Genomic DNA, 115,343 nt, shown 5'->3' with positions numbered 1-115,343 from the left:
TGAGACTAATGTGCCAAGCGTTTTAATCGTACCGGATGCCCCAACAAAATGCGCATTTTTGTATGGAATCAAATAACGTAGCGATTGTAATTCTGATTCAACATAGGTGAATGCTTGTTCATAATTCGCTCGTGTAAACTCCCCTTTTGCAAAGAACTTCCGAGTCATATTGACACAACCCACATCTTGGCTATAAGCGGCTTTGATCGCACTCTTATGCCCTAAAATAAATTCCGTACTACCACCACCAATATCGATCACAAAGAGATCTTGCTCTTGATCCTCTAAGTGAATATATTGTGAAACGCCCAAATAGATCAATCGCGCTTCTTCTCGTCCTGAAATAATATCAATCGGCATCCCTAGCGCTTGCTCTGCTTCACGGATAAAACTAGGATCTTTCAGCTTACGAAGTGTTAAGGTCCCTACTGCCCGGCGATTACTCGGTGCAATGGTGACTAAACGCTCACGAAATTTGCGAAGGCAATGAAGCGCCCGCTCGCGCACAACAGGATCTAAACCGCCACCATCAAGTAAGCCATAACCTAACTGCACCATCTCCTTAATCCGATCGACCACTAAAATCCGACCATTATCTTCCTGCATTACCGCCATGTGAAAACTATTTGATCCTAAATCAATCACTGCATAAATATCATCTTTCATACGTGGTCTCTCGCTATTTCATTGAGCTATTTTGTAAAATCAGAGATAAAATAGGCTCTTAATTAAGTGCATTACAGTTTCGCTATTATCGCATTATTCCAACATTATCCCTAGCAAGAAAGCGCATTGATTGATCTCTATCTACCGCTCTTCAGAGCGCTTTCAAAACACTTTCAAATAATATCAAAACAATTCTAAACCTCTAATTATTTACGATTTGAGAAATAATTACTGAGTTTGACAAAATCCTCAATCGCCAAATTCTCCGCTCGAATGGTCGGAGCGATACCTAAAGCTTCAATCTCTGCCTCAGTTAACAACCCTTTTAAATTATTACGCAGCATTTTACGTTTCATCGAAAAAGCGGCTTTCACAATCTCAAAGAAATCATCATCACTCTCAATTCCGTAAGGATTCCCCTCATAAGGAATTAAACGCACAAATTGACTCATCACTTTTGGCGCTGGGTCAAAGGATTGAGGAGGGATCTCAAGAAGAGGAACCACTTCACAATAACGTTGCACCATAATGGAAAGTCGACTAAAAGCACTATCGCCAGGCATTGCCGCCATACGCTCAATCACCTCTTTTTGAAGCATAAAATGCATATCGCTAATCAAGGCAACATTCGATAGAAGATGGAAGATAATCGGCGTTGAGATGTTATAAGGTAGATTTCCCACCACTCGAAGCTTCTCACCTTTAGGCGCTAATTTTGTCAAATCGACCTGCAGTACATCTTCATTAATCACCGTTAAACCATCAAGTGAACGGAGATATTCAATCAGATCTCGATCTAACTCTATCACCGTCATCTTTTTCGCTGCTTGCAAGAGCGGGCGCGTCATTGCCCCTAAGCCCGGCCCAATCTCAACAAGATGATCTCCCGGCATTGGCATAATACTCTGAATAATTTGGAAAATAATACTCTCATCGACCAAGAAGTTTTGCCCAAAGCGTTTACGGGCCCGATGCGGTTGTGGAGATTTATGCATAAATGACTCTCTTAATAACAGGTAAAGGACGTGGAATCGACAAATTTAGAACAGGCCATTAATAAAAAGCCTCGAGTTTAGATGATTATATCAAACTCGAGGCTTCTATTTTGTCTTAAGCTATATTAACGATGATTATAAAATCATTCTAGGTAATGACATTGCGCGATTAAAAGGCTATTTCTTAGTATCCACACGCTTTTCCACATAGACATCCGATAACATGCGGTTAAGCCATTCATCATATTTTGCTGCTGCTTTCTTTCTAAAGTAGAACTCTTTTGCAACGTTGCGCATCGCTTCATTATCTTGGAAACCGGTACGGCGTTCATCGACTCGAATCAAATGATAACCATAAGGTGTACGCACAGGTTTACTAATCTCACCAATAGGCAGTGCTACCATTACTTTCTCAAATTCTGGCATAAGTTGACCTTGCCCAACCCAACCTAAACTACCCTCATCAGCTGCAGAAACAGGATCTTGCGAATTTGCACGTGCTACATCTTCAAAACTAATCTCACCGGCTAAAATTCGATCCCGTAGGCGATTCGCTTCCTGAAGCGCACGCTCTTCTGATTTATCTTTATTCACCGCTATCAGAATATGACGCGCTTTATTCTGTGGTGCATTGGCTTTTGCAAGCTGATCTTTGATCTTTTTGAAATCCGCGGTTTTCATGAAAAGATCAATCTCATTTTCAGTAAAATTCAAACTTTGCACAATCTCATTTTGTAAGCGTGCAGCTAACATCTGCCCACGAATACTTTCTCGATATTGATTAAAATCCATTCCTTGATAGATGATATACTCTCGTAAAGTTTCTACATCAGTGCCATTACGCGCTGCAATATCCTGAATTGCATTATCAACCTCTCGATCTTGCACATAAATACCACTCTGTTTAGCAAAGATATCTTGGAATTTAGAAGTAATCATCACTCTCGCAACATAATCTTCTAATTCATCACCTGTTAATCTTTGACCAGGAGGCAAATAGTTCATCTCTTGCTTCGCTAAACCTAACTCTCGCTCCCATTCAGAGAGCGTGATGACGCCATTATTTACAACAAAGGCAATCCCATCCACTGTGCCAATGCGTGCTGTTGCCATAGGAGAAAACAACAACAGAGATACTAATAGAGTAATTGTACGTATATTCATAAATGATGACTTCTCACAAAATTCATTGAGTTATTTAGAGTATTTATTGCAAATAATATACTCTAAAAGATAGGGTTTACAGAAGAATTTTACCACCTTAATGCATTTAGCGCTAAGATATAATAAAATTGCATCAGCGAAATTTTATTATATCTAGGTTTTGGAAAATAATGTCAAACGAAATTACAACACAAACAACAGTAACTCCTACGCCCGAAGAGGCGCCAATCTCAGCACAAGAAGCTCGTCAGAAGCGCATAGTCGTATCCCAAGAACTCCTTAAAAAACTTGCTGAAGCTTACCCTACTATCTTTCCTCAACCGAAAGATGGTCGCCCGGTTGCGCTCGCGATTGGTATTCATAAACAACTTATTCCAATTGTTACAGAGTGGGGATTTAGTGCTGTAAACTTAAGATCAGCCCTTGCCTGGTATACTAAGCAACTTCGTTACCAACAAGCGGTGCTTCACGCGAGCCACCGTACTAATTTAGATGGTACTGAAGCTGAAATTATCGATGATACTCATCGTGCACTAGCGCAAGAGAATGTGAATAAGATCCAAGCTTATTTAGAGAAAAAGAATCCTGAAAGAGCCAAAAAACGTGCAGAAAAGCGAAAACCTGCCCCTAAAGGCCCTCGTAAACCAAGAGCCACGAAACCGGGTATACCAAAATCAGATACAGCGCAGAAGAGACAATCTGATATGCACCAAACTAGTGAGCCTCGTTCACTCGATGAAAAAATGCAATCACTACTCAATAAATTCAATCAGTAGGAGTATCGCATGAAACAGATTCCTATCCGCCTCCTCACCGAGGCGCTTTCGACCCTTTCTGCTGAATATCAAATCGAAATTGATCCTGCACTCGTACTTAAAAGCGTGGAACGGACTCGTGATTTAAGCCATGGGGATTTTGCCAGCAATATCGCAATGATGACGGCAAAGCAACTCAAGTCTAATCCTAGAGCTATTGCCGAAAAACTGATTGCAGCGATCGGTGAGCAACCTGAAATTGCCAAAATTGAGATTGCAGGTCCTGGATTTTTAAATTTCACCTTCAAGCCTGATATTTACCATACTGCACTCAATGAAGTCCTTGTAGAAGAAGAGCGTTACGGAACGAATAATCATGGCAATCATGAAAAAGTGCAGATCGAATTTGTCTCAGCAAATCCTACCGGTCCTCTTCATGTTGGTCATGGCCGTGGTGCTGCAGTAGGCGATTCAATTGCACGTCTTTTAGAAGCCAACGGCTATGATGTTACCCGTGAGTTCTACTACAACGATGCCGGTGCGCAGATTGATAATTTAGCTGCGTCTGTAAAAGCGCGTATCGATGGCATCACACCGGATGATGCGGCTTGGCCTGCTGACGGTTATCGTGGTGAGTATATTATTGAAATCGCTAAAAGCTACCTTGCGAAAGAGAGTGTTGTTGCTGATGATCGGGAAGTGACCGCTTCTGGTAACCCTGAAGATCTCACTGATATTCGTAATTTTGCAGTGGCTTATCTGCGCAGGGAACAAGACTTAGATCTTAAAGCGTTTGATATCAACTTTGATGTCTACTATCTTGAATCTTCGCTCTATAGAGATGGCGCAGTCGATAAAGTCGTCAATCGACTCATTGAAAAAGGTGTCACTTACGAACAAGATGGGGCGCTTTGGTTAAAAACCACAGATTACGGTGATGATAAAGACCGTGTGATGCGCAAAAAAGAGGGTGGCTATACCTACTTTGTGCCGGACGTGGCTTACCATGAGAAGAAATGGCAACGAGGCTTTCAATTTGTGATTAATGAGCAAGGTGCGGATCATCATGGCACGATCTCTCGTGTTCGCGCCGGTTTACAAGCACTTGATATCGGTATTCCGCAAGGATGGCCTGAATATATCCTGCATCAAATGGTGATGGTGCTCAAAGATGGGCAGGAGGTGAAAATCTCTAAACGTGCCGGCTCTTATGTTACCCTTCGTGATCTCATTGATGAAGTAGGTAAAGATGCAACCCGTTACTTCCTAGCGGCGCGTAACCCTGATTCTCAATTACAGTTTGATATCGATTTAGCGCTTTCACAATCCAGCGATAACCCTGTCTACTATATTCAGTATGCGCATGCACGTATCTGCTCTATTTTAGCTGAACGTGAAAAGCGTGATAGTGGTTTTGATCTTGCGCTTGCAAAAGCAAACCTTGGGCTCTTAACGATGACGCAAGAGTATAAGTTAATGCGGACCATTACTGCGTTCAAAGAGATCATCAAAACGGCCGGCAACCATCGTGCGCCGCATCTTATTGCTAACTACCTACAAGAATTAGCATCAGATGTACATAGCTACTACAATGCCAAAGATCATGATGGCAATGCAATCCGTATTCTTACGGATGATGAATCGCAAAAAGGCTTGCAAGAGGCGAAACTCTTCCTCTTAGTGGCAGCAAAACAAGTGCTTGCGAATGGATTATCGCTTCTTGGCTTATCTGCGCCGGTGAAGATGTAAGCGAAGCGCACTCTTGCGCAACTGTAAATGAAAGCATGGATGCTGATTTTACTGATGAATCGATAAGGATATTCAAAATATGGTGCAACTCGGACAAGTTAAATCTCGAGCAAAAATGCAGTGGCTTCGCGCTGTGTTTCGCTTCTTTTTTAGCCGACCTACCAAAGGGAAAATGATCTTTTTCCTTTTCTTAGGTATTGTCATTGTGGGAGCAGGATACCTAATTAGCAATCATTTGGAAAAAAAAGCGATCGAAAAAGAAGCTCGACGTGTTGCCCGACTAGAAAGGCTTGCTGCGCTTGAAGCTGAGCGCAATAAGCCTTTTGATCCTTCTGCGATCGAGATTCCTGAATCTGAATTCTCCTTTTATAAACATCTTGAAAATCGTTCCTTACAGGTTGCCGGAGAAGAGAGTAGCGGTGGTATGCAATATATTGAACCACCACCAAAGCCTAAATTTGAGCTTATTAGTCAATCATCCGGCTATGAAGCGGTCGATAATCAGATTAAAAATGAGTTAGCGCTCGAACTGCTCTCTCAATCTGAATTAGATAAACCAGTCCCTCCGCCTGCTAGCAATGAGATCAAGAAGAAGTTGCAAACAGGGAGTTTCTCTTCTACTTTTGAAGCGAATATTCATAAGTCGCAATTAGAAACAATGGGCTATAAGCCCACTATTCAAAAAGCAACGGTCAATGGTAAAACCACTTACCGAGTACAAATTGGGCCTTTTACGCCTAAAACATTAGCAGAAGTAAAACGCCATTTAGATGATCAACAGATCAAGTTTATCGAAGTTAAACCTTAATAAACTGCATTGTTGATTACCATTTTCCGGCACAATGCCCTATTATTTACAATATAAACTATCGAAATACGCAGAAATCATTCGATGATCATCACTCATAATTCATCGCTGAATTCCCTTTCAAAATAGCGTATAGTATCGATAACTCTCCGATTAAGTTATTACAAATTAAAGGTTTAAATATGTCACGAGGAATTAATAAGGTTATTCTTGTTGGACGTTTGGGGAATGATCCGGATGTTCGTTACACAGCGAGCGGTAGCGCCGTTACGACTATCTCTATTGCCACTAGTGAAAGTTGGAAAGATCGCAATACAGGACAACAACAAGAACGCACTGAATGGCATCGTGTGGTGTTTTTCGGAAGATTGGCAGAGATTGCCGGTCAATACCTTAAAAAGGGTTCACAAGTTTATGTAGAAGGCTCACTGCGCACAAGTAAATACACAGATAAACAAGGTGTTGAGCGTTATTCAACCGATATTAATGCGACCGAAATGCAGATGCTCGGTGGTAACAGTGGCGGTGGCGGCAACTACAATAATGATGCGATGGCACCTTCCGCGGGTTACCAAAACATGAACCAAGCGCCGGCGCAAGATCATTACAACCAAGCGCCTCCTCGCAATCAAGGGCAAGCACCACAACAAAATCAAGGTGGTTCAGCACCCTTTAATCCCCCTAAGCAACAAGCAACGGCGAATAACAGCATGTCTGATTTCGACAATCCATTAATGGACGATGATATTCCATTCTAATGATTGAACTATTATTGATTGGTCTATTATCGATGGAACCAGTTATAGAGTAATAGATGCCAAGTGTCTGATTTGATGCTTGGCTTTTTGCTATCAATCTTATGATTATCCATAACCCATATCGTAATCACGCAAATTATGACAAATACCTTAATCAACAATCATAAAAAATCTCTCAGAACGCACTATAAGAGGCTGCGCCAAGGCTTGTCAGAAGAGATGCAGAATCAATATTCTGCACTCATTTGCGCGAAAGTTCTTAAGATGTTGCCGGAAAAGCCGATAAATATTCATCTATTTCTACCTATGCAAGGTGCCGGAGAAGTCAATTTACAACTACTATTAGCTACCTTATGGGCGCGAGGGGATCGACTCTATATTCCTCGTATTCACGGTAAAAGCCTTGAACATATTCACTTCACAAAGGATACCGATTTAGTTTTGAATCGTTGGCAGATTCCAGAGCCTGCTCTCCATCACCCGCCAGCATCAATCGATGAAATATCCCATATTGACTGGGTATTAACGCCCTTATTAGTCTGTGATGAAGCGGGTTATCGTGTGGGCTATGGTGGTGGGTTTTATGATCAGTTTTTTCAAGAATTCCCACAGGTCGTTAAGATCGGTGTGGGATTCTTTACACCTATTGCTACAATCAGTGATCGCTATCAAGGAGATATCCCGCTTGATCACTATATCATGCCGGGAAAGAAGCTCACATTTGAACACAGATAATGATAAACTAAAGATCTTCATCGGCTCATTATTAGGGGATTTTAATGCTCTCACTCTATCCGTTGACTCGCGCATTTTATAACAATATCTTCTTCTACTGCCTTAAGATCTTTATCGTCATGAGCGGCGTTGTGATTATCCCAATGACAATAACCGGCTCACTCCAACTTCCCCCTATTTTAGGCGCTGTCGCGGCAGCATTAACCGACCTTGATGATCACATTAAAAATCGCATTAAAAATATCGGTTTAATCTTACTCCTCTTTTTTATTGCCTCTGTCCTAGTAGAAATTTTAATGCCGCACCCGGTCTTATTTTTTCTACTCTGTGCATTTGGAACAACACTACTCATGATGTTCAGAGCGCTCGGGGAGCGGTTTGCAACCTTAGCTTTTGGGACTTTAGTCATTTCCGTCTATGCGATGCTCACCTTTGATGTGGAGCGTGCTTGGTATCTGCAACCCTTAATGCTCTTAAGTGGGGCACTCTGGTTTCATCTCATCTCCCTCCCCTTTCACTTTATTTGGCCTGCACGCCCTGTCACCGATTCTTTAGCACATTGTTATCGGGAATTAGCGGCTTTTTTAGAGCTCAAAGCGCGTTTTTTTGACCCTGATGAAGTAGAGAGCATTGAATCATTAAAGTTAAAACTCTCCATTGCCGGTAAACAACTGACGATGCGGTTAAATCAGACAAGAGAGGTCATCATGCGCCGGCTTAGGTTACAGCGCGATGCAGATACAAAACTATTTCCCGAACTTCTAAATGCTTATCTAACCGCTCAATCTCTCTATGAACGAGCCTCTTCAGTACATGTGGATTATCTTTTACTGCATGAAAAATTCCGTTATAGCGACCTTCTTTTTAGATTTCAACGTCTTATGATGCAACAAGGCAGTGAAGCGCGTACGATTGCGATGACCCTCACTGAATATCAAAATTATCGTTACTCTAATTATCTTGCACGCCTAACCCTTCGACTTGAAGAGACCATTACCCAACTAGAAACCGCTAATAAAGGGGAAGATCAAGAGATCGATACACTGCGGCATCTACTTCACAACCTCGCGCAGATTAATCTTCTACTCTCTAAATTACAGAGTACCACGAATGTAGAGAAACAGAATGCCCTTAATTCTCACCAACTAGAAGACTTGCGTCATAATCTAGCGCTCCTTCTACCGGGAAAAACAGCGCAACTTTCTTGGAAAAATCGTTTCAAAGCGGTGATTGAACGATTAAAAATGCACTTAACGCCGGAGTCAGAGATCTATCGTCATGCCATTCGCATGGGATTTGTGATGGGTGTGGGTTACTTAATCATTCTACTAGGAACCGGCATTCATCAATATCTATTCCCGGATACACCGATGACAACACGGATTTTCTGGATTGTGCTGACGGCTATTTTTGTCTGTCAGCCTAATTATAGTGCTACTAAAACCCGTATTCTAAAACGCTTATCAGGTACTATTGCCGGCGTTGTGATTACCATTTTATTTCTAGAGCTCTCTCCCTCTATCCCACTCCAAGCTTTAGTCGTCATCGCCAGCGGTACGCTCTTTTTCGCCCTCAGTGCAGTGCGTTACTCTTTCGCTACCGCACTCATTACCATTATGATTTTGATCGGCTTTAACCTCAATGATTATGGTTTTATTGCACCTGAACGGCTCATCGATACCTTAATTGGCTGTGCTATTGCTTGGATTGCTTCCCACGTTATTCTCCCTGATTGGCGTTACTATAATGTACCGGCAAGCTACTCAAAAGCGGCAAATGCTAATTGTGAATATCTTGCTGAAATTCGAACACAATATCATCAAGGCCGTAGTGATAACCTCGCCTATATCACAAGTCGAATGCGAGCCAATGATGCTGATAGTGAACTGTCCCTACTCTTCTCGGCGCTGAGTGATACTAAACAACAGAATAGCGAAGCCAAAGAGATACTCTTCCATAACCTCTGCCTCAATAGCACCTTTCTCGGCTACCTCTCAGCATTAGGTGCACATCGCAATCAAATTCAATCGCCTAGAATACTTACAGCTTTAGATCAAGTAACCGATTTTATTATCCATAGCCTTCAAAGCAAACAATTCAGTAAAATGCGATATAGTGAGCTCAAAATACTGCTCTCTGAACAACTTCAGGCGTCACAATCCTCACGACAAGACCATTATTCAATGAATGAGGCGGCGATAGAACGGCTATTACTACAGCAACTCCACCTCTTACTTCGTTCATTGCCGAGTTATCTCCGCGCGCTTTTTAATGTTTAGTGCCTAATGTTTTTATCCGCAATAATGCACGATTGATAAAAGCATCCTTCCCCTGAATGTTTAGGGATCTGTTAGAATAATAAGGATAAATTCCATTAGTTACCCATTCCTAAAAGGAGCCTTTATTTATGCCTAATCGGATTCATTTTGATATTTATCCGCCGAGAGGATCGATGGATCTTATCTCTCATGCAGAAAGTGCGATTTTAAAAAAAACAGCAAAAGGTGATCTTTATCCCCTTTTTAGAAACTGCACCCTTGCTGTCCTTAATACCGGAAGCCAAACAGATGATGCGAATGTGATTTTTAACAAATACCAAGACTACGACATTGAGCTCATTCGTACCGAGCGGGGTATTAAATTACGACTCTTTAATCCCCCTGAAAATGTCTTTGTTGATGGTAAATTAACCGATGTGATTCGTCGTAATCTCTTCTCTGTTCTAAGAGATACCCTCTTTATTCGCTCTATTTCAGATCTCTACCATTCATACAAAAAGAATGATGGCGATTTTATTGAAATTCCCCACGAAACACGGAATTCCCTCACCACCGATTTTGTCTTTGCGATCCTGCGCAATGCCAATGCCCTTCGCACAGATTTAGATCCCAATATTATCGTCTGTTGGGGCGGCCATTCGATTAATGAGGTGGAATATGAATATGGCTATGCTGTTGGGCAATCGCTCGGCGTTCGCCATTTAAACATCTGTACCGGTTGTGGCCCTGGCGCAATGGAAGCACCGATGCGCGGCGCTGCGGTAGGGCATGCCAGACAATCGAATAAAGATAGTCGGTTTATTGGCATTACCGAAAACTCTATCATTGCAGCAGAGCCCCCTAATCCATTGGTCAATGAATTAATTGTCATGTCCGACATTGAGAAACGCTTAGAAGCCTTTATCCGTTTAGGTCACGGTATTATTATCTTCCCTGGCGGTGTAGGGACTGCGGAGGAGCTTCTCTATATTTTAGGATTATTGTTACTTCCTGAAAATAGAGAGATCTGCTTACCGCTCGTTTTAACCGGCCCCAAAGAGAGCGAAGCTTACTTCAGAACACTCGATACTTTTATTGGCAAAACCCTCGGCGAAGAAGCCCAAGGACTTTACGATATCATTATCGATGATCCAGAAGCGGTGGCGAAAAAGATGAAAAAAGGGATGATGGAGGTGAAAACCTGCCGACAACAGCGCGGGGATTCTTACTGCTTCAATTGGTTACTAAAAATCCCTGAAGATTTCCAACAACCCTTTATTCCTACCCATGACAATATGGCTGCCCTAGATTTAAGCCTTAATCAACCAAAAGATAAATTAGCTGCCAACTTACGCAAAGCCTTTTCAGGAATCGTGGCCGGTAATGTGAAAGAGTTTGGCGTTCGTGAAATTGCTGAAAAAGGGCCTTATGAACTTCACGGTGATCCTGAATTGATGCAGTTAATGGATGTTCTACTACAAGATTTCGTAACTCAGCAACGGATGAAATTACCGGGAAGCGAATATATCCCTTGTTATACCATTAAGCAATAATATCTAATACGCTAGATACCAAAGTAAAAGCGCAATATTGTGATGATATTGCGCTTTTTATCACTATAATAAATTTGTTTTAAGAAATGTGGTTTTTAAACAGCTATTGTAGAGTTTTAAAAGAAAATAAAACCGTACTAAACAACACTTGCAAGATGCCGGATAGAACTGTTTCCTCGCCTCGATCAGCTGATTCGCCGGCAAGTGGGCAATTTCACGGTCGAAATAGGGCAAGATCGCCTTACTGCGGGCGCACGATAGGACTGGAATTGCAAGCATTCCCTCCCGCCGAGAATCAGATTCTATTAAGCACAACTTAGACAATCAACTTCATCACTGGAAAGAATAAAAAATAGATCACAAAAATAGATCACAAAAAAAAGAGCGCCGAATAATCGACGCTCTTCTCCGTTTATATTGCTTTTTATGTATGGACTTTTAGGTATGAGCTTTTACACTCCGACCACCATCATTCTGATTGAATAATGATTACATCATACCAGGCATACCGCCCATTCCACCCATGCCGCCCATATCAGGCATACCGCCTTCTTTCGCAGGAAGGTCAGCAATCATGCACTCAGTTGTAATGATAAGTGAAGCCACTGATGCTGCATTTTGGATCGCTGAACGAGTGACTTTAGTTGGATCTAAGATACCCATTTCAACCATATCCCCATATTCGCCTGTTGCTGCATTGTAACCAAAGGCATCTTCTTTTCCTTCTTTTACGGCATTCAACACAACATCCGCAGGTTCACCAGCATTTGCGACGATTTGGCGTAATGGCTCTTCCATTGCACGAAGGGCAACACGAATACCTGCATCTTGCTCTTCGTTATCGCCTTTAAGATCAGCAATACGGGTTAATGCACGGACTAATGCAACACCACCGCCAGGGACGATACCTTCTTCAACGGCTGCACGAGTTGCATGAAGCGCATCTTCAACACGCATTTTCTTCTCTTTCATCTCAACTTCAGTCGCCGCACCCACTTGGATCACTGCAACACCGCCTGCTAATTTCGCAACGCGCTCTTGCAGTTTCTCTTTGTCATACTCTGAAGTTGCTTCATTCATTTGTTGCTGAATTTGAGCAACACGCGCTTCGATCGCACTTTTATCGCCGTTACCATCTACGATTGTTGTAGTCTCTTTATCCACAACAACACGCTTTGCGATACCAAGATCATTAACAGTTGCTTTTTCAAGGCTCATGCCGATCTCTTCAGAGATTACCGTACCGCCTGTTAAGATTGCGATATCTTCAAGCATTGCTTTACGACGATCACCAAAACCAGGCGCTTTTACCGCAGCGACTTTCACGATACCACGCATATTGTTGATCACGAGAGTTGCAAGTGCTTCACCTTCAACATCTTCAGCGATGATCAGAAGTGGGCGACCTGCTTTTGCCACTTCTTCTAACACAGTGATCATCTCACGAATGTTACCGATTTTCTTATCGCAAAGAAGAATGAATGGGTCTTCTAATTCAGCCGCCATTGATTCTTGGTTGTTGATGAAATATGGAGAGAGGTAACCGCGGTCAAATTGCATACCTTCTACTGTTTCTAAAGAGTTCTCTAAACCTGAACCTTCTTCCACAGTGATTACGCCTTCTTTCCCTACTTTTCTCATCGCTTCTGCAATGATCTCACCAATCTCTTTATCAGAGTTTGCAGAGATAGTCCCTACTTGTGCGATCGATTTATCATCTGCACATGGTTTAGAGATATTACGAAGCTCTTCAACTGCTGCCGCAACCGCTTTATCGATACCACGTTTGATATCCATTGGGTTCATACCCGCAGCGACTGATTTCATACCTTCACGCACGATTGCTTGTGCTAAAACAGTTGCCGTTGTTGTACCATCACCTGCTGTATCTGCAGTTTTTGAAGATACTTCACGCACCATTTGTGCACCCATATTTTCGAACTTATCTTCAAGCTCGATTTCACGCGCAACAGAAACACCATCTTTAGTCACAACCGGTGCGCCAAAGCTTTTATCTAATACAACGTTACGGCCTTTAGGACCTAAAGTAACTTTTACTGCGTTTGCTAAAATATTAACACCCGCAACCATTCTTTTACGCGCATCTTCGCCAAAACGAACTTCTTTAGCCATATCTATTATTCCTTTTATCTTGAATGAATTCTGAAAATCTTAAAATCGTTTTTTGATTGATCGTTTTTGATTAATCGTTTAACTATGCTCTGATTATGCTTCTATCACAGCCATCACTTCATCTTCACGCATCACGAGTAATTTCTCACCAGCGACTTCTACTTCAGAACCAGAGAACTTACCGAATAGAACTTTATCGCCTACTTTGACATCTAAAGCTTTCACTTCACCATTGGTTAACACTTTGCCAGTTCCAACAGCAATCACTTCACCGCGTGAAGGTTTCTCTGCAGCGGTGCCTGGAAGCACGATACCGCCCGCTGTTTTAAGCTCTTCTTCTTCACGTTTGATAATCACTCTGTCATGTAAAGGACGTAATTTCATAGTTTGTTCCTCATTTAAAAGATCGTTAATCTAATATTTGCATTTATTATGTTACCCTGTCAGCGATATGCAGGGGTCCAACCTCCACTGATTACTATCTATTTATCTTATTGAAAATAGAGAATAATCAAGAGATTTTACTTACAATATCCAACTGACTGGGATCTTCTGTTACGCTCTTATTAATGGGGATCACTCGGCTAAATTCAAGGTGAAAATCCAAAAAAACTGATTAAATTTTATACAAGTAGAACAATCCTACCTCAATGACGACACTTCTAACACGTTTTAAAGATGCTTGGCAACAACGCTCTATCCATCAACAAGTATGGGCTTTGACGCTGCCGATGATTCTCTCAAATATCTCTGTCCCTTTAGTCGGGACGGTTGATACGATGATCGTTGGGCATCTTCATAACGCCGAAATGATGGCGAGCGTTGGCATTGCTAGTAGCCTTTATCTCTTCCTTGTCGCAATCTTTAATTTTCTGCGGATGGGAACTACAGGTTTTACCGCTCAAGCGGTTGGTCAAGAAAATGGCAATCATATTCGGCAGATTCTCCTACAAGGGCTCTTGCTTGCGCTCCTTTTTGCCGGGATTCTGCTTTTATTCGCTTCACCGATTACAACCCTCGCATTTCATTTAATGCAGCTATCTCCAGCATTACTCGATAATGCCTCCCAATTTTTAAATATTCGGCTGTTCGGCTTACCGGCGGCACTTCTCAATTTTGCGCTCATTGGTTGGTTTTTAGGAATGCAAAATGCTCGAGTGCCACTTTATATCTTATTAGCCACCAATATCAGTAATATTCTCTTCTCCCTGCTCTTTGTCCTTCATTTTGAGATGGGGATTACCGGCGTAGCAAAAGCAGCCGTATTAGCAGAATGGCTCGGTGTTATCACAGCCTTCTGTTTTCTTCCGAAAATGCTCAAATCCATTATGGGTCAATGGCGTATTGCCCCCTTACAATATTGGCACAATTGGCGACCGCTTATTTTTGTCAATCGGGATATATTTATCCGAAGTGTCATTCTACAATTTGCCTTTTTCTTAGTCACAATTCAGGGATCTCGATTAGGGGGCGATATCGTAGCTGCGAATATGATTATCCTCAATGGATTATTGCTGATCTCTTACCTACTCGATGGTTTTGCCCACGCTATCGAAGCTTTAACCGGTAAAGCCGTGGGCGAGCAGAATAATACGTTACTACAAAATGTGATGTTAGTCGCCGGCAGTTGGGCTTTTCTAGTAGCGCTACTCTTTTTGCTCTTCTTTGGCATTTTCGGGCATTACTTTATCGATCTTATTTCCGATATTTCGGCGGTGCGAGAAACCGCTTATCCGCTGATGCCTTATCTCACACTCTTACCCTTAATTAGCGTTTGGAGTTATCTACTAGATGGCCTCTTTATCGGCGCAACGAAGGCTCGAGAAATGCGAAATGGTATGCTGCTTGCTTTTATTCTTGCGCTGCCGATAGGGTATCTGCTTGCCACATTTGGTAATGACGGCTTATGGATAACATTCCTGCTCTTTATGGCACTAAGAGGGGTCATTATGGGTTATTTAACCTATCATCTCTCAAGACAGAATCGTTGGTTTGAGGGGATACAATAACGCTTATTTAAATGCCGGCGCATCAGCTGATCGAGGCAAGGAATCTGTTCTATCCGGCATCTTGCAAGTGTTGTTTAGTACGCTTTTAGGTTCTTTTAAAATCCCGTACTAGCGGCTTACAAACTATTTTTCTTAAACCAAATTTACTATATTTAATAGCACTATAAATAACCCCTTATTATGAGAGATGGGTCGGATTCTTCTGCATTTCAGGATTGAGCTGATGGATCTCATCAATAATGGAACAGTGATCGGCACTGTGATCCTGTTGGCAACGGGCTTGGATTTTACCGAGTTCTGTGCGAAGTAGCGTTAATTCCGAAATCCGCTGTTCAATATGATCAAGATGCTTCTGAATAATCTCATTAATCGGTAGACAATCCCCCGCTGCTTCTGTCGCTTCAATAATTTGCCGAATCTCCTCTAAACTCATATCAAAGGCTCGACAATTCCGAATCAGACGTAAACGCTGGAGATGGGCCGGGCGATAGATACGGTAATTATTCTCAGCTCGCTCTGGTTCAGCTAATAATCCCTCTTTTTCATAATAACGAATCGTCTCTACCGGCACTCGACTTAAAGTCGCAAGCTCACCGATTTTATAACTTTGTTGTTGCATATTTGCCCCCTCTTTCGCGCCTAATAAAACATCTCAAGCAATGGATTAATGAATCCTTCATAGAATACTTGACCCTGTAGTTACTATAGAGTGTTTAATAGTATGAAAGCAAACCTTATTCATCGATATTCCGCCATTTTTAAGGAATAGATAGAGATTCCATCACTACAAAGGATTCCTATGACAGAGCACATAAAAGAGAACAAAAAACATTGTGGCTGCACCGATCAAACGACTGAACAAGCGATCACAACACATGAGCATGAGCATGAGCATGAGCATGAGCATGAGCATAGCGATCATCATTATGATGAAGTCACGATGCAAAGCTGTTGTTCAAATACATCTGAAGAGAATGTCACACCTAGCACTGATATACCTGCAGGATACCGACAAGATATTCTCTATATTCAAGAGATGGATTGCCCGATGGAATCGAAATTGATCGAACGGGTTCTAGCCGATCATCCCGATGTGGCAGAACTTCGCTTTAATTACCTCAAACGCGAACTCTATCTTATCCACAAAGGAGATCTCGAAGCGATGATCGCAAAGATCAAGACGCTCAATATGACGCCACAACTCATCGAAGCAGGCAAACGAGATCATCTTGATGCGCCACGCGCCTTCTATGAACGTTATGAAACACCGCGATTAATCCTTGCCGGCGTATCGGCGCTAATTTCTGAAATCATTGAGTTAGCTGGCGGTAGCGCTTGGATTAGTGCCATTTTTGCACTGCTCACCATCGCCCTTGTGGGATTAACCACTTATAAAAAAGGTTGGATTGCGCTCAAAAATCGTACCCTCAATATTAATGCCTTAATGAGCGTTGCGGTGACCGGTGCTTTTCTCTTAGGGGTTTTCCCTGAGGCGGCAATGGTAATTTTCCTCTTTACGCTATCGGAATTAATTGAAGCCAAATCCCTTACCAAAGCACAAAATGCTGTGGAAAAGTTACTCAAACTTGCACCCGATGAAGCGAATGTCATAACCGAATCAGGGCTGCAAATCATGCAAGTAGATACTATTCCACAAGGGAGCTTACTCCGCATTGCCCCCGGTGAGCGCCTGCCTCTTGATGGTACCATCACTCGCGGTCATTCAAGTTTAGATGAATCGGCAATTACCGGCGAAAGTATGCCTGTGGATAAGTCTGTGGGTTCTCCTGTGTATGCCGGCAGTATTAATCTGCAAGGAGAGATCGATTATCGCACAAGCTCCACATCAGAAAACTCGACCCTTGCAAAGATTATTCAAACCATTGAAGCAGCACAAGTGAAGAAAGCGCCGGTACAACGATTTATCGATCGATTTGCCGCCATTTATACGCCGATTGTCTTTTTAATCGCCATCGCCATTGCGCTATTCTCGCCACTCTTCGGCGCCTCTTGGTTTGAGTCGATCTATAAAGCCTTAGTGGTATTAATCATTGCCTGCCCTTGTGCGCTTGTGATCTCAACGCCGGTCGCCATTGTCAGTGCCTTAACTCAGCTAGCACGACATGGTATTTTAGTAAAAGGCGGGGAGTTTATCGAAAAAGGAGCACACTTAACCCATCTTGCCTTTGATAAAACTGGTACTCTTACTATGGGAAAACCAGTACTCGATGAGATCTTCTATGTAGAATTACCCAATAATTCATTACCGAGTACCTCCTCAAATGCCGAAGAGATCGAGGATAAAACACTCATTACACAATTAGCGGTGAGTCTTGCCGCGCGTTCTGATCACCCGATCTCAAAAGCGATTGTCACCGGCAGTCAAACGGTGCAGAAAAATGAAAATACAGCGACTATGAACCTATCCCAAGTCGTTGAAATAGCGAAATTTACGGCGGTTGCCGGTCATGGAACGAAAGGCCAATGGCAAGGTCATCAGATTCTACTCGGTAATCGAGCTATGATGGTTGCTAATAATATTCAACTCACACCGGCAGAAGAGAAGCTACAAGCCATTGAATCTCTCGGCGCAAGCTTATCGCTCTTTGCCATCGATGGTCACATCCGCGCGATCTTTGCGGTGACAGATCCTGTGAAAGAGAATGCCGAAAGCGTGATTCAAACACTCCAATCGATGGGGATTACCCCGATTCTCCTCTCCGGCGATCATCAAGGGGCGGTCAATCAAGTCGCTGAAAAAATTGGCATTAATGAGGCGCATGGTGCGCTATTGCCAGAAGATAAGCTTGCCTGCTTGACCGCAGCCCAACAATCGACGTCTACGATATCGCGATTCTCTAAGAGAACGCCGGTGGTAGGCATGATCGGTGATGGGATTAATGATGCACCGGCCTTAGCACAAGCGGATATCGGCTTTGCAATGGGTGTCATTGGCAGCGATATCTCCATTGAGACCGCGAATGTGGCCATTATGGATGATGATCTTGCAAAATTACCCTATTTCTTGACTGTTTCACGCAAAACATTGCAACTTATTCAGCAAAATATCTTGATCGCATTAGGCATAAAAGCGATCTTCTTCCTCGCGATACTCTTTGGCTATGAGAGCATGTGGGCGGCTGTTTTTGCCGATGTAGGCGCAAGTCTCATTGTCATTGGTAATAGTTTACGGATTTTGAAAATGAAATAGACTGACTATTGAATTTGAATGATCTCACAATATAAAAAATCCTAAACTGCCTAATGACAGTTTAGGATTTTAATTTTGAGCGATTTGTGACAACCTATCCTCGTACAATCTGTAGTAGAAATTAAGTGGAGATTACCAATCTAAGATGACAATCTAAAATCAGATTTTAAGATATCCACTACTCACTTGTTTCAGGGTCGCTCTCATTACCAATCTGTCATGATTATGGCTTTAACATAATATGATCAACATCGATATCCGTTGGGCGATGACGATGATGATCAACTTCACCATAGATTAAAACGGTATCTTGAGGGGTTACTTGAATACCCTTCCAATCATCATTATCAATCTCAACAATCACTTCACCCGAAGCATCCTTAAAGCGGTATTTCTCTTTACCCACTTGCTCTACAATCTTCCCTTCTAATACTACTTTGCTATCATCACGAAGTGTAATCGCATCTTTCACTGAAATCACTTGTCCAGTAGTATTCACCGCAGGTGCATTTTTATCGATAAAACCGCCTGCTGATGATGGACCTGAAAATTGGGCAAATGCCACTGATGAACCCAAAGCACAAGTTGTGACTAATGTTGCTGCTAAAATCAATTTACGCATATCTTATTTCTCCTTGAAATAGTGGATTGAATTACTATACTACTTAAAAAATATCGGCCCAACTAAGCGGCAACCGGCTTAGGCGCTTCTGGTTTTGATGCATCATGTTTTGGAAGTGCACCTTTTGGTCCTTCGTGTTTACGACGCTCACCTTTGGGGGCTTCGTGTTTACGATGTTCGCCTTTTGACCCTTCGTGTTTACGACGCTCACCTTTTGGACCATCGTGTTTACGATGTTCGCCTTTGGGCCCTTCATGTTTACGATGCTCACCTCTTGGGCCATTAGCTCTAGGACCTTCACCTCTTGGGCCATCAGCTCTAGGGCCTTCACCTCTTGGGCCATTAGCTCTAGGACCTTCACCTCTTGAGCCATCAGCTCTAGACCCTTCAGGTTTTCTTGGATCTGGCTTTCCTAGCTCTCCTTTCGGTGCTTCAGGTTGCCCTTTTTCCATCTGATGCTCTGGTGCTACAGGCTTAGGTGCATCCGCAGGCGCTACAAATTGTGCTGAAGCGACTGCAGTGATTGACATTAAAGCGGCTGATAAAATTAACTTACGCATTCTCTAATTCTCCTTGTTGTAATTAGAAAGATCTGTTTCTATGATCCTATTAGAACAGGCTAACCTTAACGCTATCTTAAGTGAGAAAATAAATATTAATTTTTCAAATCAAATAGTTAATCCACCTTTTCATTTTATGAATCGATTGAAAATCGGGCAAGTTTACCCTTTCATAACAAAAAGATAGCGATAAGATAAGATAAATTTATTTGCCCTTTTACTCTTGTAATAATAACGGCAGATAAAGCGTCACTTCAAAACCATCTACGTCTGGCCGAGAACGCAAACGCAAGCTTCCTTGATGAAGTTCAACAATCTTCTTCACAATCGATAAACCTAAACCGCTTCCTGTCTCTTCTGTTCCTAATACTCGATAAAAGCGCTGTGTTAAACGGGAGAGCGCCTCAGCATCGACTCCGGCACCATTATCTAAAATGGTAATCGCTAAATAAGCCTTCGATTCCCGCAGTTCTTGCGACAAGGTTATGGTAATATCCGCACCTCTAGGCGCATATTTGACCGCATTCCCTATTACATTTTTGATGGCGACTAACAGTAGATCCTCATTCCCCATCACCGCCGGCGCTACATTCTCCGGAATTTGATCTATTTGCGTGAGCCGAATCGCTTTATCGGTCAGGGATTGCGTGAAAAGAGATTCCACATCCGTCAATAGCGGTAATATTGTGACCGGCTTCATCGGCAATTGCTCGCCACTCATTAATGTTAAAGGATCTAGTCTCGCTAAAATCAAGAGATGTTCAATCAGATGAGTTGCTCGGCGAATATCCTGTTGCAGCGGTTGTAGTGCGCCGGCAAGTTCTGGTTTTTCTCGTTGTAACAATTGTAATTTCATCTGAATCGCGCTTAACGGCGTGCGTAATTCATGGGATGCATCTGCCGTAAATTGCCGCTCATGTTGCCGAGCAATTTCAAGATCGGTTAATAACATATTAAGCGACTCTTCAATGGCAATAATCTCTTTCGCATGAGTACGAACTTCAATCGGTTTAAGGTTTTTCGGCGATAATCGCGAGAGTTGAGTAGAAATAGCCGTCAAGGGTTTCAGCCCCCAAAAGACTAAAACCCCGTTGAGTAAAATAGAGGTGATTAATGCAATTAACCCTGAAAAAACAAGCTCTTCCGTTAAATCATCAAGGAATTCATGGCGCATCTCAATGGCATGTCCTACCTGAATCTCATAAGGGGAGTGATGTTTCGGCAGTACAAAAACCCGCCAAGGATCGCCGGCAACCGAAATATTCGCAAAGCCTTTATACCCTTTAAACCGGCGCACAAAAGGAAAATTGGGCGCACGGCTACTTTTCGCAATCACGCGCCCCTCACTAATCACCTGGAAATAGAAACGATCATCTTCTAAATCGACCTTTCCTCGCACAGGCCGTTCCCGCACCGGCGGTGGTCCGCGATCTACTAATTGCGATAAAACCTGCGCTGAGCGTACTAGCGCTTCATCCAATACATCTTTTGTCTGATTCCAACTCACATAAGTGGTAATCGCGAGACTCATTCCCCAAAGCAGTAATGTTGAGAGCAAAATACTGGTAATTAATGTTCCTCGTAGAGAGTAACTTCTCCGGCACGAAAAAAACTGGGGAAAGCGAGATTTCCTCCCTGATTTACCCTCATGATCTACTGTTTCAAAGCCTTTTTTGCGCGCCATATTGCCTCAACTCGTTCACTCATTTCACTGAAACTCAATATTGAGATTCATCTGAAACCTTCATATTGAATCTGCATATTCGTATGGATATTGCCTATTGCAACTATTCATTATCCCACTAAGGTATAACCTAAACCGCGGCGTGTTCGAATAAAGCCATTGCCAAGCTTCTTACGTAAATGATGAATATGCACCTCAACGGCATTACTCTCCACCTCATTCCCCCACGCATAGAGCTTATCTTCTAAGGCCTCTCTAGTAAATGTGCGGGTAGGATACTGCATTAAAGTATGAAGCACAGCATACTCTTTAGCGGTCAATGTCACTGATTCGCCCGCTTTCTGCACCACTTTAGTCGCCGGATCGAGCGTGATATCTTCATGCACAAATACCGTTTCCACCTGCTGACTAATCCGCCGAGAGATTGCCCGAATCCGCGCCGACAGTTCCTCTAGATCAAAAGGCTTCACAAGATAATCATCAGCCCCTAAATCGAGTCCTTCGATACGATCGGCAATACTATCGCGTGCAGTAATCATAATAATCGGCAATGCTTTCTTTTGACTGCGAAAATTCTTTAAAATCATATCCCCCGACAACCCGGGCAAACCCCGATCAAGTAAGAGACAATCATAAGTATCAATCAATACATTCTTCGCATCATTGCCATTAGTCAACCAATCCACCACATAGCCATCCATCTGCAACCATTTCTGAATGGTATCTCCTAACGAACGATCATCTTCCACCAATAAAATTTTCATCTAAAATCTCCCCTCAGCATACGCGATATTGTAGTGTCTGTTTCTTAAGTTCTGCTTAATATCTCCTATCTTAATTCCGAAGAATGCAAAATAAAAAAGTGCCTAGGTTTACAACTGGATTACCTAGGCACTTATTCTATGTTTTAAAATTAATAATAGCTATCTATCACCATTCAAAAGCAATACCGACACCAACACCAATCTTATTCTGTGTGTCATATGACATTTGCAGTCTAAAACGTGATCGATCGGTCAACTTACCTTGAACCCCTAGAGACACTGCACTTTCATTGTCATAATAGCCAAGCCCCATACCGAATGAATATTTCGAGTATTCAATATACGGGATCGAACTCATTGCCATCGCACCGGCGATACCGGCACTTGCCATCTTACGATTTTGATGAACGGTTTTCTCAATATTGTTCATACGAGTATTGTAGTGATTTAAGGTGTAGTTGATATTATTGATATCCTCTTTCACAACATGCAACTGGCTACCGTTGATGGCATCGGTCGAAGTCGCACTAATTTCACCTGGTGCAACACCTGTGACTTTACGAGCGACACTGCCATTGGCAAAACTAATGGTATTTGTCTTACCCGCATCTCCACTATTATTAATACCAATTTGCGTTACATTACCCTCTTTATCCTTTTCAACTCTAAAGAGTTGGCCTTGATCCACAGCTTCAATCGCTTCCGCAATATTATTGTAAGAATTACCGTTCACTTGGAATTTATTATTCGGGTAGGATAGAGATCCATCTTCATTAAGAGTCAGCCCTCCCCCAATAATATTGGCCATGACATCATTAGTGTTATAAAGCTGGCTACCGTTAATAGCGTCGGAAGAGTCTTTGCTGATTGTACCGTCTTTTACACCGGTAAGTTTACGGTCATCTCCAGCACCATTATCCTTAGCTATATTTAGATCACCACCTTTAGCAATACCATCATCAATTACTACTTGCCCAGTTTGATCACCTTTACCAACTTGAATAATACCTGCCTTACCATCAGTAATATTACTTACATCACCGGTAACATTTTTAATATCACCTTCAATATTGGTTACTCTATCATCTAGATTTTTGATATCACCTGTATTTTTATCTACGCGATTATCCAAATTACCTAAAGCATCCCCAACATTATCATAAGTAACCCCTTGACCATTCTCATCTTTTAACGTGTAGGTAGGCCCTTGCCAAATATGGTTACCATCTTGATCTACGATAAACTCACCGTTAGCATCTGTTTGATATCCAGCGCCACCACCTAAATGATTACCCATATTAATATTTGAATCTACTAATTGAGAACCATTAATTGCGTCGGATGAATCTTGATGAATTTTACCATCTGTAACACCTGTAATCTTAGTTGTGATTTGATCACCATCAGCATCTACACCATTACTAACATTAAATGTATCACGCCCACCAACAAGACCCTGGTTAAAGATAATCTCATTCTTGTTATTAGGGTTAAGAATCACAAGACCGCTAGAACCATTCACAACGCCATTGATATTTTTGTTGAGATAATCAAACCCATCATAGACATTGGTAATAGTTCCTTCTTGTTTACCAAAAGCTTCTGAAAAATCCGGTGACTTCAATGTTCCATCAGGGTTCAGAATCCCCCCTCCATTTGTACCCATTAATCCATCAGAAATAACTTTATTCGTATTATAAAGTTGTGAACCATTCACAGCATCTTGGGAGTCTTCTGCAAGAGAACCATCTGCAACATTTTTGATAATTTTATCACCAGCATCAATGCCATCTACTGTGACATTTGGACCGTTGACAATTGTTAAACCATTATTATCAATAATCGTATTGCCTGTTTTTAATGAACCCTCTGCACCAAGATCGATATCTTTGGCTAGTTTAACCTCAATATCACCATCGCTATTAACATTAACACCAATATTATTGTCCGTTAACTCTGTTGCTCCTCCTAGGATATTAACCGTCTCACCTAATTTGAAGTTATGTTCCGATCCATCATCTCCAGCAAAGCTTAAACCTTTATCAGCAATAGCTTGAACTGAATCTAACTGGCCTTTGTTGACAGCATCTTTACCATTCACACCATCGGCAACGTCAGTAATAACCTTACCGCCGGCATCAATGCCATCTCCTTTAACACTTGGACCTGCTTTGCCATCAGCGCCAACAGTCGTTAGACCATCTTTACCTAAAGTTGCAGATTCACCTGTTTCTGCATCTTTAACAGTTACACCACTATTATCAACAACTGTATTTCCTGTTTTCACAGAACCATCAGCACCAAGATCGATATCTTTCGCAAGGTCAATTTGAATTGAGCCATTTTCATCTGCAGTGGTCACAATATTCTTCGCACTAGTTGCATTTGTTGCACCGCCTAAAATATCAAGACGCTGATTTAACTTACGTTTAACCGCAACATCTGCGTTATCGCCACCAAAAACTAAACCATCATTCAAGTTCGCCATTTGCTGGTCATTGCCATCTTTATCTTTGTAGACAATACGGATTTCACCATCTTCACCCGGCGTGCCATCTAAGCCCTGTTTTCCATTATTGATAAAGGAGATATTCGTGCTTGATGATGAACCATCTTCACCTTTCGGACCGGTTAAACCAATTGAACCATCGGCACCATTGATCACAACTGATGAACCATCTTTTCCGGTAACACCAATTTTTCCATCAACACCTTCTTCGCCATCAGCGTCAGCTTTACCAACTTGGATATCTTCTAAGCCCGTTAACTTATTGGCCATCTTCACAACAAGATTGCCATCTTCAACATCAACACGAAGATTTTCATCACTCGCGTCAACGCCTTCCCCTAAGCCACCTTTGATTGTCAACGTGTCGCCTAGTTTCTTATTGATCTGAGCTCCTTCAGTATTACCTGCAAAGTTCAAGCCTTGATCGATATTACCTTCAATAGTGTCTTTGACAGTATCTAACTGATCCTTATTGACAGCATCTTTACCATTCACACCATCGGCAACGTTAGTGATTGTTTTACCCCCGGCATCAATACCGCCAGTTGTAATACTTGGACCCGCTTTACCATCGGCACCAATAGTCGTTAAACCATCTTTACCTAACGTTGCAGATTCTCCGGTTGTAGCATCTTTAACAGTTACACCATCATTGTTCATAACGGTATTACCTGTTTTCACAGAACCATCAGCACCAAGATCGATATCTTTCGCAAGGTCAATTTGGATTGAGCCATTTTCATCTGCAGTGGTCACAATATTCTTCGCACTAGTTGCATTTGTTGCACCGCCAAGAATATCAAGACGCTCATTTAACTTACGTTTAACCGCAACATCTGCGTTATCACCACCAAAAACTAAACCATCATTCAAGTTCGCCATTTGCTGGTCATTGCCATCTTTATCTTTGTAGACAATACGGATTTCACCATCTTCACCCGGCGTGCCATCTAAGCCCTGTTTTCCATTATTGATAAAGGAGATATTCGTGCTTGATGATGAACCATCTTCACCTTTCGGACCGGTTAAACCAATTGAACCATCGGCACCATTGATCACAACTGATGAACCATCTTTTCCGGTAACACCAATTTTTCCATCAACACCTTCTTCGCCATCAGCGTCAGCTTTACCAACTTGGATATCTTCTAAGCCCGTTAACTTATTGGCCATCTTCACAACAAGATTGCCATCTTCAACATCAACACGAAGATTTTCATCACTCGCGTCAACGCCTTCCCCTAAGCCACCTTTGATTGTCAACGTGTCGCCTAGTTTCTTATTGATCTGAGCTCCTTCAGTATTACCTGCAAAGTTCAAGCCTTGATCGATATTACCTTCAATAGTGTCTTTGACAGTATCTAACTGATCCTTATTGACAGCATCTTTACCATTCACACCATCGGCAACGTTAGTGATTGTTTTACCCCCGGCATCAATACCGCCAGTTGTAATACTTGGACCCGCTTTACCATCGGCGCCAACAGTCGTTAGACCATCTTTACCTAAAGTTGCAGATTCACCTGTTTCTGCATCTTTAACAGTTACACCACTATTATCAACAACTGTATCACCTGTTTTCACAGAACCTGCATTGCCATCTTTATCTGCTAAATTAAGATCTTTAGATAATTGAACCGCAATATCACCATCTTCATTAATGTTGACACCAATATTACCCGCAGTTAAGCCTTCCTTATCTGCACCGCCAACAATCTTGACCGTATCACCTAACTGGAAGTTATTTTTATCACCCTCTTGATCCCCTTCAAAGAAGAGTCCCTTGTTCACTTTATCCGTAACGTTGGTAATGTTTTTCGTATTTTCATCAACACGGCCATCAAGGTTTCCTAAAGCATCACCAACATTGTTGTAAGTGATATTGTTACCATCTTCATCAACCTCACCGAAGTCATAAGTTGGTCCGGTCCAGATACCATCTTCATTAACCTTCGCACCACCACCAAGAGCATCGCCTAAGTTGTTAATATTCGTAGTATTTTGAGCGACGTTCTTATTTGTGGCGAATAATTGCGATCCATTAATCGCATCTTTTGATTCGGCAGAAATTAAGCCTTCACTAACGCCGGTTAATTTACGAGTAACTGTTTCACCCTTATCATTGACGCCATTTGCGAAGTTGAATTCTGTGGCACTACCAGCATTGGCATTATCAATAACAAGCTTAGTACCATCATCAGAAAGCTGAACAAGCCCTGCTTTACCTGATGTAATGCGTTGATTCAAGCTATCTAAACCATCGTAAACATTTGTGATAGGTGTATCTGATCCAACGGCATCTGCAAAATCAAGATTATTTAATGTACCATCGGCATTTAATGTTCCATGATTTCCCATTAACGCATCAGATAGGTTTTTATTACCAGCATAAAGCTGTGAACCATTAATCGCATCTGTTGAATCTTTTCCAATTTCACCTGCTGTAACACCTGTGATTTTACGAGTCACAGTTTTACCATCATCGCCTACCGTACTAATGTTAAAGGTATCGCGTTCGCCAACGAGGTCTTTATTAAAGACGATTTCATTCGGCGCATTGCCTAGGATTACTAGACCTGCTGTGCCATTTTTAAGATTATTGATATCACCTTCGTTGACCGTTACACGATCCCCTAAATTAGTAATATTCGTTGTATTGTTAGTAACTTTATTATCAACAGCATCTAACTGACCTTTGTTTACAGCATCATTAGTGCCTTCACCATCTGCAACATTCGTGATTTTTTTGTTACCAGCATCAATACCGCCAGTTGTAATGCTTGGGCCATCTTTAATGGTTAAGCCTGTATCACCTAATGTGACATTATCGCCCACTTTTACGCCATCATTATTTACAACCGTATTGCCGGCTTTCATAGAACCGTCTGCACCAAGATCGATATCTTTCGCAAGTTTTACGTTGAGCTTGCCATTTTCATCAACAACTACGCCGATATTGTTCGCTGTTAATGCATCCTTATTGGCACCACCGACTATAGACACTGTATCGCCTAACTGATGTTTTTTACTACCATCATCACCAGCAAACGTTAAACCTTCGTTGATTTTATTGGTGACATTGGTAATGTTCGTTGTATTTTCCGTGACACGATTACCAAGATTCGTGACATCACCTTGAATATTCGTGATATTTTCTTCATTTTTCGCAACGCGGTCATTGGTCGCTTTAAGTTGTGAACCATTGATTGCATCTGTTGAATTAGCATCAATTTCACCAGGCGCAACGCCGGTTAATTTACGAGCTGAACCGTCTGCATTCTTGATATTAAATGTCGCTTTATCTGCGCCATCGATTGTATTATCAACAACTAATTGACCATCTTTGACCTGAATAAGACCGGCTTTACCTGTTTTAAGGTTAGTGATATTACCTGGCGGAATCCAATTCCTAGCGCAACACTTACTTAAGGAGTAAAATGTTGCCATGAACTATTCAAGATTATCACTTAATGAACGGATCAATATTGAAGTTGGTATACAACTTAATAAAAGTATTCGAACCATTGCTAAAGAGCTAAACCGATCGCCTTCGACAATTTCCAGAGAGTTAAAAAGAGTTGAGGATAAAGATCACTATGCTGCAACAAAGGCACAGTACGCCTATTTACAAGCTAGAAAGAGATGCGCCCCTGATGAAAAACTAACGCCAGGAACGGTCTTATTTGGTTTTGTGGAACAGTGTTTACGTGCTAAATTATCTCCTGAACAAATATCCGGGGTACTTAAAAAGATGGCTAATTCTAGTTACTATGTTTGCCAAGAAACAATCTACAATGCCTTGTATGCTTTACCCGTTGGCCAATTAAAAAAAGAATTACTCCAATGTTTAAGGCAAGGACGTACCACACGAAAACCCCGAAAAGGAACTGTGGATAGAAGAGGGCAAATTCCTGATTTAGTAAGTATTCACTTACGTCCTCCAGAAGTTGAAGATCGTTTAACACCTGGACATTGGGAAGGTGATTTGATCAAAGGAAAAGGCAACGCTTCAGCTGTCGGCACATTAGTTGAGCGCACTAGTGGTTATGTTATGTTAATCAAAATGGAAGATGCAACCGCAACCTCTGCCGTTATAGGGTTTAGCGCAGCACTCAATCGAGTACCTTTAACATTTGCACGAACAATGACCTATGATCGAGGGAAAGAAATGGCTTATCATGCTCAGATCACGCAAAATACGGGAGTTGCTATCTACTTTTGTGATCCCCATAGCCCCTGGCAAAGAGGGAGTAATGAGAATATCAATGGTTTGATACGACAATACTTGCCCAAAGGGACAGATCTTTCTATTCATAGTCAGGAAGAGCTTGATGAAATAGCGCTATCACTCAATAGTCGACCTCGAAAACGCTTTAATTTTAGATCGCCTATCGAAGTTATTACAGAACTATTTCACAAGGAATATGAAGCTACTCAGATGACGAAACATTAACTGTTGCGTTAGAAATTGGAACTCAAGCCTTCATTTATCGTTACACGATCACCAAGATTTGTAATATCACCTTGGATATTGGTCACATCATTTTTAATGGTATTAACATCACCGGTTATCGTTGAGATATTACCTTCATTTATTGTTACGCGATCACCCAGATCATTAATACTCGAGGTGTTATCCGCCACTTTTTGATCAACTTCTTTCAACTGACTCACATTCACTGCATCAGCGTCTTCCGTTCCGGCTGTCACATTGGTGATTTTTTGATTACCCGCATTGATTCCAGATGTCGTCACGCTTGGGCCATTCTTAATTGTGAGCCCTGTTTCTGTTAATTCTGTGTTGCCAAATTTCACAGAACCATTTGTGCCAAGCGCAAGATCTTTGGAAAGTTTAATATTGAGCTTACCACCCTCAGCCACGACACCGATATTGCCATCAGTTAAATTCGCAAGCGTTGCACCACCAACAATCGATACAGTTTGTCCTAGTTTGAAATTTTGAGGCGTTCCGCTATCCCCCGCGAAAGTTAAACCTCCGTTGACTGTCGTTGTGAGATTATTGATATTTGTCGTATTGTTAGTAACAGCTCCATCAATGTTCTCTAAAGCATCACCTACATTATTAACTGTGGTTTTATTGCCATCTGCATTTGTAATCGTATAGCTTGGCCCTTTGATTGTGCCATTAGGATTTAAGGTCGCCCCACCACCTAAGGAATCAACAATAGATTTATTCGTTCCGTAGAGCTGAGAACCGTTGATCGCATCTTTCGAGGTCTGAGAGATCTCCCCTTCAGTGACCCATTTGATTTTGCGAGTATTAGATGCATTAGAACCGACGGCAACGACATTTGCTTCTGATGCAATACTGCCTGCGCCGAGCGCCACAGAATTCGCACCAGTGGCACTACTTGCATTACCGAGCGCCACTGATGTTGTTCCAGTTGCCTTACTGCTCGAACCTAATGCCATAGAATCAGCAGCAGAGACAAGGCTCTGGTTCCCCATCGCGATCGCACCTGCCACATTATTCACTTTTGCTGCTGTCCCTAGGGCAATTGAATTCTTTGAACCTTGCCCAACGGAATCCGCACCTGTTCCCATTACGATCGTATCAAAACCATACGCATAGGCTGTATTCCCGATCCCAATACTTCTCTCACCGGCATAAGCACCATCGCCGATAGCAACCGAGCTCTGCCCTGTTTGTTCAATATTATTCCCTATGGTCACTGAATTGTTGCCAAGAATTTTAGAGAGACCATTACCAATACCGACGGCGTTAGTCGCGCTTATATCAACGTTGTTACCCAATATTAATGATCCAGAAGACAATTGAGAAACGCTAGAGTTATTCCCAATAATCATTGCATTAGTAGGACCTAAAGTACCTCCGGTTTGCCCTCCTGCTTTATTATTAGGATCATCTAAGTCACCAAAAGTATTACCACGACCAAATACTAGCGAGCCGGTTCCTCGGATAATATTATCGTGACCGATACCAATAATTGCCGTATCATTAGAACCTTGCTCGTCATATCCAGATGCAAGTCGATTATTATTCCCAAAGAGGATTGAGGCATCTGTACGACTCATTGCATCGGCCGATACAATGCCACTATTCCCCTGTCCCATTAAGAGACCATTTTCAAATGTTACAGGCCCAACAAGCTGCTTACCATAAACAAAGGTGTTGGCACCTGAGACTGATGCCCCGCCTAATGCGTAGCTATTATCTGCTAAAGCTTGCGAACCTGTGCCGAGCGCAACACTATTCGCCCCTGTTGCACTTGCGCCATCGCCCAATGCAATTGCGGATGTAGCAGCAACATCCGCCTTGGCAGACTTACCAAGAGCAATTGAACCAGCGGCAAATGCATTCGCACCAGCTCCCTGCGCGATAGCTGATTCAGCAGTTGCAGCCGCACCGCTACCTTGAGCAATAGAATTTGCGCCAAATCCGATTGCATTGGTTCCTAGAGCAATAGCCGATTCACCAGCCGCATTTGCACTATTACCTACCACAATGGATGATGCACCAGATGCATTTGTGCTTACGCCTAGCACAACAGAATATTCACCTGTCGCAGTTGCATTTTCACCAACAGCTATAGCAGATCGAGATGTACTACTTGTTTTTGCACCAGGACCTATTGCAAGAGAATACGTACCTACTGCGCTAGACAGAGCCCCTAGCGAAACCGAGTTTGCGCCCTGCGCTTTTGCGCTATAACCAAATGCAGTCCCATTGTTTATTGTAGCACTTGCTTCCTCCCCAATTGCAACAGTTCCACCGCCTGTACTTATAGCTTGATATCCTATAGCTACACCCGTTCCTGCGCTCGAACCAGATTGCGCACCTGAGCCTAACGCAATACTATTTTTACCGATTGCAGTGGCACCAGTACCCTGTGCGATAGAGGATTCAGCATTCGCCTTTGCATCTTTACCAAAAGCAATAGAGTATATACCACTAGCACTTGATCCAGTCCCTATCGCAATAGCATCAGCACCAGTTGCCGTACCACCACCTTCTGTATATCGCAGCAAACTATCGCGATTCAACATCACTGATGGTACCTCTAATACCGGCTCATCAGCAGGTGCGATAATGCCTAAAGCGGCAAGCGCTAATTCATTTTGACGTAATTCGAGGGCTTTATCTTCAGCTTTCTGCTCGCCTGAAGAATCCTGTCCTTGATGAGTGTCGTGACTATTTTCTGTATCTGTAACATCTGCTGTATCTGCAACATCCGCTAATAGCGCTGGATTTTCAGCTTGCAAGATATCGTGCACCAAAAGCTCTTCCGCGAAGAGTGGTGACATTGAAACCGCTAATGAGAGTAGTGTTGTCATCGCAAGGCCAGATGCACCCACGGCGATTTTTTTCCGCGACGCAAACTCCGAAGCCACCACATAAGTTTTCTTCGCATAACTCCAAACAACACTATAAATTCTGTTCATTTTTTAAAGTCCCTTGAATTTGAGAGAGATTTTCTTGATCAAATAGTAACAGGCTTTTTGTAAAAAAATATTATTCTTGTTATAAATTGATAAACTCTCGGGACAAATTAGATAATCTATACTTAATATTTCATAAATAGTCGTTAATATCTAAGAGAACAACTGTTAACGCTTTAAATTTAGTGAATTTTTCAGGTTTTTCTTGTAGTCTTCTTGTAGCTAAACGTGATTAAATTTCATTATCATATTAATAAACAGCTGTTATTGCTCTTGATAATCTTTTGATAATACAAGTTATCGCTATAGCTGATAATATAAAAAACAAAATTATAATTATTATTTATAATCTTACAAAAACAAATATTGAAATAACTGAAAATAGCAGCTATTTCAGCAAATTATGGCGACAGTTAACAAAAGTAAAAAAATAGAATAACAACGCCAATTTTTGACAATAATCAAGATCAATAATCCCATTCACGGCTATATTATGCGCGCTTTTTTAACGTGATTGGATGAGATATCGGCGTAATTGATCATAGCACCAGTTGTAACTATATGTATAGAAAAGAAAAAATATTAAAAATCCAAGTTCTATCATAAAAGCTTCCCAAAGAGATACCTGAAGAAAAAAAGCGATCATCGGGATGGTGAAGAGGATTAATGAGCCCTCAAATCCCATTGCTTGTAAAATACGAATTTTCACAGGGCGCTGCCCATCCACAAAGGGGAAATAGCGATCAAAGATTGCATTAAACACAATATTTAACAAAAGTGCCGTCAGTGAAATCAGAACCGATAAGATTCCCATCGACGCTACCGGTTTATTCAGAATATAGACACCGATCAAAATTGTCAGCAAAATGGCTAATCCTTCAAAAAGCAATGCATGAAAGATCCGCTCTTTGATACTTCTCTGATTTAATGTTGCCATTGGCATCTCCTACTTCACCGATTTAAATAATTCTGCTTAAACAAAAGCTCTAGGAAATTGCTTACCTAGAGCTCTCAATGATGTGCATCTTGTGGTTATTAGATCAAATATACTTAATCTCTATCCGAATTAAATAGCTTCTTTAGATATCTAAATTCCCCACTAATTGGGCATTCTGTTCGATAAATTCTCGGCGGGGTTCGACTTCATCCCCCATCAGCATCGTAAAGACTTCATCGGCTTTCACGGCATCCTCTACCTTCACTTGCAGTAATCGGCGTGATTCAGGATCCATCGTTGTCTCCCACAATTGCTCGGCATTCATCTCACCTAAACCTTTGTAGCGTGACACTTGCTGCCCTTTCTTCGCTTCATTAATGAGCCAATCAAGCCCCTCTTTAAAGCCCTCAATCGCCAATGTGCGTTCACCTCGTTGGACAAATGCCCCGGGTTGAATCAAGCTATGAAGCTCTTCAGAGAGTGCCGCAATCTCTTGATATTCATTAGAGTGAATAAAACGCTCATCAATGAGATAGTGATCTTCTAATTTGTAACGCTCGCCGGTAATAGTAATCGTACCTGCCGATGTTTGCGCGGCGACACTATAGTTGACTGAACCTTCTGAGGTATCACTCTGTAATAATGCCTCTAACTGCTGCGCCCACGTTTGCCCCGCTTCACTATTGAGCATCTCCACCGTTAATGCCGGTAGATCTAATAGATAGTAGAGCACCGCTTCAGGTAGACGGTGACTAATACGGCTGATGATATGCTCAACTTTCATCAACTGCTTCGCTAAACGCTCCATCACTACCGATGAGAGCGCCGGCGCATCTTCACCGGGATGCATCGACCCATTTTCAAGAGCGGTATTGAGGAAGTAGAGCGCTAACTCATTATCATCCTTAATATAGGTCTCTTGCTTGCCTCGTTTTACTTTATAGAGCGGTGGCTGTGCAATATAGATATGCCCACGTTCCACAAGTTCGCGCATCTGCCGATAGAAGAATGTGAGTAACAGCGTGCGAATATGCGCTCCATCCACGTCGGCATCGGTCATAATCACGATACGATGATACCGCAATTTATCAGGATTAAATTCATCACGACCAATACCACAGCCTAACGCCGTGATGAGAGTGCCAATCTCTGCCGAGGCAATCATCCGATCAAAGCGGGCACGCTCAACATTCAGGATCTTTCCTTTAAGCGGTAAAATCGCTTGGAATTTGCGGCTACGGCCCTGCTTAGCAGAACCGCCTGCCGAGTCCCCTTCCACGATAAAGAGTTCCGATTGTGCAGGGTCTTTCTCTTGGCAATCCGCTAATTTACCGGGAAGTCCTGCGATATCAAGCGCGCTCTTCCGGCGAGTATTCTCCCGAGCTTTGCGTGCGGCTTCTCGTGCCATCGCCGCATCAATAATCTTAGAGGTAATCGCTTTGGCATCATCAGGATGCTCTAATAAAAACTGCTCAAGGCGTTCCGCTAATACCCCATCAACCACAGGACGCACTTCACTCGATACGAGTTTCTCTTTGGTTTGTGAAGAGAATTTAGGCCCCGGGATTTTAACCGAGATAATCGCGGTTAAACCTTCCCGCGCATCATCGCCGGATGTGGCCACTTTCAGTTTTTTTAATAAACCTTCATCTTGCATATAGCGATTAAGCGTCCGCGTCATCGCCGCTCTAAAGCCGGCTAAATGGGTACCGCCATCGCTTTGTGGGATATTATTGGTATAACAATAGACACTCTCTTGATAACCATCGGTCCATTGGAAAGCGATCTCTACATTGATATTATCTTTTTGACAATCACAATAGAAGATATGGGGATGAATCTCATTGCGATTTTTATTAATTAATTCCACATAGGCACGAATCCCACCTTCATATTCAAAGACTTCGCCTTTATCAGTACGTTCATCTTTAAAGGTAATACGAATCCCTGAATTTAAGAAAGCAAGTTCCCGAAGGCGCTTATAGAGGATATCGTACTCAAAAGTAGTATCAGTAAAGACTTCTTTGCTTGGTTTAAAATATACCGTCGTTCCATGCTGATCGGTCTCTCCAATTTCACGAAGCGGGTAATCAGGCTCTCCCCCGGTGTACTCCTGCTCATGAATCTTACCATGCTTATAAATCGTGAGTTTGAGCTTTTCTGAAAGCGCATTTACCACCGAAACCCCAACACCATGTAGGCCTCCAGAAATGGCATTATCTTCAAACTTACCGCCGGCATGCAGAACCGTCATCACGACCTGCGCAGAAGAAACCCCCTCTTCAGGATGAATCTCTACCGGAATCCCGCGTCCATTATCGGTCACGGTAATTGAGTTATCCATGTGAATGGTCACACTGATATCATCACAATGACCTGCTAAAGCTTCATCTATGGCATTATCGACCACCTCAAAAACCATATGATGCAGACCGGTTCCATCATCCGTGTCTCCAATATACATTCCGGGGCGTTTCCGAACCGCGTCAAGCCCACGTAGGACTTTGATACTTGGAGATTGACTCTCAGTTGTCATTCACAATACCTCTTGTTTAATTCTGATTCATTTTGATTCTGATTAATTCTATTAATAGACACACATTGCACGAGCCGGGATTCAACCGGTTTTCTTCAATTTACCTTCAGACAATTTACCTTCAGAATATTCTAAAGAAGCATTTAAAATCGGAAAGTTTGAAGAAAATGTCGCGTAATAACCGACAATCTCTTCAAGTTGATCATCAATTGATCAGAAATTGATCAACAATGTGGTCATAAATTAGCTTGTCATTATACCATTTTTTGTGCAAGACCGTCATTAAGTTGGTAAGTCATCATCCCCTTTTGTACCGTTAAATCAGAGAGCTCCGGAAACTCAGATGCTTCAAGGCAAGTCACGAAGAGTTGTGACTTGTGCGCAAGGAGTTCCTCTAACAGAATTAACCGCCGTTTTTGATCTAACTCCGCTGTTAAATCATCCATTAAGAGAATCGTCGAAGATTGGCTAATCTCTTGATGCATCTTCACTTGAGCGAGCATCAATGCAATCGTTGCCAACTTCACCTGTCCACGGGAGAGATGATAATGCGCCATACGCCCATCACATTTAAGGGTAAAATCCCCTCGATGCGGACCTATACGGGTAAAGGTCATCTGCCGATCCCGATCTCGCAATTCAGCTAATTCTTGCTGTAACATCCCTTCAGTAAAGCCCGATTGATACTGAAACTGCCACTCAATCTCACTACTCACTAACCGCGATAATAACGCTGTAGCAAGCGGTGCGATCTCCTCGATAAATTGCCGGCGATATTGATTCAACGCTTCACCCGCCTCACTCATCTCCAATTCAATACTCTCTAAAACCGCATTGGGATAACCGCCCTTTAAACCGGCATTACGCTGGGAGAGAGCTCGATCATACCGCTGCCATACACGATGATACGCTTCATAATTTTGAAACAACCCCCAATCGATAAATTGCCGGCGAGATTTAGGCTCTTCCATTAGGTCAGTACCGGTATCAGGCCCTAAAAAGAGCATCGGTAATAATTTCGCAAGATGAGAACGCTTTTGAATCGTCTCACCATCTTGCCGCACCAATACGCCGCCTTTAGTACGCTCAATGCCAAGGTAAGAATCAATACCTTGCGGCGATATTAACCCTGCCATGACACGAAAATAATCCGTATCCTCACGAATCACCTGATTAATTCGGGATGTCCGAAAAGATCGGAGCTGAGAAAGAAAATAGATGGCTTCGAGCAGGGAGCTTTTGCCAGAGGCATTTTTACCGACAATCAGATTAAAATGCGAGTCAAACGAGAGCGTCTGACTCGCTAAATGGCGAAACTGTTCAACTTGTAATGTTTGAATAATCACAGGTTAACGATCTGTAGGAATGTGCACATTATTAATCATGATGAATCAAGCATCATGCCGGTGCTTAGAGGCGCATTGGCATAACGACATAGCGCACATTGTCATTATCAGAATTTTGAATTAAGCAACTTGAATTAGGTGCCGTAAAACTTAAACGTACCATATCATCATCTAACGCTTTAAGCGCATCGATGAGATAGCTCACATTAAACGCAGTGGCAAAGCCTTCCCCTTGGTAATTAACCTCTACCTCTTCTTCCGCTTGTTCTTGTTCAGGGTTATTCACCTGTAACTTGAGTAGATAATCGGAGATTGTAAAACGGATCCCCTTAAATTTATCTTGTGATAGGACTGAAGCGCGCACTAAACCATCGATTAAACCTTGACGATCTGCCACGATAATCTTATCCCCTAAAGGCGGAACAACACGGCGATAATCAGGGAACTTCCCATCAATGAGTTTAGTGGTGAAGACAATACTGCCAAGCTCTACCCGTAGATGATTGGTACTTAACTCTAAATGGAGCGGCGCTGATTCATTTTCAATGAGCTTTAAGAGCTCCTCTACTCCTTTACGTGGAATAATAAGCTGTTGCTGTAATTCTGAAGATTCAGGCAATTGATAGTAAGAGACAGATAAACGATGACCATCGGTGGCAACCGCATTAAGCTCGACACCACTCACATCAAGTAGTAAACCATTTAAGAAGTAACGGACATCGGAAACCGCCATCGAAAAGGCTACTTGTTCGATGAGCTTACGCAGCGCATTTTTAGGAAGCGTTAATGTCTTATCAAATTCTAAATGATCAGAAACAGGATATTCATCGATCGGCAAACAGCTCAGAGTAAAACGCGAACGGCCGGCGGTGATAGTCGCCCGAGAATCACTCCCTACTTCGATCTGAACCTCGATTCCACTCGGCAAAGCCTTAAGAATATCAAAGAGCTTACGCGCCGGGAATGTCGTTGCCCCTTGTTCTAGAGGAATATGAGGGAATGCACAAGTTAATTCGATCTCAAGATCGGTGGTTGTCAAGGTGATCTCATCTTCACTGACCACACATTTCACATTTGCTAAAATCGGGAGTGTTTGTGTTCTATCAATCACACCGATGATCGCCTGTAGTGGCTTCATCAACTGTTCTCTTTGAATAACTAACTTCATATGTCCTCTTCTAGAATCTTATGTTAGTACAGTGAATTAAGATCGCATCTGCCGATCAATCATGTTCAATTGAGGCGTCTATCGATCAGATCAAATAAATAGTCTGATAGTTTAATACTAATAGTTCGATACTATTGTCAATCTATCTTATTGCTTAAACGATAAATTATAACACGATATTTTCCCACATGCTATCGCTATTGCATTTGTGAAAAGCGCGTAAAAATGGGATATTTGAGCGGTTTTAAACCTTATTTCAAAGGCCATTTGCCACACAAAGACTAGCTCTACAAGACTTACCCACAAAGTTATCCACAGCCTCACTATTCCCCACGAAGCATGTTCTTTAACCATCTATAATTTATCTTTAAAATCATAAATCTACAATAATCTCTCCATCATTCATCTTCAATCATAAACCTAGTGAAGATTGTGGTTATCTGGGAAAATAGTTTATAAAAAAGATTCCCTCATGCAACCATTAATGATGAAGCCCTGAACGATGGAGCCTTAATCGATAGCTCACTTAATCATGGATAACCTCATGATGAATATTAAGAATTGGCCCATGCTTCCCGAAGATATCGATCTTTCAGCGAAGCATACTGTTTAGCAGAATGGTAAAGTTGCTCAATCTCCTGATCGGATAAGAAACGCACTCGCCTTGCCGGTGCACCGACCCAAAGCTCCCCTGTTTTGACCACTTTCCCCGGTGCAAGTAGTGCTCCCGCGCCCAAGATACTATGCTTCTCCACGTGAGAGCCATCTAATAAAATCGCCCGCATACCAATTAAAACGCCCTCTTCAATCGTACAACCATGCAGCATCGCGCCATGTCCAATCGTCACATCACTGCCCACCATTGTAGGATAACCATGAGGCGGATTTGCTCCGGGATTGGTGACATGAATTAGCGTCCCATCTTGAATATTAGTGCGATCCCCGATCACAATCTGATTCACATCCCCGCGCATCATAACACCAGGCCAAATAGAGACATCATCGCCGAGAATAATATCGCCGATCAGCACCGCGCTTGGATCAATCCAAGGACGCGCACCGATTTGGGGCATCTTCCCTTCAAAGGGACGAATCGGACTTATGTTCTGAGTGGTTATTAACGAATTTGGTTTCATGCATTATTCCTTTATTATGGAAAGTCTATGTTGTGATAATGGTATTTTTCATAAAATACCTTACCATTCATTCTTGAATCTAAGTGAAATAAACACCAATAAAATAGAGATTGAATAGGTATTAAAATAGGAATCGAAATAAGGAATCAGCACGGTTTTAAAGCGCTATTGTTCATACCTATTCATCAGCATATTCCATTAATATACTTCCTATTTCCATCAATTACTGTTAATAATTATCACTGAATTAAAAAAATAATCACATTCATGCCAATCAAATTGGCTGCAGAATATTGCCCTAATTAACAGAGGATAAAAATCGTGATGACTGAGGATCCATTAAGTCGCCACCGCGCAACTATCGATCAGATAGATACTCAAATTTTACAACTGCTCAATGAACGCGCTATTGCAGCGAAAGCGATTGGCGAGATCAAAATTGCCGCAGGCGATACAGAGATGTATCGCCCAGAACGAGAAGCACAGGTTCTTACCCATAAGATGGCGCATAATCCTGGCCCTATTGCCGACCAAGATATCGCAAGACTCTTTCGGGAGATTATGTCAATCTGCCTCTCTTTGGAAAAGCCATTGAATATTGCCTATTTAGGGCCTGAGGGTACTTTCACCGAGGAAGCAACGATTAAACATTTTGGTGGCGCGGCGAGCCGCTTACCCATTCGCACCATTGATGAGATCTTTCATGCGGTTGAATCGGGCAAAGTCGACTTCGGTGTTGTGCCCATTGAAAATTCCACTGAAGGCGCGGTCAATCAAACCCTCGATTGCTTCCCGACCTCAAACGTCTATATCTGTGGAGAAACAGAACTTAAGATCCATCAAAACCTCATGAGTAATGAGACAGATCTTAAAACGATTAAAATCGTCTATGCCCATCCCCAATCTTTAGCACAGTGCCGCTCTTGGCTTGATGAATATCTCCCACATGCTGAACGCATTGCCACTAACTCAAATGCCGGTGCTGTGCAACGTGCGTCTGTTGAAGCGGGAACTGCGGCATTAGGAGGTAAACAAGCGGCCGAAGTGTATCAAATGCCTATTTTAGAAAAGAATATTGAGGATAATCTTACTAATAGCACACGCTTTCTGATCATCGGCAATAAACGGATTCCACCAAGTGGTAAGGATAAAACCACCATCGTGGCTTCTGCTCACGATCGCCCGGGATTGCTCTTACATCTTATTGCGCCACTCTCAAAATATAATATCACAATGACCCGCATTGAATCGCGCCCGTCTAAAAATAGCAATTGGAGCTATATCTTCTTTATTGATGTTTTAGGGCATTATGAAGAACATGGCTTACAACTTGCGCTTAAGGAGATTGAAGAAGTCGCCTCATTTTTTAAAGTTTTAGGCTCTTACCCTGTAGCGCTCTATTAAACCAATCATCTTCATAAAAAGATCGCCTTACAAAACGGTATCATTAAGCAGATCTCAGGACTCAATAACCACCCGTAATCATTCATAATTAGGTGGTTATTGGGCTTCTTTCTTGGGTTTCCCCTCAATAAAGGCGTATAATTATCAGATAATAATTTATTTTATTAAATCTTCATTTATTTATGAATATATGATGTGTGAATGACATCCTAAAGATCATTTATTAACGAGATCTTTATTAATACTATCTAATACAATCTCTATTCATACATTTTATAATGAATATCGTTCTACACTGATAAAAGGAGCCACTTATGGAACCGATCAATACACAAAATCAACCAACCGTCAGCCCGGTAATGACCACGAAAGATTGGGCGATTACTTGGATTATCTTTCTTATTCCTGTTGTGGGCTTTATTGCCTCCATCGTTTGGGCTATTGATGGTAAAAATCCCAATAGGACCAACTTCTTCCGCGCTTATTGGATTGTAACGCTTGCTGTTGCAGTCATCTTTGCTATTTTCTTCGGAATTTTCTTCGCAATTGGCTACAGCAATGGTGCATTTCATTAACATTTAGAGAGATCATTCCTCAAATAAAATGACCTCGACACAATATCAACGATAGAATCTCCGAATACTTCTTGTAAGAGGCGACGGTTTGTTCTATCGTTTTTTATTACCTATATATACTGTGTTCATACCCTATACTGCATACAGATTTGTTCAACATCGCAAATATTTTAATAAGGTGATTCTATGTATTTACACCCTAACCCACCAGCGGATATTGTTTTTATCAAAAATCTCGCTCTCGATATCATTATCGGCATCTATCCCCACGAGCGTGTCGCCACGCAGCCTATTACCCTGAACCTTGAAATGCAGTGGGATAATCGTCCTTCTGCCGAAAAAGATGATATTAATCTAACACTCGATTATGAAAAAGTGAGTAATTACATTAAAGAGTTCGCAGCGCATTCCGCTTTTCAATTAGTCGAAACCTTTACCGAAACATTAGCGAAGAAGCTGATTATTGAATTTAATATTCCGGCACTCTCCATTGAACTCAATAAACTCACTGCTATTTCCGGTACTGATGCGGTAGGTGTCAAGATCTATCGAGAAAAAGCGCACTATATTAACGATTAGATCATGATTAGATTCATAGTAAGAAAGTTATTTTATGAATCGCCACAAAAAAGAGGTTCTCTCAAATTAGAACCTCTTTTCGTTATAAAGTACATTTATCACTATCGTACACTATCGCATTGATTATAAGATCAAAACATTATGCGTGATAACGACTCAAATCTAAGCCTTCGCTACTAATCTCCGGCGTATCCCCGGCAATGAGATCACTCACATAACGACCTGAACCTGCAGCCATTGTCCAGCCGAGTGTACCATGGCCGATATTGAGGAAGAGATTCTCATATTTCGTGCGTCCTAAAATCGGCGTACCATCCGGCGTTGCAGGACGTAATCCTGTCCAGAAGAGTGCTTCCGGCAAGTTTCCGCCTTCAGGATAGAGATCATTGGTGACAAACTCCAGGGTTTCCCGGCGACGAGGGTTCAGACTTAAATCGTACCCCATTAACTCCGCCATACCGCCCACACGAATGCGCTGATCAAATCGCGTAATGGCAATTTTGTAAGTTTCATCCAAAATAGTAGATTGCGGTGCCATTTCAGGATTGATAATCGGAATGGTTAAAGAGTAGCCTTTCAGCGGATAAACAGGAATCTCTATGCCAATGGGTGCTAATTTCCCAGCCCCATAACTGCCTAGACAGACGGCATAAGCATCTGCAGTGAGCTTCTCGCCATCCACCCAAACGCCTGTGACCTTCTTACCATCAGTGTCAATCTTTTCAACTACAACACCAAATTTAAAGGTGACTCCAAGTGCTTTCGCTTTCTCAGCAAGACGGCTAGTATAGAGATAGCAATCGCCCGTTTCATCATTGGGTAAGCGTAAACCACCAGCCAATTTATGGACGCTTTTTGCTAACGCCGGCTCTACTGCCACAATACCATCACGATCGAGTACTTCATAAGGCACATTAAACGCTTCTAGTACCGCGATATCTTTTTGAATCGCCTGCATCTGTGCTTCTGTACGCAGTAATTGCGTTGTGCCGAGTGTCCGCTCTTCATAATGTAGATCAATCTCTTTACGCAGATCCCTCAAGCAATCCCGGCTATATTCTGAAACGCGCACCATTCGGGCTTTATTAGTGGCATAACTCTTTTCATTACAGTTACGCAAAAGCTGCCACATCCAATGATACTGCTTAAGGCTGCCCGTCGGCCGAATGGCCAAAGGCGCATGCTCTCGTTGCATCAACCATTTAATCGCTTTCATTGGAATACCTGGCGCGGCCCAAGGAGAGGCATATCCCGGTGAGATCTGCCCGGCATTACCATAACTGGTTTCTAATCCTGCCCCATCTTGGCGATCAACTACAGTGACTTTAAATCCCTTTTTGGCTAAAAAGTAGGCTAATGAAGTGCCTACCGCGCCGCTCCCTAATACTAATACATCCATCTTCTCTCCTTTCAATCTACTTTAGACACTTATTTTAAAATCTCATTTTACAATCGTACGCTAAAATCCTGCTCTAGGATCGCATTTTAGATTGCCTCTACATTAACTTTCATTCCCCTAAGATAATACACCTTATTCATTACGTTGCATTGTCTCACAGCCAAAAAAACAGGAGAGAAATCTTTCACATTACTTCAAAATATCTCTCATAAATCATTGTTCAACTTTTATCTTTCACAATTTGTGTTTATAATGATCACTTTTAGAGATGTTATAAAATAACCGCTCTCGATAAGGTGTTATCTCTTCAGGTTGATCACCGATCAATAATGAGATTTTTACCCTTGCAATTATAGTAATCGTTGCAAGATTTCATTTGATTTTACTTTTATATAGACACTCACAATAAAGGCCCCGTAATGAGCTTTGAATTACTTCTAACTGCTTTCCAGCATATTCTTTGGGATTATCTCTTAGTCTATCTTCTTTGTGGCATTGGGATTTTTTATACCTTACTGCTCAAAGGGATCCAAATTCGTAAATTTAAAACTGCCTTTCGAGCGCTCACCTCCAAATTTTCCCTTAAAGGTAAAAGTGCCGATAAGAGTGGAATGAGCTCTTTCCAAGCGGTGTCGACAGCCATCGCCGGTCAAGTGGGAACCGGTAACCTTGCAGGGCCCGCTACTGCGATTATGGCCGGCGGGCCAGGGGCAATTTTCTGGATGTGGGTTTCCTCCTTTTTCGGAATGGCGACTATCTATGCAGAAGCAATCTTAGCGCAAAAATATAAAACTAAAGATCGAACCGGTCAAGCAGTTGGGGGGCCGGCGTACTATATTGAGAAGGGTTTAGGGATCAAGTGGCTGGCAGTACTCTTTGCCATCTTGATCATATTAGCCTTAGGTTTGATCGGGAATATGGTGCAATCGAATTCTATCGCTTCAGCCTTTGAGAAATCGCTCTCTATTCCTACTTGGGTGACAGGGCTTTTCGTAGCAGTTCTAGTGGCCTTCTTAGTGATCGGCGGTATCAAAAATATTGCTTCATTTACTGAAAAAATCGTCCCTTCAATGGCTTTTTTCTATCTGATCGGCGCGATTATCGTTTTAGCGATGAATTATCAATTTATTCTACCGGCTTTCAAAGCGATCTTTATCGCTGCTTTTAATCCTGAAGCAGTTCTAGGGGGCGGCGCCGGAATTGCCATTCAACAAGCGATGCGTCTTGGAATTGCCCGCGGACTCTTCTCAAATGAAGCAGGTATGGGTTCGACACCCCACGCACATGCTGTAGCAAAAGTAAAAATGCCGGAAGAGCAAGGTTATATTGCAATGATGGGCGTTTTTGTGGTCGGTGTTATCGTGACACTCACAGGGCTTGTCATTATCACCTCAGGACTTCGGGGTTGGGAAGCTTCAGGCAGTGCGAATCCTTCCTTCCTCTCCTTCTTTGAGGGTCAAGGTACCGGAATTACCATCACGCAATATGCTTATGAGATGATCTTCGGCTCTGTGGGCGGCATCTTTATCGCCTTCTCACTCCTCTTCTTCGCTTTCTCCACGATTATCGGCTGGTATTACTATGCGGAAACCAATGTGCGTTATCTCTTTAAGCATAAATCTGCAGTACCGCTCTTTCAGATTTTAGTGGTTATCGGTGTCTTCGGCGCATCCTTTATTCATGTGGATATTGTCTGGCAATTAGCGGATCTCTTTAACGGATTAATGGTATTACCCAATATCACAGCTCTACTCCTCCTCGCCCCCATCGTCTTTATGGAAACAATGAAATGCGATTGGAGAGTCGTCCCAATTTTAGGGCGCTTGCCGATCTTTAGAACAAAACCGGTAAAATCAGAAGAGGTTTAAAGTTGCGATAATTAACCCTCCGTTAATCTAAACATCATTATTTAGATATAGAGTAGTTTAGATAGATAGAACAACCGAAGCATCACTCATTAAATTGGGTGATGCTTTTTTGTATAGAAATAACAGCCTCTCGGAAAGACCCTCCACTTATTCCTCAAAGAATTGTTTTAAATCACGCCTTTTTACAAAAAATCGGTACAATAAAATGATTCTAGCGTGTGAAGTGTAAGGGGCACTCTCAAAATAGCGCCCTCAATAACACTTCCACTCGATCTACTTATGAATGATGTCTCAAGAGGGAACTATGAAACGATTATCCATTGGTCTTGTCGCCCATGATGCTAAGAAGAAATTACTCGTAGATTGGATTGGGGATTATCTTCCCTACTTTCGGCAACACGATCTTTATGCCACGGGAACCACAGGGAAACATATCCTAGATGCTTATCCTGATCTCTCTCTCACTCGTCTCAAAAGCGGACCTCTCGGTGGCGATCAGCAACTAGGTTCTATGATCTGTACTGAAAAATTAGATCTACTCATCTTCTTTACCGATGCTCTTACGCCGATGCCGCATGATGTGGATGTTAAGGCTCTCATTCGCCTCTCTACACTCTACAATATTCCAAATGCTTGTAATACCGCAACAGCGAGTCTTTTAATGCAGGCCATTATTCTCAATCATGACAATAATAATCAAGGCTTTCTCAGCCAGAAAGCGCCTTAATAAAATCCCTATAGTCCGTTTACCCTATGACGAAGGTTCACTAAAAATGATTGCCAATATCAATAAAAACGGTCATTTAGATGCAACCCTTTGCAATCAATAGTAAACTTATCCTTTTTTGAATTAACAATGAAGGATCGTCATGAATCAAATGCGAGAACTGACGCTCCGGGGGATGATCCTCGGGGCGCTGATTACAGTGGTATTTACCGCATCGAATGTCTATTTAGGGCTCAAGGTAGGGCTCACTTTCTCCTCGGCTATTCCGGCAGCGGTGATCTCAATGGCCGTATTACGGCTCTTTGCCGGTTCCACCATTTTAGAAAATAATATGGTGCAAACTCAAGCATCGGCCGCAGGAACACTCTCTTCGATTATCTTCGTGATTCCCGGACTGTTGATGATCGGCTATTGGCAAGATTTCCATTTCTTGATGACCTTCTTTATCTGTGCCGCCGGCGGTATGCTCGGAGTGCTCTTCTCTATTCCGCTTCGCCACGTGATGGTGGTTAAAAGTGATCTACCTTATCCTGAAGGCGTTGCCGCCGCTGAGATTCTCAAAGCAGGTTGCAATGAACAAGTAGATGAAAAGGGTAATACCTCTTCAAAAGAGGGCTTGAAAGATATCCTCTTCGGCGGTGCAATTGCCGCAGTCGTCACCCTTTTTACCAGCGGTTTTCGCTTACTTTCAGGGGGCGCGGCTTATTGGGTCACCGCAGGTAAGGCGATCTTCCAAATTCCGCTCGGCTTCTCTTTAGCTTTGATGAGTGCCGGCTACTTAGTGGGCATTGTCTCTTGTGTGGCGATTATTATCGGTGCATTGATGGCTTGGGGCATTGCGGTGCCTATTTTAAGTACCATTCAAGAATTCCCGGCAGAGATGAGCTATAGCGCGATCGCTTCCTCTATTTGGGCGGAAGATGTACGCTTTATCGGCGCAGGGACTTTAGCGATTGCCGCTGTTTGGACGCTATTAACCCTGATGAAACCTGTAATCGAGGGCATTAAAATGTCACTCGGTGCACTTAAAGGGGATACCGGCAATAGCACAAATCGGACAGAGCAAGATCTCTCACCTAAAACCATTCTACTGATTATGGGCGCAATGCTTCTGATCTTAGTGGCTACTTTCTACACCTTTATCAGTGATGCTGATCTATCAGCAGGATTCGCTTGGACGCTAGTCACTGTATCTGTCATCTTTGCCTTTGTGATGGGCTTTTTAGTCGCCGCTGCAAGTGGTTATATGGCGGGCTTAGTCGGCTCTTCTGCAAGTCCTATTTCCGGCATCGGAATTGTTGCGATTACTATTGCGGCACTGCTACTTCTCTTTGTGGGTGAAGCAGGTGGTTTAATGGAAACTGCTGCCGGCACACAATTTGCTACAGCTTTAGCACTCTTCACAACAAGTGCGGTAATCGCCATTGCTTGTATCTCTAACGATAACCTACAAGATCTCAAAACCGGTTATTTGGTACACGCAACCCCTTGGCGACAACAGGTTGCGCTTCTGATCGGCTGTATTGTCGGAGCGATCGTCATTGCGCCAATCTTGGATATCCTCTATCAAGCCTATGGTTTTACCGGTGCGCTCCCTCGTCCGGGAATGGATGAATCGCAAGTGTTAGCCGCACCACAAGCCACATTAATGGCCACCATTTCTGCCGGGATCTTCTCTCATCAATTAGAGTGGACGATGATTATTATCGGACTTGTATTAGGGGCAGTCATTATTGTTCTTGATATGTTCTTAGCCAACCGGGGTTCTAAATTCCGTCTACCTGCTCTTGCCGTTGGAATGGGAATCTATCTGCCACCAAGTATTACCACTGCCATTTTTGTCGGCGGCTTACTCTCTTGGATTATCAAGCGCCGTGCGGCACAACGCCTTGCCGGTCGACCTGAAGCAGTTCGCAAATCGGAATATGAGAGAGCGGATCGTAAGAGTGCACTCATCGCCTCTGGTCTAATCGTAGGGGAGAGTTTAGTAGGTGTGATTATGGCAACGGTAATCGTGGTGAGTATGAATATCGATGCGATTCCTGATGATCGAAAAAATGCACCGCTCTCACTCCTAAGCAGTATGACCGATATCTTCGGTAGCAGTACGCCAATGGTACAGCAATTACTCGGACTCTTTGTCTTCCTATTTGTTGCCGTACTATTTGTCAGACGCGCACTCTCTGCCCTGAAATAGAGCGATAATATCATAAGATTGGTTCAAAATAAGCATTATAAGCATTAGTGAAATGCCAACACATCAACTGTAAGATGGCGATAAAACCGATAATAAAAACCCCGATATCAACCTCTACATTCAGAGATGATATCGGGGTTTTCTGTAGGTGGAGAACCTATTAATACTGCATTATTCCATTATTTAAATGATGAATCTAAATGGGTTCATTTCAGATATCGCCTACTTTGAAACCGTTTGGATCATGATCCGCTCTTCATCATACATCCGGCATTTTCCGACTGTTTTAGTACTTTTTTTACGAGTATGCATGCGCAGTAATGAGTGCCGCCGCTTAATTCGGACATCCCGAGGTTTCTTAGGAATCATCTCTTCGAAGATTAAGGGAGCCAATTCTGTAAGCGCTTTATCATATACTTTACGTTTAAAATGAATCACATCGCGCAGTGGTAACCAATAATCAACCCACTTATAGAGATCAAATTCCGGTTGGTCAACCGCATTGAGATTAAAATCTTCTTCATTCCCTACAAATTCTAACATAAACCATACTTGTTTCTGTCCGATACAAGTTCGATCGCTAGAGGGATTGCGGCGAATCAGATTTTGCGGTAAACGATAACGCAACCATCGATCTGTTTTGCCTAAAATTTTAATATGCTCAGGGCGTAATCCAACTTCTTCATAAAGCTCTCTATACATCGCTTCTTCTGGTGTTTCATCGGGATCAATCCCACCTTGTGGAAATTGCCAAGCATCCGCTTGACCGATTCGATGCCCCCAAAAGAGCTGTTGATCTTGATTACACAATATGATTCCAACGTTCGCTCGAAAGCCATCATTGTCTATCATTGTGTGCCTCTATAAAAAATAAAATTAAAAGTTACCCTCTATTGTTCCACAAGGCGACTGCAATGCCAAATCTAATTTCGATTAGAAAACGGACTTTTTTTCGCCAAAAGCCACATATAATGAGGTGTAAACTCCTGAGGACAATTGTCTTCATCAATATTTTTTAAGGGGCTAAATAAGCGAATTCACAGCAGGTAAAGGCTTGCAGCCTATGCTGGCAATCCTATTCATCGATCTTCTCTCCCCAATAAAAAAACCGTAAGAAATATTCTTACGGTTTTAGTTATACCTAATTTTTATCAGTGAATATTCACTATTTCCCCGCATTTTTAGGGACTAAGAAAATAATGGAGAGGTAAGAGAGAACACAGAATCCAACATTCACTAATAGCCCTGCCATTCCCGCAATATCCAGTTCTTCCATAGTCGGTGTGCTACTTAAAATGGCGGCATAAACTGTTGCAGAGATCGCCACTCCAAATGCGCCACCGAGTGAACTGGCCATTTTATAGATCCCTGAAGCTACGCCCACTTTATCTTCAGGTGAGTTAGAGACCGCAGTATCTGTTGAAGGTGTTGCATAGAAACCTAATCCTAAACCAAAGAAGATAAACCCTAATGCGACAACAATAATATAAGCAAGGTGTGGTAAGAAGGTTAACGCCATTAATGCAATTCCGATACCGGTGGTGAATGTGCCGAGTAACATCGGTTTTTTAGCACCCATCTTTTGTAAAATAATCTGACCTACAGGAATCATCCCTAATACAGCAATCAGATAACCAATGGAGAGAAGCCCTGTTAAAAATGGGGTAAAGCCACGCGCTTGTTGCACATAGAGATTCACAACAAAGAGGGAACCTGCAACCGCATTTAACATAAAGTTAGAGAATGTCGCACCACTATATGGCATATTTTTGAAGAGTGAAAAGTCGATAAAAGCACGATCTTTCAATCTCAACTCCACCACGATGAAGACGATCAAAGCAATGATAAAAACACTTAAACTAATTAAAATTGCAGGACTCATCCAACCTAACTCACCACCTTTAGTAATAAAGATATTAAGAGATAACAAGCCGATCACAAAGAAGAACAATCCCACATAATCAAATTTGGAAGACTTTCCAGTCATTTTACTTTCTGGGGTTCCTTTGATGAGCAACATTCCCACTAACGCACAGATAATAGAGAATATAAAGATCCATTGCCAACCTAAACTTGTGGCAATAGCCCCACCTGCTAAAGAGCAGACTCCAGATCCACCCCAAGAACCCACTGACCACCAACTAAGCGCCGTATGCCGATGGGAACCTTCTTTATAATACTCTTTAATGAGTGCTAAGGTTGCCGGCATAATACAAGCAGCTGATAACCCTTGAATCGCGCGTGCTACAGAATAGATCAGCGCATTAGGTGCTACAATCAGAAGAAGTGAACCAATAATACTTAAAATAAATCCGATATAAGTGAATTTTACCCGACCAAATTTATCTGCCAATCCTCCGGCAACAACAATAAAACAACCAGAGATTAAGGATGTGATGCTAATACCGAGCGATAATTCTGCCGAAGAGATACCAATGGTCTCTTGTACTGCAGGGCCTGCAACTAATAGCGTCTGTGCAAATAACCAGAACGTCAAAACGCCTAAAACAATGCCAACTGTGAGCTTAGCATTTCCCACAAATGGCTGTGCTTGTGTGGTTTGTGTATTTTGTATACTGTGTGCCATACAATGTCCTTTTTAAAAGTGAATTACTGAGTTATCTCTCTTCAGAGTCGGGAAAAATGATTGAGAGGATATTTGATTATCAAAACCTTGATGACCAGAATGTGACTCTCAATCATCTGCGTTCATCTGTAAGATTTCTCCCTTATTTTGTGAGGTATTTCTGTGTTAAAGCTGCCCAATAAGAAGCGGCTGGCACAATGCACTCATCATTGAAATCATAGCCAGGATTATGCACATTACAGAATCCAGGTTCATCGCCATTACCAATAATGAGATAACTGCCTTTCGGGTTGTGCTCTAACATAAAGGCAAAATCTTCACTTCCCATAAACTGCACGCTCTCATGCACTTTATCTTCCCCTACGAGATGTTTTGCTACATCTCTTGCAAAATGCGTCATTTCAGGATCATTCACTAATACAGGGCTACCGTTGATATGTTTAATATCTACTGTTGCACCAAAACTCTCCGCTTGTTTCGTTGCGATATCAGTAATCCGCTGTAACATCAACTCCCGAGCCTCTTTATCTAAAGAACGAACAGAGAGCTTCATAATAGCAAAATCATTCACAACATTTGGCGCATCGCCTGATTGAATAGCGCCAACAGTAACTACCGTCTGGGCAAATGGCGAAACATTACGAGAAACAATCGTTTGCAATGCAGTTCCAATATAACAAGCGATAATAGTGGCATCGATACCGCGCTCAGGCATTGCACCGTGCGCACCTTTACCCATAATCTCAATATGGATTGTATCTGAAGAAGCCATCATAGCACCTTCTCTGAAATAAAATTCTCCTTGTTTATGCCCAGGCATATTATGCATTCCAAAAATAACGTCACAAGGGAATTTCTCAAATAACCCTTCATCCACCATCACTTTACCTCCGTAAAGCAATTCTTCTGCTGGCTGGAAGATCACTCTTAAGGTTCCATCAAAATTTTTGGTCTCTGCTAAATATTTTGCTGCTGCCAGTAAAATAGTGGTATGACCATCATGACCACAACCATGGAATTTACCGGGGACTTTACTACTCCATTCCTTCCCTGAATTTTCCTGAATAGGTAATGCATCAATATCTGCACGAAGCCCAATAATTTTATCACTAGAACCTACTTTTAAAGTTCCAACAACGCCTGTTTTGGCTAAGCCTCTATGTACCTCATATCCCCATGATTTTAATTTTTCAGCAATAAGATCACTCGTTCTCTGTTCTTCAAAGCCGATCTCAGGATGTGCATGGATATCTCTGCGAATTGCAATAAATTCAGCTTCATCTTTTTTAATTGCATCTATAATCTTTTTCATTCTCTAAGCCCTTATTCCATTTAATATTACTGTCACTCAACTTTCACTATTCATTTGATAGTTTAGGCATTATTGGGATACCTAATCATCAAAGTGAACGCCGACCTCTACTTAATCAGCGCTTATTCCCAAATCTAATGCGATAAACCTTATTGACGTATCTTGATTATAGAAAGCTAAACATTTTGATATAAGCAGTAAAAACAGCTTATTCTTATAATTTTTTTATATAAATGAAGATAAAAACGATAAAATGATAAAAAACACCTAAGTAGAATATTAATATTTTTGATCTATATCGGAAATGTAACGTTATGAATAATAAAAATCTTGCAGAATATCAAATAATGCCCTATTCCTATCACGAAGAACGGGAAGAGATCTATGCCGGCATTACTTTTTTATTTGTCTTACAGGGGCATATCAATATTAATAGCTATGGTATTAGTGGAACTTTCAGTAAAAATCATCTCCTTTTAATTAATCGTAATAGCCCCTACCGTATCACCGGAGAATCTGGCAATATTGTCATCAAGCTGCAGATTTCTAATCACTACTTTACCCGCTATTATCGCCACTATTTTCAATATAAGTATGTCATTAATACGGAACACTATCCGCAATATAAACGCCAAGCCTTAGAGCAACTCAAATGGCTTATTGCCAAAACAATGATGATTAAAATCCAAGGCAATGATGAGGTCTATCTTGAGGCTAACTTGTTAATCTCCGATATTATGCTAAAGCTAGTCTCTTATTTTCAGGAAGATAATCGTTCAGATTATCCCTCTATTGCTCGCTATAGCCACAGAATGGAACGCATTACCCAACAAATTGAAGCCAATTACCATACAGACTTAAGCTTGTCAGAGTTAGCAGAAAAAGAGCATCTTTCAGTCCCTTATCTGTCAAGACTCTTTAAAAATGAAATGGGATTAGGTTTCTCACAATATCTTACGCAAGTTCGCTTTAGACATGCCGTTTATGAGTTAATTAATACCAATAAGCCTATCTATCGACTCATCGAAGATCATGGCTTTGCAGATCACAAGAGTTTCACACAACTCTTTAAAAAGCAGTATCACACAACGCCAAGCCAATTCCGCAATCAACATAGACGCGAAACCGCCCCTAAATTACCCTCTTACCAAGAGCATACTTCTGAAAAAACGGAAGTCGATACCGCTACATTACTCCCGCTGCTTGCTAACATTATCAATAGCACTGAAAAAGTTGAGGCAAGAGAAGAATATACCCATGTTGAATCACAAATTATTAATATCGACCAACAACGTCTTAGTGAATCTCTACCTAATCAAAACTACGTCATATTTATAGGAGATATTCTAGAGCTTCTAAAAGAGAATATTCGTAAGCAATTATTACATTTAAAGCAGCACACACCTATTCAATATGTGGAGGTCTCGCACTTAATATCAGGCACGATTATTGCCCCTGATATTATCACCGATGAAGATTACCCCACTTACTCATCCTATATCAACACAGATATTGCCATCTCTTTTTTAGCGGATCATCAGATGTCCTTGGTATCTCGTATCTATCACGAAAGGGTTTTATTAGATATTGCAGGATATTGTAAGAAGATCTCACAATTTATCTACTATGCAATCTGTACCTATGGGCTTGAATATGTCTCAACTTGGCGATTCGTCTACTATACCGATAATACCATTGAAGATATTCCGCTCTATCTAACTACTTTTCATCAAATTAAGCAGGTCATTCACAATATTCTCCCTAAAGCGCATGTCGGGCTCTTCTATACCTATGTCACATTAGAAGAGTTACAACAATTGACCCAATACCCTCAACAACTTTCAAGGATTGATTTCTTTGCGTTTAGGGCCAATTTCCATGATCTGATTGAAATTACAGATGCAAACTATGAGATATTACAACGAGAGATTAGTTATATCGAAGATAAAACGAAAGAACTTAAACAGCAATTAAAGCGACTCAATATCGAAGTTCCTCTCTATTTAATGGAATGGAATACTCTTACCGGCAACACTCGTAAAACAAATGGCTCCTATTTTCGAGGGGCTTTAATCTTTCAAACCTTAATGGGAGTTAATCGCAATGTTACTGCGATCGGCATCACACTGAATACCGAAACACAATGTGAAATATCCACTAATTACACTATTAATGTCAATGCAATTGCGCTTTACTATATCCATCTTATGCCTCGCCCGATCTTTTTTGTCCTTAAATTTTTACACCAACTCCAAGGGAAGATAATCGCAAGAGGAGAGGATTTCCTGATTACTGAATATTCTGATGGTTACTATATTGCTCTACTTAACCCTTCGATTTTTAACCCTTATCTCTCTATTGAGGAGCATATGACCTCGAGTTTTAAGCAGAAGAAAATTATTACTATTGAAGGATTACAATCTGGGCATTACCAAGTTAAACACTATATTTTTGATCAAAAACATGGAGCTCTCTACCATGAATATAGCCGGTTTAAGACCCGTTTTGGTTATGACCACGAGGTTATAGAGAACCTACAAACCACAGCCCCCGAACTCTCTGTTTATGATGAAATCGTTGAAAATGGGGAGTTTACCGTTCTCTCTGATTTCGATGTTAATGCAATCCATTTCTATAAACTCCATCGTATGCCTGCAATATTAGAGGGTTTTGGGGATCATTCTCCCTACTATTTTAATCCGCAATAATCCGCAATAATCATCAAAAAAGATCTAACTCCATAGGCCTATAGATATATAAATACGATAGTCTCTATAGACTTTATAGAAGATAGATCTTCTTGAATCATAATGACTCTCCGGGCAAGAATTACCCTACTCCTTATCGCGTCACAATATTGATAAAGATCTGTGCACCCACTAATAGACAATCATCATCCACATAGTAAGGATTAGAGTGAAGGAAGTTGTTAATACCTTTCTCTTTCTTACCACTTCCGAGGAAGAAGAGCGCGCCTTTCCGATCTTTTGTGGCATTGATCATATAGCTAAAGTCCTCACTGCCGGTCATTGCCGAGCCGTTGGCTTCAATATTCTCTTTAGGGAGAAATGTGCTTGCAGCAGCGAGTATCACGGCCGCAGCATCAGGATGATTCACAACAGCAGGATAACCAGCGAACTCCATCGTTGTTTTAAAACCACCGGCTTCACTACGGGCAACAATCTCTTTGAAGCTCGCTTTGAGTGTCTCATCTGTCTTTTCATCCATTGAACGGATTGTGCCTCGCGCTTGCGCATAATCGGCTACCGCATTAGGAATCGTTCCCCCCTGAATCATCCCGCAACCAAAAACAGCCGGTGAAAAAGGATCGATCTTCTTCGCCACCACATAATCCATATAATCGATGAGCCGCGTCATCTCCCGAATGGCATCAAGCCCTTTATGGGGTGTTGAACCATGAGTTGAAATACCATGCACCGTTAGCGTCCACGCCGAACCCCAAGAGGACATTACGCCGCTATTAAAGTGGATACAACCTGTCTCTAATGCCCCATTATTATGAAGCGCATAGACCTCACTTACGCCATCCATACAACCGAGCTCCACCATCTTATCAGCGCCCGGTACACGCATATCCTCCTCTGCCATTTGGAAGAGAAAACGCACATTGTGCGTCATCTCATCTCGATGCTCTGAGAGATATTTCGCGGTCGTTAAGGCAATCGCCATATGAGTATCGTGACCACAATTATGCGCTAAACCTTCGTGAGTTGAGCGATAAGCATTCTCCGTCATATCGGGCATCTCTAAGCCATCCATATCGGCACGAATCCCGATTAAAGGAAAAGTTTCATCGACTATAAGATCAGCAGTAAAGCCGGTATAGCCCTCTAGCGAGCGAATCTGATAGCCGAAGCGCTCCATTAATTCTCGGCAATATTGAGCGGTTTTAAACTCCGCCCCTGACGGCTCCGGAATTTGATGCAGATCTTGACGTACCTTTTTACTAAAAGTTTCTAGTTGTTGTAATGTTTCACTAATATTGTACTGATTATTACTTTGATTACTCATTAAATAACTCCTTGAATACTAAAACCAATCTGCGCCACGATTGACGCGCCAAAGAAGCAGCAAGTTGAGACGATCATAAAGATCAAAATCACTTTCCAAGACATCTTTTTTAACTCTTCTAATTGTCCGCCGACAGAGAGTCCTGCAAATGCAAGTAGCGGCACACAACAGGATAAAAATGAGACTTTCCCGATAGAATCAATAAAGAAATGCCGCACCGGCGTATCAGGAAGGCAGATCACAATCCCAATAATAGTAGCGTAAGCAAATGCCGGCAAAGATGAGGGTAAATAGAGTTTTACTACCAATGAGATAAAGACGATCAGCGACATCGCAATAAAACTGTCCCACATCTCATAAATGGCAAGTCCGGTAGTAAGAGTTTGGGTCAACATCGCTAAGAAGATTGCCACAAAGACCAATTTCATATCTAGCATAATCTGTTTCATTATCTTCCCCTTTATTGCTTCTCTCTATCTTTTGCGCTTTGATCGGTTTCTGTTTGAGAAGATGCATCCGGTGGTGCAATCTTCTGCTCTTCAAGCCCTTCTTCTCTTAGATTTGCCTCTAACACCTGCTCTGTCTCAATCAGTGTCGCCGTTGCCGGTGCTGAAGGTGGCGCTTGATCTTGATTTTTATTAAAAATCCGATACATCATCTCCGCAAGAGGTAGACCTAAGAAGGTTAAAGAGAGCGCACCTAATACTGAAGAGAGCAGATTTGAAGCTGCTGCAATACTCAATACTTGTTGCGCCATCGTCTCATCTAAACCACTAATTAAAGCGCCAGAAGCCGCACTTAACATCGAACCAGAACCCACGCCAGAACCTGCCGCAAGTGCAAGAGGACTCAATCCTGTTAAAGGTGCTAAGCTCCCCAAAATACTAAACCACAAGGTTCCAATCACAGAACCACAGAGATAGATCGCTAAAACACCGATATACTCCTGTGAACCCGTTCCAAATTTCCCTTGAATAACGGCGATCGAAGGCTCTCGACTAATGGAGGAGCAGGCACCAATAGCCCGACGACCAAAGCCAAATTTCACCGCTAAAGGAACTGCGATAAAGATCGGTAGTAAGTTTCCAAGCTCTTGTAGAAAGAGGGGTATGCCGACACTAAAGATCATCTTCAAATTAGGGACAATCATTCCGGCATATTGGGTTCCTAATACTAATAAGCTAAAGCCTACCATTTTTCCGCAGAAATCCTCCTCCTTCTTCGTGAAGATCTTCCCCCACCATGCGATTTTCTTGCGGGTGAAAGAGGCAGATAAAACCATCCCGATAATCACCGCAAAGAGCATTGGCAATATGGGAATCACCGCAACCCCAAGGTTGATCTCCTGTTTTCCGATCACATATTGTGATACAAAGATCAGCAGTAACATTGTGACAATGCTGATCCAAAATATCTGAATCGAACTTCTTTCCATCTAATTTCCTCCTAGTATCCTCAAACAACGATTATTAAACATATAAGCTAAACCAAGATAGCCTCTTGTATAGGGCTGATAAGTCTATTTAGTTATATAATAAAATTTACATTTACCGGTATAAAAATAACAGCTTTTTGATGTATATAGGATAATCACAATGATTTCGCTCGTTTAATTAGCAAAAAGCCTATTCCGAACTATCAGAATAGGCTTTGAAAATATCGATCAAATAGAGCTCTCTATACTTATATCCCGATCTTCTGATCGACTTAAATATACTTAGGCAAACGACGACTGCCGAGGTAGATACTTAAGAATATTCCAAGGGCACAGAGGAAGAGGATATAGTATGCGATAAACATCGGATGAAAATGCTCGGCAATAATCGGCACTAAAAAAGTTGTAAGGCCGGCAAATAAGGCATTTCCGATATTATAAGAGAATCCCATTCCCGTTAAGCGCACATCCGCCGGGAAGAGACGAATGATAATCATCGGCACACAGGCAACAATCCCTAAAAAGAAAGAGGCAACCGCATAGAGTATGCCGATCGTTGTGAGATCTTGACTTTCAAGGGAATTGAAGAAGATAAAGCTCGTCACCGCAAGGAGTAAGGCAAAACCAAAGAGCGTTTTACGTAAGCCCATTCGATCCACTAATAGTCCTGCCGCAAGACTTCCTACGATATTCATAAAAGTTGCCACTAAGGCTGCTTTATTAACAAAGGCCACATCAATCCCAAAAACATCTGATTTCATCAAATTAGGCGCTAATAACACTAAGACAACGCCGGTAATCAGTAGCCAAGTGCTTAGCGTTGCGATAAAGGTTTGCCATTTAAAATCCTGTAAAATTGTGCGAACCGGCATTCCTTCGTGAAGTTTTTTCTTCTGCTGCATCTCTAAAAAGACCGGCGTTTCTTGCAGATAACGGCGTAGATAAACCGCTAATAATCCCAAAACTCCGCCGAGAATAAAGGGGATACGCCACGCATAATCGAGCGTTTCCACCGTATCAAAAGAGAGATTCATCATCGAAGAGACAAAGTGGCCGATCAAAACACCAAAAGTTAAACCTGCGGCAACCGCACTATTGGCAATCCCAAAGCGTTCCCTCGGTACGTGCTCCGTCACAAAAACGTGTGCACTAGGAACCTCTCCACCTAAGGCAACCCCTTGTAAAATACGCATCATAAGCAATAACGCCGGCGCTAAATATCCCACCGTTGAAAAAGTAGGTAATAAACCAATGCAGAGCGTCGGTATCGCCATCATAAAGAGCGAAAACATAAAGACTTTCTTCCGACCAATCAAATCCCCAAAATGTGCCAGCACAATGCCACTTAATGGCCGTACAAAGTAGGCAATCGCATAAGTCAGGTATGTCATCATTGTCGCCACTAAAGGCGATTCTGCCGGGAAAAAGAGAACTTTCAGCGTAGAGGCAAAAGTTAAAAAGACAATAAAATCATAAAATTCTAACGCGCCTCCTAAGGAGGAGAGCGTCAGCGTTTTCGCATCTTGCATAGTTAAACGTCGATTCACAATTTCGTTCCTTCTAAACGATCAATAGCCGGCTATTTTACCCGAGATTGCCAATGATTGTGAATCTCTTTAACCCAGCTATTTTTGATCTAAACTCGGAATTAATAACATACTATCGCCATAACTAAAGAAGCGATAATGAGCATTCACCGCGTGTTGATAGATCTCTTCAATCCGAGATTTACCCATTAGCGTTGAGACAAGCACTAAGAGCGTTGATTTAGGAAGATGAAAATTAGTCAATAATCCATCAATCACCCGAAATTCAAAACCCGGTTTAATAAAGATATTAGTATCCCCCACAAAGGGCTTCAACTCCCCCGTTAATGCCGCGGACTCTAAGGCTCTCACTGCCGTTGTTCCGATAGCAATCACCCGCTTCCCTGCGACTTTCGTCGCTACAATATCATCCACTGCCGATTGCGGTACATTGATCCACTCTTTATGCATCTGATGCTCATTCAGATCTTCGGTGCGAATCGGCTGAAATGTACCGGCTCCAACGTGTAATGTAATTTCAGTAACATCAATGCCCTTCGCTTTAATACGCTCTAAAAATTCTGCTGTAAAATGCAAACCCGCTGTCGGCGCCGCAACCGCGCCCTCCTCTTTATTAAAGACGGTTTGATAACGGGATTGATCTAACTCTTCATCGCTTCGAGTAATATAAGGCGGCAATGGCAAGTGGCCATAAATCTCTAAAATCGTAGCAATAGGCGAACCATCAATCGTTTTTAACAAAAAAAATGCCTCATCACGATCGACCATCTCAAGCAGCGGTTTTCCATCAATAATCACTTTCTGACCCGGTTTTAAGGCTTTACTTGCTTTAATTTGCGCTAAAACTTCGGTTTCACTTACAAGACGCTCCACCATAATTTCAACCTTACCACCGGTCTCTTTCTCGGCAAATACCCGCGCCGGCAATACGCGCGTATTATTAATTACAATCCGATCTCCCGGTTCTAAATAATCGATTAGATCTTCAAAAGTATGATCATAAATCTCGCCCGCTTTAGGCACTAAAAGACGAGAGGTCCCCCGCACTTTCGGCGGAAACTGGGCAATCAATTCTTCGGGAAGATGATAATCATAATCAGAGAGTTTCAACATTGTATAATCCTTAAACCTTCAAGCAAGCCCATCTTGAGCGATCATTCTGAGCAATTCATAGAGCGTTATTCTACGCCCTGCCTACGCAAAAAGGAAACGGAAATTGGAATGGATAGATTAGAGATATTGATCTCTAAATTATAATGGGTGATATTTCTAAAAAACTGCCTAACGCCTTCTGTTTGAACTGTTCGGAAATTCCGAACAGTTGAAAAACCATTGCCCCTTCTAAACATCTCTTTTTAGATCTGTCTATGACGCTGAGTTTTACACTTTTAGGAAAACGAAAAACAAAACCCTCTCCAGTTAAGTAGAGGGTTCTAATATTGAAACTTTGATAGCCAGTTCAGGTAATAGACTACCTCACTAAATGCGCTATCTCTAATTCAAAGAGAGATTCTTCAGTTTCCCGTGTTCTGATAAGGCGTGCTTTACCATCTTGTAGCAATACTTCTGCGGCACGACCGCGAGAGTTATAATTAGAAGCCATTGCAAAACCATAAGCGCCGGCATCTTTAACCATCAGATAATCTCCGGCTTTAAGGGCGAGCATTCTATTTTTTCCAAGAAAATCCCCAGTTTCACAAATAGGGCCGACAATATCGTATGACTTAATATCTGCCGGATTCTGTGCCGTATCGCTGAGATTACGAATCTCCATCCACGCATCATAGAGCGCCGGGCGAATAAGGTCATTCATCGCCGCATCCACAACCGCAAAATGTTTTCCCTCGTTCTCTTTGGTAAGAATGACTTCAGTAATAAGTATCCCGGCATTACCGACGATAGAACGCCCCGGTTCAATCACCAATTTTAAAGAACGCGCACCGATTTTCTCGATCGCAAGTGCGATCCAATCAGCGGGATCGATTAATATTTCATCTTCATACTGAATACCTAAACCACCGCCCATATCAAGGTGTTTAAGGGTAATACCTGCTTCCGCTAAACGATCAATCAGGGCAAGCGTTACATCTAAAGCTTCGGCATAAGGACTAATATCAGTCAGTTGCGAGCCAATATGAAAATCCATCCCCTCGATCATAAGTGCCGGCATGGTTGCCATCATCTGATAGAGTTCAAAAGCCTCTTCCATTCGAATGCCAAATTTATTCTCTTTTAATCCTGTTGAGATATAAGGATGGGTCTTAGCATCGACATTCGGATTAATCCGCAATGAAACCGGTGCTTTGATATTTAACTCTGTCGCAACTGCATTTAAAAGGTGAATCTCAGCGATCGATTCGATATTAAAACAACCAATCCCTGCTTTAAGGGCAAAAACAAGATCTTCCCGGCGTTTTCCAACACCGGAATAGACCACCTTTTTCGGATCCCCTCCGGCGGCTAATACCCGTTTGAGCTCCCCTTGCGAGACAATATCAAAACCAGAACCCATTTTCGCTAGTAATTGTAAAATAGAGAGATTGCTATTCGCCTTTACCGCATAACAGATCAGATGAGGATAATCGCCAAAACCTTGTCGATACGCTTGGTAATTCGCTTCAATTTGCGCGGCATCATAGAGATATAGAGGCGTTTGGAAAGTGTGTGCAATTTGGGTTAATTCTACATTATTCATTGTATCTTTCATTATTGATCTCATTATTGTGCTGTGTTGTGATTCGGTAGATCATTGGTCGTATCTAGCTGATTTTCAGATTCTATCGATGCCGATGCTTTATCATCGCCACGATAAGGAAGCATAAAGTGCCCTTCGTTATATTCCGCTTCACTCTCCACCAGGAAAAGCCCCCCCGTTTGACCGCAGCCTGCTAGACTCAATCCGATGGCAAGAATCATAATGCCCTTCAGATAACGCTTCATATTATGTGTGCCATACTCATTTGTATCTGCTTGAACCTGTCCCTTGCTCATATCTCTCTCATTTATCCTCTATGATCATTTACCTATTTTCTAGCTGCTGATTTTGACTTCTATTTATCAATTTCTGACATTGATCAATCCTATCAACTTTTATGCCCAATTTTAAGAAAGAAGTCATCTATTTTTAAGGTTATTTACGTCTCCTATTTCTCTTATTTCGAAATATTCGGCAAATAATCGATTTTAAGCTATTTTTATTAAAACACGTAGGGGGATATTAGTAGAGATAAATAGATCAATATTCCGCTATTTTCTCTTACAAACCGGCGAATTAATTAGCAAAACATGTTATAATCGGCTGTTATTTTCTACATTAGTTCTATATTTTTATAATATTGTTTGAGAAGGTTGGTTCAATGAGTGAGTTTGCCAAAGAGATTGTCCCGATTAGTTTAGAAGAGGAGATGAGAAGCTCCTATCTCGATTATGCGATGAGTGTCATTATAGGTCGTGCGCTACCGGATGTGCGCGATGGACTCAAGCCGGTACATCGCCGTATTTTACATTCAATGAATCAAACGAGTAATCATTGGAATAAACCCTACAAAAAATCTGCCCGTATCGTCGGGGATGTGATGGGTAAATACCATCCACACGGGGATTCAGCAATTTATGACTCTGTTGTGCGAATGGCACAAGATTTCTCGCTCCGTTATATGCTTATTGATGGCCAAGGGAACTTCGGTTCTATCGATGGCGACTCAGCCGCAGCAATGCGTTATACCGAAGTGCGAATGAGTAAAATCGCAGAAGCCTTACTGCAAGATATCGAGAAAGAGACGGTCGACTTTGTCCCTAACTATGATGAATCAGAGAGTGAACCTTCTGTATTACCCACGCGAATTCCGAACTTATTAGTCAATGGTTCTTCCGGGATTGCCGTAGGGATGGCGACGAATATTCCGCCACACAATCTTACCGAAACCATTAACGCGTCACTTGCGCTCTTACACAATTCAGAGCTCACTATTGATGAACTGATGCAATATATTCCTGCGCCAGATTTCCCAACAGCAGGGATTATCAATGGTACCAAAGGAATTCGTGAGGCTTACCACACCGGCCGAGGCCGCGTGATTATTCGGGCAAAAGCTGAAATAGAACACGATGAAAAACGGGGACGCGATGTCATTATCATCACAGAGCTCCCTTATCAGGTAAATAAAGCTCGCCTCATTGAACGAATCGTAGAACTCTATCGAGAAAAGATCATCGAAGGCATTGCGCCAGATGGCTTACGCGATGAGTCAGATAAAGATGGGATGCGTATTGTCATTGAACTGCGTCGTGGTGAAATGGGGGAAGTAATCCTCAACCAACTCTTCAAACATACAGCACTTCAATCCAGCTTTGGGATCAATATGGTGGCGATCGATCGTGGTCAGCCGAAGCTTTTAAATCTCAAAGAAGTCTTAGAAGCCTTCTTACTACATCGTCAAGAAGTCATTACACGCCGGACGATTTTTGATCTCAAAAAAGCCCGCGCTCGCGCTCATCTATTAGAGGGGCTCACTGTGGCTCTTGCGAATATCGATGAGATGATTCAACTCATTCGGACCTCTGCAACCGGTGCTGAAGCAAAAGAGCGTATGCTCGCTCGCACTTGGGAACCTGGCGGTGTAGGGGCTATGTTAGAGAGAGCCGCAGAGCTCAAAACAACGCCTGATGGTTTAGAAAATGTGGGCTTAATCGGTAGTGAATATCGTCTTTCAGAAGAGCAGGCGCAAGCGATCCTTGATATGCGCCTCCAACGCTTAACCGGCCTTGAACAAGATAAGATTTTAGAAGAGTATCGTGGGTTATTAGATACTATTCGTGAATTGATTGAAATCCTCACTAATCCTGATCGTTTACGGGAAGTAATTGAAGAAGAACTTACCGATATTCGGGACAATTTTGGCGATGCTCGCCGTACAGAAATTCGCGCAGCTGCCGAAGATATCAACCTTGAAGATCTGATCGCCGAAGAAGATGTAGTTGTTACACTCTCGCGCCGAGGTTATATCAAATATCAAAAACTCGATGAGTATCGTGCTCAACGTCGTGGCGGTCGTGGTAAATCTGCCGCTAAAGTGGTCGATGAGGATGATGTAGAACATTTAATGGTCGTCAGCACCCATGCACAGCTTATGTGCTTCTCCTCTTACGGTAAGGTTTATTGGCTCCGCGCCTTTGAATTGCCGGAAGCAGGTCGTGGTGCAAGTGGTCGTCCCATTATTAACTTCCTTCCCTTAGAAACAGATGAGCGTATTACCTCTATTCTCCCGGTAGATAGTTATGATGATGATCGTTATATCTTTATGGCCACTAAATATGGGGTTGTGAAGAAAACCGTTCTCTCAAGTTTTGCCAGCCAACGATCAAGCGGATTGATTGCCGTCAATCTTGATGAGGGTGATGAGCTGATCGGAACACAAATTACCAATGGTCAAGACGATATTATGCTCTTCACCAATACAGGGCTTGTCAATCGCTTTAGTGAAGAGAATGTACGCGCTATGGGTCGAAGCTCTCGTGGGGTAAAAGGTATTTCACTCTCTGAAGGGCAATTCGTCATTACCATGATGCTCGCTGATGAAGAGGCCGTTGTCCTCATTGCCACAGAACATGGTTATGGTAAACGGACACCGATTGCTGAATTTACTAAACGTAATCGAGGCGGTAAAGGGGTCATCGGTATCCAAACATCCGAACGAAATGGCCAGATTATTGGTGCTTGTATCGTTGAAGATCATGATGAAGTAATGCTCATCTCTTCTAATGGCGTTTTGGTACGTACCTGCGTGGATGAAGTTTCCATCTTAGGCCGAAATACCCAAGGCGTTCGTCTCATTCGCTTAGATGAGGGTGATACCTTAGTCGGTATGAGTCGTATTGAAGAAAATGATGCAGATTGCTGTGATGATACTGAGACTGAAGGTGAAACAATCATCGAAGTTGAAGCAGTCATTGAAACAATTGAAATCATAGAAGAGAACTAAGCTGAAGATTCGGATAACGTAATACTTAAAACATTATCTTAATAGTTGCCCATTAACACAAAAACCCGGTATCTTCTACAGATATCGGGTTTTCTTCAATGACGAATAGCAATCTGCTAACAATCTGCTAACAATTGGCTAACGATTGCGCTTACAGATAATACATATAATTCCCCTCTTCCCCTTGCGCTTGTAATGCGATGTCAGAGAGGGTAATGCCTTTCAGTAAGGTTTCTAATGTAGTGTGCATCGGTTCATAAACAACCGCTGTCAGCGCACGCTCAATTTTCGGCGCAGTCGTCTCTACCGTTGCATCATTAGTGGCAAATAGCGCGGGCTCCACACTTGCAAGAATTTCATATAAGGTTATTTCATTGGGTGCTTTTGTTAAATAGTAGCCCCCTTGCGATCCTTTAATAGAACCGACCACTTCGCCACGACGTAATTCGGAGAAGATACGCTCAAGATAGATCTTAGAGATTTCCAATGTTTCAGCAATCTCGAGTACAGTCACCGTCGGCTGGGCTTGATGAACGAGCGCCATCTTCACCAATGAGGCTAAAGCATAACGAGATTTGGCAGATAATTTCATAAGATCTCCTAATAGATAAGGTTTAAAGTAGCAAGACCGATTCCATAAAGAAAACTACAAAAGTTAGAAAGAGTCCTGCTGCTTGTGAATATCATTGACAATAAGCGAAATAAACTGATATTGTTAGATTAATACACATAAAACATATATTATAGGTATGACTAATATCCGTCAACTCATTTTTAGATGACCCGATGATTATCACATTTTAGAGAGGAATCCACATTATGGCTAAAATTTACGCAAGCTTAACTGAACTCATTGGTAACACACCCTTATTACAATTGAATCGCTTTTCTCGTGAGCAAGGCCTTTCTACACCATTATTAGGGAAGCTTGAATACCTGAATCCCGCAGGTAGCGTGAAAGATCGGATTGCCTTTGCGATGATCGACACTGCAGAAAAAGCGGGCATTCTCAAAAAAGGATCGGTGATTATCGAACCAACTAGCGGCAATACCGGCATTGGTTTAGCCTCCGTTGCGGCAGCGAAAGGTTACCGTATTATCCTCACAATGCCTGAAACAATGAGTATCGAGCGCCGAAATCTCCTGAAAGCCTATGGCGCAGAATTAGTGCTCACTGAAGGGGCTAAAGGGATGAAAGGGGCTATTGGTCGTGCGGATGAATTAGCGAAGGAAATTCCTAATGCGGTGATTCTTGGGCAGTTTGTTAATCCGGCAAATCCCAAAGCACATCGTGAAACAACAGGTCCTGAAATTTGGAATGATACCGAAGGGAAAGTGGATATCGTCATCGCGGGGATTGGTACCGGCGGTACAATTACCGGGATCGGGGAATATCTCAAAGCCCAAAATCCTAAGATCCAAGTGATTGCCGTTGAACCTGAATCTTCCCCGGTTCTATCAAAAGGCACAGCAGGTCCCCATAAGATTCAAGGAATCGGTGCGGGCTTCATTCCTGAGACACTCGATACTAAAGTCTATGATGAAGTGATTACCATCTCTGATAGCGAGGCATTTGAATTGGCTAAAGAGGTAGCCGCAACAGAGGGATTGCTCGTCGGGATCTCTTCAAGTGCTGCTATTAAAGCCGCCGTCGAAGTGGCGAAACGCGCAGAGAATAAAGGGAAAAATATCGTCGTCATTCTGCCTGATAGTGGTGAAAAATATCTTTCAACGCCGCTCTTTGAAAAAGAATAATCATCCCCATATTAAAAGAGAACCGTTTATTCCTCCTTTTAAACGTTCACATTTTACCCAGTTACATAATGTAACTGGGTCTTTTTTTGTGATGTCTTATAATATCCCAATATACAACTAACGGGTTTTAGCCCAACGGCGGAACTGATCGGCACACCAAGCGCAAAGACCACTCCAAATGCCTAAAATTCGCATCTGATGTCGGCGATAGAGTGTAATATGTGCCACTTTTGCCGATAACCCTCGAAATTCTAAACCTTTGAATACCGTATTTCGACCGAACATTCCGAAAGAAGCATATTGACCGATACTCACTAGCGAACCTCGATCGACATATTTAAAGTCTGGAATCATCGATTGATTGCCGGCAATAATCTGCACAAAATATTGACTCAAATAGAGCGCTTCTTGCGATGCTGATTGCGCTGTCGGTGCTAATGGTGCCTCTTTCACATAAGCACAATCGCCAATGGCAAAAATACGATCATCATTCAATACGCGAAAATAGGAGTCTACCATCAACTGGGAGATTCTAGTTAACTCTGCATCTTTCACCGTTTTAAGTACATCAGGTGCTTTAATGCCCGCAGTCCATACCACGCGATCCGCCGGAAGCGTTTCACCATCTTTAAGTGCTACATGATCTTCAAATACTTCCGAAACTGAAGTAGAGAGCAAGACTTTCACACCGATTTTTTCCATTGATTGCCGTACCGATTCACTAATGGAGGGTTTAAATGTGGGAAGTACACGATCATCTGCCTGAATAACAGTGATATCCATATATTGCATCAAATCTTCATTGCTATAACTTGAGCTAATTTTAAGCTGATCGATGAGCTCACCGCTTAACTCAACCCCGGTAGCGCCGGCACCCACAATAATCAGATGATGTTTTTGCTTTAAAAGCGCTGAACGCATCAACTGATCCGCAAAAACTCGGCGAAATTCCAGCGCGCTATGCAGATCATCAACTTTACTTGCAAATTCTTTAACGCCTTTAATCCCAAAGTCATTACTCTGACTTCCCATTGCGACAATCAGATAATCATAATGCACTGTTCTAACAGGTAAAATCTCTTCATTGGTGTCATCATAATGGGCTGCTAACGTGATTTCTCTTGTCTCTCGATCGATATTGTCTACCGTTCCTGGCTGATAGATAAACCCATGCCGTTTAGCTTGTGCTAAAAATAGCATGCTCTGTTCATCTGCTGACTGACTACCCGCCGCAAAGGTATGAAGCATCGGTTTCCATATATGCAACTCATTACGATCAATCAGTGTTAAATTAAATAGTTTTCCACGATCCTGCCGCGCTAATCGATAAATAAATTCTAAACCCGCAACTCCGCCCCCTAAAACTACAATCTCTTTTTTTTGCATAGCTCCCTCTTCCTAGCCTCAATAACGCTCGCGCTTCCGATATAATAATTCCCTTATAACTCATAAGGTTATAAGGATCTACAACTTTATATCATAAAGAAAATTGATATATTTTGTGAAAAATTAAGCGCAAAAATGCAAAAAAGTTAAACCGTAGTCGAAGGAGATACCTCGATATTTAATATTTGATTAAATCGCAAGAGAAACGACAACTCGAAGTCCTGATCGCCCATCTTTTCTCGCTTCAAACCGTACAGAACCTTGATGGGCTTCGACGATTTTTTGCACGATATTAAGCCCAAGACCAAAACCTTGTCGGGATTCATCTGCTCGTTGAAATCGTTCTGTCATCGCGAGTCTTTGCGCTTCACTCATACCCGGCCCTCGATCTTCGACAATAAGCGCTATCCCTGTCGCCGTCTTTTGTGCCGAGACTTCAGTGCTCTCCCCTTGTCCTGCATAAAACTGTGCATTATCTAATAGATTTTTCAGAAGCAGATAGAGTAAACTCGCATCTCCTCGAACCTTAAGATCAGCCGGAATATTCCAGATAATAAGATGCGGAAAATTATCTCGATACTCATTTTGTAGCGGTTGAATCACCTCTTGATAGAGCGATAATTCTGCCACCTGATCCGAGTGAAGCTTATGACTTGCACGCGCAAATTGTAGTAACCGCTCAATCGTAATTAAAAGCTCATCGATTCGTGCAATCAGTAGTGGTTTCTCCGGTAGATCATCCATAAGCTCGAGCGTTAATCGCATCCCCGCTAATGGCGTTCGTAATTCGTGGGCAACATCGGCGGTAAATTGTTTTTCATGATCAATACGCTGACTAATATTCAACAATAAATGATTCACTTTCCCCACTATCAAACTGATCTCTTTAGAACGAGACTCGATGATGATCGGTGTTAAATTGAGGGATCCCCGCTCTGATAGCTGATCAACAAGATTGACAAAAGGCGTTAAGAATTGATTTGTCACATAGCGAATCATCAAGAGCGCACCCAATAGCACAACACCGACAAAGATAGAGATCGCCACTAATATCTCTTGAATCTCATGTTGCATCTCTTGAATCTTTTCACTGTCGGTTAAGCCCGTATCTGTCAGGATATCCATCTGCTCACTCGTTTCATAACCGACAAGGGCGATAATAATCACACCTGAAACCAATAAAATTAGAGAAAATAGCCACATTAAACGGCGTTTTAAGCTCATGCGTTCGACTCCGAGACTAATTGATAACCATAACCCCGTACCGTCTCAATACGCGCTTTACCGAGCTTTTGCCGTAAGCGGTGAATATAAACCTCAAGCGTATTTGATCCTAAGGAATCCTGCCAAGAGTAGAGATCTTGCACCAAAAACTCTCTCGGAACCACTTGCCCATATTTTAAGAGCAAGCGGGATAAAATGGCATATTCTCGCAAGGTCAGTTCTAAAAGCGCTCCTTGATAATGAATCTCTTTTTGCATCAAATCGAGCGTAAAATCATCAATAACCACCTGATTATTCGCCACCCCACAATGCCGGCGAATAATTGCCCGCAATCTTGCATAGAGTTCTGCTAATTCAAAAGGTTTGAGCAGATAGTCATCAGCGCCAGCGTCTAATCCTTGCACTCGATCATCAAGGGTATCCCGTGCGGTAATAATCAGCACCGGCACTTGATTATCTTGATTGCGTAATTTCTGTAACAACGTAATGCCATTACCATCAGGCAAGCCTAAATCTAACAAAATCGCGCTATAAAAGGCTTCTTGAGAATCGAGATAACGCTCGGCTTCCTCTCTATTTTCCGCCACATCAACGGCATATCCCTCTTTCATCAGAGCTTTCTCTAACCCCTTTCGCAGTAAGAGATCATCTTCTACGACTAATATCTTCATTCTATCCCCTGTTTTTCTGTAATCCTATTGTCCTGCAATCTTACTTTACAAACTTAATCTATTTAACATTATGATGCTACCATCAAAGCCGATTCCCGGCGGGAGGGAATGCTTGCAAATCCAGTTCTATCCCGCGCCCACAAGTGAGTGATTATCAATCTCTCAGCAACGAATTTGCCACAACTGCCGGCGCTCACTTGTTGTAAGAACGAGATTATTCCCTTCGGCGATGCAATAACACTTCTTACTAAGTTCAAACCAAAACCGATTCCCAATGTGAAATGCTGGTATCTTGATTACGATCCCGCAGGTGAGCCTCATCTACATTATGGAACCCGACTACAAGCCTTGAAAAGATCCATGGATTCATCATACTCTTTTGTCTTAACGGAGAGTAATCCTAAGAGTGAATGGAAGAAATTATCCTGTGAAAAGGGATCTGCTTTAGCTATTGTTGAAAGACAATTCTGATTTAATTGCCGGTTTTGGTAAAAATCCTGATTCGCCCAGAAGATAAACGGCACATGTGTCTGCTCTTTCGGTGCAATGGCATAAGGTGCACCATGAAGATAGAAACGGTTTTCACCCAATGATTCGCCATGATCTGACAGATAGATCATCGATGTCTCATATTCCCCGTCAAAACTTTTAAGCAGTTCAATGGTTTCATTCAACACATAATCGGTATAACGAATTGTATTATCGTACACATTCTCAAGTGCGGTTAAATCACAATTTTCAATCTTATTCGTATCGCAACTCGGCGTAAAATGGCGGAAATGATCGGGATAACGCTGATAATAAGTGGGGCCATGACTGCCATTCATGTGTAATACAATCACAAGATTCTCATCTTGATTCTCTTGGGATTCAATATAGGATTTAAGATTCTCAAGCAGATATTCATCATGATAAAAACCGGTGATCGATTGAGGCTGATTAACATACTCCTCCACAAACTCCGTAGGGACTCGATCACAGACGCCTTTACATCCATTATCATTCTCCCGCCATAATACTTTGTAACCTACGCGCTGTAAGATATCGAGGGCATTCTCTTGATTCTGAGCTCGGCTCTTATCGAAATTAGCACGCGTTAATCGGGAAAACATACAAGGCACGGAAATGGCGGTTGCCGTCCCACAAGAATAGAATTCCCGAAAACTAATCACTTCTTGTTGTGCTAACAGTGGATTTGTCTCCTTCTGATATCCATTTAAAGAGAAATTCTTGCTTCTTGCTGTTTCCCCAACCACAATCACAAAGAGCGTCTTCTCTGATCCTGCAGGCTTTTGTAATGTCGCATCTTCACCCACTTTTTCAAAAGGCAATTGATCCTCATACTGTTTTTTAAGATAAGAGATCGCACTTGTGGCATAGCTGATCGGCATAATCAGTTTCTGTACTTGTCGATGATTACGGAAAAAAGAGGCATAATCCTTATAGAAGATCAGCGCTATAGCCCCTGACAGCAATAAGGCACCGATTATTAATAATACTCGCTGTAAAAGGCTCTTCCACCAGCTGATCGGCCTAACCTTCATCAATAGATAGAGCGCAAACGGTACTAATACCCCCAATAAAATCCAAATCACTAACTGAAAACTTAAAAGATTAACCACTTCTCCGCTGTGGGTTTCGATAATGTTAATGAGCATATCGCGATCCATATAGATCTGATAGCGATAAGAGTAGTAGTTAAAAATCGTACATAAAAGCAGTAGTATCAACAAAATACCTGCGCCGATACGTCTCCACAGTAAGCAGGAGACAATGATTAAATTGGCTGACCAAAGTACGAGAAATACCGAAAAAGCAAAGAGATAGCTGCCAAAGCCATCAAAGCTCATTAAATAGAAAAACTCTCGCCAGAAAACGATATTCTCTACTGCCGCTAATAGCAAGGAGGTGAGCAATAACACTAGATAAAGCGGCAATTGTACCTGCCATTTCGCAAAATAAGTTTTGAGTAATAAAAAGGATTTCATCATGAATTCTCACTTCTGTAACAAACCGTTAAGAAGCAAGAATAGAGAGCGAACATTAATAAAACATTAAAATGAACACTATAGTGAAATCAGTTCAAAATAAGCTTATTTAAATGCCGGCACATTGGTTGTAAGAGACAAGGAAGTTGTTCTATCCGGCATCTTGCAAGTGTTGTTTAGTAAGATTTTATGTTCTTTTTAAAATCTCTTATAACGACTTATAACTACTTACAACAGCCTTTATAATTCTCTCAATAACTCTCTAGATAATGCCCTTAATAATAATCCCCAAAGTGATCAATAATGTATCCTATTGTTTCTTAATTAAGAATGATTTGCCTCTTCTATTCTCTTAAAAAAGACCGATATTCAGCGCATCTCTCTTATCAAGAAAAATTACTTGATAAAAATAATTGAAAATATTTTTATATATGACACATCCTGTCAAACCCCTCCATTAAGATACACACATAGATAGCGCGATCTCCAGAAACATCTCGAGTTATCTCCTCTCTAGCGCTCAAATACGCTAGGGAGATTATATAAAACGAATTATAAAATCCGATTAAACCTGTGTATTAATGATGGAGCCACTATGCCGATAGGACCGCGTCTTAGCGCTGAAGAAGAAGCGAATATCGCAGCACAAGCTGCTAAAGCTGAAGCAGAGAAACAAGCGCAAGCTCAAAAATCAGAGCTTGAGCTCAATATTGTTACCCCTAAATATTCACTCGATGACCTGATTGTGCCCCAACATACGGCAGCAAGTATTCAGGACTTTCTAGCCCATAAAGCCCATGAAGAATTACTCTATGAAGATTGGGGTTTAAATGAAACCCATCAACATCAGAAACAGACCGCCATTAATCTCTACGGGCCTCCCGGAACCGGGAAAACGATGGCTGCTTACGGGATTGCCAAAGAGCTAGGTCATCCGCTGATTATGATCGATTATGCAAGTCTTGAATCGAAATATGTCGGTGAAACCTCCAAAAATATCGCCTCGATCTTCCGTCAAGCAAAAGAACATAATGCCATTATCTTCTTCGATGAAGCCGATGCAATGCTCAGTCGCCGCGTCACCGGCATGTCTCATGCAACAGATGTCAGCGTTAATCAGACCCGTTCAGTCTTACTCACCGAGATGAATAATCATGATGGTTTAATTATCTTTACCACTAACTTTATCGAGAACTACGATCCGGCATTTATGCGCAGAATCCTTGCACATATCTATTTTGCGCTCCCCGATACCGAGTGCCGGTTAAAACTATGGCAACAATATATTCCACGTAAATTACCCCACAATGCAGATCTGCAAAAACTGGCCGAAGTGTCAGAAACACTTACCGGCAGTGATATCTCCAATAGTGTTCGCAAAGCCGCGATGGCAGCTGCGCGTAAAGGTGCCACTGAAGTAGATCAAAGTGACTTTATCAAAGCGATTGATGAAATTAAAAAGAGTAAGAAAGCTAATAGTGGTGAAGCACACACACATTCATCGAATCACACAGGTGGTTCAAAATCTCCAACAACAGAAACCTCGCGGATTGTTAGCGAAGAGTATGTTGTCTCTCAATTAGGCTCAGAAAAAACAGAGGAATTAAAAGTATGATCCCACTCTTATTAATCGGCGCAGCTGCATTTGCTGCAGGTGTCATCGTTTCAAAATTTTGGAAACAAATTGTCAGCTTTCTCAAAAGCGCTTACGACTTACTGCCCGATCGCTATAAACGCTTAGTACAAGGTGCTGTAACCCTAGTTCGTAAAGTAGGCACTGTGCTTAAAAACATCATCAAACATTACTCTTACAATCCTGAAGAGGATCAATGGAGAGAACATATTGTTGAGAAAAAAGTCGAAGCAAACGATGTTCCTGAACACATTAGAAATGCGCTGAAAAAACAGCAAGAAGTGGATATCTCTAATGAAACCACTGAACAACTCGCCCTTGCCAACTAAATCATAAAGGAATCGATTATGACTCAGAACTATAACAATCAACAGCCTCTTCAAGAAGAGATGACCTCACAAACTTCAGGTGCTGATAGTAAAGCCACTGAAGAAAACCGTGTACATAGTGACAATGTTGGCAATCCGACCTTGGGGAATCAAACTGCTGAAAATCGAACAGCTGAACATCAAACCACCGAAAACAACCCTTCTGCAAGCAATCAGAAGCAACGACCTTCTCTGATTGATCAGATGGCACAAGGACTTGATGCACTAGGCAATATGTTTGAACAATTTGCCAAACAGTTTGAGACAGAATCATTAACGCTCGATGAATTGATTCAGAAACTCAGCCCATCTGTCGATCAAGATATGATCAAAACAGCAAAGGCTCAAAATCTTACTGCTTTAGGCGGCGAGCTTTACCTTATCAAAGAGGATGCACGTATGGGGCATTTTAAAGTCGATATTAAGCTCTATTTTATCGATCAACAGAAAAACTATATCTTGCGAGAAAAAACGATTTCTCCACAACTGCTAGTCTTAACTAAAGAAGCCAAAGCGGATCTATTACAAAACGCCCCTATTAAATACCCAATTGCGGCTCCTAAAGCATAGGAGGGCACGTGAATACTGAATTTGCAAGAGCAATAGAGAAAGTTACACAACAACAAGAAAAAATTGAGCAATATCGGATCGCCGTAAAAGAACTTGAAAAAGATAGCACAAATTTTGATGCAATACCCTCGGGCTACACCTTTTTTATGATGGTTGTAGCAGCTCTATTTGGTTATTTTGCGTACAAGTTTTTAGAGGATAGTGCTTGGTGGTGGATTACTCTAGCAGTATTAGGCGCTGTGGGTGCAAGCGTTTACCTATCTGCATCGATTGTGAAATTTGATATGAAATACCGCCTTGGGCGCTTGATTAAAAGCCAACAAAAGGCTCTTAAAAAAATCACCAAAACCGGGAGTGAGGAAGTAGCAAAACTCGGCATGGCGACTATTGATCAAATCGCACAGAAAACAGCGCTTGGGGAATTAGATCCCAATCTTTTAAAAACATTAATGGATATTATGGTTCAACAGAAACTAGTGCAAGAGATCAAACTCAATGAGAACAAAGTTCTTTATAAAGGGCTTATGCCTCAAGCACAGATGAATATCATCTCTGAAGTGATTCAAGTTGATTAATCCAATAACTGCCTCCTTTTAGAGGCAATCACAAATGCACCTGCAAGTGATGTTTGAGTAAGATCCCTGCTCATAATTTCTTACACAGATGTCGCTTGTAGGTACTTTTAAACCGTCTCATCCTGCAACATTGTATTCATTGACCATTAGACTTTTGATTTTATCCATTCTAAGGAGACCTTTATGCAATACGCTTATCAACCTATCATCGCCCAACTTGACGATATCGATTTTGAAGTGAGCGGTAAATTATTAGAGTCTAGTCGAATTCTGCTCAAAGCTTCATCTTGCTCCTACTATCTCGGTGCCTTAGATACCGGCATTTGGGAAAAGATCGCTGCAACCGGGGAAGCAATCACCATCCGAGTACAACGCACGAATTATGCGGTTCAAGCCGATCTCGTGCGGGAATCCTTTAGCCGCTATATTGATGACAACATGCCGATTCTCTATGAAGCTCAACAGCTACTACATAAGCATAGTAAACCCTTTACTCCCTATATCAATCATCTCGCAGTGTCCACTTTCGAGATCGACAATAGCGCTACCAATGAAGATTGGTTCGATCAACTCTCTGCTGAAATCGACAAGATGGATAAGGCCTTAGAAGATTTTGCCGAACGCTGTAAAGAGACTGCGACATTACTCCAAGCCATTATGAAAGAAGATGAAGCGCGTAATATTGCTTAATTATTGCATGACTTATTATAACTTTATATCTCATAAAAAATGCCTTACTCATCATTAATAAGTAAGGCATTTTGATTTGTTTACTACATTAAATGAATCACACAATCATTACAACTTCTGCTTAATTACACTCAAGATATACTCTAAATCTCTAGTGTCTGTAATAGTCACTTCATAATCCCCACTGCCCAAATGACCTAATTGGCTAACATTTCGGAAGAGGTTTCGAGCATCATCCAGTGTTCCCCAGATAGCATTAATCCAGAGCTTCAAAGCGCTCTTTTGCAAATGAATATCGACAATACTAGAACGATCTTTTCGAAAAGAGGCATATAGCTTATTAAATTTGAGCTCTAAATTATCATCTAAATTTAAAATGGCATCTTTAAATTTTTGAAATAACTCACAAATGGCATCAGGTTTCCCCTGTAATAGATACTCCTCGTCATACTCAATAATCTCTTTTGGAATTGCGGGTATCACTTTTGCTTTAATAGACGCACCACTATAAGATCCATTCGATTCGCCAAAAGTACTTGCCTCTAATGTCGGAGCATTCTTAGAGCGTTCTAGGAAATTCACCGTTAAGATACCGTTGTCATATCGTTTAAACTCTACTAATTCAATACCCAGATTCTTAAAATTAGTAGCATTTCTCTGAAAATCAGTGAAACTATTTGCCACAAATAACACCCGACTTTGACTCCAATCGATATCTTTACGTAACAAGTGCGTATCAGGATTTTGCTCATTATATTCAATAATTAAACTATCTCGATATTCGAGCATAGCATTGAGATAAGCAACGCCTTGATCAACAACGCTCTGACTACGATCCCGCTTATATTCAATAATCACAAACGCTTGTCTATCTTTATCAAAAGCAACTGTATCAAAACGAAACTGCTTTAAAGAAAATTCCGAACGTACCAAAGTCAATCCTGTGAAAAGCGTGAGATTCTCTTCAAAAACACGCTGCATCTCTTTCTCTAATTGAAAAGGATGCTCTTTTACAGCATTTATTGAGTGATGTTGAACTTGATAAATATTTGTCATAATTTTATAACCGCCACCAACATTAATAATGCATTTAAAAATAAAACAAAATTATATTATCAATAAACATAATATTATAAAATATTTCAATGCTACCCATGATACTGCTGAATAATCTCAAGTACGCCATTAATCACGAATTGCACGCCGATACAGACTAGTAAGAATCCCATCAATCGAGAGATGGCATTAATGCCCTTCTCACCTAAAAAACGCATAATCGCATTCGAGAAATAGAGGCCCAGCCAAAGAGCGCCGGCGATAATGAGGGCAACTAAAGGGGGTGCTAACAAAAAGACAAATTCAGAAACGTGTTGATCGGTATGTAAGGTAGAAGCGGTACTGACCACTAAGGCAATTGTTCCAGGCCCCGCTGTTGCTGGCATTGCAAGAGGAACGAAGCTGATACTAGAGCTCGTTCTTGCCGCTTTAGATGGCGTTACATCTGACTCATTCGCTGAAGGGAATAACATCGTAAAGCCAATAAAGGCGACAATCATTCCCCCTGAAATTCGTAATCCCGCAATCGAGATACCCAAGGCATGCATAATATAGTTCCCGGCATACCAAGTAGCCAAGAGAATCAAAAGCGTATAAAAAGCACTCTGAAAAGCGGTTTTATCCCGTTCTGATTTTGGCATATTGCCGGCAAGGCCTAAGAACATTGCCACCGCCGTTAACGGATTAGCGAGCGGTAAAAGTAACACAACACCTAAAAATACGGCTTTTCCTAATTCAATCATAAATATCTAAATCCTTAAAAGTTGATTAACTCTCCACGTGCATATTAGTATTAAATTCTATTGAAGGATTTTCTATACCAATGAACAATATTAAGATTCCAATAATAATTGTAAACTAAATCGGTCATTTAAAATGATAATAATTAATATTATTTATATCACACGCTCAGCTCATCCTAGCATCATTTAATTTATTAAATGATATCTAGAATATTATTAGGTAAAAAATTATGACAACGACTATACAAAAAAAGTATCTACAATGGTTTGATCTTATTATTCTCACACTTATTCTATTTGGCCAGGCGATCTATTCTTCCACTTATCAATACTATTTATTATCTCAAGGTGATTTAACATTAAATGAAACCACTACATTCTCTGCAAGTGACAATTATAACGCTCTTATATTCCAATTAATTTTACTGAGCTTAGCACTTTTCTATTTAAAAATTCGAAATTTCAACCTCTCTAACTTTCGTTCTGCTATTTTGTTAGATCGGCTAACGCTCTTAAAAGCTGTTAGTATTTTTCTTATCGCTGCCTTAATAATGGATCTCTACTACTTTGGCACTCAAAAACTTTTCTTTGCGATAAATTGGATAGACTATTCAACTGCTAATTCTCTAGTTTCGACCTATACCATAGAGCCTGAACTTATTGAACAAAAAGGAACAACTCTAGGATATATTATATCAATTATCAGCTACGCCCTTCTCAATGGCATTTATGAAGAGCTCTTTTTTTTAGGGATCTGTCTTGCTGTTGCTCCAAAATATCTTAAATGGGCTATAGTCTATTCACTAATCATTCGTTGTAGTTTTCATACTTATCAAGGAATGACAACAGCTTTAGGCCTAGGGTTTCTTCTAGGGCTCCTATTACTCTTACTCTACCGCTATTTTAGACCCAAAAACTTATTACCATTCTTCTTAGCACATACACTTGCAGATATTTTTGGGCTCTCTATTTGGTACTATCTATAAAAATACGGCTATTAACCTAAAGGATTTATCAATTTATCAAAATGAAGTACCTATTTGATTATATTTTGCAAATTGATAAATCCCTACAGATGGATATTTGACCATTCAATCTGATAATAACTAAAACTTCGCCTCAAAAGAGATGGCAAAATTGCGTTTAGGAGCGGTAAAACGCTCTAAGCCTTTTCCTTGTCGGTCAATGCGGTTGGTCGTACCAAAGGTGGGAAGATCTCGCAAACTATCCCAAGTGGTGTAACTTCGATTGAAGAGATTAAAAACGCCAATATTCATGGTGATATCCCGATCGATCTTAATTTGACTCGTTAAATCCACCACAAAATAACGATTACTTAAATAGGGCCACTCTTTCACCTCCGCACCGCGCCAAGAGTAGTAAGTTTCTAAGGTATCTTTCCCTTTTTTCGCAGCACTATAGCGCCCTGTTAATGACACATTCCACCGTCCATTATCTGCATGATAATCCACGCCGGCAATGACACTCCAAGGCTGAATTGATTTTAGAGGGTCTCCATCTTGATTACGTCCTTTACTATATTGCCCTTTAAGATGAAAATTCCATTGATTCGATAATCCTAGGGCTTCCCCATTTAAACTGCCCGAGATTTCAAGTCCTGAAATATGGGCTTTTGCCACATTCACAAATTGAATCTGATTGATCGAAAGATAGGGTTCACCGCCCCAATAGCTATTTGGATCATACCAAGGATTCGGCAATCGTCCCTCGCTGACGCGCTCTTCAATAAAGTTTCGATATTGACTATAGAAAGCACCTACGCGCAAGAGAGCAATATCATTTTGAAACTGATAACTCACCTCTTGATTCAACGCTTTTTCAGGCTTCAAATCAGGATTAGACATAAAATGATTCATCCCACCTTTGCCAAACTCAAAGAACATCTCCTCAATACGAGGGGCGCGAAAGCCGGTGCCGATCTGATAACTCAATTGATGCTCCGAGGTAAGATGGTACGTTAAACCAAGTTGCCAAGAGAGATTGCGGAAATGTTTCTGTTGATCATCAAAACTCACCGGGAATTTATTACGCCCATCTAATTGCGGGGCATAACGATAATCATCATAGCGAAGTCCAGCCACTGCTTGTAGTGATTCACTCAAATCAATCTCATCTCGTAAAGCAAGCGAGAATACCCGCGATTTTACCGGTGTCATAATGCTATAACGAGATGGATGAGCAACACCATTGAGGTAAAGAATATCGTGATTACTATTTTGTAATCGCCCATGCCGATATTCTGCCTTCGCTTGAAAAGAATGGCTCTGCGCGCCTATCTCAATAGCTTGCGTAAACAGCTCGCCTTTCAGTAGTTTTTGATTTTGCTGAAACTCTCGAAAATAGTGCTGATCGACAATAGAGGGATCACTCTGCTTCACATTATAGGTATCGGAACGCATCCAGATCTTCTGCACAGCCCCTATGACATTGATTGTATCGAGCCAATTCGAATTCGTTGCCACATAATCATATTCCAAGCCATAGCGACGATAGGGGGAAGTATCTTCGGCAAAACGATAAGTACCCCAACTATCAAAACTCTTCTCTGCCATCTTCTGCCGCTGATCTCGGCGCTCATAAAAGGCCGTTAAACGATGATCCTCCCATTCATAGCCCATTTTACTGAGCCAAGCCGTCGAATGACGCAACAAAGGATCCGGTTTTCCACGAGCAGAACCATAGATATTTTCTCCATGTCCATTATTAATGGTTTCATGTCCCCGGCGCTTAGTGACCTGTGCAAAGCCAAAAAGACCATTATGACGAAAACCTGCCCCTAAAACCTGACGCCATTCCCGGTTTTTAGAGCTATAACCACTCTTCCAATATCCACCTAAAGAACGTCCCTCTTGGATAAAATCTTCGATATTTTTGGTAGTAAAACGTACCGATCCGCCTATGGCTCCGCTTCCATCAGTGACGGAATTAGCGCCCTTATTGATCATTACTTGGCTGATATTTTCATACTCCGTATTATTAATCGAGCCATTAAAATAACCATAACCTTTATAGATCGATGGCATAAAGCTCTCCGCTTGCGGTAATCCATCGACCAATACCGCCACACGATCTTTGTCGACCCCTCGAATAGCAAAACCATTACTCCCCGCCCGACCGCTCTCTGTTACGCCTACGCCTACTTCATTACGTAGCAGATCACGCTCATCTTGCACCATATTTTGCCGCATCAAATCACTACTCTGCACCGATTGAAAAGGCGTTGCCGGCAAAGCCGTTCCTTGTACGACAATCTTCGCAAGATCAATTATAGGAATAGGGTCCGTTTCATCAGATTTACCTGGTTTATCAGACTCATCCGGCAATTGCGCCCAAAGTAACGAGGGGATTGAAACAGCGGAAAAAAGCATCATAGCGGAAAAAGTAGTTTTCGATAACATAGTCTTCTCAAATCTAAATAGGAATCATTCACGAATAAGAAAATTATCAGATACGCAAACTGTTATCAATTTTTAATTTTATTCTTCAGTTTTTATCAATCACCTACGGCTTTCACTGATAACTTCTGATACTGTTCAATTTTTCACCATCTTATTGATTCTATTTAATGGGTTTATTCTCACAATCAATTCGCTTCTCAGCAGATCATCGGCAGAAAAAGGGCATAAAAATAAGCCACTTCTCCGCAGAGAAATGACTTATCATTGTTATCGTTAAATGATCATAAATTGAACATTTAACTCAAAATAGTACTCACAAATCCAATAATGCTATTGATGCCTAATACAATAGTGACCAATATTGCAAATCCACCAATGATATTTTGTAATAGCGTGTTTTTATACGTCCCCATTAATGCCCGACTATTGGCAACAATCATCACCATAATAGCAATAATCGGGAGAAAAATACCGCTTAAAGCTGAGGCAAAGACAATAATTTGTACAGGACTCTGCCCTAAAGCAGATAAGATAGTTCCAAAAATAACCGCAGAGCCTCCGGCGACTCTTGATTTTAAGCCATCTCTTTTCCATCCTAAAATATGAGCTACAACCTCTTTTAAAATCAATGGCGTTGCGATCGCACTCGATAACCCCGCGCAGGCAATACCAATATCGCCGACATAGCGTGCATACTCCCCTAAAATCGGTTCAAGCATCTGTGAAAAGATGATCGGACTAGTCACGACTGTACCGGTACCAAAAAGAACGGTTCCCGCAGTAATCACAATCGCAGCGGTGATCAGTAGGCCAATACCGATATTAAAGTTAGTATCAAAATAGGCTTCTGAGAGTTGCGCTGGATCCCGCCACTTCTCTGCGGAGCTTAAGGAGTGAATAAGAATATTAATACCAATGAGCGTTGTACCAATCAGTGCAATAATATTCGTTAAAGCACCTTCAGGAATTTGAGGTGTAATAAACCCTTTAGCGACAGCAAAATAATCAGGCTTAACCGCAATCATCGCAAAGATAAAGATGATCCCCATCGCCGCTACAAAGAGCGACATTAATGTTTCTAAGGTCTTTGCTGTCCCTAAGACAACGGCATAAAATGCAATTGCGCCTAAAATCAAGGAAGCAAGCCATTGAGGGAGACTAAAGAGATCAGCGAGCCCCATCGATCCTCCGATTAAATTTCCCGCTTCAAATCCAAAACCTGTCACAAAAAGTGTGAGCGTCACAACCACGATAATCCCACTTTTCACCAAAGAATAATGTTGAAAACGAGCCACTGTGGCTTCCGTTACCTCTTTATGTGTCACGATCGAAACACGGCTTGTCATTCTCATCAATGAGATTAACGCAATCCCAGAAAAAAGAATCACCCATAAGAGAGCATATTGATAATTCACACCGGCCAATGTCGTCGTTGTGATAGTTCCAGGTCCAATAAATGCACTCGTGACAATCGCTGCAGGTCCCATATTTTTAAATCGACTGATCATCGTTCGCTTCTCTTTCATCTTTTACCTTTGTAGGTTCTCTGTACTGCCCATTTCATACTTCACAATAAACGGGATAAACGCTAAGTATTAACAGATCAATAAGATCCCCTTAGCTTCTATCCCGCTCCCCGCACCACTTACAGTCCTAGCGGCTTACCCCCCTATAAGTGGCATTCTTCAAAAATGTAACAAAGGCATTTCTCTAGAAACCGATTGTTTGACTCACTACTGTTTCAGCGATCACTTTGCCACCTTTAATCACTTTTAAGGCGGCAGGAATATCGAGAATGACATCACTGAGCTTTTGGGTATTGAGAAGGACGAGATCCGCTTTTTTACCCACAGCAAGACCGTAATCTTTCAAATTCATTGCTTTAGCAGGATTATACGTTAACATCGGTAATACGGTAGCCTGATCATCCGCACCCCCTAAATGCGCTGCAGGAATCGCTAACATCGAGATATGTAACAAATTACCTGTTCCGAAAGGGGTAAAAGCATTGCGGATATTATTCGTTGCCAAGCAGACATTGACACCAGCATCTCTTAATAGTCGAACAGGGGTTAAGGAACGGCGAACATTAGACTCATCTTTACGTGCACCTAAATGAAGATCTGTGGCAGGAAGGCACATTACACTAATTTCAGCCTCTTTTAAAAGGCGGATAATCTCCTGTTGACGCTCTGGTGTTGCGGCCCCTAAACTCGTTAAATGCCCCACACTTACACGACCCTGCCATCCTTTCTCGATCGTTTTTTGTGCGACATATTCAATAGACATATTCTCGGCACTATCCGAAAAATCTTGATGCAAATCGATATCTTTATTAAAACGCTCGGCAAGATCGAAAACAAAATCAATATGCTCCTTTGCATCTCGATCATTATAGGGGATTCCACCGACCACATCGGCACCCTTCTCCATCGCTTCGACCATCATCTCTGCTGTGCCTGGATATTTAAAGATTCCCTCTTGAGGAAAAGCCACCACTTGAATATCAATGAGCCCTTTAAACTCCTCCTTCAACTGCATTACGGCATCAAACCCGGTGAAGCCTTGCCCAGGATCGAACTCTGCATGAGCTCGCACATACGTACTCCCATTTTGGATTAAAGTGCGAATCACCGCTCTTGAACGCGCCATAATATCTTCAGCCGTAAAGGTTGGCTTCAATTCAGCTGTCACTGCGATCGCCTCTTGTAATGTACCAGAACGATTGGCCTTTCGATCCATTACAAAGGCTTTCTCTAAATGCAGATGGCTCTCTACAAAGCTTGGGATTAAGATATGCCCCTCACCTTCAATACTCTCTTTTGCACGAAGGGGGCTGTTAGATTCAATCGCAGTAATGTAACCCTCTTTAATGGCGACATCTACCAATGGTTGTTGATCATCAATGCGAACGTTGCGAAGAATTAGATCGACTTGGTTACTCATAAATTTCTCCTTTTGAGATTTCATTGATCAATAGTGATATTTTTTGATCTTAGGTTTAATCTTAGGTTTTGACCTTCAATATTGATCTTCAATTTTGAATAGTATTCGCTCTTACAATCATCATTAGACAAAAGCCGAAATGACTAATAGCAGAATCACAGCGCCGGCAACAAAGGGTAAATTACCTCTTGATACTTGAATAATAGGAATTTTGAAGCCTGCAGAGAGCGCTTGCATCGTAATATTAACCAAGCTTAATTGGCTCCCTAATCCCACGCCAATAGCCACCATCCCAATCTGCATCGGGGTAAAGCCTAAAACAACTGTAATGGGTAATACCAAGGTTAAAATCGACCCGACATAAGCGCCGGCAGGAACGCCTATTAAGAAGCCTACAAGAACCGCAACCGGAACCACCATCGCAGCAGGTGCAGCACCGATGACTGAAGCGATGGTGTCAAAAGCCCCCGTTTTTTCGATAACGTAGATGAAGGTTAAGAAAAGTCCCACTGTAAAAAGGCACGTTAAGATATATTGTGAGCCACTCACCATCGCCTCTACAGATTGCTTCGCAGATAATTCACTGCAGAAATAGATCAGCGCAATAGTCACAATGGTATACATCAATGGGCCAAAAATAGCCGTTTCAGATAATCCTGAAGCAATAATCAATTTATTTAAGGAAGGCCCGGCAATAACCGCTGTAAGCAGAAATATTGCAGGTAACGTTAACTTCCAAAGCTCGCCTCTCGTTTTATTCGCAAATCCATCATCCTCATCGGCAATAAAAATCCCCTTCTCTTTTAATGTGCCAATAAATGCAATCACAATAGAGAGCACGACAAAAAGTAGCCAAATCGGTTGCATTGTCGCCACATACTCTGCAATAGGCGTGCCAGAAAGATCGGACACAACACTCGATTCTAAAGAGGCAGGTGAGGTGGTAAAAGAAGCCGCCGTTGCAATCGACATTCCGGCAATGAGATAACGATTTGCCCCTAAAGCAGCAAAGGCTAAAGGCGCGATAACCATCGCACTACCACCACCAATACCAGACATATAGGTTGCCGCAGATTGCAATATAACAATGAAAGCTGCCACAAATTCAAGCCGCCCCCCAATACTTCGACGCACCAGTGTTAGCGCTGCGGTATACCCGCCCGCTTTAAATACAGCCGTTGCAACCGCCGAGTTAATGATAGGTACAGTATTCGATAGCATTTTCGGAACTGTCTCCATCATAATCGCATTCGCACCTGCCATTCCTATTCCACCAATGATCATAGCCATTACGCCTCCTGCAAGCGCGGCAATCAACATATCTACCTGCATAAAAAGGAGGACTAAAATCAACACTAAAGGAATAATACTCACTAAGTGATAAAATGTTATATCGGGGGATCCTTTTGCGATAATTGCAAGGATATAACATATTAGAACAGCTGCAAATAACCAGATTGTTTTTCTACTCATATGAACACCTTTCTGCTAATAGCCCTTGGAGTTTTATTGAACATTGATTCAATTTTGCGTCGATATTGACAACAATTGAAATTAAAAAAATAGCGCATACCCTCAAAATAGTGGGATTTACAATACTTCCTAATGGTAATATGACTCAGGTTATCGCCTCTTATTCATAAGGTAAAAGTCTTATTTATAATAGGTGTCATTAGTAAAACTAATAGGTCGAACTATGCATTTACGTTATATCCGCTATTTCCTCACTGTGGCCGAGTATCAAAGTTTCACAAAGGCAGCTGAAGCATTACATATTTCTCAACCCGCTTTATCGCAACAGATCAAATTATTAGAAGAAAATTTAAATACCCAACTCTTTGATCGAAGTGGTAGAGCGATTCGATTAACGGATGCGGGGAAGATATATTTAGAGTATACGCAGCGGGCCTTTTTGACTCTACATGAAGGAAAACAGGCGATTCATGATATGAGTAATCTCAGTAGAGGGTCTATCCGTATTGCGGTCACGCCCACTTTTATCACTTATTTTATTGGTTTAGCCGCAGCCCAATTAAATGAACAATACCCAAATATCACACTTCATATTTATGAAGCATCTCAATCTAAAATAGAACAGAGGCTCTTAAAAAATGAGATTGATCTAGGGATTGCCTTTGATGAAAGCTACTCATCACAAGTTGCTTATACCCCTTTACTAGTAGAACGCCTCGCATTTGTTGTCTCAACACAACATCCGCTTGCTATGACTAAAGAAATGAGTTTAAAACAATTAAGAAAGCAACAATTAGTACTGCTTAATCAAGGCTTTGCCACTAGAAGGCAAATTGATCAGCACTTTCGAAAAATAGGATTATATCTAGAGGCACATATGGAAGTAGAATCGATAGGTGCGATTTTAGAAATCATAAAACAGAGTAAATTAGCCACTATCATTCCAGAAATAATTCCACTCCATCAATCTAACCTAATAGCAATTCCCCTTAAAGAACTAGCCTTAGAAAGAACAGCTATTCTTATGCATAGAAAAGGCGCTTGGCAATCTTCCGCTGTCAAAGCATTTATAGACATTGCCTTGCAAATTGGCCAAGATATGATGGCTCCTATAAAAACAATATATTAATGCATATTAATATATTTAATGTTTACAATAATCTAGACTCTTACATTACTTACCCATGAACAATGAGAGATGAATATCAACTAGTTATCTATGATAGACTAAAGTTAGCTATATAATGCCGTATAAAAATGGGAAATCCCACATTTATGCATTTTTCTAGGAGGAAGATACCATGTTCAAAATTAAAGTAAGTAAAAATGGCCCCTATCTGGTTTCAAACCTTGAGAAGCTCTCGCAAGAAGCGTATATGCCGGATAATAATGGCGTACTGAATCCTATTGAATTACAACAATTTCCTGTGGAAAAAAAGATGGCACTTTGCCGGTGCGGTCATTCAAAACAGGCGCCTTTTTGCGATGGCTCCCATGAGAAAGTGAATTTTGATGGCACTGAAACAGCCGATCATTCTGCCTATTTAGATCGAAGTGAAACTTTTACGGGTCCCAAACTCTCTCTATTAGATGATGAGCGTTGTGCCTTTTCACGTTTTTGTCACCGAGAACAAGGGGAAGTCTGGACATTAACAACACAATCTGATGACCCGGAAAAAGCCAAAGAAGCGATACAAGGCGCTTCACTCTGTCCTTCTGGTCGCTTAACCGCCGTATTAGATGGCGAACTTGTAGAAGATGAATATGAAGATACGCTCGCTATCGCCGAAGATCTGCAAGAACGCGTGAGTGCAAGCCTCAATGCCCGAGGAGATTTTACCCTTGAAAGCGCCGATGGCACACTCTATGAAAAGCGCAACCGCCTTGCCCTTTGCCGCTGTGGGCAATCCCGCAATAAACCTTTTTGCGATGCAAGCCATGTCAATACCGGTTACCAAGATGGGATTGCATTGCCCAAAGAGATTAAAGATGAGATGAAAGAGGAATAATACCCCATATTAGGGATGCACTATCGCTATCCTTAATATCAAGAACAGTCATTACCCCGGCAAATGAACCGTTCTAAGTGACAAAATGACAGCAATGAAAAAGATCGTTGTCACAATAGAGAGCGGTACTAAAATCGTGAATTTAAGATGCTTTGTCTTATGTCGATAGTGCTTCATCCCTAACCATGCACCAACACCGCCCCCTAAGAATGCAACTAATAGGAGCATTTTCTCTGAAATGCGGTATTGCTGCTTAATTGAACGACGTTTATCGATACCGTAGAGCAGATAGGCTAAGCAATTGATAATGATAAGATAACCGACTAAAAATGGTAACACTGGTAACTCCTTGATTCGGTAAAATATTGAATGATGGGCTATATGCCAAGATAAACATAGTTATCAATAAGTATAGTAATATCGGTTCAAAATGAGCTTATTCAAATGCCGGCGCATCAGTTGTCAGAAGCGAGGAAGCTGTTCTATCCGGCATCTTGCAAGTGTTGTTTAGTATGGTTTTATCTTCTTTTAAAACCCCTACAATAGCTGTTGAAAAACCGTTTTTCTTAAACCAAATTGACTATATATTAACGATACGTTTTATATAGTCTATCGCCTCACAATAAAAAAGAGATCACTCTTTTCTAGCGATCTCTTAATAATCATATCCTCATTGATGGGATGGCATTATTGCATGTTACTCCCGCAATGCCTTCACCTCTTCAGCAGTCACATCACCGGGTACACCCCCCAGGCGGTGCGTAAGAAATTCACCAATGAGGCAATCTCTTCATCGCTCATCTCTGTAGTAAATGCCGGCATTGATTGGAAACGCTCATCATTCGGGAAGCTCTGCCAAGGTAATCCATCTAAGATGGATACAATTAAGTTACGACTATCTGGATTCATCACCGTACTATTGCCCACAAGCGGTACAGAAACATTGGGCTTACCGGAACCATCGAGGTTATGACAGCCGGAACACATATTGAGGTAACTATCATATCCAGGGCCCTGTAATGCATCCGCCTTAACATCTACCACTTTCGGCGCCGGCGCTTGGTCACCTAAGAGGAATGTCGCCACCGCACTGATATCTTTCGGTGTGAGTTGGCTTGTACTATTATGAACGACTAGGTACATATCGCTAAAGGCGGAACCTTGAGGAGCAATTCCTTCGGCAAAGTAACGCTCAAGATCCTGTTGCGTCCATCCACGAGCGGCTAAACCTTGCGGCGTAATATCAGGCGCTGAGAACCGCCCCATCACATTGCCGGTAAACATCTTCTCCCGCTCCACTTCACCAAAATCTCCCATCGGCGTATGGCACATTGCACAATGACCTAGCGTATTCACAAGATATTCCCCACGTTTCCATGCATCAGAATTTCCTTTTGAAACCGCTGGTAATGGCGATTTATCAAAGAAAAGCATATTCCATCCCATCAACATCGCGCGCTGATTATAAGGAAATGAGAGCTCATTACTCGGGCTAGGCTCATCTACTGCCGGAACCGACATAAAGTAAGCGTACATTGCATCAGAATCTTCCCGAGTAATATTCGCATAATATGGATACGGCATTGCCGGATAGAGATTCCGGTGAATCGGTGATACCCCTTCAGAGATCGAACGATAGAAGTCATCCGCCGTCCAACGGCCTATACCGTAATCTGCAGAGGGCGTAATATTGCTACTATAAATCGTCCCAAAAGCAGTATCGATCTTATAACCGCCGGCATACATTGCGCCCTCTTTTGTGGTATGACATGAAGCACAATCCCCCGCGGCAGCTAAGTAACGCCCCTTTTCAATCAACTCCGGTGGACTATTGAGTACCTGTTTTGCACCCGAGGGTCGTAAACGCTCATAGAAATCAAACCCCACAATCACGAGAATCACCAAGATAATGATAATCACCAGCGTCACGATCCATTTAAATAATCGCCCCCGTTTTTGATGAGGCTTTGTTCCTTGATCAATGGTTTGATCTTCGATTTTTTTATTCTCTGTCATCGCTTACCCCTTTAATAATCCCGGTGTACTTTCCACTAAATCCCGCACCGCTTCATAGTAACGAACATAGCCCGTACAGCGGCAGATATGGGGATTGAGTGCATCCATAATCGCTTGTTCAAGATCAGCTCTTTCAATAGGATTACGCGCTAGCTCTTCCATAAAAACGGTAGTTGCATTCACAAATCCCGGCGTACAGTAACCACATTGGAAACTAAAATGATCCATAAAGGCTTGTTGCACCGGCGATGGCACTGCTTCACCATCAGCCTCTTTATGCGCAATACCTTCAATCGTGCGCACCGATTTACCATCGAAGAAATGCGCGCCAGTAATACAGGTTCGCATCTCTTCACTCGTACCATCAGGATGATCGACAATAATAACGCATGCATGGCAAATCCCTTGATTACAGCCCATACGAGTGCCGGTCATATTGAGATATTCATGGAGGAAATCGAGCATTGAAAGCCCTTCAGGGATATCCATTGGGCCCACTTTCTCCCCATTAATCGTGATCGTGAGGGGTTTATAGATTATTTTCATTCAGAACCTCCAAGACTTCATTTGGGCGAATAGGATGATGATAGAAATAGTGACCTGTCGCATCTGCAACAGCATTGGTAACAGATGCCACAATGGTGGTCATCGCAAGTTCAGCCATACCTTTAGGAGGATCTGTATCCGATAACGGTGGAATCACAACCTGCGTCTGCTCCCACACTGCCACTTCGCTTGCAAGCGGAATATGGTAACGGTTAAAGTTCCAAGTTCCATTGCCAGGGCCATCTTCATAGGGTGGAAGATACTCATAGAGCGCATGGCCAATACCCATAGCCGCACCGCCTTGTAACTGCCCTGACACAAGATCCGGTACAATCATATTGCCACATTCAAGCACCGAGTGATGATTCTCCACTTTCACCTCCCCGGTTGCGCGATCGACCGATACTTCTGCCGCAACGGCAAGCGCTGTATAATCCGTCACACCAGCATTCCATCGCTGTACAGTAGGGTAATTCACCGATAAGCGATCATTAAAGATATAACCGCCATCTGCCCATTTGAGGGAAATTCCATCGAGTGCAAATTCAGCAACAGAATCACCAATTTTAAATTTCGCCGTTGCCCATTCCCATCGATTATAGCCATGACCTGCAACGCCGGTTAAACCTTTCATCTCATAGATTTTCTTCGCTATTCTCGCTAAGGATAGCGGTTCTAATCCATCCGCAGTGAGCCCCGCTTCAGTCCAACGCGCATCCTCTTGTCGAACAGTCAGTGAACGATATTGTCCCCCATCAATCCCTTCAGACCAGATCGCTACAGCCGCCGGCCAGATACCAAAATCGAAGAGTACCCGCCCAACATCAGAAGTAATATGAGAGTAATAGTAAGCAGAGTTACTCGCCCCAGTTGACGAGTGATGCGGTGTCCAACGAGGGTTCTCCGCAAGCTTATCTTGCTTCTCTTGGGTAATACCTTCTATACCTTTCGTTGTCATCTCAATATCCGGCCAATCAAGCATACCAAAATAGGAGTGATGCGCAGGCACACCGAACCATTTTGCACAGAGTACTGTCTGAGAAGTCGCCATCCCTGTTCCGACTTCTAAACCACTATGCCAAAGAGATACCTCTCCTTCAGGTGAAATCTCAATCTTGGCATAAGCTCCCTCATCGCCAGAACCAAAATCAAGCTGTACACAACCAATGCCTGTTCCTAAAATCTTGCCAGGATTCTCTTTCTCAAATTGGGCTTTTCTTGCCTTACGATCTTTCCAAAGCGGATGCTCCGCACAATTTTCAAGGACTTCGCCCCCACGCATCATGCCGGCAGGAATTGCTCCTTGGGCATTTTTCATCCCCGATTTCATCAAATTATTAAGTCTAAAGGCGACAGGATCTTCACCTAACAAGTGCGCTGCTTCATCCATCAAGGTATCAAATGCCGGCGCGGTCTGAAATGCACCATACCCACGATTAGAGCCGGCAATAACCGAGCGAGTAGCATCACCAACGCCGATAATATCACTCTTTGGTACATAGTAAATTCCCTGAAAACCTGTACAACCCACCGCCGTTACACCCGGCGTATAGTTACAGCGACCGCCGCCATTTAAGGCATAATGGGCAATAAAGGATTCAACCTTCTTCGTCTTCTTGTTAATCGCTAATTGGCACTTCATATCAAATGGATGACGTTTAATACCACTTTGGAATTGCTCATAACGATCATTCGCAAGACGAACTGGAAGACCTCCACCATAAAGCCCGGCTACAATACCAAGCATCGGTAACATTGCACGGGCTTTTGAACCATAACCTACAGTTGTGCAGGGATGAAAGAAGAGCTTTTTAAATTTAAAATTGGAATGGCTTGCAATATAAACGATCGATTCTGCCACTTGTGGTGGCGTTTGAATTCCCATTACCACATGAAGTGATTCTGTATCCGCATCATACCAAACATTGGAGTTATCAGGCTCCATCGCGCAGAGGTCAATCGATTGGGAATAGAGTTCACGATCCATCACTAGCCAATCTTCAGAGGGATTCTTGAATTGATCCGCAATCTCCTCGGCATAGTACATACCGCGCTGATCCATATTCCCACCCTTTTTACCGGTCGGATAATAAGGGACATATTTCTTATAGCCTAGGGGTTCAACCGTAGTATATTCCATCGCAGAATAGATATCAGGATCCCAAGGATTTTCAGCACCTACGCGAATACCTCGATAAGTAGACCATGGATCACGTTCTAAAAACCCTGTTGTCTCACCATAACGAATAATATCGTCTCTAAATTTAAGCGTCTCTTTGGCAAAATGATAACGATCAAAATCTTCATAGATCAAAATCGCCACTTCCTGCCCAAGATAAGCCGGTGTTTTCCCTACAGGAAGCAAGAAATCTTCCCCATAGAATGGCGGCAACGTCACATTATCTCGCACCAAATCTTCATCAGTGATGATCTTATCTGGCATTAAACCATCAGGTTCTAAGATCGACAAATCAAATCCCTCATACCGCTTATCAGCTTGCGTGACCCGTAAAATCATCGCATAAGTCTGCTTTTGAGGCCAATGAGGCATATCTTTCGCTCTAAAATCAAAAGCGAAAACCTTCTCTCCTAAAGCTTTTGCATAAGCATCAATTCGATTCTTAATTGTCTGCGTTTGCGGATCCCAATTAGGTGGTCGCAAAATATTATTCTGAAATAGTGCCGCAAATGCTTTACTGAAAGGCGCCGCAATATACACCGTCACGCCCCCAATCACCATTGTTCTTAAAAAATCTCGTCGAGAAAATCCACGCTGACCCATACTCGCCCCTTCTCTGAAATATGATTGCTACCTAACACTATGTATCAAGCAGATAAAACTAAACATAAGTCAATTTACTTAAATTTATTATTGATAATATATTTATATTGTCTTTATTTCAATTCAATTGGTATTATTTTATTTTTTTTGACCAGTTAATATCATTATTCTATTTTTATAAATATTTCATAAAAGTAAAGCAGAGATTATCAAATCTCTGCTTTTTTGTTGCCCTAATTTTTAAGGCCGATTTACAACAGGAAAGATCGAGCATAAAACCATCCAAGCCCAGGAGCTTACAAGATACAAAGCCAAGAATGTATCTTCTAATGAAGCCACCAACATCCTCAAATTAGAACACCTTTCAATATTAAGATTCTGGTAAGACCATACTTATTACTGCCGGCACAAAATTCTGATAAAAATAGAGATATTTGCCTCTTTGAGGAGACAAATGGACTTTGCTTTAAAAGAATCACTCAGTAATCAGTTATGGCATTGCCACAATGACTTTCATCTCTACTTTCCAATCGGCATTCATTAATCCTGCTTGTACCGTACAACGTACTGGCGCATTCTCCGAGTCAACCCATTCATCCCAAGCGCGATTCATACCATCAAGATCTCGACTTGAAACAAGAAAGATTGTGGCATCTAAAATGCGCGACTTATCCGTTCCGGCAGTTTTAAGTATCTGATCAATATCCGCTAAAGTACTCTTCATCTGTAGATAGATATCGTTCTCTATCATCGTGGGTACGGCTGTATAATAGAGCGTCTTATTATGAATTACCGCATCCGACATACGAGCACCTTTGTTAATTCGTTCAATCATTGTGAGCTCCTTTTAATGATCTTTGAGATTCGTTGTAATATCGTAGATCTCAATATTATTGAGGGTATTTACACATTATATCTCACCTAATTTAAAGTCGCATTACAACACGACTAACAGGCAAAATAATTGTCCATTATAAGGCGTTATTATTTGCGCCTGTTGCTAACACCTTGCCGGTTACGTTGTCCCACTTCATGTGCATGATCGCTTAGGAGATCTTCTATTAATCTACGATCCATCAACGACAACAGATCAAGATGCTCAACAATATAATGTACCTTCATCGCTTGAAAAGCAGTATTGAGTTGTTCATTAAGCAGTTGCCAAAGCTCCTCTTCAAGCACTGGCAAGAGATCGGGATTCTCTTCACAATGATCATACCAAGCGATAAATTCAGCCTCTAGCTGCTTTAAAGGCGCTAAGTGTCGTGCACGCAACTGTGTTAAAGCATTATGATTAAGATTAAACCAACGAATTGTTGCTTTTCCGCGATGATACGCCTCATCAGTTAATCCTCCCCGCACGCCAATTCGACCATTTTTATAGTAACGAAAATAGTCCCTAGGATCTTCTTCGTCTGGCTTGATAATCATCTCATGGATGACTTTATCAGGGTTACGTCCACTATCTTTATAGATGCCACAAGTCCAACTATTATTACAAGAACCAAAGAGATTATCCCATTCAAATATATATTCAGGATATTTTGCTCGGGGAAAAAAGTGCTCAATATGGCTATCTTCCCGAATCAGAGGTGATTCGCAATAAGCACAAAAGTGATTTTGCATCTCATGAAGCTTTACCCAAATTTGCCGGCGATCCTTACCTCGCATCTGCTCCCACCGCTTACGTCGATTTTTTTGAGCTCGGCGTAATGTTTTCGGCGCTCGTTTTGGTCGAATAAGTTGATGCATTCACTACTCCTTATCGCTTTGCTGTTCCTTATCAACACGCTGATGCCCTTCACCGATAGAAGCCTTTCCTTTCTCTATTGATTTGGCAGATCTCAGCTGATTTTGGCAAGTCAAAATACGTTGCCGCATCGCTTGCAATCGTTTAAGTGATTGAAGCTTCTCCATCTCTAAACTGTCTGCACCAAAGTGTTTCTCTAAAAGTTGATAGAGCTTCTGAGCTTCTTCACTATCGCCAAGATTGTTCTCTATCAGCTTCTCGAGCTGTTGATACTTCTGAAATTCCGGCGTATCCGGTGCCTCGGCAATATTCAAAATCCGAAGCAAAATATTATCTGAAGATAGACCCCGAGTTTGGAATGTTGGTGAATGTACTTTTACTTCATGGGTTTCAAAATCATTTTTAAGAAAACGAATCTGATCTTTATGCACCGAAGAGATCACTTGTGGGCTATGGGTTGTGATAATAAATTGAATATTGGGGAAGATTTTCAGCAAAGAATCGATAATCGTCTGCTGCCATGTTGGATGTAGATGAAGCTCGATCTCATCAATAATCACAATCCCGGGACTATGCCTGGGATCTTCAAGATGGGGATTCAGGATCTCTAATCTTGATAATAAATCAGCTACCATAAAGAGCACTGAACGTTGACCATGAGAAAGATACTGAATATCATGCTTTTCCCCAAAGATATCAAGCACTACTCGTGCTTTACCGCTAGAACGATCCACTGAAATAGCTGAAGCATTGGGAATCAAAATTCGTACTGTTTCATTCACTAAGGCTTTGAGTTTCTCCGCCGTTGTAAAAGGTCGAGCTTTAATCGCATCAATCTTCTCTTGTGCTTCTGCTATCTTCCCCTCTAAATCAGTGATCATCTCTGATAAAAGAGAACTCTGCAGAAAATCTGCCTGCTGTTGTTTTACCTTAAAGCCGGCAATTGTCTCTTGCAATGTTGCTTGAAAAACTTGCAGATCACGTACTTCAGACAGTTTATCTTGCTGTGATAGATTATCGAGCATTATAAACCACTCGATCATATCAGAAACTCGCACCTTATCTTCAAGCGCATGATCATAGGCACTAGAGCGATGGAGATAAATTTCTCTAGCGCTTCGCGTAAAATTAGTGCGATTGACACCATAAAAAATAAAGAGCGGAAGCGTTACAGAAGCACTATCTACACTCAAAATATCTCGAATAACTGTAGCATATGCTCGTAATGCTTCAAAATCCGATGGTTTCGCATGAGCCCCCTCTTGCATATTACGTACTAAAGAAAAGGGAATTTGATTGTACGCATCAAGAATAAGATCAATTGTAATACGCCCTGCTAATTTACCATGCTTAATCTCATCTAAATCGATATCTGCGCCGGCAAAGTCTTCCTGTTTTATGGCGCTTAAAATCCAAGAAAATACTTTTGTTAAACTTTCGCAGACGGTCGTTTTTCCGGTTGCATTCTCCCCAATTAATACTGTCAATCGAGGGTCAAAATGAATTGAGAGATGATCAAGTCGCTTCATATTCTCGACTAAAACTCTCTCAACAGTATAATCTGCATTATTTAAAATTTCTCGGCAGCGGATAAAAGCAGGATGACTTTGGAAATAGGTTCGTCGGGCATCCAAATCAGAGCTATCTTTAGCTTCACTTCGCCAATCTTGACATAATAATTGATATTGATCGAGTAATGAATCTTGCTTCTCTGACATAAATCCACTCCTAATTTACGATGATATCTTTTTACCATATCATAAAATAGATCGAATTTAAGCAATAAAGCACAGGTTGATTTCACGATATTATTTTTTCCATTCTACCTACTACTACCCATAATAGTAGATACTCTTGAGACACTTTGTTGATGTTTCACGGGAAACATTCTAATAATCATTACTCTTCTCTTATTATTTTTACTCTATATTCTTACCTTGTATTTCTATTCTACATTTCATTCAATATGTTTCATAAAGAACAGTTTAAGTGAAATATAAAAAAAACAGACTCACTGCAGTGAATCTGTCCTATCATTATCAAACCTCACTTACGTGAAACCCAACATTACGATTTATGACATAAGATCGATACTTTATATATTCACACCATATTGGCCGGCAAGAGCCCCTAGGCCACCTGCAAAACCTTGGCCGACTGCTTTAAATTTCCATTCTGATCCATGACGATAAAGCTCGCCGAAAACCATCGCTGTTTCTGTTGATGCATCTTCTGAAAGATCAAAACGCGCAATTTCTGTATTATTATCATGATTCACAACACGGATAAAGCTGTTATTCACCATCCCAAAGTTTTGCTTTCTCGCTTCAGAATCATAGATTGTCACTGAGAAGATGATCTTTTTAACATCCACCGGCACTTGGGCTAAATTAATTTTGATCTGCTCATCATCACCCTCACCTTCACCGGTACGATTATCCCCTTGATGCTCTACCGATCCGCAAGGGCTTTTTTTGTTATTGAAAAACACAAAATGTGTATCTGATAATACTTTATTATTTTCACCAACCATAAAAACCGATGCATCTAAGTCAAACTCAGCACCATCTGTAACACGTGCATCCCAACCTAAACCAACCATAGCAACTCCCATCGTTGGAGCTTCTTTGGTTAGAGAGACATTACCCCCTTTTACTAATGAAACAGCCATTGCTTACTCCTTTCTACTAAAAATTTTCAATTCTATTAACAAAGTTCAAGTCACAAACATAAGATCATGATTATGATGCATTAATGCCATATTGTTGACAAACAGAAGCTAACCCTCCAGCATAACCTTGACCTACCGCTCTAAATTTCCACTCTCCATTATGACGATAGAGCTCACCAAACAGCATCGCTGTTTCAGTGGATGCATCTTCTGAAAGATCATAACGCGCAACTTCTACATTCGTATCGTTATTAACTAAGCGAATAAAAGCACCTTGCACTTGACCAAAACTTTGACGGCGAACTTGTGCATCATGAATTGTTACAACAAATACTAACTTGGAAATCGCTGCCGGAATCAAATCTAAATTAACTTTAATAGACTCATCATCACCCTCGCCTTCTCCCGTGCGATTATCACCAGTATGTTCAATTGAACCATCTTGTGATCGTAAATTATTGTAAAAAATAAAATCAGCATCACCGCGTACTTTACCGCTATCAGTTAAGAGAAAAACTGAGGCATCAAGATCAAATTCAGCACCATCCGTTTCCCGAACATCCCAGCCTAATCCAACTAAAATATTTTTCATATTCGGGGCTGATTTGCTCAATGAAACATTGCCCCCTTTTGCTAAAGAAACACTCATTTGTCAACTCCTTTTAATAATGAGTAAAATTATGATTCCTCTTTTCCAGGAAAGAGAAAACTAGCGATAATTCCAATCGTTAACACAACTAACACTGTAATTAAGCTTACATTTGCAGAAATATGCCAACCATGCTCCCAAAGACTATCAGTAGCATTTAATCCAAGTTTAAGGGCAATAAAAAAGAGCAATGCAACAACCGATTTCTCCAGATGCACAAGATATTGTTTAAGCGCTTCAAGTACAAAATAGAGCGTTCTTAACCCTAAAATCGCAAACATCATTGCACTATATACAATTAAAGGTTCTCGGCTTACCGCAATCACTGCTGGTACAGAATCAAAGGCAAACATCACATCAGAGAGTTCAACGACTGCTACGCAGAGAAAAAGCGGTGTGGCATAAAGCGTTGTTTTTGCACTACCACCGACTTTGACATCTTTATTCTCTGGCTTTTTAAGTTCTGCATCGACATCAGCTTGCTTAACAAAGAAGTTATGCCCATATAATTTAGGCCAAATAGGAAAGAAACGTTTCACTAAACGGTAAGCTAAATGTTGTGAATAATCTTCAATTTCATCTTCATCGGCTTCTCCTTTGAGCATCATGAATGCCGTCCAGAGTACGATTAAAGCAAAAATAAGTTCCACATAAGGCCCCAAAGCTAATAGGCCGGTACCAATTGCAACAAAAACTGCTCGGAACACAATTGCCCCGATAATCCCCCAATAGAGCACGCGATGTCGGTACTGATCAGGTACCGCAAACCAAGAGAAAATCGCCATCATAACAAATAAGTTATCCACAGATAAAACTTTCTCGAGTGCATATCCTGTTAAAAAAAGACTCCCCACCTCAGAACCATGACGATAGTAAAGATAGGCGGCAAAGATCATGGCAATCATGACCCAGAAAATTGACCATAGTGCAGCACTTTTTAGTGTAACAATGGTATCCTTACGATGCATAAAGAGGTCAATAAAAATTGCCCCGAGCGAAAGCACGATAAATACAATCGTGGTATCGAAGGGAAACCCAAGATGTGTTACTTCATTCATAAATATCCTTCCATGGATTTAACATTATAAAATATAAATAGCTATTTTAAGGCCGTTAATTAACTATCAAGGCATCATAACAAACGCATCCTTTTATAGGCTGATAGTTACTTGCTGAAATTAAATATGCGCTTTATTTATAACAATTTGATAAAAAAGATAAAAACTAGAGCCCAAAACTCTCAGCATCAAGCGATAATGCCGCGATAATCTCTGTAACGGCATTTTGCTCATATTGATCAAAATCCCCATCACTTTTGCCAACTGCAATTCCTACACGAACCGCTAGTTGAGCAGCTTCTGGTTGATTCTTAAGGTTGACAATATATTTCATTGCCTCACCTCGTCCTATATCCATATCAAAATCATAGCTTGCAACAATTTTATTAAAGAATTCAATAACCTCATTGGTGTCAAAAATACTTAATTCTGGAGATGTCCTCAAAAACCCCATCATCTTATGTTTCTCTTCAGGACTAACTCCATCACTCGCCATTGCCACATAAGCACAAATTGCTACTGTTCCTTGCATAAATTTCTGATTCTTAAAACGACTCACTTGCCTAGTTAACTCATCACGACCACTTTTAAAACCTTCTTTAATTTTATTTAAAAAGCTCATAAATTCCTCTTTTCTTCCATATATAAAACTTAAAAAATCAAATAGATAATTCCATTTATTGAGAAGTACATATCAATAGATGATCACAAAAACAATTAGCCTTACTTACGACCGGCTGTCCACCTAAACCCCCAACCATAAGCCTGATCCATATCTCGCTGTCGTTTAAAATACTCATTTAACCGCTCAACCTTAATAGCACCATTCTGATTTATAAGTCTTGCAATTGCGCATAAACGACCATTATTATCCCCTTCAGTTAAACGGGTCTCGATAGGCGCTTGGTCAGGAACATATACTGTCACTACACCATCTGTATGTGTCCAATTAGGCACTCCTTCATAGATAAATGCATAAATTAAGACCTCATCTATCTCTCCCCAATAACGTCCATTAATATTAATCCACTCACCACTGATATTATCCCCTGTACGATCATCTGCTTCTAGTTGCACATAGGGAGGTCGATCAAAATAACCAAAGCCATTTCCTAATGCTTGGACAACAGAGCATTCACCATTTTTCAAACGTACGAAAGCGCCTAAATCAAGATCAACCCCTTTATTACTTAATAGTCCATTGAAAAAGCCACCCTTCTTAGCTATTTCTCTATGCCAATTAAGATTAATACGAATCTTGCCAAAATCATCCCGCTTCTCAAGACTGACACTTCTCTTCTCTTTCGTGAGGGATATTTTTGAAAGATTTACCGGTGGTGATGTGAGCGGTACATTTGTGATTTTATTAGTATTAGCGGGTGAATTATTTGGAGAAGCAGGATTTATTGAATTAGATGCCGGTGAGGTAATCTCTATTCCAAAATGCTCAGCTAAGGGTTGCAATCCGCCATTAAAACCTTGAGCGATAAAACGGAATTTCCATTCACTATTACGCCGGTAAACTTCCCCCATAATAAGAGCCATTTCCGAACGTCCGGCAAGATCTACTTGACCCTCTGCAATCGCTCCAAGTCCTGCACTAACCGTAATCGCCAATTGATGAAGTGCCTCAACTGTTAAACCATCATTACACGTAATGGCAAAAGCAATCCTATTTACCTCAGTATGCAGTTGAGGCAAGTTTAGTTGAAAAATAGCTTGATTGCCTTGTTGATTTAAGCTAATCGATTGATCTTCATTCGCTAACTGGCCATAAAAAACCATATCAGAATCGCCCCGAACTTTACCATTTGCATAGAGTCGGTAGGCTGATGCATCTACTGTACGATCACTGCGAATTGTCACCGTAATTCGCTCTGTTGGAATCGTCAAATTCCCGCCCGCCATCAATATTTTCATCGCAGCACCTGAGCAACAATCTCTGGGTAGATATCTTGAATAGTACGACCTTTACAAGCAGATCCCAATGCCGTCAAATCCCAATTTCCATTATTGCGACGAAGACTCACAATAATAATGCCAGTATGTACGCCTTGCTCAGATAATACATAACGCGCAAGCTCTTTCCCTGATTGATCTAATATCCGACAAAAAGCATTTTCCACCTCATTGAAAGTCTGGCCTCTAAAGCTATTAACCGTAAAAACAAGATATTCCACATTTGTAGGTAATGCTTCAAGATTCACATTAATAACCTCATCATCTCCATCACCTTCACCAGTCAAATTATCTCCAGAATGAACGATGGAACCATCTTTTGATTTCAATTGACGAAACCAAATGATATCAATCTGTTGTCCTTGTTTATCAAGTAGAATGCAGCTCGCATCGAGATCAATCGAATCTCCCCCACTTAATAGAGAACCTAAAAACCCTCGTTTCTTTGGTACAGGATCCCAACCTAGTCCCACATGGAGTTTTTGTAAATTCGAAGATTCTTTACGCAAAGATACTGTCTGATTTTTTGTTAATGAAACCATTTTTACCTCTTATATAACTAAATACTTCTAATATAAGAGATATATCTTCATAATATGCTTACTTTATTAAATATTTTGTAAATAAAGCCCGGGAATAATCTAATCAACAAATTGAACTATTATCATGACCTGTACGATCAAATTATGGTATCCCAATTATTGATATCAAACTTTTATACCAAAGAAACGTTCCCGTTCAATAATATCAGCAGCCCATTGTGATTGCGTTACAGGCTCACACATAGAACCATTTACTTTAAACACCGCGAATTGTGCAGAGAGAATCTGTTTTGCCTCTTCATAACTCTGCCTTGGCACGCGATAAGCTTCTTCAACAACAGAGATTTGAGTGGGGTGAATCACCGTTTTACCCACCAAGCCATGAAGTAGATCAAGCTCGAGTTCTTTAATTAAAAAGTCTGATTCAATATGCTCACAAACTGGAGCGGTCAGATAGAAACCTTTACTAGCAAAAACTGATACTAACATTTTAATAAGATAGCCCATAGGGCCTTCATAAAGGGTATAATTACGATCTCTCCGAAGGCGAAGCCCATTCATCAAATCGTTCCCTCCTATACGCAGTGCGATAATGCGAGAGTAACAAGGGTGGTCACGTAACGTTACTGCAAGTTCCTCCATTTTTGTCACATCGTAAATTGCACGCTCTTCCAAAGTTGGCATTAAATAGAGACTTGTGTTTTCTAATAATCGCCACCATACATCTACTTCTGAAAGAGTGTATTTTGGTAATACAAATCCAGAAACTCCAGATAGCGGCATATGTGCAATAATCTGTTCTGCAATGGCTATATTGCGGGGTCGTATGAAGACTAAAGGCGTTATCATTGCTACATTCGTATTTACTTTTTCATCTGCACCGCTATTTCCTAGATATACCCCTGATTGTTTTACCTTAGCCAAAGAAATCAATGTTGCATGGAGATTATTAATAGCAAAATCAAGATCTGCATCGCTTACAGAATCCTCTAAACAGAGAATTAGAGAACGCAATTGTGGATATTTACGTGTGAGGATTACTTCCAAAAGATCTTGACGCGTTGCCGGCATATAGAGCGTTGCGCCTAATTGCCAAGGAGAGAGTTGTTGTTTCATTACAATACCTTCTTAATAATCGTCAATGCGCGGTAGTGACCAATAAAATCACCAACCTCAGTAATAGAAATTCCCTTCGTTTTTGCTAAATAGCGTAATAATGCTGTATCAGGATCATCCTTTGTTCGTACTAATACAACTTCAGGAACTCGTCGTAAAATCGCTCTTGTAGCCTCAGCAATACCGGGTTTAATACGATTAATCTGTTCAATTTGATAACGCGCTGCAACCCGCTCGATAATTTCAGTAGTCTTTGCAAAACGTTGCTGTTGCTTATTAACATCAAAAAAAGCACTATCATCAAATGGCATCGCCATGGATTCAAATTCTTTCGGCACCTGTCGTTTCTTATTTAGAGTAAAAGCTCGACGCAATTGATCCACTTGGTCAACAAAGCTTTGACTACAATCAAAATCATCTAAGTGCTGACAATAAACACAACCATGATAACCATCAGTTTGCCAAATAGAGCGGGAAATCATTCCAGAAACCGGTGCCCCCATAATTCCAAAAGGAATTAACCAATCCTCTTTTGTAGCAGAGAGCCATGCAGTCCCGGAAGGATCCGCTAAAACAACAAGGTGTGGTCTTTCCGAATAGCCTTGCCGCATGGCTAAAGAATTAGCTAACTGCTGAGAAATTGCGCCTTTTCCTGTCCAACCATCAACAAAAAAGAGTCCTTTCATTCCATGACGTGCTTCGATTTCTGAAAGTGCAACCTCATCAATACCTCGATCTCGAATGATACTAATACCATAGTGATAAGAAACATGCCCAATATCTTGTAAAGCTCGTTGAAGCATTACCCCCAAAGGTACGCCAGCTCGTACTAAGCTAATCAGAATAATCGGTTCAGAAGTGCAGTAATGATGTAATTGTTGGGCTAAATATTCGACTTCTTGTGCTAAACGTGGCCCCGCATCTTGTAAAGATTGGGAGAAAAGCTCAAGATGAAGTGCTGTGGGTGCCGGCTCCTCGCTCAACATTTCTGAATAATGCTTCTTTCCCGATTGAATAAGCACCTCTTTCTCCGCAACCGGTGTCATATCCATTTCAACCAAAGAGAGTAAAAATGTCACATCAGAACAACGATAAGCTCCAGAAAATCCTCGCATATTATCAGTTTGTAAAATCATTTCTCCGTTCATACCTTCCAATGAAGTATTTAAAATTAAAGTCGAATTATTAGACACTATAAATACCACTCTACTCCATAAATTCTAAATAAAAATACCATAAAAACAACGACAAGCCCATCATCACTGTTTCTCTATCCCAGGACGGATAATTTTTGTAGTCAATTGACTCTGTTGAGGAATAGTAAAAAAACAACAATGACGCATAAAGCAATAATCACTAATACTATCGCCCATACCTAATAATGGAAAATCTCCTCGAACTTCATGCAGTTGATCAATAAGCCAAAGTACAGCCTCACCTTTGTTAATAGAATGCGGTATCCATGCAATATTATTATCATTTTGATGGATATAGAATTGCTCCGGATTAATACCTTCCGCTAAAAGACGTGAAGGTAAGGAAGTCGCAAAAGAATATAACTGATCGACACAATAACTATCTCGATGCTTCATGATAAGATAAATAGGAATCCCGTACTCAAAATTTAGGCGAACCCAAGCATTCACTCCATCTATTGCCATCCATTCAGTAATCATCTGCGCCATCATGAGGAGATCTGTTTCATAAGGTTTAAGTGATTGGCAGACAATTGATTTCCAACGTAAATCAATTTTTCCTTCTGGCGTTAAAATCACAGCACCATGGGTCGTAATCTGCCAAGATTGAAAAGGGATGTTTACGCGGGCAATTTCTTCCGTACCTCTTGCTGTCACAGGTATTAAATCTGTAGTATTCAACAGCCATAACAGAAATTGATATTGAGCCTTGTTAAAAAAACTCCGGGGTTTACCACTACGATCAAATGCCCCTATTGCATAGGGAGCTTGATCCATTTTTCGAGAAGTTTGAAACAAGGTATCATCAAGATCCGTAAAAACAACAGGGCGTTCATAATGCATATTTATCGTCTTCTGCGTAATGCGATTGATGGTTAGAGTTGTTGGCTCTATAAAACCTATGACACATTGAGTTTAACACTCGGTATAAATCAAAATTTCTACTTGCTGAGCTACTTTAGCTAATGTCTGCAATAATGTTGAATCAACACTCTCCTTCGGCGTTTCAATGCAAAGAAATATATAGTCAAAGGATTGATGAGCAACGTTATAAAGATAATGAGATATTCCTTGACCATAGTTATCAGTAAATGAGATCACTGAATGAATAGCACCCCCCTCAGCAATAGGGGAACGAGTTGTAGAACTAAAATAGACCTCATAACCTCTCTGCTCTAAACTTTCAGCGAATAAAAAAGGAGGCCACAAAAACTCTTCAGTACCCAATACTAAGACTCGCGCAGATAATGGAAGAGATACTTTCGATAACCAATGAGATAATATCAAATATTGGTGAATATTATTGTCATCATTTTTAAGTTTAAATCGACCTAATCTACCCCAATCTTGGGTTCCTACAATAGGTTGTGTTCCTGCATCTATAGCATTAACTTTCGGCATTTTAGGCGGTATTGCCTGCGTATCCGCTTGCCACTCCCAACAACCAAAAAGTAGTGATTTTGCCTCAATAGGCAAGATACCACCTTTAATCTCTTTATCACTCCAATGCGTTAGGGTTAATGCATAGACCTTTTGTAATTTTGGGAACTCTCCTGTTGCTATCAATGCGGTTAAGAGATTTTTGAAGGTATCACCTGTTGTCACCTCATCATCAATTAAAATAAATGTTTGTATATCGGCAAATAATGATTGTATTTGGTTATGCAAAGGGAGATGAATTAGATGATCTGAGGCATGACTATGATTCTCTTTAAATCGACATAATAATGGAGCCTCTAATTGATGTCTCGTGGAAAGTAATAATATCGCCTCATCACAATATTTTATGGTCTCCTCAAATACTCCAGCAGCTAGGCCTACCGCCGTTTCAGCCATGCCAAGGAATAGTGTTTTACCAGGAATAGAGTTCGGTAATTGCGCACTCAATACTTTATAGCTTTGGCGCATCTTATGCGGCGCCACAGGTATATGTTTACCTAAAATTTTACTCACAAAGAGAAATGCCCGTTTAGGGTTACGCCGTTCAGCTAATTCAATAAGTGACTCTAATGAATAATTACCTGCGACCTTCTTAAGGAATAACACCCCTTGCGTTAAGACCTTCTTTTCAGCATTCATTGATTGGGAAAATAGCACTTCCTTCATATTTATCCTATACTCTCACTACTCATATTTTATCTTCTTAATACTACTAGTTCACTATAAATATTTTATTAAACCTGAGATCAAATTTTTTCTGATTTCAATCAACCTTAGTAACTAATCTAGATCTTAATTAAATGCTCATTACTAGGTTAGGTAAATATTCAGGGTGGAATTACCACTGTTCTTGTGTGAATTTCTACCAATTGAAATTATGATTGGCTTATTAACAAAAAGATGCATTTTAATATGAATAGGTTCAATCAATGCAGTATTTGCAATAGATACAAGATCATGCCAAGCTTAACTATTTCCCACATCAATCCCCCTATAAAACAAGATAACAGTTAACATAAAAAAGATATTATCATTAATATTATCTACAAGCGGTAAATTTACGAATTACAATTTATTTAAAATATTTTTTACAAAATATAATATTTATTTCCATCTTAATTATTTATTAATTGTACGACAACTAACCGTCCACCCTCTTCTGTAGAAAGAATAAATTGCGTATTATCAACCAATTCTACCTTATCGCCCTTCTCCACTTTTCTCTTATCAGGTAGTAACAATAGATTATCTATATTTTCATTAACTAACCACCAACGATCCTGATGGAAAATAAAATAACCCACCCTTTTTCTCAATGATCTAGCCGTTCGCTCATTCGGCGCTATCAGTCGATTCACATGCCAAGCATAAAGTGACTGCCCGCTCCAAACCATCAAACGGTGATCATCAGGACGATAATTACCCATGCCCCGAGAAGAGTAGAGATTTAAAATCGGTAATTGTCCGATATAAGGACGGTCACAATAAGGGCAGCGTGGGGATGTTTTACCCGAAAATACATACCATCCCAATGAACATTCACTATTTTGACAAGGTTGAAGAAGATCAATCGTCTTGACTAACGCCATTTCCCACTCATCAGCGGTAGGACGTTGGACAGGATCATGTAATCCATCAATAAAAGCGCGTTCAAAAAGTTTCGACAAATATGGACCACTGACAGTATAAGGAATCTTAGCAGGATCTCCCCATGGTAAAGCATCCACACGCACTTGCGCAGGCTTAACATGATTACTATAATCTGCCGGGTGCTCGATAAAAAGTGCCTTCTCTCCCATCGTTAAAGATTCATCTCGTAAACTATCTTCAAAATCATGAACTTTACCGCCTCGAAGCGGATGTCGATAAAAAAGATACATATAGATTAATACTGCTAATGCATGTCGATCTGTCGCAATACTTGGCAAGATTCGTGTCGGATCCTGTTTATCAAGATGGCTTGTTTTCACAACCTCAGGCGCAATAAAATCAGGGGTTCCCACCACATCAGGTGGGTATTTACCCGGAACCACTAAACCATCGACATCGATAATACAAGCATGGCCACCTTCGGGGTCAACTAGCACATTTTTATAACTTAAATCACTATGACAAAGGCCCGCGGCATGCATCCGGCGAACCGCTCGACTCAACTGTAATGTAATTTTCAAATAAGTAAGCAAATTACCGCGCTCTCTAGGATCTAAAAATTTCTGCTGATTACTCGCGCTAGCAAACCATTTCCCCTCTTTCTCTTTGCCTTTAATATTGAGAAAATCATTATTTTTAGACCCATAATGAAAGAAGAAATGATCTTGATACGTCGGTACAACGATCCCTACTTTATCTTCATGGTGAACGATATCCGTTGGCCAACAAAAAAGGTTTTGCCAATACTCTCCACCTGTCTGTCCAAAGATATTTTGATAATAACGTCCTGTGATCATCTCAAGACGTTCTAACGATTGGGCATCTGGTGTTTTTTGATAGAATGCAACAACATACGATCGATCCGGTGAGAAATAGACATCTTTCATCGTCCCTGAACCGATAATCTTATCGACGTAAGCGATAGCTTTTTCTGTTGTCGTCTTGCAATGAATAATATTCCCCATCGTCTATAGCACCTCTATTCGCATAATCCGTGATCTACTTGAAGGGGATCTTCTCTCTTTACTGACTCCGATTTCTTCTGCCATAACACGACAATCGTCCGATCATCATGGTGCCCTCGAGACATAAATTTCATCCACTCTAATAGAGCACTTCCAGGATTATCGCTGTTTAACGCTGGTGTAATATCGGCAATCAGCGCATCCCAATGAGCTGGAACCATTAATTGTTGCTCTGTTTCAAATTTCGGGTCAGTAATACCATCTGTTAACAGTAAAAGGTGAGAGACATCCTGCCATTTACCTATTGTAATACGATGAAAAAACTGCTCACTAACCACGGTTTTTCGGTCTAAAAAACGTGTCTGCCCTGCAAATTCACCACTATCAGGCGTACTTAAAAGTCGAATTTTTCCATCTGCACCATAAGCGGTAATCGCACCATCACCAATAGCGCAATTCACGGCAAATAGACCATTCCCCATGGGACGAGCTAAGGTCACCAATAGCGTTGTCGCATAGGATTTAACCTCTAATTGACGTATAGTAGCTTCACTTTCAATATCATCTATCGCGCTGAGTAAAGCTTCTCTAAACCATTCCCGTAACAGACCAAGCTGTTGCTGATCATCTATTTGCCATTCAGCTATTTGGCGATCTAACCTCGTATTATGTGCTGTATTGAGCTTTTTAGTAAAAAATTGTCCAACACTATGTACAGCAATAGCTGAGCCTTTGCGAGAATTGACAGCGCTCCCTGCACCATCGGCAACAACCATAATGACCCAACCATTATTGAGGGCATTAACATAGTAGTCATCATCACGAAAACTCCCTACATGGGAATGTGAGCGGCCTCTTCGGCTTGCCGCCGCTAAATGATAACCTGTTTGTAATACGTAATAATCAAAAGCGGTACTCTCTTTGTAATAAGGATCAGTGTGATCTGCCGGGATATCCTGCCACAAACTATCCGGATTAGGGTTAATGATTAATTCTAGAGGTGTCTCTTGTGAAACAGGTTGATTAATCTCAACATTAAAATTTGCTATTCCACTAGAATTGGCATCATGAGCTGCTTTATTTGGTAACCAATGCCATTTTACTATTAAAATATAATTTCCGGCAACTTTAGGAACACCTTCTAATCGCTGAGTTTCAGGATTAAACTGGATACCCTTTAATTCATCAGGAATAGTGACTTCTTCAATCACGAGTAACGGCAACATACCTTGTTGGGTCGCTAATACTTGATATTCAATCGCCGAATGGTATGGTACATCTGAACGGCCATTGCTACAGATCAGTTGAATTTGCTTCAAAGCATCCTCCTCAGAGAGTGGTGGCATCGTAACAGTTTCTTCCAATTGAATCCCTAAAGCAGATTGATTCTCATTTATCACCGTTGACACTGCAATATCTTCTGTTGAAACTGCCACATCTTGTACTATCACTTCTTGCGGTAGCGCTGTGGGTAACGATAAAGCTTGTTTCTTTTGGTTATTTTTTTGCTCAGATTGATCTTGTAATTCACACTTTTCAAATGAAGTCTGAATCGCAGGCCCCATCGTTATTAAGGGGGGGGCATCATAATTTTTTACTGAAGTAATACTTGCAATGGCATCAGAATCGGTTACCGATTGTTCTATCTCTTGCACACGCTTCACAAGTTGAATCCAACGATTCATCGTCTCAACCGCCTCAGGATTCTCAAAAAAGGTCAAAAATTGTGCATCAGATAATTGCGTTTTTAGCCATGTCAATAGATCTTGTTCCACCGCCGAATTCCTCATCTATCCACGACCACGAGAGACATCAAAATCTTCATTACCACTATCTGGATCAAATTGAATATGTCGCTGACACCAAGGACACTGTGCTTGAGCGGATTGACCGACGCATAGCAAATGCCCACAACGACAAAGGGCAAACGCTACGCCATTGCTACAATGCGGACAACTCGGAAAACCTGATAATTGTTGAGTATTAATGGATAACGAAAAAGCTCGATCATCACTCCAGGCAAAGTAATCCTCATCGACTGAGAAACAGCCCTGTAAGCGATATTGTCGACGGGTATCTTTATTGAGATAGACCATATTGTCATAATTCTCATATTTAATCAGATAAGGCTTCTGCGTTGTTGAACATTTCCCAGTTAATACAACACATTGATCATCAAACGAAGGCGGTAAATTCGATTTAGCTAAGCTGATAATATTACTTTTTTGTTCAGAAACTTGGCCATCGACACTTTGACTATGCATTGAGATTGAAGCTGTGATCCACTGAATAAACTGCCTAAAGTCCTTATCTTGCGTTTCATCAAATAGAAAGAGATCAGGGGTTAAACTACGCAATAATTCTAAATTAGCCGATTGACCAATACTAATCGCTATAAGTTTCGCTTTATTCGTATAAGATTGATGCCAACGATCAATTTCAGGTTTTACGTCATCTGTGGGATAACCATCCGTTAAAAGATAGACAACAGGCTTCCAATCCCCTTTCTGTTCCGGCGAACTCTTTTTAACTTGCAGGTCGATCTGCTTTTGTAATTCATGTAGCGCAGCACCTAATGAAGTACCGCTACCAATCGGTAACACAGGGGGATAAAATGAAACAAGATCAATCAGCGGAACAATTGTTTTTGCTTTGCCGGCAAAAGCAATCACTGAAATATAGACTGTTTCTAGAGCATGAGGATCATGGCGAAGATCCTCAACAATTTTTTTTAAGCCCTGCTTCATATGATCAAGCTTTGCACCAGCCATAGATTCAGAACAATCGAGCAAGAAAAATATAGGTAATCTTCGCATAAAATGATCCTTAAAGAACTAACTGAATTTCAGGTGGCGGTGGCGGTAGGTTATCAGAACCTTTTTGATCAATCCCGGCACTCATGCTACCCGAAGCAACGCTTGCAGAAACCCATTTAAAAAATCCAGCAAAAGCACTAGAATCAAGCGTTTCCAAAGATACGACATGTGATGTTAATTGTTTCAAGTGATTAGTATCAACTTTATTACCCACAGCACATGCAATCACGGAACCTAAACTATAACGTTTCAAATGCTGACAATTTTCACTATAAGCGTAGAGATCGGAAGGATTCCCATCGGTCATTAAAAAGACCATGGGGCGCCAATCTCCTTTAGCTTCCGGGGTTGTTTTTTGAATATCGCGATCAAGAGATTGCATCAGAAGCTCAAGTGCTGCACCGGTAAAAGTTCCCCCAGATTGAGGGATCACAAGATCTTGAAAACGAAAATCTTCTAATGCCGTTAATGACATGAACTCTCGAGCTTCATTATCAAATGTTATGATAGAAAGATAGACACTTTCAAGTGCATAAGGATCTTGTCTCAATGCTGTCAACATTGATTGAATACCAACATTCACAGCATAGATAGACTCACCACGCATAGACCCAGAAGTATCTACTAAGAGATATACAGGTAATCTACGCATTATAAATAACTCTCAATATGGGTAACAAAAGAATCAGCAATTGAGGGATTGCCGATAGCTTTAAACTTCCAACCATCCGCCTCACGAACTAATTCGGCAAAGACCATGGAGTATTTTTGATCAAAAGATGGATTATTAGAGAGATTAAAACGAACCATCTCCTTGTCATTAGCATCTACCGCTCGAATAAAAGCATTCGCAACTTCACCAAACTGTTGTTGTCGGCGTTTACCATCATAAATTTGGACAATAAAGACAATTTTTTGATATTCATTACCTAATGCATTGAGCTTCAGAATAATTTGCTCATCATCTCCATCACCTTCACCAGTACGATTATCGCCTGTTAACCATACATTACCTGATGGATGGCGCATTGAATTATAAAAGACAATATCTCCATTTAACAATGAAGGAGAACCATTTCTTACTTCACCACAATTCGCAATTTTACCTGAAGCATCGCAGAGAAAGGCAATAACATCTAGATCATACTCTTCCTCATTTTTACCAAAAAGTGATTTTAAAAAACCTGTTTTCTTCTCTTTTACATCCCAACCTAAACCAATGGTCACAATTGAAAGATCATGCTCTTGCTTTTTAAGACTAACACCTTCACCTTTTTTTAATGTTACAGCCATTATTTTATCCTCATATCTACTACTAATATAAAAATTTTGCCATTCATTTTTAAAATGATTAATAGTCATTCTATGAGGTCAATTTTGATAATATTTAATAATTTGTAAATTCAAAGTAAAAAGAAAACCCCTAGTTCACTGAACTAGGGGTTTCTGTATTAAGCCCTGGAAATGACCTACTCTCACATGGGAACTCCCACACTACCATCGGCGCTGCTACGTTTCACTTCTGAGTTCGGGACGGGATCAGGTGGTTCCATAGCGCTATTGTCTCCAGGAAAACTGGTTTGTGTTTGAAGTATTAAATACTCCACTCACGAATAAATTTGATTAGTTGGTTAGTAACAGCAAGTAGACTGTATTCTCCGTTTTAACTTTGGAAACGTTCATGTCTCATTGTAAGACAAATTGTCTAAGACCTATTATATGGTCAAGCCTCACGGTCAATTAGTATTGGTAAGCTCAATGCATTACTGCACTTACACACCCAACCTATCAACGTCGTAGTCTTCGACGGACCTTCAGAGGGGTTAAACCCCTAGGGAAATCTTATCTTGAGGAAGGCTTCCCGCTTAGATGCTTTCAGCGGTTATCCCGTCCGTATGTAGCTACCCGGCTATGCCATTGGCATGACAACCGGAACACCAGAGATACGTCCACTTCGGTCCTCTCGTACTAGAAGCAGCTCCTCTCAAATTTCCAACGCCCACGGCAGATAGGGACCGAACTGTCTCACGACGTTCTGAACCCAACTCGCGTACCACTTTAAATGGCGAACAGCCATACCCTTGGGACCGACTACAGCCCCAGGATGTGATGAGTCGACATCGAGGTGCCAAACTCCGCCGTCGATATGAACTCTTGGGCGGAATCAGCCTGTTATCCCCGGAGTACCTTTTATCCGTTGAGCGATGGCCTTTCCATACAGAACCACCGGATCACTAAAACCTACTTTCGTACCTGCTCGACGTGTCTGTCTCGCAGTCAAGCACCCTTTTGCTTTTGCACTCATAAGCCCGATTTCCGACCGGGCTGAGGGTACCTTCGTACTCCTCCGTTACTCTTTCGGAGGAGACCGCCCCAGTCAAACTACCCACCATACAATGTCCTTAGCCCAGATCATGGGCCTAAGTTAGAAGTCCAAATCTTTCAGGGTGGTATTTCAAGGATGGCTCCACAACAACTAGCGTCGCTGCTTCAAAGCCTCCCACCTATCCTGCACAAAAAGATTCAAAATCCACTGTAAAGCTATAGTAAAGGTTCACGGGGTCTTTCCGTCTTGCCGCGGGTACACCGCATCTTCACGGCGATTTCAATTTCACTGAGTCTCGGGTGGAGACAGCCTGGCCGTCATTGCGCCATTCGTGCAGGTCGGAACTTACCCGACAAGGAATTTCGCTACCTTAGGACCGTTATAGTTACGGCCGCCGTTTACTGGGGCTTCGATCAAGAGCTTCGCTTACGCTAACCCCATCAATTAACCTTCCAGCACCGGGCAGGCGTCAGACCCTATACGTCCACTTTCGTGTTTGCAGAGTCCTGTGTTTTTGATAAACAGTTGCAGCCAGCTTTTCACTGCGACCTTCCAGAGCTTACTGCGTAAAGCATTCACCTAGGAAGGTGTACCTTCTCCCGAAGTTACGGTACGATTTTGCCGAGTTCCTTCACCCGAGTTCTCTCAAGCGCCTTAGAATTCTCATCCCAACCACCAGTGTCGGTTTGGGGTACGGTTCTCATATCACTATTGCTTAGAAGCTTTTCTTGGAAGCATAGCATCAACCACTCCGGAGCTCGTAAGCTCCTCGCATTCACGTCTCAGTATTAAGATCCCGGATTTGCCTAAGATCTCTACCTACCTGCTTACACTGGCATACCAATCACCAGCTGGTCTAGCTTTCTCCGTCCCTCCATCGCATGATACGAGAGTTCAGGAATATTAACCTGATTCCCATCGACTACGCATCTCTGCCTCGTCTTAGGGGCCGACTCACCCTGCTCCGATTAACGTTGAACAGGAAACCTTGGTCTTTCGGCGTGCGAGTCTTTCACTCGCATTAACGTTACTTATGTCAACATTCGCACTTCTGATACCTCCAACGGCTCTTACGAGTCCATCTTCACAGGCTTACAGAACGCTCCCCTACCACATATATTTTAAAATACACATCCGCAGCTTCGGTATATCGCTTGAGCCCCGCTAAATCTTCCGCGCAGGCCGACTCGACTAGTGAGCTATTACGCTTTCTTTAAATGATGGCTGCTTCTAAGCCAACATCCTAGCTGTCTATGCCTTCCCACATCGTTTACCACTGAGCGATAATTTGGGGACCTTAGCTGGCGGTCTGGGTTGTTTCCCTCTCCACAATGGATGTTAGCACCCACTGTGTGTCTCCCATGATAATACTTTCCGGTATTCGGAGTTTGCATCGGGTTGGTAAGTCGGGATGACCCCCTAGCCGAAACAGTGCTCTACCCCCGGAAGTAAATTACATGAGGCGCTACCTAAATAGCTTTCGGGGAGAACCAGCTATCTCCAAGCTTGATTAGCCTTTCACTCCGACCCACAGCTCATCCCCATCTATTGCAACAGATGTGGGTTCGGCCCTCCAGTCAGTGTTACCTAACTTTCAGCCTGGCCATGGGTAGATCGCCTGGTTTCGGGTCTACACCCTGCGACTATTCGCCCTATTAAGACTCGGTTTCCCTACGCCTACCCTATTCGGTTAAGCTTGCCACAGAATGTAAGTCGTTGACCCATTATACAAAAGGTACGCAGTCACCCTAAAAAGGGCTCCCACTGCTTGTACGTACACGGTTTCAGATTCTATTTCACTCCCCTCACAGGGGTTCTTTTCACCTTTCCCTCACGGTACTTGTTCACTATCGGTCGATTACGAGTATTTAGCCTTGGAGGATGGTCCCCCCATGTTCAGACAGGATTTCTCGTGTCCCGCCCTACTTGTTGATATACCTAGTACCACTGTCTACATTTCGAATACGGGACTATCACCCTCTACGGTCCATCTTTCCATATGGTTCTTCTATATAAACAGCTATCATATATCGGCTACTCCCGGGTCGCTCGCCACTACTGCGGGAATCTCAATTGATTTCTTTTCCTCTGGTTACTTAGATGTTTCAGTTCACCAGGTTCGCTTCCTACAGCCTATTTTATTCAGCTGTGGATGACAGGGTTTTAAGCCTGTGCGGGTTTCCCCATTCGGACATCTCCGGATCAAAGCTTGATTGCCAGCTCCCCGAAGCTTT

At 41.5% G+C, this 115,343-nt stretch carries 86 protein-coding genes, 2 rRNA genes and 2 pseudogenes (2 of these 90 cut by a window edge); 27 read left to right on the top strand and 63 right to left on the bottom strand.

All coding sequences use genetic code 11. The features are described 5' to 3' along the window. From WMO13_RS10455 to WMO13_RS10445, 3 genes are all read right to left on the bottom strand, one after another. Window positions 1–666, bottom strand: partial view of a Ppx/GppA phosphatase family protein gene (locus tag WMO13_RS10455; protein ID WP_026878950.1) — the 5' end (the start) only. The gene continues 819 nt to the left of window position 1, outside the view; 666 of the gene's 1,485 nt are visible here — the first part of the coding sequence; the start codon lies at window positions 664–666; its stop codon lies off the left edge, out of view. A gap of 206 nt (window positions 667–872) precedes the next feature. Next, window positions 873–1,661: a 16S rRNA (adenine(1518)-N(6)/adenine(1519)-N(6))-dimethyltransferase RsmA gene (gene rsmA, locus WMO13_RS10450; protein WP_026878951.1), complete on the bottom strand. Its 789-nt coding sequence runs from the start codon at window positions 1,659–1,661 to the stop codon at window positions 873–875. Window positions 1,662–1,838: 177 nt separating this feature from the next. Next, window positions 1,839–2,825, bottom strand: a complete 987-nt coding sequence (locus tag WMO13_RS10445; protein WP_026878952.1) for a peptidylprolyl isomerase — start codon at window positions 2,823–2,825, stop codon at window positions 1,839–1,841. 170 nt (window positions 2,826–2,995) lie between these two features. Here WMO13_RS10445 and WMO13_RS10440 point away from each other — a divergent pair, with 170 nt between their 5' ends. From WMO13_RS10440 to ppnN, 7 genes are all read left to right on the top strand, one after another. Further along, a complete protein-coding gene (locus WMO13_RS10440; RefSeq protein WP_026878953.1) occupies window positions 2,996–3,601 on the top strand; it encodes a ProQ/FINO family protein in 606 nt (201 codons plus the stop codon). 9 nt (window positions 3,602–3,610) lie between these two features. After that, the gene (gene argS, locus WMO13_RS10435; protein WP_026878954.1) at window positions 3,611–5,329 is read left to right on the top strand and encodes an arginine--tRNA ligase; all 1,719 of its coding nucleotides are present in this window, start codon (window positions 3,611–3,613) and stop codon (window positions 5,327–5,329) included. A 79-nt stretch (window positions 5,330–5,408) separates the two neighbouring features. Further along, window positions 5,409–6,137 carry an SPOR domain-containing protein gene (locus WMO13_RS10430; RefSeq protein ID WP_026878955.1) on the top strand — a complete coding sequence of 243 codons (729 nt, stop codon included), beginning with the start codon at window positions 5,409–5,411 and terminating at the stop codon, window positions 6,135–6,137. 182 nt (window positions 6,138–6,319) lie between these two features. Beyond that, window positions 6,320–6,895 carry a single-stranded DNA-binding protein gene (ssb, locus tag WMO13_RS10425; protein ID WP_026878956.1) on the top strand — a complete coding sequence of 192 codons (576 nt, stop codon included), beginning with the start codon at window positions 6,320–6,322 and terminating at the stop codon, window positions 6,893–6,895. Between the two features lie 138 nt (window positions 6,896–7,033). Beyond that, window positions 7,034–7,630: a 5-formyltetrahydrofolate cyclo-ligase gene (locus WMO13_RS10420; RefSeq protein ID WP_084331482.1), complete on the top strand. Its 597-nt coding sequence runs from the start codon at window positions 7,034–7,036 to the stop codon at window positions 7,628–7,630. A 44-nt stretch (window positions 7,631–7,674) separates the two neighbouring features. After that, window positions 7,675–9,909 carry a YccS family putative transporter gene (gene yccS, locus WMO13_RS10415; RefSeq protein ID WP_026878958.1) on the top strand — a complete coding sequence of 745 codons (2,235 nt, stop codon included), beginning with the start codon at window positions 7,675–7,677 and terminating at the stop codon, window positions 9,907–9,909. Window positions 9,910–10,037: 128 nt separating this feature from the next. After that, complete coding sequence (gene ppnN, locus WMO13_RS10410; protein ID WP_034855730.1) at window positions 10,038–11,441, top strand: nucleotide 5'-monophosphate nucleosidase PpnN; 1,404 nt, start codon at window positions 10,038–10,040, stop codon at window positions 11,439–11,441. Between the two features lie 489 nt (window positions 11,442–11,930). Here ppnN and groL read toward each other — a convergent pair whose 3' ends face one another. Together groL and WMO13_RS10400 are read right to left on the bottom strand one after the other, a co-directional pair. Continuing rightward, the gene (groL, locus tag WMO13_RS10405) at window positions 11,931–13,574 is read right to left on the bottom strand and encodes a chaperonin GroEL (protein ID WP_026878960.1); all 1,644 of its coding nucleotides are present in this window, start codon (window positions 13,572–13,574) and stop codon (window positions 11,931–11,933) included. Between the two features lie 93 nt (window positions 13,575–13,667). Continuing rightward, entirely contained in the window at window positions 13,668–13,958 is a 291-nt protein-coding gene (locus WMO13_RS10400) for a co-chaperone GroES (RefSeq protein ID WP_026878961.1), read from the bottom strand. 266 nt (window positions 13,959–14,224) lie between these two features. On the opposite strand from WMO13_RS10400, the gene WMO13_RS10395 reads away from it, so the two are divergent. Next, window positions 14,225–15,583 (top strand): MATE family efflux transporter, encoded by a 1,359-nt coding sequence (locus WMO13_RS10395; RefSeq protein ID WP_026878962.1) that lies wholly within the window; start codon window positions 14,225–14,227, stop codon window positions 15,581–15,583. A gap of 178 nt (window positions 15,584–15,761) precedes the next feature. Here the strand turns inward: WMO13_RS10395 and WMO13_RS10390 are convergent, their stop codons facing one another. Continuing rightward, the gene (locus tag WMO13_RS10390) at window positions 15,762–16,202 is read right to left on the bottom strand and encodes a MerR family transcriptional regulator (RefSeq protein ID WP_026878963.1); all 441 of its coding nucleotides are present in this window, start codon (window positions 16,200–16,202) and stop codon (window positions 15,762–15,764) included. Between the two features lie 180 nt (window positions 16,203–16,382). On the opposite strand from WMO13_RS10390, the gene WMO13_RS10385 reads away from it, so the two are divergent. After that, window positions 16,383–18,794: a heavy metal translocating P-type ATPase gene (locus WMO13_RS10385; protein ID WP_051396230.1), complete on the top strand. Its 2,412-nt coding sequence runs from the start codon at window positions 16,383–16,385 to the stop codon at window positions 18,792–18,794. 223 nt (window positions 18,795–19,017) lie between these two features. On the opposite strand, the gene WMO13_RS10380 is transcribed toward WMO13_RS10385, so the two are convergent. The 5 genes from WMO13_RS10380 to WMO13_RS10360 all read right to left on the bottom strand — a co-directional run bounded on the left by WMO13_RS10380 (window position 19,018) and on the right by WMO13_RS10360 (window position 28,380). After that, complete coding sequence (locus WMO13_RS10380) at window positions 19,018–19,416, bottom strand: YgiW/YdeI family stress tolerance OB fold protein (RefSeq protein ID WP_026878965.1); 399 nt, start codon at window positions 19,414–19,416, stop codon at window positions 19,018–19,020. 62 nt (window positions 19,417–19,478) lie between these two features. Then, complete coding sequence (locus tag WMO13_RS10375) at window positions 19,479–19,976, bottom strand: hypothetical protein (RefSeq protein ID WP_051396231.1); 498 nt, start codon at window positions 19,974–19,976, stop codon at window positions 19,479–19,481. Between the two features lie 217 nt (window positions 19,977–20,193). Further along, window positions 20,194–21,660, bottom strand: coding sequence for an ATP-binding protein (locus tag WMO13_RS10370; RefSeq protein ID WP_026878966.1), 1,467 nt, complete (start codon window positions 21,658–21,660; stop codon window positions 20,194–20,196). Window positions 21,661–21,770: 110 nt separating this feature from the next. After that, window positions 21,771–22,424, bottom strand: coding sequence for a response regulator transcription factor (locus tag WMO13_RS10365; RefSeq protein ID WP_026878967.1), 654 nt, complete (start codon window positions 22,422–22,424; stop codon window positions 21,771–21,773). 166 nt (window positions 22,425–22,590) lie between these two features. Beyond that, on the bottom strand, window positions 22,591–28,380 hold the full coding sequence (locus tag WMO13_RS10360; protein ID WP_342386856.1) for a YadA-like family protein: 5,790 nt from the start codon (window positions 28,378–28,380) through the stop codon (window positions 22,591–22,593). Here WMO13_RS10360 and WMO13_RS10355 point away from each other — a divergent pair. After that, window positions 28,379–29,386, top strand: a complete 1,008-nt coding sequence (locus tag WMO13_RS10355; RefSeq protein WP_342386827.1) for an IS30 family transposase — start codon at window positions 28,379–28,381, stop codon at window positions 29,384–29,386. The genes WMO13_RS10360 and WMO13_RS10355 overlap by 2 nt on opposite strands. Before the next feature lie 8 nt (window positions 29,387–29,394). Here the strand turns inward: WMO13_RS10355 and WMO13_RS10350 are convergent, their stop codons facing one another. The 6 genes from WMO13_RS10350 to WMO13_RS10325 form a co-directional block, all read right to left on the bottom strand. Continuing rightward, entirely contained in the window at window positions 29,395–32,358 is a 2,964-nt protein-coding gene (locus tag WMO13_RS10350) for an ESPR-type extended signal peptide-containing protein (RefSeq protein WP_026878920.1), read from the bottom strand. Window positions 32,359–32,860: 502 nt separating this feature from the next. After that, the gene (locus WMO13_RS10345) at window positions 32,861–33,292 is read right to left on the bottom strand and encodes a PACE efflux transporter (RefSeq protein ID WP_026878919.1); all 432 of its coding nucleotides are present in this window, start codon (window positions 33,290–33,292) and stop codon (window positions 32,861–32,863) included. A gap of 142 nt (window positions 33,293–33,434) precedes the next feature. Then, window positions 33,435–35,828, bottom strand: coding sequence for a DNA topoisomerase (ATP-hydrolyzing) subunit B (gyrB, locus tag WMO13_RS10340; RefSeq protein ID WP_026878918.1), 2,394 nt, complete (start codon window positions 35,826–35,828; stop codon window positions 33,435–33,437). A 254-nt stretch (window positions 35,829–36,082) separates the two neighbouring features. After that, window positions 36,083–37,174 (bottom strand): DNA replication/repair protein RecF, encoded by a 1,092-nt coding sequence (gene recF, locus WMO13_RS10335; protein ID WP_026878917.1) that lies wholly within the window; start codon window positions 37,172–37,174, stop codon window positions 36,083–36,085. Window positions 37,175–37,238: 64 nt separating this feature from the next. Beyond that, complete coding sequence (dnaN, locus tag WMO13_RS10330; protein ID WP_026878916.1) at window positions 37,239–38,342, bottom strand: DNA polymerase III subunit beta; 1,104 nt, start codon at window positions 38,340–38,342, stop codon at window positions 37,239–37,241. Window positions 38,343–38,896: 554 nt separating this feature from the next. Further along, on the bottom strand, window positions 38,897–39,445 hold the full coding sequence (locus WMO13_RS10325; protein ID WP_026878914.1) for a gamma carbonic anhydrase family protein: 549 nt from the start codon (window positions 39,443–39,445) through the stop codon (window positions 38,897–38,899). A gap of 357 nt (window positions 39,446–39,802) precedes the next feature. Here WMO13_RS10325 and pheA point away from each other — a divergent pair, with 357 nt between their 5' ends. The 3 genes from pheA (at window position 39,803) to folB (ending at window position 42,036) form a co-directional block, all read left to right on the top strand. Beyond that, the gene (pheA, locus tag WMO13_RS10320; RefSeq protein WP_026878913.1) at window positions 39,803–40,882 is read left to right on the top strand and encodes a prephenate dehydratase; all 1,080 of its coding nucleotides are present in this window, start codon (window positions 39,803–39,805) and stop codon (window positions 40,880–40,882) included. Between the two features lie 314 nt (window positions 40,883–41,196). Next, a complete protein-coding gene (locus tag WMO13_RS10315) occupies window positions 41,197–41,457 on the top strand; it encodes a hypothetical protein (protein ID WP_026878912.1) in 261 nt (86 codons plus the stop codon). Window positions 41,458–41,643: 186 nt separating this feature from the next. Then, window positions 41,644–42,036 (top strand): dihydroneopterin aldolase, encoded by a 393-nt coding sequence (gene folB / locus WMO13_RS10310; protein ID WP_026878911.1) that lies wholly within the window; start codon window positions 41,644–41,646, stop codon window positions 42,034–42,036. Between the two features lie 139 nt (window positions 42,037–42,175). On the opposite strand, the gene WMO13_RS10305 is transcribed toward folB, so the two are convergent. After that, entirely contained in the window at window positions 42,176–43,435 is a 1,260-nt protein-coding gene (locus WMO13_RS10305; protein WP_051396221.1) for a D-amino acid dehydrogenase, read from the bottom strand. Between the two features lie 419 nt (window positions 43,436–43,854). Here WMO13_RS10305 and WMO13_RS10300 point away from each other — a divergent pair, with 419 nt between their 5' ends. From WMO13_RS10300 to WMO13_RS10290, 3 genes are all read left to right on the top strand, one after another. Further along, on the top strand, window positions 43,855–45,303 hold the full coding sequence (locus tag WMO13_RS10300) for an alanine/glycine:cation symporter family protein (RefSeq protein ID WP_084331480.1): 1,449 nt from the start codon (window positions 43,855–43,857) through the stop codon (window positions 45,301–45,303). 304 nt (window positions 45,304–45,607) lie between these two features. Beyond that, window positions 45,608–46,030, top strand: coding sequence for a methylglyoxal synthase (locus WMO13_RS10295; protein ID WP_051396220.1), 423 nt, complete (start codon window positions 45,608–45,610; stop codon window positions 46,028–46,030). Window positions 46,031–46,172: 142 nt separating this feature from the next. After that, a complete protein-coding gene (locus tag WMO13_RS10290; RefSeq protein WP_026878910.1) occupies window positions 46,173–48,227 on the top strand; it encodes an OPT family oligopeptide transporter in 2,055 nt (684 codons plus the stop codon). Window positions 48,228–48,449: 222 nt separating this feature from the next. Here the strand turns inward: WMO13_RS10290 and WMO13_RS10285 are convergent, their stop codons facing one another. From WMO13_RS10285 to WMO13_RS10275, 3 genes are all read right to left on the bottom strand, one after another. Then, the gene (locus tag WMO13_RS10285) at window positions 48,450–49,079 is read right to left on the bottom strand and encodes an RNA pyrophosphohydrolase (RefSeq protein ID WP_084331479.1); all 630 of its coding nucleotides are present in this window, start codon (window positions 49,077–49,079) and stop codon (window positions 48,450–48,452) included. Between the two features lie 313 nt (window positions 49,080–49,392). After that, a complete protein-coding gene (locus tag WMO13_RS10280) occupies window positions 49,393–50,814 on the bottom strand; it encodes an MFS transporter (protein ID WP_034855672.1) in 1,422 nt (473 codons plus the stop codon). A 142-nt stretch (window positions 50,815–50,956) separates the two neighbouring features. Further along, a complete protein-coding gene (locus WMO13_RS10275; protein WP_026878908.1) occupies window positions 50,957–52,126 on the bottom strand; it encodes a M20 aminoacylase family protein in 1,170 nt (389 codons plus the stop codon). 314 nt (window positions 52,127–52,440) lie between these two features. On the opposite strand from WMO13_RS10275, the gene WMO13_RS10270 reads away from it, so the two are divergent. Continuing rightward, window positions 52,441–54,834 (top strand): helix-turn-helix domain-containing protein, encoded by a 2,394-nt coding sequence (locus tag WMO13_RS10270; RefSeq protein ID WP_026878907.1) that lies wholly within the window; start codon window positions 52,441–52,443, stop codon window positions 54,832–54,834. 133 nt (window positions 54,835–54,967) lie between these two features. On the opposite strand, the gene WMO13_RS10265 is transcribed toward WMO13_RS10270, so the two are convergent. The 7 genes and pseudogenes from WMO13_RS10265 to lptM all read right to left on the bottom strand — a co-directional run bounded on the left by WMO13_RS10265 (window position 54,968) and on the right by lptM (window position 62,131). After that, window positions 54,968–56,158 (bottom strand): M20 metallopeptidase family protein, encoded by a 1,191-nt coding sequence (locus WMO13_RS10265; RefSeq protein ID WP_034855669.1) that lies wholly within the window; start codon window positions 56,156–56,158, stop codon window positions 54,968–54,970. Continuing rightward, entirely contained in the window at window positions 56,158–56,607 is a 450-nt protein-coding gene (locus WMO13_RS10260; RefSeq protein WP_026878905.1) for a hypothetical protein, read from the bottom strand. The genes WMO13_RS10265 and WMO13_RS10260 overlap by 1 nt, the downstream gene beginning before the upstream one ends. Window positions 56,608–56,786: 179 nt before the next feature. Then, window positions 56,787–57,593 (bottom strand): annotated as a pseudogene (locus WMO13_RS10255) (DUF3100 domain-containing protein); the annotation flags it as partial. A 272-nt stretch (window positions 57,594–57,865) separates the two neighbouring features. Further along, window positions 57,866–59,140, bottom strand: a complete 1,275-nt coding sequence (locus WMO13_RS10250) for an MFS transporter (protein WP_026878904.1) — start codon at window positions 59,138–59,140, stop codon at window positions 57,866–57,868. 78 nt (window positions 59,141–59,218) lie between these two features. Continuing rightward, window positions 59,219–60,250 (bottom strand): tRNA preQ1(34) S-adenosylmethionine ribosyltransferase-isomerase QueA, encoded by a 1,032-nt coding sequence (queA, locus tag WMO13_RS10245; protein WP_026878903.1) that lies wholly within the window; start codon window positions 60,248–60,250, stop codon window positions 59,219–59,221. Window positions 60,251–60,611: 361 nt separating this feature from the next. Next, window positions 60,612–61,847 carry a diaminopimelate decarboxylase gene (lysA, locus tag WMO13_RS10240; protein ID WP_051396219.1) on the bottom strand — a complete coding sequence of 412 codons (1,236 nt, stop codon included), beginning with the start codon at window positions 61,845–61,847 and terminating at the stop codon, window positions 60,612–60,614. Window positions 61,848–61,858: 11 nt separating this feature from the next. Further along, entirely contained in the window at window positions 61,859–62,131 is a 273-nt protein-coding gene (gene lptM, locus WMO13_RS10235) for an LPS translocon maturation chaperone LptM (protein ID WP_026878901.1), read from the bottom strand. A 365-nt stretch (window positions 62,132–62,496) separates the two neighbouring features. Between lptM and gyrA the strand changes: the two genes are divergently transcribed. After that, window positions 62,497–65,121, top strand: a complete 2,625-nt coding sequence (gene gyrA / locus WMO13_RS10230) for a DNA gyrase subunit A (protein WP_026878900.1) — start codon at window positions 62,497–62,499, stop codon at window positions 65,119–65,121. A 151-nt stretch (window positions 65,122–65,272) separates the two neighbouring features. Here gyrA and WMO13_RS10225 read toward each other — a convergent pair whose 3' ends face one another. Further along, window positions 65,273–65,713: an RrF2 family transcriptional regulator gene (locus tag WMO13_RS10225; RefSeq protein ID WP_026878899.1), complete on the bottom strand. Its 441-nt coding sequence runs from the start codon at window positions 65,711–65,713 to the stop codon at window positions 65,273–65,275. 227 nt (window positions 65,714–65,940) lie between these two features. Between WMO13_RS10225 and cysK the strand changes: the two genes are divergently transcribed. Next, window positions 65,941–66,876 carry a cysteine synthase A gene (gene cysK / locus WMO13_RS10220; protein WP_026878898.1) on the top strand — a complete coding sequence of 312 codons (936 nt, stop codon included), beginning with the start codon at window positions 65,941–65,943 and terminating at the stop codon, window positions 66,874–66,876. 117 nt (window positions 66,877–66,993) lie between these two features. On the opposite strand, the gene WMO13_RS10215 is transcribed toward cysK, so the two are convergent. From WMO13_RS10215 to WMO13_RS10200, 4 genes are all read right to left on the bottom strand, one after another. Beyond that, window positions 66,994–68,262 (bottom strand): NAD(P)/FAD-dependent oxidoreductase, encoded by a 1,269-nt coding sequence (locus tag WMO13_RS10215; protein WP_051396218.1) that lies wholly within the window; start codon window positions 68,260–68,262, stop codon window positions 66,994–66,996. A 189-nt stretch (window positions 68,263–68,451) separates the two neighbouring features. Next, window positions 68,452–69,486: an ATP-binding protein gene (locus tag WMO13_RS10210; RefSeq protein WP_026878897.1), complete on the bottom strand. Its 1,035-nt coding sequence runs from the start codon at window positions 69,484–69,486 to the stop codon at window positions 68,452–68,454. After that, complete coding sequence (locus WMO13_RS10205) at window positions 69,483–70,157, bottom strand: response regulator (RefSeq protein WP_026878896.1); 675 nt, start codon at window positions 70,155–70,157, stop codon at window positions 69,483–69,485. Before WMO13_RS10205 ends, WMO13_RS10210 begins: the two co-directional genes overlap by 4 nt. A gap of 326 nt (window positions 70,158–70,483) precedes the next feature. Continuing rightward, window positions 70,484–72,148 carry a phosphoethanolamine transferase gene (locus WMO13_RS10200; protein ID WP_051396217.1) on the bottom strand — a complete coding sequence of 555 codons (1,665 nt, stop codon included), beginning with the start codon at window positions 72,146–72,148 and terminating at the stop codon, window positions 70,484–70,486. Window positions 72,149–72,740: 592 nt separating this feature from the next. Here WMO13_RS10200 and WMO13_RS10195 point away from each other — a divergent pair. The 5 genes from WMO13_RS10195 (at window position 72,741) to WMO13_RS10175 (ending at window position 75,981) form a co-directional block, all read left to right on the top strand. Next, on the top strand, window positions 72,741–73,760 hold the full coding sequence (locus WMO13_RS10195; protein WP_051396216.1) for an ATP-binding protein: 1,020 nt from the start codon (window positions 72,741–72,743) through the stop codon (window positions 73,758–73,760). Beyond that, the gene (locus WMO13_RS10190; protein WP_026878893.1) at window positions 73,757–74,107 is read left to right on the top strand and encodes a hypothetical protein; all 351 of its coding nucleotides are present in this window, start codon (window positions 73,757–73,759) and stop codon (window positions 74,105–74,107) included. The genes WMO13_RS10195 and WMO13_RS10190 overlap by 4 nt, the downstream gene beginning before the upstream one ends. A gap of 18 nt (window positions 74,108–74,125) precedes the next feature. Beyond that, window positions 74,126–74,716 carry a hypothetical protein gene (locus WMO13_RS10185; protein ID WP_026878892.1) on the top strand — a complete coding sequence of 197 codons (591 nt, stop codon included), beginning with the start codon at window positions 74,126–74,128 and terminating at the stop codon, window positions 74,714–74,716. An 8-nt stretch (window positions 74,717–74,724) separates the two neighbouring features. After that, on the top strand, window positions 74,725–75,291 hold the full coding sequence (locus WMO13_RS10180) for a phosphatase PAP2 family protein (protein WP_026878891.1): 567 nt from the start codon (window positions 74,725–74,727) through the stop codon (window positions 75,289–75,291). A 183-nt stretch (window positions 75,292–75,474) separates the two neighbouring features. After that, window positions 75,475–75,981: a hypothetical protein gene (locus WMO13_RS10175; RefSeq protein WP_026878890.1), complete on the top strand. Its 507-nt coding sequence runs from the start codon at window positions 75,475–75,477 to the stop codon at window positions 75,979–75,981. Window positions 75,982–76,089: 108 nt separating this feature from the next. Here WMO13_RS10175 and WMO13_RS10170 read toward each other — a convergent pair whose 3' ends face one another. Both WMO13_RS10170 and WMO13_RS10165 read right to left on the bottom strand, forming a co-directional pair. Beyond that, window positions 76,090–77,037: a DUF5655 domain-containing protein gene (locus WMO13_RS10170; protein WP_034855664.1), complete on the bottom strand. Its 948-nt coding sequence runs from the start codon at window positions 77,035–77,037 to the stop codon at window positions 76,090–76,092. A 92-nt stretch (window positions 77,038–77,129) separates the two neighbouring features. Then, window positions 77,130–77,780, bottom strand: a complete 651-nt coding sequence (locus tag WMO13_RS10165) for a MarC family NAAT transporter (protein WP_026878888.1) — start codon at window positions 77,778–77,780, stop codon at window positions 77,130–77,132. A gap of 230 nt (window positions 77,781–78,010) precedes the next feature. Between WMO13_RS10165 and WMO13_RS10160 the strand changes: the two genes are divergently transcribed. Then, the gene (locus tag WMO13_RS10160; protein WP_026878887.1) at window positions 78,011–78,766 is read left to right on the top strand and encodes a CPBP family glutamic-type intramembrane protease; all 756 of its coding nucleotides are present in this window, start codon (window positions 78,011–78,013) and stop codon (window positions 78,764–78,766) included. 120 nt (window positions 78,767–78,886) lie between these two features. On the opposite strand, the gene WMO13_RS10155 is transcribed toward WMO13_RS10160, so the two are convergent. The 4 genes from WMO13_RS10155 to WMO13_RS10140 form a co-directional block, all read right to left on the bottom strand. Next, window positions 78,887–81,199 (bottom strand): TonB-dependent hemoglobin/transferrin/lactoferrin family receptor, encoded by a 2,313-nt coding sequence (locus tag WMO13_RS10155; protein WP_051396215.1) that lies wholly within the window; start codon window positions 81,197–81,199, stop codon window positions 78,887–78,889. Window positions 81,200–81,495: 296 nt separating this feature from the next. After that, the gene (locus WMO13_RS10150; protein ID WP_026878886.1) at window positions 81,496–82,725 is read right to left on the bottom strand and encodes an NRAMP family divalent metal transporter; all 1,230 of its coding nucleotides are present in this window, start codon (window positions 82,723–82,725) and stop codon (window positions 81,496–81,498) included. Between the two features lie 184 nt (window positions 82,726–82,909). Continuing rightward, on the bottom strand, window positions 82,910–84,145 hold the full coding sequence (locus tag WMO13_RS10145) for an amidohydrolase family protein (protein ID WP_026878885.1): 1,236 nt from the start codon (window positions 84,143–84,145) through the stop codon (window positions 82,910–82,912). Window positions 84,146–84,268: 123 nt separating this feature from the next. Next, window positions 84,269–85,618 carry a hypothetical protein gene (locus tag WMO13_RS10140; protein WP_026878884.1) on the bottom strand — a complete coding sequence of 450 codons (1,350 nt, stop codon included), beginning with the start codon at window positions 85,616–85,618 and terminating at the stop codon, window positions 84,269–84,271. 193 nt (window positions 85,619–85,811) lie between these two features. On the opposite strand from WMO13_RS10140, the gene cynR reads away from it, so the two are divergent. Both cynR and WMO13_RS10130 read left to right on the top strand, forming a co-directional pair. Beyond that, window positions 85,812–86,747, top strand: coding sequence for a transcriptional regulator CynR (gene cynR / locus WMO13_RS10135; RefSeq protein WP_342386851.1), 936 nt, complete (start codon window positions 85,812–85,814; stop codon window positions 86,745–86,747). Between the two features lie 172 nt (window positions 86,748–86,919). Beyond that, window positions 86,920–87,627, top strand: a complete 708-nt coding sequence (locus WMO13_RS10130) for a CDGSH iron-sulfur domain-containing protein (protein WP_051396214.1) — start codon at window positions 86,920–86,922, stop codon at window positions 87,625–87,627. Between the two features lie 51 nt (window positions 87,628–87,678). Here the strand turns inward: WMO13_RS10130 and WMO13_RS10125 are convergent, their stop codons facing one another. The 24 genes and pseudogenes from WMO13_RS10125 to WMO13_RS10010 all read right to left on the bottom strand — a co-directional run. Further along, window positions 87,679–87,966: a DUF1294 domain-containing protein gene (locus tag WMO13_RS10125; RefSeq protein WP_026878882.1), complete on the bottom strand. Its 288-nt coding sequence runs from the start codon at window positions 87,964–87,966 to the stop codon at window positions 87,679–87,681. Between the two features lie 358 nt (window positions 87,967–88,324). After that, window positions 88,325–89,643, bottom strand: a pseudogene (locus WMO13_RS10120) (c-type cytochrome). 3 nt (window positions 89,644–89,646) lie between these two features. Then, window positions 89,647–90,189, bottom strand: coding sequence for a (2Fe-2S)-binding protein (locus WMO13_RS10115; protein ID WP_026878881.1), 543 nt, complete (start codon window positions 90,187–90,189; stop codon window positions 89,647–89,649). Beyond that, window positions 90,173–92,971: a xanthine dehydrogenase family protein molybdopterin-binding subunit gene (locus WMO13_RS10110; RefSeq protein ID WP_026878880.1), complete on the bottom strand. Its 2,799-nt coding sequence runs from the start codon at window positions 92,969–92,971 to the stop codon at window positions 90,173–90,175. Before WMO13_RS10110 ends, WMO13_RS10115 begins: the two co-directional genes overlap by 17 nt. A gap of 490 nt (window positions 92,972–93,461) precedes the next feature. Beyond that, window positions 93,462–93,806 (bottom strand): RidA family protein, encoded by a 345-nt coding sequence (locus WMO13_RS10105; RefSeq protein WP_026878879.1) that lies wholly within the window; start codon window positions 93,804–93,806, stop codon window positions 93,462–93,464. A gap of 149 nt (window positions 93,807–93,955) precedes the next feature. Continuing rightward, window positions 93,956–94,723 (bottom strand): retron Ec78 anti-phage system effector HNH endonuclease PtuB, encoded by a 768-nt coding sequence (ptuB, locus tag WMO13_RS10100; RefSeq protein ID WP_051396213.1) that lies wholly within the window; start codon window positions 94,721–94,723, stop codon window positions 93,956–93,958. 3 nt (window positions 94,724–94,726) lie between these two features. After that, window positions 94,727–96,439: a retron Ec78 anti-phage system effector ATPase PtuA gene (ptuA, locus tag WMO13_RS10095; RefSeq protein WP_026878878.1), complete on the bottom strand. Its 1,713-nt coding sequence runs from the start codon at window positions 96,437–96,439 to the stop codon at window positions 94,727–94,729. 377 nt (window positions 96,440–96,816) lie between these two features. Then, window positions 96,817–97,392, bottom strand: a complete 576-nt coding sequence (locus tag WMO13_RS10090; RefSeq protein WP_026878877.1) for a TerD family protein — start codon at window positions 97,390–97,392, stop codon at window positions 96,817–96,819. A gap of 70 nt (window positions 97,393–97,462) precedes the next feature. After that, on the bottom strand, window positions 97,463–98,041 hold the full coding sequence (locus WMO13_RS10085) for a TerD family protein (RefSeq protein ID WP_026878876.1): 579 nt from the start codon (window positions 98,039–98,041) through the stop codon (window positions 97,463–97,465). A 29-nt stretch (window positions 98,042–98,070) separates the two neighbouring features. Then, the gene (locus tag WMO13_RS10080) at window positions 98,071–99,099 is read right to left on the bottom strand and encodes a TerC/Alx family metal homeostasis membrane protein (RefSeq protein ID WP_034855662.1); all 1,029 of its coding nucleotides are present in this window, start codon (window positions 99,097–99,099) and stop codon (window positions 98,071–98,073) included. 166 nt (window positions 99,100–99,265) lie between these two features. Beyond that, window positions 99,266–99,721: a tellurite resistance TerB family protein gene (locus tag WMO13_RS10075; protein WP_026878874.1), complete on the bottom strand. Its 456-nt coding sequence runs from the start codon at window positions 99,719–99,721 to the stop codon at window positions 99,266–99,268. Between the two features lie 101 nt (window positions 99,722–99,822). Beyond that, window positions 99,823–101,019 carry a TerD family protein gene (locus WMO13_RS10070; RefSeq protein ID WP_026878873.1) on the bottom strand — a complete coding sequence of 399 codons (1,197 nt, stop codon included), beginning with the start codon at window positions 101,017–101,019 and terminating at the stop codon, window positions 99,823–99,825. Then, window positions 101,016–101,600 (bottom strand): TerD family protein, encoded by a 585-nt coding sequence (locus WMO13_RS10065; protein WP_026878872.1) that lies wholly within the window; start codon window positions 101,598–101,600, stop codon window positions 101,016–101,018. The genes WMO13_RS10070 and WMO13_RS10065 overlap by 4 nt, the downstream gene beginning before the upstream one ends. A 165-nt stretch (window positions 101,601–101,765) precedes the next feature. Further along, window positions 101,766–102,716 (bottom strand): HpcH/HpaI aldolase/citrate lyase family protein, encoded by a 951-nt coding sequence (locus WMO13_RS10060; RefSeq protein ID WP_034855660.1) that lies wholly within the window; start codon window positions 102,714–102,716, stop codon window positions 101,766–101,768. After that, window positions 102,716–103,852, bottom strand: coding sequence for a cysteine protease StiP family protein (locus WMO13_RS10055; protein ID WP_026878871.1), 1,137 nt, complete (start codon window positions 103,850–103,852; stop codon window positions 102,716–102,718). Before WMO13_RS10055 ends, WMO13_RS10060 begins: the two co-directional genes overlap by 1 nt. A gap of 123 nt (window positions 103,853–103,975) precedes the next feature. After that, window positions 103,976–104,755, bottom strand: coding sequence for a hypothetical protein (locus WMO13_RS10050; RefSeq protein ID WP_034855658.1), 780 nt, complete (start codon window positions 104,753–104,755; stop codon window positions 103,976–103,978). A 72-nt stretch (window positions 104,756–104,827) separates the two neighbouring features. Next, the gene (locus WMO13_RS10045; RefSeq protein ID WP_026878869.1) at window positions 104,828–106,018 is read right to left on the bottom strand and encodes a phosphoribosyltransferase domain-containing protein; all 1,191 of its coding nucleotides are present in this window, start codon (window positions 106,016–106,018) and stop codon (window positions 104,828–104,830) included. 449 nt (window positions 106,019–106,467) lie between these two features. Continuing rightward, a complete protein-coding gene (locus WMO13_RS10040) occupies window positions 106,468–107,967 on the bottom strand; it encodes a helix-hairpin-helix domain-containing protein (protein WP_026878868.1) in 1,500 nt (499 codons plus the stop codon). A 14-nt stretch (window positions 107,968–107,981) separates the two neighbouring features. Next, on the bottom strand, window positions 107,982–109,742 hold the full coding sequence (locus WMO13_RS10035) for a PP2C family serine/threonine-protein phosphatase (protein WP_051396212.1): 1,761 nt from the start codon (window positions 109,740–109,742) through the stop codon (window positions 107,982–107,984). A gap of 15 nt (window positions 109,743–109,757) precedes the next feature. Beyond that, the gene (locus tag WMO13_RS10030; protein ID WP_026878867.1) at window positions 109,758–110,783 is read right to left on the bottom strand and encodes a TerY-C metal binding domain-containing protein; all 1,026 of its coding nucleotides are present in this window, start codon (window positions 110,781–110,783) and stop codon (window positions 109,758–109,760) included. 10 nt (window positions 110,784–110,793) lie between these two features. Continuing rightward, window positions 110,794–111,435, bottom strand: a complete 642-nt coding sequence (locus tag WMO13_RS10025; protein ID WP_026878866.1) for a vWA domain-containing protein — start codon at window positions 111,433–111,435, stop codon at window positions 110,794–110,796. Next, on the bottom strand, window positions 111,435–112,076 hold the full coding sequence (locus WMO13_RS10020; RefSeq protein ID WP_026878865.1) for a TerD family protein: 642 nt from the start codon (window positions 112,074–112,076) through the stop codon (window positions 111,435–111,437). Before WMO13_RS10020 ends, WMO13_RS10025 begins: the two co-directional genes overlap by 1 nt. 163 nt (window positions 112,077–112,239) lie before the next feature. Next, window positions 112,240–112,354: ribosomal RNA gene (gene rrf, locus WMO13_RS10015) — 5S ribosomal RNA — on the bottom strand. A gap of 148 nt (window positions 112,355–112,502) precedes the next feature. After that, window positions 112,503–115,343: ribosomal RNA gene (locus WMO13_RS10010) — 23S ribosomal RNA — on the bottom strand; it runs 71 nt beyond the window's last position.

The sequence above is a fragment of the Ignatzschineria larvae DSM 13226 genome (genome assembly GCF_038500265.1).
In the GTDB taxonomy this organism is placed as follows: domain Bacteria; phylum Pseudomonadota; class Gammaproteobacteria; order Cardiobacteriales; family Wohlfahrtiimonadaceae; genus Ignatzschineria; species Ignatzschineria larvae.
This window is presented reverse-complemented; position numbering and strand designations above follow the sequence as displayed.

Excerpts from the sequence above, each read along its gene's own strand:
- argS (WP_026878954.1), top strand. The coding sequence starts at position 3,611 with ATGAAACAGATTCCTATCCGCCTCCTCACCGAGGCGCTTTCGACCCTT.
- WMO13_RS10145 (WP_026878885.1), bottom strand. The coding sequence starts at position 84,145 with ATGAGTAACCAAGTCGATCTAATTCTTCGCAACGTTCGCATTGATGAT.
- WMO13_RS10420 (WP_084331482.1), top strand. The coding sequence starts at position 7,034 with ATGACAAATACCTTAATCAACAATCATAAAAAATCTCTCAGAACGCAC.
- WMO13_RS10295 (WP_051396220.1), top strand. The coding sequence starts at position 45,608 with ATGAAACGATTATCCATTGGTCTTGTCGCCCATGATGCTAAGAAGAAA.
- WMO13_RS10345 (WP_026878919.1), bottom strand. The coding sequence starts at position 33,292 with ATGGCAACATTAAATCAGAGAAGTATCAAAGAGCGGATCTTTCATGCA.
- WMO13_RS10265 (WP_034855669.1), bottom strand. The coding sequence starts at position 56,158 with ATGAGTAATCAAAGTAATAATCAGTACAATATTAGTGAAACATTACAA.
- WMO13_RS10385 (WP_051396230.1), top strand. The coding sequence starts at position 16,383 with ATGACAGAGCACATAAAAGAGAACAAAAAACATTGTGGCTGCACCGAT.
- WMO13_RS10130 (WP_051396214.1), top strand. The coding sequence starts at position 86,920 with ATGTTCAAAATTAAAGTAAGTAAAAATGGCCCCTATCTGGTTTCAAAC.
- WMO13_RS10110 (WP_026878880.1), bottom strand. The coding sequence starts at position 92,971 with ATGGGTCAGCGTGGATTTTCTCGACGAGATTTTTTAAGAACAATGGTG.
- WMO13_RS10060 (WP_034855660.1), bottom strand. The coding sequence starts at position 102,716 with ATGAAACAACAACTCTCTCCTTGGCAATTAGGCGCAACGCTCTATATG.
- WMO13_RS10115 (WP_026878881.1), bottom strand. The coding sequence starts at position 90,189 with ATGAAAATAATCTATAAACCCCTCACGATCACGATTAATGGGGAGAAA.
- WMO13_RS10280 (WP_034855672.1), bottom strand. The coding sequence starts at position 50,814 with ATGGCACACAGTATACAAAATACACAAACCACACAAGCACAGCCATTT.
- WMO13_RS10290 (WP_026878910.1), top strand. The coding sequence starts at position 46,173 with ATGAATCAAATGCGAGAACTGACGCTCCGGGGGATGATCCTCGGGGCG.
- WMO13_RS10030 (WP_026878867.1), bottom strand. The coding sequence starts at position 110,783 with ATGCGAAGATTACCTATATTTTTCTTGCTCGATTGTTCTGAATCTATG.
- WMO13_RS10375 (WP_051396231.1), bottom strand. The coding sequence starts at position 19,976 with ATGCGTAAGTTAATTTTATCAGCCGCTTTAATGTCAATCACTGCAGTC.
- WMO13_RS10165 (WP_026878888.1), bottom strand. The coding sequence starts at position 77,780 with ATGATTGAATTAGGAAAAGCCGTATTTTTAGGTGTTGTGTTACTTTTA.
- cysK (WP_026878898.1), top strand. The coding sequence starts at position 65,941 with ATGGCTAAAATTTACGCAAGCTTAACTGAACTCATTGGTAACACACCC.
- ptuB (WP_051396213.1), bottom strand. The coding sequence starts at position 94,723 with ATGCATCAACTTATTCGACCAAAACGAGCGCCGAAAACATTACGCCGA.
- ptuA (WP_026878878.1), bottom strand. The coding sequence starts at position 96,439 with ATGTCAGAGAAGCAAGATTCATTACTCGATCAATATCAATTATTATGT.
- WMO13_RS10065 (WP_026878872.1), bottom strand. The coding sequence starts at position 101,600 with ATGGTTTCATTAACAAAAAATCAGACAGTATCTTTGCGTAAAGAATCT.
- WMO13_RS10380 (WP_026878965.1), bottom strand. The coding sequence starts at position 19,416 with ATGCGTAAATTGATTTTAGCAGCAACATTAGTCACAACTTGTGCTTTG.
- WMO13_RS10155 (WP_051396215.1), bottom strand. The coding sequence starts at position 81,199 with ATGTTATCGAAAACTACTTTTTCCGCTATGATGCTTTTTTCCGCTGTT.
- WMO13_RS10225 (WP_026878899.1), bottom strand. The coding sequence starts at position 65,713 with ATGAAATTATCTGCCAAATCTCGTTATGCTTTAGCCTCATTGGTGAAG.
- WMO13_RS10040 (WP_026878868.1), bottom strand. The coding sequence starts at position 107,967 with ATGGGGAATATTATTCATTGCAAGACGACAACAGAAAAAGCTATCGCT.
- WMO13_RS10070 (WP_026878873.1), bottom strand. The coding sequence starts at position 101,019 with ATGAAAATATTGATGGCGGGCGGGAATTTGACGATTCCAACAGAGCGA.
- WMO13_RS10370 (WP_026878966.1), bottom strand. The coding sequence starts at position 21,660 with ATGGCGCGCAAAAAAGGCTTTGAAACAGTAGATCATGAGGGTAAATCA.
- WMO13_RS10305 (WP_051396221.1), bottom strand. The coding sequence starts at position 43,435 with ATGGATGTATTAGTATTAGGGAGCGGCGCGGTAGGCACTTCATTAGCC.
- WMO13_RS10075 (WP_026878874.1), bottom strand. The coding sequence starts at position 99,721 with ATGAGCTTTTTAAATAAAATTAAAGAAGGTTTTAAAAGTGGTCGTGAT.
- WMO13_RS10285 (WP_084331479.1), bottom strand. The coding sequence starts at position 49,079 with ATGATAGACAATGATGGCTTTCGAGCGAACGTTGGAATCATATTGTGT.
- ppnN (WP_034855730.1), top strand. The coding sequence starts at position 10,038 with ATGCCTAATCGGATTCATTTTGATATTTATCCGCCGAGAGGATCGATG.
- WMO13_RS10050 (WP_034855658.1), bottom strand. The coding sequence starts at position 104,755 with ATGCATTATGAACGCCCTGTTGTTTTTACGGATCTTGATGATACCTTG.
- WMO13_RS10105 (WP_026878879.1), bottom strand. The coding sequence starts at position 93,806 with ATGATTGAACGAATTAACAAAGGTGCTCGTATGTCGGATGCGGTAATT.
- WMO13_RS10080 (WP_034855662.1), bottom strand. The coding sequence starts at position 99,099 with ATGAATGAAGTAACACATCTTGGGTTTCCCTTCGATACCACGATTGTA.
- WMO13_RS10150 (WP_026878886.1), bottom strand. The coding sequence starts at position 82,725 with ATGAAAGAGAAGCGAACGATGATCAGTCGATTTAAAAATATGGGACCT.
- WMO13_RS10200 (WP_051396217.1), bottom strand. The coding sequence starts at position 72,148 with ATGATGAAATCCTTTTTATTACTCAAAACTTATTTTGCGAAATGGCAG.
- folB (WP_026878911.1), top strand. The coding sequence starts at position 41,644 with ATGTATTTACACCCTAACCCACCAGCGGATATTGTTTTTATCAAAAAT.
- WMO13_RS10195 (WP_051396216.1), top strand. The coding sequence starts at position 72,741 with ATGCCGATAGGACCGCGTCTTAGCGCTGAAGAAGAAGCGAATATCGCA.
- WMO13_RS10020 (WP_026878865.1), bottom strand. The coding sequence starts at position 112,076 with ATGGCTGTAACATTAAAAAAAGGTGAAGGTGTTAGTCTTAAAAAGCAA.
- WMO13_RS10085 (WP_026878876.1), bottom strand. The coding sequence starts at position 98,041 with ATGAGTGTTTCTTTAGCAAAAGGGGGCAATGTTTCATTGAGCAAATCA.
- WMO13_RS10170 (WP_034855664.1), bottom strand. The coding sequence starts at position 77,037 with ATGACAAATATTTATCAAGTTCAACATCACTCAATAAATGCTGTAAAA.
- WMO13_RS10090 (WP_026878877.1), bottom strand. The coding sequence starts at position 97,392 with ATGGCTGTTTCATTAGTAAAAGGGGGTAATGTCTCTCTAACCAAAGAA.
- gyrB (WP_026878918.1), bottom strand. The coding sequence starts at position 35,828 with ATGACAACTGAGAGTCAATCTCCAAGTATCAAAGTCCTACGTGGGCTT.
- WMO13_RS10260 (WP_026878905.1), bottom strand. The coding sequence starts at position 56,607 with ATGAAACAGATTATGCTAGATATGAAATTGGTCTTTGTGGCAATCTTC.
- WMO13_RS10185 (WP_026878892.1), top strand. The coding sequence starts at position 74,126 with ATGACTCAGAACTATAACAATCAACAGCCTCTTCAAGAAGAGATGACC.
- WMO13_RS10055 (WP_026878871.1), bottom strand. The coding sequence starts at position 103,852 with ATGATTTTACAAACTGATAATATGCGAGGATTTTCTGGAGCTTATCGT.
- WMO13_RS10205 (WP_026878896.1), bottom strand. The coding sequence starts at position 70,157 with ATGAAGATATTAGTCGTAGAAGATGATCTCTTACTGCGAAAGGGGTTA.
- WMO13_RS10440 (WP_026878953.1), top strand. The coding sequence starts at position 2,996 with ATGTCAAACGAAATTACAACACAAACAACAGTAACTCCTACGCCCGAA.
- WMO13_RS10270 (WP_026878907.1), top strand. The coding sequence starts at position 52,441 with ATGAATAATAAAAATCTTGCAGAATATCAAATAATGCCCTATTCCTAT.
- WMO13_RS10390 (WP_026878963.1), bottom strand. The coding sequence starts at position 16,202 with ATGCAACAACAAAGTTATAAAATCGGTGAGCTTGCGACTTTAAGTCGA.
- WMO13_RS10190 (WP_026878893.1), top strand. The coding sequence starts at position 73,757 with ATGATCCCACTCTTATTAATCGGCGCAGCTGCATTTGCTGCAGGTGTC.
- WMO13_RS10160 (WP_026878887.1), top strand. The coding sequence starts at position 78,011 with ATGACAACGACTATACAAAAAAAGTATCTACAATGGTTTGATCTTATT.
- WMO13_RS10360 (WP_342386856.1), bottom strand. The coding sequence starts at position 28,380 with ATGGCAACATTTTACTCCTTAAGTAAGTGTTGCGCTAGGAATTGGATT.
- WMO13_RS10400 (WP_026878961.1), bottom strand. The coding sequence starts at position 13,958 with ATGAAATTACGTCCTTTACATGACAGAGTGATTATCAAACGTGAAGAA.
- WMO13_RS10350 (WP_026878920.1), bottom strand. The coding sequence starts at position 32,358 with ATGAACAGAATTTATAGTGTTGTTTGGAGTTATGCGAAGAAAACTTAT.
- yccS (WP_026878958.1), top strand. The coding sequence starts at position 7,675 with ATGCTCTCACTCTATCCGTTGACTCGCGCATTTTATAACAATATCTTC.
- groL (WP_026878960.1), bottom strand. The coding sequence starts at position 13,574 with ATGGCTAAAGAAGTTCGTTTTGGCGAAGATGCGCGTAAAAGAATGGTT.
- WMO13_RS10395 (WP_026878962.1), top strand. The coding sequence starts at position 14,225 with ATGACGACACTTCTAACACGTTTTAAAGATGCTTGGCAACAACGCTCT.
- WMO13_RS10140 (WP_026878884.1), bottom strand. The coding sequence starts at position 85,618 with ATGAGTAGAAAAACAATCTGGTTATTTGCAGCTGTTCTAATATGTTAT.
- WMO13_RS10315 (WP_026878912.1), top strand. The coding sequence starts at position 41,197 with ATGGAACCGATCAATACACAAAATCAACCAACCGTCAGCCCGGTAATG.
- WMO13_RS10045 (WP_026878869.1), bottom strand. The coding sequence starts at position 106,018 with ATGAAGGAAGTGCTATTTTCCCAATCAATGAATGCTGAAAAGAAGGTC.
- WMO13_RS10355 (WP_342386827.1), top strand. The coding sequence starts at position 28,379 with ATGAACTATTCAAGATTATCACTTAATGAACGGATCAATATTGAAGTT.
- pheA (WP_026878913.1), top strand. The coding sequence starts at position 39,803 with ATGACTGAGGATCCATTAAGTCGCCACCGCGCAACTATCGATCAGATA.
- WMO13_RS10365 (WP_026878967.1), bottom strand. The coding sequence starts at position 22,424 with ATGAAAATTTTATTGGTGGAAGATGATCGTTCGTTAGGAGATACCATT.
- WMO13_RS10445 (WP_026878952.1), bottom strand. The coding sequence starts at position 2,825 with ATGAATATACGTACAATTACTCTATTAGTATCTCTGTTGTTGTTTTCT.
- WMO13_RS10430 (WP_026878955.1), top strand. The coding sequence starts at position 5,409 with ATGGTGCAACTCGGACAAGTTAAATCTCGAGCAAAAATGCAGTGGCTT.
- WMO13_RS10215 (WP_051396218.1), bottom strand. The coding sequence starts at position 68,262 with ATGCAAAAAAAAGAGATTGTAGTTTTAGGGGGCGGAGTTGCGGGTTTA.
- ssb (WP_026878956.1), top strand. The coding sequence starts at position 6,320 with ATGTCACGAGGAATTAATAAGGTTATTCTTGTTGGACGTTTGGGGAAT.
- lptM (WP_026878901.1), bottom strand. The coding sequence starts at position 62,131 with ATGAGCAAGGGACAGGTTCAAGCAGATACAAATGAGTATGGCACACAT.
- gyrA (WP_026878900.1), top strand. The coding sequence starts at position 62,497 with ATGAGTGAGTTTGCCAAAGAGATTGTCCCGATTAGTTTAGAAGAGGAG.
- WMO13_RS10275 (WP_026878908.1), bottom strand. The coding sequence starts at position 52,126 with ATGAAAAAGATTATAGATGCAATTAAAAAAGATGAAGCTGAATTTATT.
- WMO13_RS10210 (WP_026878897.1), bottom strand. The coding sequence starts at position 69,486 with ATGAGCTTAAAACGCCGTTTAATGTGGCTATTTTCTCTAATTTTATTG.
- dnaN (WP_026878916.1), bottom strand. The coding sequence starts at position 38,342 with ATGAAGTTAGTTATTCAAAGAGAACAGTTGATGAAGCCACTACAGGCG.
- WMO13_RS10300 (WP_084331480.1), top strand. The coding sequence starts at position 43,855 with ATGAGCTTTGAATTACTTCTAACTGCTTTCCAGCATATTCTTTGGGAT.
- rsmA (WP_026878951.1), bottom strand. The coding sequence starts at position 1,661 with ATGCATAAATCTCCACAACCGCATCGGGCCCGTAAACGCTTTGGGCAA.
- WMO13_RS10025 (WP_026878866.1), bottom strand. The coding sequence starts at position 111,435 with ATGCGTAGATTACCTGTATATCTCTTAGTAGATACTTCTGGGTCTATG.
- WMO13_RS10175 (WP_026878890.1), top strand. The coding sequence starts at position 75,475 with ATGCAATACGCTTATCAACCTATCATCGCCCAACTTGACGATATCGAT.
- lysA (WP_051396219.1), bottom strand. The coding sequence starts at position 61,847 with ATGAAAGATACAATGAATAATGTAGAATTAACCCAAATTGCACACACT.